The organism is Kitasatospora sp. NPDC094016, from assembly GCF_040304045.1.
Lineage (GTDB): Bacteria > Actinomycetota > Actinomycetes > Streptomycetales > Streptomycetaceae > Kitasatospora.
The window spans coordinates 1-112954 of sequence record NZ_JBEOUK010000008.1 but is presented as its reverse complement, the minus strand read 5'-3'; the positions used below and the strand labels follow the sequence as shown (position 1 = coordinate 112954).

Below are 112954 nucleotides of genomic sequence, written 5' to 3'. Positions count from 1 at the left end.
TCTTCTTCATCGAACAACTCCGCACCGCGCCAAGCCCGGTGACGGTCCATGCGACCCACGCCGACCCCGACTCCCCGGTGCTCGCCGCCGCCGACCACGGCACCCTGGAACCCGCCGACCTGCCCGCCGACGCCTACGTCGGCTACGCGCTCGACTACTGCGCCCGACACTCCATAACCGTCTTCCTCCCGCAGCTGCACCAACTCGCCATCGCCCTCGCCCGGCCGGAGTTCGAGGCGATCGGCACCACCCTGCTCTGCCCGCCGGCCACCGCCGTCGCCACCTACACCAGCAAGGCCGACGGCTACCGGGCGATCGCCGCCGCCGGACTGCCCACCCCGCCCTGGTGGCGGGTGCGCACCGCCGACGAACTGCTCGACGCCGTCGACCGGATCGAGGCCGCCGGGCACACCGCCTGCCTCAAACCCACCACCGGCGCGGGCGGCGCGGGCTTCCGGGTGCTCACCCGGGAGCCGTACGGGCCGCGGCGGCTTCACGGCTGGGACCACCGGGTCCAGGTCGAGCAGGTGGCCGCCGCCCTGTCCGCCCGACCGGACGCGGGGAGCGAGGGGGACGAGCCCGTCGACCTGCTGGTGATGCCCTACCTGGACGGGCCGGAGGTCTCGATGGACTGCCTCGCCGACCGGGACGGCCACCCGCTCACCGTGGTCGGCCGCACCAAGGCGGGCCGCCGGCGCGGCTTCACCACCGATCCGCGGTACCTGGAGCCGGTCCGGCGCCTGGTCGGGGCCGGCCGGATGGCGTACCTGTCCAACATCCAGTTCCGCGAACTGGCCGGGCGACCGGTGGTGATCGACGTCAACACCCGGCCCGCCGCCGGGCTCCACCAGTTGCGGCTGTGCGGCCTCAACCTGCCCTGGGACGCCGTCCGGCTGGCACTCGGCGAACGGCCGGAGCCCACCGGGGTGGATCCGGCCGTGCACGGCGTCGAGTACACGCTGGTCTCCGGCATCCAGCCGGTGCGGCCGCGCCGGGCGCCCGCCCCGGTCTCCCTCGTCCGGCAGCGGTAGCCCGGACGCGACGGCGGGCGGCTCGTGCGGGGAACACGGCTCCGCCGCGTGGTAACCCCGGTGCTACAGCGGGCCGTTCCAGTCGAGCGTCGGCTCCAGCACACCCTCCAGGGTGAGCAGCCAGCGCTTCACGTCGATCCCCACCCGGCCGCCGCCGAAGCCGCCGATCCCGTCCGCCGCCACCACCCGGTGGCAGGGCACCAGCAGGGCGACGGGATTGGCGGCCATCATCTGGCCGACCGTCCGCGCCGCCAGGCCGGGCTCGGCCACGTCCTCGAACACCCCGCTGAGGGCCGCCAGTTCGCCGTAGGTGATGGTCCGGCCGTACGGCACCTCCTGCCAGAGCGTGCGCAGCACGGTGCGGTGCGGGCCGGAGCTCAGGCTCCAGTCGATCGGCAGGCCCAACTCACGGCTGCGGCCCGCCAGATAGGCGCCGATCCGGTCCCGGACGGCGGCGGTCTTCGACGCGTCGGTGCACGGCGGCAGTTCGCCGTCCCGCCCGCCGTACCCGGCCGCCGCCACGCCCAGCGGCGTCACGGCGATGTGCATCGGGCCGCTCGGCAGCGGCGTCTCCACGGTCAGCCAGGACATCGACCAGGACTGCGGCACGCTCGGGCCCCCACCCTCCGCCGGACCGGCCGCCGGCCACTCCGGCGCCCGCGGGGCGCGCGACGTCCGCCCGCCCCGCACGCCATCGTACGGCGGGCGGGGCGGCGCGCCTTCGGCGTCGGCAGGCACCGGGGCCGCCGGTTGCGGCGGGCGCCAGGGCCGTCAGCGCCGCCCCTTCAGCTCGGCCGCGAGCGCCCGGGACCAGTGCGACAGCTCGGCGCGGTCCGGCGCCCGGCCCTCGCACAGCAGGGCGAGCTGCGCGTCGTTGATCCGGTTCGGCCCCGGGATCTCCAGCAGGTACGCCAACTCCGCCAGTACGGTGGCGAGCCGCTCGGCGTCCGTACGGTCCAGGGTGGCCGCGGACTCGTGGTGGCTGATGGTGAGCGAACCGGGCATGGTCAAACCTCCTCCGTCCACCCCCGCTCCCTCCACCGTACGACCGGTCCGGCCGCGGCGCCCGCCGCGGGCGGCGGGGGTGCGGCGGCCGGACCTGGTCGCGCTCCGGAGCCGGCCGGGCGCGGTGCGCGGTGGGCCGCACCGGGGGCCGGGGGTGCGCCCCGGAGCCGTTCGGGGGCGGGTGGGTCGGCGGATCCTGGAAGGTCGGACCAGCGCGGGCCGGACCAGCGCAGGCCGGACCAGCGCGGGTCAGGGCGCTCCCTCCCGGTCGCCGTGCCGCCCGCCCTCGCCGGACCGGCTCCCCTCCCACCGGCGGTTCCGAACCGCCGGCACCGCCAACACCACCGTACCGGCCGCGAGTTGCCAGACCGCACCGAGCAGCAGCACTTTGTCCACGCCGATCCGGTCCGCCACCGGTCCGGCCCCCGCCAGCCCGAGCGGCCCCAGCACGAACGCGCCGAGCGCCCCGAAGGAGTTGACCCGGCCGAGCACCTCCGGCGGCACCCAGCTCTGCATCGTCGTACTGAGCAGCGTCCCGCTGACCGCCGAGCCGACCCCCGCCACCAGCGCGCCGGCCGCCACCCACGGCAGCGGCGCACCGGCCGCGAGCACGGCGGAGGGCAGCGCCCAGGCCAGCGCGGCCACGGTGGCCACCGCGAGCGGCCGTTCGGGCCGGCGCCCGAGCATCACCAGCCCGCCCAGCACCGCGCCGACGCCGTACACCCCCATGACCAGACCCCAGGCCCAGGCACCGCCGAGGTCCCGCTGCGCGGTGAGCGGGCCGAGCACCAGGAACGGCGCCCAGACCAGCAGGTTGAACAGGCCCATCTGGACGGTGGTGATCCAGAACCACGGCCGGGAGGCGAACTCCGACCAGCCGGACCGCAGTTCGGCGAGCATCGACTGCCCACCACCGGCCGCGTTCGCCGCCCGGTCGGGCAGCCGGAGCCTCGCCAGGGCGAACGCGCCGACACCGTACGTCACCGCGTCGACCAGCAGGACCACCGCCGGGCCCTGCGCCGCCGTCACCAGACCGGCCGTCGCGGGCCCGGCCACCGTGGCCACCGAACGGGCCAGCCCCAGCAGGGTGTTCGCGTCGGCCAGGAGCTCCTTCCGGCGCACCAGGCCGGGCACGATCGCCCCGAGGGCCGGCAGGAACAGCCCCTCCCCGATCCCCCACACCGCCACCAGCGCGACCATCACCCAGACCGGCGCCCGCCCGGCCGTCAGCAGCGCGGCGAACACCGCCTGGACGAGCCCGCGCAGGACGTCCGAGCCCAGCATCACCCGGCGGCTGCCGAACCGGTCCGCGATCACCCCGCCGGCCAGCAGCACCAGCACCACCGGCAGGATCCGGGCCGCCATCACCCACCCCAGGTCGGTTCCGCTGCCGCCGCCGTCGAGCACCGCGAAGGCCACCGCCACCGGTGCCATCGAAGAGCCGAGGAGGGAGGTCGAGTAGCCGACGAAGAACCACGCGAAATCGCGCTCGCCCAGCACGGCGAGCCGGTCTCCCAGCCGCCGACGGCGGGCCGGGATCCGCTCCACATCCACTGCCATGGGCGGCAGTCTGCCTCCGGACGGAAACGGCGTTCAAGGGCTTCCAGGAAAAAGTTGAGTCTTTTGGCCTCAATATTTCACGCTCTGTCGACTACCGCAGTAAACGGCCTCAGAAATGGCCGTTCACCTGCGATTTACTGCGCTTGGACGATAGCCTTCAGGAGTCCGGCGCGAGTTGATTTACTGCGGAAGAGGCCCGCCATGGCAGAACTCCCCCCGGTCGAGTACGCCGTCGCCGTCGAGCGCTACCTGGCTGCCTCCGGGCTCGCCGAAGGCTCCCGGCGGATCTACCGGATCGCCCTGAACACCTGGGCCTGGGCCCTCGCCGACCGCCCCGCCCCCACCGGCCCCGAACGGCGGCGCGCCCGGCCGCCCGTCCTCCCGCTCGCCCTGCTCGACCACCCGGACGCCGCCCGCCGCCTGCGCACCGCCGCCGACCGCCGCCGCGCCGACACCGACCCGCGCACGCTCAACCGCGAACTCTCCACCCTGCGCGCCGCCGTGGCCTGGTGGCGGGCCCAGCGCTGGCTCGACGACGACCCCACCACCGACCTGCACCCCGGCCCGCGGCCCGAACCGACCGCCACTGCGCTGACACCCGACGACCTGCGCGCCCTCTTCACCCTCCGCGCGCCCCTGCGCGAACAGTCGCTCTGGCACCTGCTCCACGAATCCGGCGCCACCATCGACACCGTCCTCGCCCTCGACACCGACCACCTCGACCTGCCCCGACACCGCACCCTCCACCGGCCCGGCCGCACCCCCGTCCACTGGCGGAGCGGCACCGCCCGGCTGCTCCCCCTCCTCGTCGCCGGCCGCACCACCGGCCCGCTCTTCCTCACCGCCCGCCGCGCCCCCGCCGGCACCCCCGCCCCCGACCGCTGCCCCCACACCGGCCGCGCCCGCCTCTCCTACCGCCGCGCCGCCGAACTCCTCACCGCCCACACCACCCACCTGACCCCCGGCGCCCACGGTTGGACCCTGCGTCAACTACGACCCGGTGCAACCCCGCCACTGGATTCCGACGGCCGGGCACGACACCCTGGCACCCCCGATCGAAGGGACCCCGAGTGATCCCCGACAACGAGACCCGGCGGCGCCGGGAGGCCGTCAGCCGACTCGCCACGGAACAGGCGGTGCTGATCGAGACCGCGGAGAGCTCCGGCACCGGCTTCCTGGTCGCCCCCGACACCGTGCTGACCTGCGCCCACGTCGTCCGCTCCGACCCGCACCCGGCGGTGACGGTGGACGGGCGCACGCTCCGGGCCGAAGTGATCGCCCGAGAACCGCGGCAGGACCCGGACGGCGGCATCTACGCCTACCCGGACCTCGCGGTGCTCCGCCTCCCCGAACCGCTGGACACCGCCGGCGTCTGGCTCGCCGACCAGGTGCCCCCCGGCGGCTCGGACGTGATCGTCCACGGATTCAGCGACGCGACCCTGGACGCCGGCACCCACCGGGACACCCTGCACCTCTCCGTCGTCGGCCGGTCCGGCGAAGCGGGCCACTTCGTCCGGCTCAAGAGCGACCAGGTCGTCCAGGGGTTCAGCGGCAGCCTCGTGCTCGACCCCGCCACCGGGCGGGTGTGCGGAGTGCTCAAGACCTCCCGCGACGAGACGGCCGTCCTGGGCGGCTGGATGGTCCCCGTCGACGCGGTGCGGACCTGCTTCCCCGAACTGGCCCGGCGCAACGGACTCGGCCACCGGCCCGGCACGGCCTGGTACGACCTGGCGATGGACCGGGCCGGGCGCCAGATCCGGCTCTTCGGGGCGTACGGGCACCACCGCCCCCGCCAGACACCCCGGCCGACCCCCGCCCAGTTGCTGACACAGGGCGCGATGCCCTTCGTCGACCGCCCCGAACTCGCCGAACTGCGGGCCTGGTGCGCCGACGGGACCCCGCTGCTGCTGCGCCTGCTCCACGCGCCGGGCGGCTCCGGCAAGACCCGGATCGCCGCCGAACTGTGCCGGTTGATGGCCGAGGACGGCTGGCTCGCGGGCTTCGTGCAGCGCAGCAGCCTCGCGGGAGCGGGGTGGCTGGACGAGCTGACCACCGCCCTCGACGACGGCCTGGCGGTCCTCGCCGTCTTCGACTACGCCCAGGCCCGGCTGGAGGACATCCGCACCCTGGTGGACCACGTCTCGCGGTTCGGACCCGAGCAGCCCCGACTGCGCCTGCTGCTGCTCGCCCGCACGGCCGAGCCCTTCTGGCGGGCGCTGCAGAGCGGCGTCGACGACTGGGCACTGGCCGACGCCAGCGTCGTGGAACTCCCCAGGACGATCCCCGCCATCCCCTCCGCCGCCTCCATCCCCTCCGCCGCCTCCGCTGCCTCCGCTGCCTCCGCCGGGGACGCCTCGCCCGCCGCGCTGGTCGTCTCGGCCTTCGAGGTCTTCGCCCGACGACTCGGCCACGACCGCCTGCCCGTACCGAGGAGCCTTCCGTCGCGCGCCGGGCGGGAGGACTCGCTGCTCGGCGTGCTGGCACTCGCGCTGGACGCCGTCCTCACCCTCGCCCGGGGAAGCAGCTGGTCCGGGAACGGCGATCCACTGGAACGGCTCTGCGACCACGAGGTCCGGGTCTGGCACGCGCAGCTCACGGCGTGGCTGCCCGCGGAGCCGGCCCTGGCCGGCGAGGCCGGCCGGCTCCTGGCGGAAGGGCTCCTCCTCGTCCCGGTCCTCGCCCCCGGGCGGCGCTCGGACCAGCTGATCGCCCTGCTGGAACGGGTCCGGGCCGAGGCGTTCCCCCACCATCCGCCCCTCAACATGAACGTCGTCAACGCCCTCCTGCGCATGCTCTACCCGGCCGAGGACGGCCTGGTCGCCCCCGTCGGCCCGAGCCGGATCGGCGAGATCCTGGTCCGACGGGTGCTGAGTACGCCGGAGAGCTCGGGACGCTCCGAGGAGTACCTGCTCGCCCTGCTGGACCCGCCGGACCCCGCCTCGCCGCAGCAGCGGATCGCGGCGGCCACCGAGACCGTGGAGATCCTCGCCCGCGCCCGCGGCTGCACCGGGGTGGGGCGGGTCGTGGACCACCCCGCCCACCCGGCCCTGGACGCCGCACTGGCCCGGAGCATCGCCGAGCGGCCCGACGCGCTCCTGCCGGCCCTGGCCGCCAACGGCGCCGTACTGCCGCACGCCGAACCGCTGGCGGCCCTCATGCTGCCCGCCGTACGGGCGTGCGAACCGGACGTCCTCGCCGCCGTCGAGAGCCGGCTGCCCGGCTACCCCTCCAGCATGTCGCCGGTGGCGGCGCTGGTCCTGAAACGCCTGCTGGACCGGCCGGACCCCGAGTTCGGCGAGGAGGACCAGCTGCGCAGGCTGCGCCGCCTCATCAGCTACAGCCTCCGGCTCGACGAGACCGCCCCGGACGGACCGGGCAACGGACTGGGCAACGGACTGGACCCCAGCGGACTCGGCGCGGACGGACTGGCCCCGGGCGGGCCGGCCTCGGACGGCGTCCGCCCCGGCGACGGCGACTCCGCGCTGACCGCCGCCCAGCAGGCCGTCCGCCTCAGCCGGGACCTCGTCCGGCAGACCGGACGCCATCTCCCCGAGTACGCGAGGGCGCTCCACAACGTGAGCCTCCTGCTGCACCGCGCCCACCGGACCGAACCGGCGCTCGAACACGCCAGGTCGTCCGTCGCCCGCTACGAGGAACTCCTCGCCGGGGCGGACGGGGACGACACCCTGCGCCAGACGTACCTCCTGGACACCGCGACGGCGCTGAGCACCCTGGCCCTGGTGCGGATGGAGGACGGCCAGGTGAGCGCGGCCCTCGACGCGGCCGCGCACGGCGTCGAGCTGTGCGAGGAGGCCGAACCGGGAGCCCGGCAGGACGCCACCCTGCTGACCTGCCTCCAACTCCTCGCCCGGTGCGGGCAGCTGGCCGGCCGGCCCGTCGAGGCGGTGACGGCCGGCTACCGGGCGCTCGAACTGCTGCGCGAGCTCGCCGACCAGCAGCCCGGCCGCTACCTGGCCAGGCTCCCGGAGGCGTTGCACCGGCACGCGATCGGCCTCGTCCGGGCCGGCCGGGACGACGATGCGTACCGCGCGCTGCGGGAGGCCGCACAGCTGCGCGCCGCCCTTCCGCCCGGCGACCGGCAACGGCTCGCCGCGCAACGGTCCTCGCTGCAGATGCTGGTCCAACTCTCATCGGAGATAACCGAGTTCACCGACGAGCGCGCACACTGGGTGGAGCAGCTGGCGACCATGGGCAATCATGGCAGGTGAGGCCGCCGCCACCTGCGGCCCTACGACGGCAGGTAGGAGCATGATGCCCACGGACTCTCAGGACCTCGCCGCGCCCGCCCCGATCCGACGCCGCCAGGCCGTCGAGGTCTTCGGGAACCGCTTCGGCCGGCTCTACAACGACGAGGTCGTCGCCCCGGGCGGCACGGCCGGCAACTACCTCCGGTGGCAGTGGTCGCAGACCGGCGTCGTCGTGGTGGCGACCGGCCCCGACGGCATCGCGCTGGTGCCCTCCTACCGCTACCCGGTCGGCGCCGCCTCGCTGGAGTTCCCGCGCGGCGGCTGCGAGCCCGGCGAACCCCCGGAGGTGGCCGCCGCGCGCGAGCTCAGGGAGGAGACCGGCCTCATCGCCTCCACCGTGGAGAGCCTCGGCCTGATCCACGCGGACACCGGCCTGATCGAGAACGGCATCCACGTCTGCCGCGCCACCGTGCTCCCCGGAGGCACCGCCACCGCCCGTCCGGAGGCCATGGAATCGGTGACCGACCCGGTCTGGGTCTCCCCCGACCTGATGGCGCGCTGGCTGCGGCAGGGCCGGATCACCTGCGGCGTCACCCTGGCCGCCTTCGCCCTCCTCCAGGCCCACCCCGACCCGCAGACCGGGGCCGTCAGAGGGTGACCACCCGCTCGAAGGGGTCGAGCTCGCGCAACGGCCGCGGCCGCGCCCGGTGCTGCGGGTCCGGGCCCGCCACGCCCGGGCCGTTCACCACGTGGAGCGACAGGTCGCGAACGCCGTCGCTCGCCGGGGAGACCACCTCCAGGCCGGCCCCCAGCCGACCGGCGACCGGATCCTCGTCCAACCCGAAGCGCATCAGCCGGACCTCACCCCGCAAGTGCTCCCACGCCAGGCCCCCGACGCGGCGGAAGGTGCGCTCGAACGCCTCCAGCGTCCACGCGCTGAACTCGTCGACCGCCGAACGCAACACCGCCGTGTCCGGCTGGATCCCCCGGCGCAGCCGCCCCAACTCCGCGACCAGGGCAACCCGGGAGGGCTGCTCGATCGCCTCGAACACCACCTCCACCGGGAGTTGGGACAGCAACAGGTTGTCGAGCACCACCGCCGAGAACCCCGCGCACTCGACGAGCCGCCGGCTCCGGAAGACCGGGATCGTGCCCTCGCCGTCACGCGGGCCGGCCATACCGACGCCCAGGGCCTGCGGCAGCGCCCGCCGGTAGGACTCGCCGGCCCAGTCGTCCACCGACTGGAGCACGAGGACGAGTTCGGCGCTACCCCCGGGGCGCGCGCTCCGGTAGCCGGCCAGCCAGTCCCGGAGCTGCTTGTAGAGCAGCGGATCCTGCTCGGCGACCCAGGCGCGCGCGGCTTCGAGAGCCTCCCGCGCGCTCCCGGCGAAGTCCCGCTCGGCGGCCTCGATCCGCGTCAGGACACCGGACTTGAACGCGGCGGCGACGGCCGCCCCGTCGTACGGCACCGTGTGCGCGGACGACACCCCGGTCAGCCGCTCCACGTAGGGGACGTCGGGCGCGTTCTCCACGCCCTCGGCCCGGTGACCGTCGCTGATCCCGCGCAGGGTCCCGCCCGCCCGCAGCGCGACCCGCAGCCGGCCGGCCTCCAGGAGAGCGCCGAAGTCCGAGAGCGCCGCCGCCCCCGGGGACCAGCGGACCTTCCGCGCCTCCTCGGCGTCGACGAGCGCCCGGAAGTACCTGTTGTTGAGGCCCTGCGAGTCGCCGATCAGCAGGGTGTCGGCGAAGAGGACGTGCAGCAGGACCCGCGACCGCAGGTCCGAGGCCCGGTCGATCGGCGCCGCCGCGTGCGGCTCCACATCGGAGAGGTAGATGCGTTCGGTGCCCGCCGCCCGCTGTCCCATATCCATGGCCTGCCACCCTTCGGCGCCCGATACAGTTCCCCTCGCGAAGAAGAAGGATAGGCCCACGGCCCGGACCGGTCACCGGTTTTGGCAATTCGACCCCGGCCACGGCACCCCTCGGAGGAGAAATGTCGGAGCTTGTCCAAGTAGTGACGCCCGAGGGGACCTTCTGGGCCCGCATCGAGGAGCAGCGCGGGCCCAGGGACGTCGCCCTGCGCCGCCCCAGCTACCAGCTGGACGACCTCGCGAGCACCCTCCAGACCGTGGTCGGCAACGTGCGATCCGGCCTGCGGGCGGCCGCCCCCGACGAATTCACGCTCGAATTCGGAATCGAGCTCTCCGTCAAGACGGGAGTCCTCGTGAGCGCCGTGACGGGAGTCGACGGAAAGGCCAGCCTGAAGGTGACGGCGACCTGGCGGAAAAGCGGCGAGACCGCCGTTCCCCGCCCCCCGAACGACCCAGCGGAATCGGAAGAATCCGACGACCCGAACGAACCCCCCGAACCCGCACCCGAACCCAGCTGACCAACCACCCCACACCACCCCACGGCCTCCGGCACGCCACCCGCAACGACGAAGGGCCAGCCCCACCGGATCACCCGGGTGGAGCCGGCCCTTCGCCCTACGAGTCCCCCGTCGGGTTCGAACCGACGCCCCCCGCTTTACAAGAGCGGCCGTCCGGCACCCTGCCCGACCTGGGGCTCGGCCACATTGCGGGTTTCCGGATCGCCTCGCTACTGGCGCCCGCGATTCACCGCCACGTACCGCCCGTTCTGGCACGCCTGTGGCACGTACCCTAGATCTATCGCAGCGGCCCCTACCGAACGATCTCGGAATCTGTGCAGGCATACGTCTTGCCCTCAGGCCAAATGATCTCGCAGCCCTGGCTCAACGCCAGGTCTAGCAGGTCGGCCCGCGGCTTGGACGGCAGCAGGATCGCGCGAGTAACCCCCTTCACGAAGCGGCTGTAGTCGGCCAGCTGGCCGATAGCCATGCGAACGTTCTCGCGAGTCACGCTGCCCTTGGCCTCGACTAGCAGGTTCAGCTGCTCGTCATAGAGGTCTGTGTAGAGCGGGCGAGTCTCACCCTTCGGGAAGATCTGCTGTCGCGTGACCTGGTGGCCCTTGCTGCGTAGGTAGTCGCTAAACCCAAGCACCAACTTCGACTCTCGCCGCTCTGCCTCATACGGCTCCCGGTTGGGGTCGACAAAGGTCTTCTCCGTGAGCTGCTGCTCGACCGGGATGTTCTGGATAGGCCTGGGTGCCGTCTCCAGTAGGTGCCCCAACTTGGTCCGCGGCTCGTGGGCCTCCGTTCCGATATCCACCGGTCGCAGCCGAAAGACGATCACCTTACGGAGCGGCCCATCACCCGTCTCAGGGGCGTCTGCCTCGTACCAAGGGCGCTCGTCATCGATGGCGAACTCGCCCAGATACGTGACGAACCCGCGAGCGCCTCGGAACACCCGAAGCGCCCGACCCTCAGCTTTGTGGTTGAGGATGCTGGCATTGCCAGAGAGCATCCGCTGGTCCCCGTACTGGCCTTCACCGCTGTAGTGGAAGGTGCCGTCGGGCATCCAGTCGTCGTAGTAGCCGTGCTTCTCGCCCGCAATGGGGTCGGTGAAGATCATCACGTTGGGGGTCTTGGCTGACGGCCCAATGCCGCCCTGTGTCCGCCCGCCGTACGTCGCGTGCAGTTGCTTGCGCTCGACCTGCTCCCCCGGCTTGAGCTCCCAGACCGTTGGGACCGCCACAGTGCTCGTCATAGACCCCTCCCTCAGGCGCCCGCTAGTTGATGGCTTCCGTTTCGACCAGAGTAGTGTACGCTGCTATGCATGATCCAGATCGGATGCCAGATTCTCGCATCCGATTCGGACACCAGAAGGGGGTGGCTACGCAGAGCAACGAAGTGGACGCTTGAGAGGGGGCGCAATCCAGCACGCGAAGCACATGAATGAATCAATTCGACGCGCGCGATGGCCGCGGCCTGCGTACTGGACGCAGCAAGCTCCTCCAACTCCTCGATCCGAGACTCCAGTTGGTCACAACTGGATGTGCCACATGAAGGTCATGCGGCGCGACATGAGGAGGCGGACATGGCGAGCCGATCGCCCAAGAGGGACTGGAAGCGCTGGCCGGAACCTGACCGTTGGCAGGTGGTGTTGGCGGGGCTCAGCCTCTTGGTGACCATCGCCTCTGCGTTCGCGGAGCGCGTGATCCACTGACGATCACGGCGGTGAGCTCTCGATCCGGTCGGAACGACTGAACTCGTAAGAACGGGTCCGGTCGCCTTGTACTCGACCGGACCCGCTCATCACCTCCGCAACCGCCGGCCGGCTCTGGGCTGCAACCCAGGGCCGGCCACTCTGCGTCACGGATGCTTGCGTGCATTGACCTGTTCCCCAGGTCAAGCACACAACACAAACCTACTGCCCGCTGCGATGGAGTGGCGGCTCAGCCTACGGGCGGGCCGACTGGCACTCTTCACTTCGAAGCAACCTGAGCGCCCTGCTCACCTCGGCGAGCAGCGCTTCTGACTCACCAGGGCGACCCTTGGCTATCCGTGGCCGTCCGTCGATGCCTGCACCGGTTGTAGCTCAGCTAGCCAATCAGGAACCGACCAGCTTCCGTACTATCAGGGCTGTTGACGCGCTCTCTTGATGTCTTGCCACTCGCCAGAGGTCAACATCTCTCCACACTGAACGCAGATCTTATCGCCGGTATCCATGCCCAGGAGAATCTCCCTCTCGACCCGCGGATGCTCGCATCCGGACTGGCCATCAACCTCACTGGCCACATTGAAAGAGTTCATCTAAATCCTCGCTGATTGAGATTCAAAGATATATGGAGCTTTGAAACAGCCCATATCAGGATGAACCGGACGACTGGTGGCACGCAACCACTTTGCCGAATTGCACTGGAAAGTCGCAAATAGGGTGCTCAGCGGGATATACCCCTGGTGCCACCGGCACACCTCGGGCTGAGCAGGTGGTCCCCTCCTCGATCGGGCAGCTTCGCCGCACCCGGGTTCTCCAGGGGCCGCCAAGGCTCACCCTGTGACGCGTGCGCTTGGCCTTGGCGGCCCCTGGAGGTTCCGGGTACGCCCTCGGGTGACCGGTCGAGGTGGGGGCCTCCCGCGACCCGCCCACGATCACCGCGACGAAGCCGCACCCGTGCGCCTACCCCCGGTCCCCTCCGAGAGAGGGCCCGGCGGAGCCTCTTGTCCTGACCCGCACCGCCCCTGCCTGCCCGGCGGGCATTCACACATCGGCATCCCCGGCCGCACGCTCGACGTGCGCGGCCGGCCGCCGCCGAAGCGGGGCGCAAGACAGGAGCGACGGCGAGCGGCAGGGCCGCGCGCTGGCGCGCCGTGCGCGCCCTTGAACCAGTAGCGAAACTCGTAACAGCCGCCTTCCAACCCCGCTCCCTCAACCCCAACTCCCCTGATCCTTATCCCCATCCCGTACACCGCCCGCCTGAGCCTGCGCGCGCTGGCTCCCACGCCCTGGACCCGTAGACACCTCCGCTCGCCCGGACCGCGCTTCCTAGCCGCTGGCTGAACTGCCTCGGTTGGCTGGCTCTCCGCGTTCCTGCTGATCGGTCTCTGGGCATGCTGGCCTTGGTCAGGGAGGCCATGCCAGAGGGGGACGAGTGACGGAGCTGGTGGTCAAGCCTTGGAGGGTGCCGGGGAGGGAACGGCTCTACGTCAACACGGCTGGTGCCCGCGGGGATTCAGTGGCCTGGCTGGACTGCAAGACCGGGGTCGTCACGGTCGACGTCGCGGAGTTCGAGGCTCTCGCACTGGCCAAGATCGAGGAGTGGTGCAAGTCCTTCGGCAGCCATGTGCCACCGCTGACCGTCCGGCGCCAAGGAAAGAAGAATCTTCCGGCAAAGGCAGCTCCCGTGCCTGTGCCGCAGCCTCGGGCAGAAGTTCCGTTCCTTCCTCCAATGCGAGACGAGGACGACCTCGCACGGAACCTGCCCGGCGCGGGGTTGGAGAGCCTGGTGCGCGAGGGCGAGGAGAGGTACGGGCTACTCGTCCGGCTCGCTGCCAAGGTCTCCCGCCAGCGCCTCGGTGATTCGAGCACGCTTCGCGGACTGGAAGGTGAGCAGATCGTCGGGGCCCGGCTGGAGCTGCTGAAGGCCGCTGGCTGGAAGGTCCTGCACGGGGTGCCGCTGCCGTCCGGGGCCGACATCGACCATGTGGTGATCGGCCCTCCGGGCGTCTTCACGGTCAACTCGAAGCACCACCCGGGCGCCACCGTGTGGGTCGGCGACAAGGTCGTAAAGGTCAACCGCAACGGCTTCCCGTACCTGGAGAACTCAGAGTTTGAGGCGATCCGTACCGCCAAGTTGCTCACCGCGTGGTGTGGCTTCGACGTGCCTGTTCACCCCGTCATCGCCGTCGTCGGCGCCCAGAAGATCACGCTCGGTGCAACGCCGGGAGTGACGGTTATCGACGGCGAGCAGATCGCCAATGTCCTGCCCGCCCGTCCTGCGGCGCTGTCCGCGAACAGGGTGGATCGGGTCTTCACCATCGCCCGCCACCAGTACGTCTGGAGTCAGATAGGCAAGCGCGGCGGGAAGGTCCGCTGACTCATCTCGCCCGCGACATGTCGATGAGCGTCGGCCCGTCGTGGGTACGGACGCGCGAGACAGTGTCACTCTGGACGACGTCGAGCGCCGCAAGGCGCTCGGGAGGACGATCCGCCGGACGCTTCTGGCACGCCCGTGGCACAGCCCGAGTAGGACCGCAGCAACGACGAAGGGCCAGCTCCACCGGATCACCCCGGTGAGCTGGCCCTTCTGCCGTGTCCGGCGCTGAGCCCCCTGTCGGGTTCGAACCGACGACCCCCGCTTTACAAGAGCGGTGCTCTGGCCAGCTGAGCTAAGGAGGCACGGTGGCCGTCCGCGAGGGATCACGGCGGCACCGGGGGCAGTCTACCGGGCCCGGCAGGTGGGGTGGGGGGATATCCGGGGGTTGGCGGGTGGGGCGGGCGTGATGGAACCGATGCCGAAATCGGGCGGGCTGGGGGCTGACAAGCGGCGGAGGCGCAGGTAGCGTCGCCCGGAGTCGGTTCGTGAGGTGGTTCAGACCACTGGGCGGGCTGACGGAGACGAACGAACGCCCCTTTACTCGGATCGTCCGGCACGTTCCTGCCGGTGAAGGAGAGAACAACCATGGCTTCTGTCACGTACGAGCAGGCGACCCGCGTCTACCCCGGGGCGGACAAGCCCTCGGTGGACGCGCTGGACCTGGAGATCGCGGACGGCGAGTTCCTCGTGCTGGTCGGCCCCTCGGGCTGCGGCAAGTCGACCAGCCTGCGCATGCTGGCCGGTCTGGAGGACGTCAACAGCGGTTCCATCCGGATCGGTGACCGGGACGTCACGCACCTGCCGCCGAAGGACCGGGACATCGCCATGGTGTTCCAGAACTACGCGCTGTACCCGCACATGACCGTCGCCGAGAACATGGGCTTCGCGCTCAAGATCGCCGGCGTGAACAAGGCGGAGATCCGTACCAAGGTCGAGGAGGCCGCGAAGATCCTCGACCTGACGGAGTACCTGGACCGCAAGCCGAAGGCGCTGTCGGGTGGTCAGCGGCAGCGTGTCGCGATGGGCCGCGCGATCGTGCGCCAGCCGCAGGTCTTCCTGATGGACGAGCCGCTGTCGAACCTGGACGCGAAGCTGCGCGTCTCGACCCGTACCCAGATCGCCGGTCTCCAGCGCCGCCTGGGCATCACGACGGTGTACGTCACCCACGACCAGACCGAGGCGCTCACCATGGGCGACCGGGTCGCGGTGCTCAAGGGCGGCGTGCTCCAGCAGGTCGACACCCCGCGCAACATGTACGACAAGCCCTCCAACCTGTTCGTGGCCGGCTTCATCGGCTCGCCCGCGATGAACCTGGTCGAGGTGCCGCTGGTGGACGGCGGCGTGAAGTTCGGCGGCTCGGTGGTCAACGTCTCGCGCGACGACCTGGCCGGCGCCGGCACCGACAAGTCGGTGACGGTCGGCATCCGCCCGGAGCACTTCGAGATCGTCCCGGCGGGCGGCATCGAGGGTGTCGCGGTGACGGTGAACGTCGTCGAGGAGCTCGGCTCCGACGGCTTCGTGTACGGCACCACCAAGATCGGCGGCGAGGACAAGGAGCTGGTCGTCCGCGTGCACGGCCGGCAGATCCCGGCCCGTGGCGAGACGATCCACGTCGTGCCGATCGCCAACGAGACCCACGTGTTCTCGACCAGCTCGGGCGCCCGTCTGAGCAGCTGAGCACGGCGCGCCCTGCCGGTCGGTCGACCGGCGGGGCAGGCCGGCACGACGGAGCCCGTCGGACCGTTCCTGGTCCGACGGGCTCCGTCCGTACACCCCCACGTCAACACGGTGGGGGACGAACCCGGACACGGTGTCACTCGATGGTGTCACGGAGGGCGATCCGGCCCGCACCCACCGCTACTCTCCTGAGGGTGAAGCAGCTTGTACGCCGTATCGGCCAGACCGTCGCCCTGACCCTGCCGGTCGTCCTGGTGACCACCGGCACCCTCGCCGTGACCCGGGTGCCATGGGCCCCGCCGACCAACCTCGACCAGCAGGTCGTGGCGGCGTCCAGTGGTGACGGCACCGGGATCGGGCGTTCCGCCACCGCCGCCGCGGGCTCGTCCCCGGACGGGCTCGCCCCGCAGGAGTCGCTGCGGGTGGTGCTGCTGGACGAGCTGCGGGCCAAGAACCCGTCCGCCGCGCTGGACCTGCTGGAGCGCTCGATGCGCGAGCAGCCGTCGCTGACGCCGTACTGCACCTCGCTCGCCGGCGAGCTGGGCAGGGCGGCGGTGCGCAAGTACCAGGGCGACGTCCAGCGGGCCCGGTCCTTCGCCCGCCCGGTCTGCGACGGGTCGTTCGCGGCGGGCATCGCCGGCTGACCTGGCAGCTGACCCGGCAGCTGTCCCGGCGAGCCAATCCGTAGGCCGGCCCGACGGCCGCAGGCCGACGAGGCCTGCGGCCGTCGGGCTGCCTGCCCCGTTGGGCGCCCTATTGTTCAGGCATGACCGCTGACTCCGGCCCCACCACCGACCCCGCGTCCCCGCCGACCCACCCGTCCCGGCCGACCACGACGCCCGTCACCCAGGCCGTGATCCTGGCCGGCGGCCAGGGCTCGCGGCTGCGGCCCTACACGGACGACCGCCCGAAGCCGCTGGTCGAGATCCCCGGGACGGGCACGCCGATCCTCGGCCACCAGCTGGCCTGGCTGGCCTCCGAGGGCGTCACCGACGCGGTGGTCTCCTGCGGGCACCTCGCCGCCGTGCTGGAGGAGTGGCTCGACAAGGCGGATCTGCCGCTGCGAGTGCGCACGGTGGTCGAGGAGGAGCCGCTCGGGCGCGGCGGCGGCCTCAAGTACGCGGCCAAGGCGCTGCCCCGCCCGGACGAGCCCTGGTACGCCACCAACGGCGACATCTGGACCCGGTTCAGTCTGCGCGACATGGCCGCCTTCCACCACGAGCGGGACGCTGTCGCGACGCTCGCGCTGGCCCGGCCGCGGATCCCGTGGGGGGCGGTGGAGACCGACCAGTTCGGCAACGTGCTGGACTTCATCGAGGCGCCGCCCTCGCCGTTCCTGATCAACGCCGGGTTGTACGTGTTCAGCCCGGAGTTCGCCGAGCTGCTGCCGGACGTGGGCGACCACGAGCGCACCACGTTCCCGCAGCTGGCGCGCAGCAAGCGGCTGGCGGGCTACCAGCTGCCGCAGGGCGTGTACTGGCGTGCCATCGACACCGCGAAGGACCTCACCGAGGCGGCCAAGGAGCTCGCCTCCGGGGCCGGCCGCACACCGCGGTAGCCGCCGCCCCCCTCCGGCGCCCCAGCACCTCAGCCCCCGGCGCACGACGATCGGCCGGGTGCTCCGCCTCGGAGCACCCGGCCGATCGCGTCCGCGGGCCGTCAGGTGGACGTGGGCGCCCCCGGACGGGAGGAGCGGGCACCACCGGACAGCTCGGCGAGCGGACCGCTGCCCAGCACCCCGCCGAGCAGCCCGGGGCTCGCCCCGGAGCTCGGGCTGGGCTTGGACGCCGCCCCCGAGCCGGCGGGGGGCGGGGTGCTGCGCTGGGCGGGCGAGGAGCCGGCCGACGGCGCGGCGGCGGACGGTGCGGCGGGGGCCGGGGTCGTGCCGGCCCCGGTCTCCGCCTTGGCGGAGTGCCCCTTGCCGCTCGGCGCCGGACTGCCCGGGCGGGTGGCCGGGGCGGAGGAGGGCGCGCTGGTCGGGCCCGGTGCGGGGGTGGCCGGGCGCGGGGCGGGCGAGGGCGAGGTGGACGAGCCCTGGCCGCCCGGGGTACCGGTCGGGGCGCCGCTGGGCCAGACCGGCGTGCCGTAGTCGGTGGCCGGACGGGCCGGCGCCTGGTGCGTCCGGGCCCCGGTGCGCACCGCCGCGCCGAGCATCGAGCCGAGCAGCAGGGTCGCCCCGACCACGACCGTGGTGACCACCGTGCCGCGGCGCAGCACCCGGCGGCGCAGCGCGGCGGGCGCGTCGGCGCCGTAGTGCCGCCAGGCCTCCAGGTTGAGCCGCCCGTCCAGGGAGGCGAACGGCGCTCCGGCGATCAGCAGCGGGCTCCAGGCCGCCAGGAAGATCAGGTCGGGGGTGTCGTAGACCGGTACGGCCCGCCAGCTGACGGTGAACAGCAGCGCGGCGGAGAGGAGCATCGCCGCGCCGGCCGCGAGCCGCTGCCAGAGGCCGAGGACGGTCAGCACGCCGACCACGACCTGGGTGAACGACACCACCAGGCCGGCACCGACCGGGTGCGCCATGGCGAAGGCCAGCAGCGGTTCGGCGACCTTCCAGGGGTGCAGCGAGGCGAGCCAGCGCATCATCGAGCCGCGCTCGCCGCCGTCGAAGTAGACCGGGTCGCAGAGCTTGCTGAACCCGGCGTAGACGGACAGCGAGCCGAGGACGGCGCGCAGCGGCAGCAGGACCAGTCCGAGGTCGACCCGGCGGCCGGGGTACCAGGGCTGCTTGCCCTCGGCGGCCGTCGCGGAGACCTCGGGGAGTTCGCCGCTCGGGGTCCAGCCCTGCGGTGCGCCGACCGGGCCGATGCCCGCGTCGGTGGCGGTGCCGGCGCCCTCCCGGGGCTGGCGCGGGACGGTCCGGGCGCCCGAGTAGGACGGGATCACCCGGGTGTCCGACATGCCCGGGCCGCCGTCGTCGGGTCCGGGGCCGGTGAGCCGGACGGCGTCCAGCAGCTGGGTGGCCGCGAGGTCCCCGGGGGGCGCCTGCCCGGTCCAGGTGACGGCGGTGACCCGGCCCTTGCGGCGCGGAGCGCCGCCCCCGGCGGCCCCCGCGAGCGCCGGGACGGCGGAGGCGGGCACGACGACCTGCGGGGTGACCAGCGGACGGCGGATCAGGCCCTGGTTGGCGTACGGGTCGCCGAACGCGGCGCCGGTGGACAGCAGTCCGGCCGGGGCCTCGATCAGCGGCGCCACCGGGGCGCCGAGCCGGAGCCGGAAGCTCGCCTGGGTGATGCTGAGGCGCGCGGGGTCGGACGGCACCTTGACCGTGTCAAGGCCGGGGCCCGCGTCTATCCCGGTGCTGCCGCCGCCGAACAGGGGGCGCCGAGGTGTTCTGGTGTCCACGCCCGTCTAACCGGGTGACCACCGCTTAGGACACTCTCCCGAGTGGATGTCCGGCGCATACTTGAAATGATCATGAGAAAAGCGATCGGGCCTGGTCGGGCCCGATCGCTTTTCACTCGGATTGCGGAGAATTCAGAAGTTCCCCTGCGCCCCGCACACCGGCTGTGATCAGCGCTTGGCGCGCAGCCGCGCGGCCTCGTAGAGCACGATGCCCGCCGCGACACCGGCGTTCAGCGACTCGGTCAGCCCGGACATCGGGATCCGCACCCGCATGTCGCAGGTCTCCGAGACCAGCCGGGACAGGCCCTTGCCCTCGCTGCCCGCGACGATCACCACCGGGCCGGTCAGCAGCTCCAGGTCGCCCAGCTCGGCCTCGCCGTCGGCGGCCAGACCGACCACCATGAGGCCGGCCTTCTGGTAGGCCTCCAGGGTGCGGGTGAGGTTGGTGGCCCGGGCGACGGGCAGACGGGCAGCGGCGCCGGAGGAGGTCTTCCAGGCACCGGCGGTCATGCCGGCCGCGCGGCGCTCGGGGATGACCACGCCGTGCGCGCCGAAGGCGGCGGCGGAGCGGACCACGGCGCCGAGGTTGCGCGAGTCGGTGACGCCGTCCAGCGCGATGATCAGCGCGTCCTGGCCCGAGTCGGAGGCCTCGACCAGCAGGTCGTCGGGGTGCGCGTACTCGTAGGGCGGCACCTGGAGCACGAGGCCCTGGTGGTTGAGCCCGCCGGTCATCTGGTCCAGCTGCGGGCGCGGGGCCTCCATCAGCGGGATGCCGCGGTCGTTGGCGGCCTGGAAGGCCTCGCGAACGCGGTCGTCGGTGTCGACGAACTGCTGGACGTACAGCGCGGTGGCCGGGACGCCGCCCTGAAGGGCCTCGACGACCGAGTTGCGGCCGAAGACGAGCTCGGCGCTGCCCGCGCCGCCCCGCCCGCCGCGACCGGCGCCGCCGGCGCGGCGCATGCCGGCGCGGGCCTTGGCGTCCCGCTCGCGCTTGACCGCGGCGTTGGCGGCGCGCTGCTTCGGGTGACCCTTGCGCTCCGCTCCGGGCGGGGTCGGGCCCTTGCCCTGGAGCGCCTTCCGGCTGTGGCCGCCGGTACCGACAGACGCGCCCTTCTTCGATCCGGGGTTGCGGCGGTTCCTGCGCTGGCTGTTGCCGGCCATGGCTGTACTTCCTGTCTGTCCGGCATGCCCGGCCGCCCCGTTCTGTCCGGCGGCGGCCGACTGCATGCGCTACGTCATGCGGGAGGGCCGCACCGGTCCGGTACGGCCCACCCTCACCCCGATCGTCAGATGGGGTTACTGGCTGTTGATCGTCCAGCGCGGGCCGGACGGGGTGTCCTCGATCACCAGCCCGGCCAGGCCGAGCTGGTCGCGGATCGCGTCCGCGGTGGCGAAGTCCTTGCGCTGACGCGCCGCCTGCCGCTGGTCCAGGACCAGGCGGACCAGCGAGTCGACCACACCGTGCATGCTCTTCATTGTCCCAGGCTCGCCGCGCTCCGACCCGGCCCACTGCGGGTCGAGCGGGTCGAGACCCAGCACTCCGAGCATCGCACGGACCTCGGCCAGACGCGCCACCGCGTTCTCCTTGTCGTCCGCGTTCAGGGCGCTGTTGCCCTGCCGGACGGCGGTGTGCACGACGGCGAGCGCCTGCGGAACGCCCAGGTCGTCGTCCATCGCCTCGGCGAAGGCCGGCGGCACCTCGGGGGCGGCGTCGACCTCCCCGCAGCGCTCGACGGTGCGCTGGATGAAGCCCTCGATCCGGCCGAACCCGGCCTCGGCCTCGCGCAGGGCGTCCTCGCTGTACTCGATCATCGAGCGGTAGTGCGGGGTGCCCAGGTAGTAGCGGAGCACGATCGGACGCCAGCGCTGGACCATCTCGGAGACCAGCACCGAGTTGCCCAGCGACTTGCTCATCTTCTCGCCGGCCATGGTGACCCAGGCGTTGTGCACCCAGAAGCTGGCGAAGGCGTCGCCGTAGGCCTTGGACTGGGCGATCTCGTTCTCGTGGTGCGGGAAGATCAGGTCCAGCCCGCCGCCGTGGATGTCGAAGGCCGGGCCGAGGTACTTGTGGACCATCGCCGAGCACTCCAGGTGCCAGCCCGGCCGGCCGCGGCCCCACGGGGTCTCCCAGCTCGGCTCGCCCGGCTTGGCGGCCTTCCACATCGCGAAGTCGCGCTGGTCCCGCTTGCCGGTCTCACCCTCGCCCTCGGGCTGGCGCAGGTCGGCCAGCTTCTGGTTGGAGAGCGCGAGGTAGTCCGGGTACGACTTCACGTCGAAGTAGACGTTGCCGTCGGCCGCGTAGGCGTGGCCCTTCTCGATGAGCCCCCGCATCATCTCGACCATCTCGGGAATGTGCCCGGTGGCCCGCGGCTCGACGGTCGGCGGCAGGCAGCCGAGCGCGGTGTAACCGTCGTTGAACGCCCGCTCGTTCTCGTAGGCGATCTGCCACCACGGGATGCCGAACTCGCGCTCCTTGGCGATCACCTTGTCGTCGATGTCGGTGACGTTCCGGGCGAAGGTGACCTGGTAGCCGCGGTAGGCGAACCACCGCTGCATGATGTCGAAGTTGAGACCGGACCGGATGTGCCCGATATGAGGCGCCGACTGGACGGTAGCGCCGCACAGGTAGATCGAGACACAACCCGGTACAAGCGGGACGAAGTCGCGTACCTGGCGGGTGCTGGTGTCGTACAGGCGAATGCTCACAGCGTCAAGCGTAGTGGGCAGGAGGGGGTGCCCCGCGACATTCCCCGGGAATGATATGCAGCACCCCCGGGGAACCACGGGCCGCGCGGGCCGGTCAGATGTTGCCGACCACCTTGCGCGGGCTGAGCCGCACGACCACCCGGACGTCGTCCGGGCCGTCGAACCCGTACTCCTCGCCGCGGTACTTGCGGGACAGTTCGTCGATCAGCTCCCGGCCGCCCTCGGTGGTCATCGTCGCCGAGCCGCGCACCTCGACGTACTCGTACGGGTTCTCCGGCGGGTTGACCACGAGCGAGATGCGCGGGTCCCGCACCAGGTTGAGGTGCTTGCGGCGGCCCTGGACGGTGGAGAACAGGATGTCGTCGCCGTCCCGCGTGACCCAGACGACCGAGGACTGGGGGCTGCCGTCGGGCTGGATCGTGGACACCACGGCGAAACTCTTGCGGTCGAGCAATTCCTTGGCGGGGCCAGAGAGTTCGACGCCCATCGAGAACCTCTTCTCATCGTCGGCGGTACGGCCCGAGGGGAAGCCCCGCCCGGGCCCGAAACCGCACACTACCGACCGATCAACCGCCACGCCGGGTGAACACTCGTCAGGGACCGCCTATTCCGGCCCTGCTGACCGCGCCCGGCTCAACGCCGTTCGTACACCAGGGCCGTGGCGATCGCGGCCAGTCCCTCGGCCCGACCGGTCAGGCCCAGGCCGTCCGTGGTGGTGCCGGACACCGACACCGGCGCACCGGCCGCGGCCGACAGCGCGGCCTGCGCCTCGGCCCGCCGCTTGCCGATCTTCGGCCGGACGCCGACCACCTGGACCGCGATGTTGCCGATCTCGAAGCCCTCCGCGCGCACCAGCCGGGCCGCCTCACCGAGCAGCTTCACCCCGGAGGCGCCGGCCCACTCCGGCCGGTCGGTGCCGAAGTGCGCGCCCAGGTCGCCGATCCCGGCGGCCGAGAACAGCGCGTCGCAGGCCGCGTGCGCGGCCACGTCGGCGTCCGAGTGCCCGGAGAGCCCGACCCCGGCGTCCGGCCACTCCAGTCCGGCCACCCAGAGCGGGCGACCGGCCTCGAAGGCGTGCACGTCGGTGCCGATGCCCACGCGCGGCAGCACGGGGGCCGGCGCCCGGTCGGCGGGCGTCAGCGGGTCAGTAGGCATCGGCGGCCCTCCGGCGGGCGAGTACGGCCTCGGCGAGCACGAGGTCCAGTGGACGGGTGACCTTGAACGCCTCCTCGTGGCCGGGCACCACGACGACCTGGCCGCCGTAGCGCTCCACCAGGCCCGCGTCGTCGGTGACCGGCGGCGCGTCGGCGGCGCCCGCGGCCTCCTCGGCCAGCGCCTTGGCGTGCACCCCGACCAGGGTGGCCCGGTCGAAGCCCTGCGGGGTCTGGACCGCGCGCAGGGTGGCCCGGTCGGGCGTGTCGAGCACCGGCTCGGGGCGGCCCGGGCCCGGCTCGACCCGCTTCACCGTGTCGGCCAGCGGCACCGCGGGCACCACCGCACCGGCCCCGGCCCGGACGGCGGCCGCCACCGCGTCCACCACCTCGACCGGGACGAGCGGGCGGGCCGCGTCGTGCACCAGGACGATCTCCACCTCGGCCGGGATCGCGGCCAGGCCGAGCCGGACCGACTCCTGGCGGGTGGCGCCACCGGCGACCACCCGGATGTCCTTGCCGTCCAGCCCGTGGCTGTCCAGCAGGGCGACCACCTCGGCCACCCCGTCGGCGGGCGCGGCGACCACGACCAGGCCGACCGCCCGGCTGCGGGCCAGCGCCCGCACGGCGTGCACCAGGAGGGGCACGCCGCCCAGTTCCCGCAGGGCCTTCGGGGCCCCGGGCCCCAGCCGCTCACCGCGTCCGGCTGCGGGCACCACTGCTGCTGCGACTGCTGCTGAGGCGTTCAGGTTTCACTCCTTCGGAGAAGTGGGTATGGCCTTGGCGTGCCCGGCGGGCGCTACGGGCCCCTTCCGAAGAATTACGGTCCAACCGTCCGCCGCACAATCCCGCAGAATCGGTCTTGCAGGACGGAAAACGGTCTTGCCGGGCCTGGACCGGCTCAGGGCGGGGGCGTCGTCCGGACACGCCTCAGCGCCCGAAGTGCCACTGCACCACCCCCGGACGCTTCGTCCTGGGAGCGGCGCGCCGACACCGGGCGCTGTGAGCGGTGGGCGGCAGCCCGACTGCGCTACGAGGCCAGCACCTCGTCGAGCAGCGTCTCCGCCTTGTCCTCGTTGGTGTTCTCCGCCAGCGCGAGCTCGCTGACGAGGATCTGGCGCGCCTTCGCGAGCATCCGCTTCTCGCCGGCCGAGAGACCGCGCTCGCGCTCACGGCGCCAGAGGTCGCGCACAACCTCGGCGACCTTGATAACGTCGCCCGAGGCGAGCTTCTCCAGGTTCGCCTTGTAGCGACGGGACCAGTTGGTCGGCTCTTCGGTGTACGGTGCGCGCAGCACCTCGAAGACCCGGTCCAGACCCTCCTGGCCGACTACATCGCGCACGCCGACGAACTCCGCGTTCTCAGCGGGCACGCGGAGCGTCAGGTCTCCCTGCTGCACCTTGAGCACCAGGTAGGTCTTGTCCACACCTTTGATCTGGCGAATTTCGATGGCCTCGATCAGCGCGGCCCCGTGATGGGGGTAGACCACCGTGTCGCCAACCTTGAACGTCATGTGACAGGACCCCTTCCGTGGCTTTCCAGAATAACACGCTTTTCAGCGCACCCGAAGGGCGTTTTCGCAGGTCAGGGCCGGTCTCGGGGCTTGACAAGGACCCCCATGACGTGCTGCGACCGGTGTTCGAGGGAGGCTTCCCGCAGGTCGGAGGCCGTTCCGGCGTTCGGTGAAACCCTGCGCAACACCCTGGAAACCATGATTGGATCTTGGGTTTTCACCGTTTATCCGGCCGTATCCACATCGTTATTCGATCTTGGTCGAAGCTTGTCCCGAGAGTGACCCGGACACGCCACAAGTGCGGCCGGACGGCCGCCCCGCGCACCCCGGGAGTGCGACACGGGGACCACCCCGTGAGGAGCGCATAAGTGAGGTCGATAATCTGAGACCTGACCTATCGACACGTTGACTTAGGAGAAGCCGCCGCCGTGAGCCGGAGCCTTCGACGCGGCAGCATCGCCGCCATCGCCGCCATCGCCATCGCCTCGCTGTCGTCCTGCGCCGCCGGCAACACGCCGGACACGCTGCAGGTCAAGCCCGACAACGCGGCGGCAACCCTCGGAACGAACCTTCGGCTGAACAACATCGTGGTCGTCACCGGGGACGAGTCCTCGGGCGAGCACAACGGTCCCGCCAACGTGACCGTCAACATCGCCAACACGGGCAGCACCCCGGCGGAGCTGCAGTCCATCACCGTCGGCAACGGTGCCACCGCCGCGTTCTCCGACGCCGCGGGCGCCCCGCTGTCCAGCATCGTCGTCCCGGCCGGCGGCGCCGTGGCGATCGGTGGCAACGGCAACCCGTCCGCCAAGGTCGCCTCGGTCGGCGTCCAGGTCGGCGGCTTCACCCCCATCTCGTTCACCTTCAAGGACGGCCAGAAGGTCGACGCCCAGGCCGGCGTGAGCCCGAACACGGGCCTCTACAAGGGCTTCGGCCCGACGTCGTCCCCGGCGGCCGTGCCCACCAAGGGCGCCACCGCCGCGACCACCCCGGCCGCCGGCACCACCCCGGGTGCCCCGGCCACCACCGGTGCGCCCGCGCCGTCCGGTTCCACCACCCCGGGTGCCACCCAGTCCGCCGGCGCCCACTGACGCACCACCCGGCGTCCGGCGGGCCCTCCCGGGCCTGCCGGACACCAACGCGAAGGCCCCCTCCGGCGAATGCCGGCGGGGGCCTTCCGCGTCTGTCCGCGCCCGCGGTTTACGGCTCGAACTTGTAGCCCAGGCCGCGGACCGTGACCAGGTAGCGCGGGGCGCCCGGGTCCGGCTCGATCTTGGCCCGAAGGCGCTTCACGTGGACGTCCAGGGTCTTGGTGTCGCCGACGTAGTCCGCGCCCCAGACCCGGTCGATCAGCTGCATGCGGGTGAGCACCCGGCCCGCGTTGCGCAGCAGCATCTCCAGCAGGTCGAACTCCTTCAGCGGGAGGTCGACCTTGGCGCCGTCCACGGTCACCACGTGCCGGTCGACGTCCATCCGGACCGGGCCCGCCTCCAGGGCACCCGGGCCGCCGCCGTTCTCGCCGGCACCGCCGTCCTCACCGCGACGACGCAGCACCGCCCGGATCCGGGCGACCAGCTCACGGGTGGAGTAGGGCTTGGTGACGTAGTCGTCCGCACCTATTTCCAGACCGACCACCTTGTCGATCTCGCTGTCCTTGGCGGTGACCATGATCACCGGCACGTTGGAGCGCACCCGCAGCTGACGGCAGACCTCGGTGCCCGGCAGGCCCGGCAGCATCAGGTCGAGCAGGACGAGGTCGGCGCCGTTGCGCTCGAACTGCTCCAGGGCGTCGGGGCCGGTGGCGGCGACGGCCACCTCGAAGCCCTCCTTGCGGAGCATGTACGACAGGGCGTCGCTGAACGACTCCTCGTCCTCGACCACCAGTACTCGGGTCACGATCAGGCCTCCGGGGCAAGCTGGGGGGTTGCGTCTGACAGGGGGTGTTCCCGCTCCCCCGTGGGGAGCGGACGGTCCGTGCGGCCTGTGCTGGCCGTCCGGTCCGTGGTGAGGGTTCTGGTGGGCGCTGCGGCGGCGCCACGGCCGCCGGTGGCACCGCGGGCGCCGGTGTCGTCGAGGTCGTCGCCGTCCTCGGCCTCGGGCGCCTGCCCGGCGGGCAGGCGGATGGTGAAGGTCGAACCCTGGCCCTCGACGCTCCACACCGAGACCGTGCCGCCGTGCGAGGCGGCGACGTGCTTGACGATGGACAGGCCGAGGCCGGTCCCGCCGGTCGCCCGGGAGCGGGCCGGATCGACCCGGTAGAAGCGCTCGAAGACGCGCTCGCGGTCCTTCTCCGAGATGCCGATGCCCTGGTCGGTGACCGAGATCTCGATCAGTTCGCCGTCCGCCTCCCCGAGCGCCGCGGCGCTGGAGATCCGGCGGGTGGCGATCGCCACCCGGGTACGAGGAGGACTGTAGTTGACGGCGTTCTCGACCAGGTTGCCGAGCGCCGCGGCGAGCTGGCCGCGGTTGCCGTGCAGGTAGAGCCCGGCGATGCCGCCGGCCGTGATCAGGATCTGCTTGGCGGCGGCCTGCTGGCGGCAGCGGTCGATCGCCTCGGCGATCAGCTCGTCCACCGCGACGGGCTCCGGATCCACCATCAGCCGGTCGTCCTGCACCCGGGAGAGGTCGATGATCTCCTGGACCAGGCTGGCCAGCCTGGTCGCCTCGATCTGCATCCGGCCGGCGAAGCGCTGCACCGCCTCCGGGTCGTCGGACGCGTCGGCGACCGCCTCGGAGAGCAGCGACAGGGCGCCCACCGGGGTCTTCAGCTCGTGGCTGACGTTGGCCACGAAGTCCCGGCGGACCGCCTCCACCCGGCGGCGCTCGGTCTGGTCCTCGACCAGCACCAGCACCAGCCGGGAGCCCAGCGGGGCGACCCGGACGGAGACCGCGAGCGGCTCGCCCGCACGGGCCACGCCGGGGCGGGGCACCTCCAGTTCGACCTGGCGGATCTCGCCGTCCCGGCGGGTGGCGCGCGCCAGCGAGAGCATCTGGTCCACGGCGACCGCGCCGCCGCGCACCAGTCCCATCGCGTACGCCGCGGAGCTGGCCTTGACCACCTCGTCGCCCTCGCCCAGCACGATCGCGCAGGAGCGGAGGACGGAGAGGACGGTGTCCACCCCCGGCGGCAGCGGGGGCTCCGGGGTTCCGGTGCCCAGGCCCTGGTGCCGACCGTGGTGTCTGCTGCTGCTGCCGCCGTACCTGCCCCTGGCCTGCTCGCGCTCGCTCCATCGGAAGGCGATGGAGGCCGTGAGGCCGACGCCGAGCCCGGCTATGGCGCAGGCAGCGGCGGCGGCCACGTTCACGTCCATGTGGCCAGCGTAAGCGCACGGCCAGGCCACTCCCCAAGGGCCCGATCAAGGCATCGGCCACGCGTTGCCGAGAATTCACCTCCACGTGGCCGCTGATTCACCACACCGGCCGTGCATCGTCGCCCGGACGGCCCAGAGTTGGCCATGCAGCCCGTGTGGGAGTGGGCGGCGGGCAGAACCACCGGCCGCCGTCTCAGGTGTGCGCGTACGATTCGCGCCACCAGCAGCGGTCACCCAGACGACAAGACGATCGTCGGACGGGCCGGCCGGTCGGCACCGCCACCGACACAGCTACTGAGGAGAGAGCATGCGCGACGCGTACCACGAGGAACTCGATGCGATCGGCGACAGCCTGGTCGAGATGGCCCGACTGGTCGGCTCGGCCCTGGGCCGGGCCACCACCGCACTCCTGGACGCGGACCTGGCGCTGGCGGAGAGCGTGATCGCCGCCGACGAGAAGATCAACGACCTCCACCACGAGCTGGAGAACCGCGCGATCGACCTGCTCGCCCGCCAGCAGCCGGTCGCCACCGACCTGCGCATCGTCGTCACCTCGCTGCGGATGAGCTCCGACCTGGAGCGCTGCGGCGACCTCGCCCGGCACGTCGCCAAGGTCGCGCGGATGCGCTACCCCGACTCCGCCGTGCCCGGCGACCTGCACTCCACCGTCCTGGAGATGGGCCAGCTCGCCCAGCGCCTGGTGGCCAAGACCGGCCTGGTGATCGCCACCAAGGACGTCGACAAGGCCCTGGAGCTGGAGCAGGACGACGACGCGATCGACTCCCTGCACCGCGAGCTGCTGTCGCACCTGATCGACGACCGCTGGCACCACGGCATCGAGACCGCCGTCGACATCACCCTGGTCGGCCGCTACTACGAGCGCTTCGCGGACCACGCGGTGTCGGTCGCCAAGCGCGTGGTGTACCTGGTGACGGGCGAGCACGTGGCCGAGTTCGTGGCCGCCTCGGAGGCCGCGGCGGCGGAGTGACCTCGGGCGGGTGGGGTGCGGCCGCCTCAGGGTTCGGGGCTCGGGGCTTGGGGCTTGGGGCTCGGGGTTCGGGCTCGGGGCTTCGAGAGGCGGCCGTTCCCCCCGCGTGGTGAGTAAACCTGCGACAGGGGTGGTGGGGGCGCACGACGCCCGTACATCCCACCACTGCACGCCTGTTGACGCTCCCTCCGATCGGCGGCTTCACTCGACGTTGGGGGCACAGGACTGTGCCCGTCACTAGGAGGGAACAGCTCGATGAAGGCCAACCCCACCCGACCGGCACGCGCCCACGAAACCGTCGAGCCGCCCACCCCGAAGCTCCTGCCCGTCCTCGCGGCCGGCTGCGGCTGCGGCCCCGGCTGCGGCTGCGGCTGCCAGTCCGGCGCGCCCTGCCAGTGCGGCGGCGCGGACGGCGGCTGCTGCGGCGGCCACTGAGCGGTCCGCCGCCGAGGAGTTCCCGAGGTGCACGGCCGTCCGTCGGCCGTGCACCTCGTTGCGCGTCCTGGTGCCGCGCGTCCGCGGCCCGGCGTCCGCCGCGCCGCCCCGGGCGTCAGAACTGGACGTCGGTGCAGGAGTAGAAGGCATTCCCGGTGTCGGCGATCGTCCAGACCGAGACCACGACCTGGTGGCCGGTGCGCCCGCTCGGGACGGTCGCGGTGTGGCTGAGCGTGCTGGGCACCTGCTTCCCGCCGTACGGGGCGATCAGGAAGGGCGTCAGGTCCAGACTGTCCCGGGTGACCGGCTGGCTCGCGTCGTAGCCCGGCTTGGTCAGGTAGTACCGGAAGTCGGTGGTCGCGTGCCGGGCGGTGAACGTCCAGGTGAAGGTGAGCTGCTGCCCCGCCGTCACCGCGGTGGTCGGCCAGGCGCCGCCGTGCGGGTCGTCCAGCTCGGCGAAGCGGGAGTTGCCGCCGGCGCAGATGGTGCCGTCGGCGGGCCCGGCGTCCGGGAAGCCCTTGGGGCCCTCGACGCTCTGCGGCTCCCACTGGATGTCGCCGCAGTCCCACGACACCCCGCCCGCTCCGCAGAGCGCGGCCCTGCTGGGCGGCGTCGAGATGTACCCGTGGGACTGCGCCGGGACGGCGAGGCTGAGCGGCACCGCGAGGGCGGCGACCACCGCCCCGACGATGTGACGTGTGCGCATGATGCTCCTCCGTGGGGGTGGATGGAGAGTGCGCCGGGACGCAGACGCGCGCGCGTGGGGGCGCGGCGGCCGGGACGGGGAGATCCTTGGCATGCCTGCGGCAGTCCGGCGCCCTCACCGTAGGAGCGGACTCCGCCACCCGTCAATGGTCTGAACCACTATTGGGACGAGCCCGGATCCCGCCGCCGACACCGACATCAACTCGACCTCCGCACAGGCCGGTTGAACGACGAAGGCCCCGCCCCCGGCGAACCGGGCGGCGGGGCCGTTTCAGCAAGCGGGTTACTTCTTGCCCTGGGTCTGGCCTGTCGATTTTTCGGGGCTGATCAAGGGGCTCCGACCTGGGGCTGAGCTGTCGACGGTTGTCATCGTTGGCCACCCTCGGTCAACGCCGGGCGGCCCACAGACGGCCCAGAAGCTAGCGTCGCCTCGCCCCAGAGGCCCGCTTCCCACCCAAGAGCAGCGCAGTTAGAGCAGCGCTATCAACAAGCACCTGGTGCAGGTACCCGGCCGGCACCGCGAGAACGATGACGACCACGATGACGGTGACGGCCCACGGCAACGCGTCGACAGTTGACAGGGGATACGGGGCAGGGGTCAGACTCATAGGGATGCCTCCACGGCGTCAGCAGCCCGCACGCGCCGCTCTTGGCTTGGACCCCCCGAGCGGCGTGCGCGGGCTTCTTGCTTGAGCCCCCATGATGGCCAGTCACCACCCAGGCGGCGCAACCGCACACACATCAGGAAGGAGATGCGTCCGCCCTGAATCTGAGCGGTAACTCATCATGACTTCGACGGCGCCGAGCCAACACCCACCCTGCCCGCGACCTGGGATTCTTTAGGGCCTATATCACACACCCCCGACAAGCCATGGCAACAGAATGGGTACCATGGAGAGTGCATTGAAGTGTTTCCCCACTGAATGCCCGACTTTGCCAGGAAAAAGTTTCGTGACGCAGATCACATGGAAAATCTCACGGGCCATGGATAGTCGATCCAAAGGAATCTGAGTTCAGGGCACCTGGCAGAAGGCCACGGCAGCATCGTCGCCGGACTTGAAGCGCGGCCAGCGAAGCCCGTCCGGGTCCGTGGCCTCAACCTTCCGAACCTCCGAAATTAGCCCCTCCGCGCCAGCCTCTCGGAGCGTCGCGAATGCGTCTGCCCACGATGCAGCTCGGTACTCGGTGACGAGTCGCGAGGCCCCGTCGGACAGGACGACCGCCGCCCGGACGTCGGCCAGCGGCACCACGCCCGTGATCGCATGGTGTGCGGCTTCGCCGTTGGAGGTGGCCACCCAGTAGCCGTCCACGGTGTTCCGGGTGAGTCGCTGGGCCACGACCATCCTGCGGACGGCCTCCGTGTGCTCGGGCGTCCCGGTGGCGAACCGTTCCGTCTCCGCGCGGAGTTCGGGCACCACGGTGTCCACCCGCAGGTCGGTGACTACCTGGTACCCGTCGGCCCACTCGAAGACGATCGGTGAGTCCGCGAGGACCAGGTAGTCGAAGTGGTCAGCCCCGGCCCGCAGGATCGAGACCGTGGCCGATGGCGTCCCGGGGTTGCCGAGGTCGCATCCGGGGTGGAGCGCGGCGACCTGATCGAGGGCCTGCGCCAGGCCGTCAGCCAGCGGCCGGCCGGGCTCCGCCAGCACGGCCACCAGGTGGCCGCCCAGCTGGGCGACGTACCACGGGACACCGTGTCGACAGCCGGTGTCGAGCCCGGCCGTGCTCAGGCCGTCCAGGACGACGGCGAGCGTGGGCGTGGCTGCCACCCAGTCTTCGTTGGGGTTCGCGCCGCCCGGAGCGGTGGCGATGGAGACGCGCATCTGTCAGCCCTCGTGTCGGTAGATCGGGGTCACCCTGCTGCTTTCCAGAACTTCCAGGGTCTGCGGGTCGTAACGGCAGGAGATGAGCGTGGAGAACCGCTTCGTTCGCGCCGATCGCGTGGATACCCGCGACGTAGAGGAAGGTCCCCTTGCCGTCGAGGCGAGGGAGCCGAGCAAGGTAGCCGACATCCCCGGCCAGCATCAAGGCCGTCAGTGAGTACCTGGGCCACGCCGATCCGGGGCTGACGCTGCGGGTGTACGCCCACCTGATGCCGGACAGCCGGCACCGGGCCCGGAAGGCCATGGAAGGTGTCTTCGGAGTCCAAGATCACGAGGGCTGACGGCCCACAGGCGGCCCGGGAACGCCGATGGCCCCTCACCAGTGCCAAAAGCGCAGGTGAGGGGCCATATGGCTGTTGGGGCTACTTCTTGCCCTGGTTCTTGACCGCCTCGATGGCCGCGGCGGCGGCGTCGGCGTCGAGGTAGCGGCCGCCCTTGGTGACGGGCTTGAAGTCGGCGTCGAGCTCGTACACGAGCGGGATGCCGGTCGGGATGTTCAGGCCCGCGATGTCCTCGTCGGAGATGCCGTCGAGGTGCTTGACCAGCGCGCGCAGGCTGTTGCCGTGGGCGGTGACCAGGACGGTCTTGCCGGCGGCGAGGTCCGGGACGATGGCGTCGTACCAGTACGGGAGCATCCGGTCGACGACGTCCTTCAGGCACTCGGTGCGCGGACGCAGCTCGCTCGGGATGTCCGCGTAGCGGGCGTCACCGGCCTGCGAGTACTCGGCGTCATCGGCCAGCACCGGCGGCGGGGTGTCGTACGAGCGGCGCCACAGCTGGAACTGCTCCTCGCCGAACTCGGCCAGGGTCTGGGCCTTGTCCTTGCCCTGCAGCGCACCGTAGTGTCGCTCGTTCAGGCGCCAGCTGCGGCTGACCGGGATCCAGTGGCGGTCGGCCTTGTCCAGGGCGATCTGCGAGGTGCGGATCGCGCGGCGGAGCAGCGAGGTGTGCAGCACGTCCGGGAACAGGCCCTCGGCGGCCAGGAGCTCGCCACCGCGCGCGGCCTCCTTCTCGCCCTTCTCGTTGAGGTCGACGTCGACCCAACCGGTGAACAGGTTCTTCTGGTTCCACTGGCTCTCGCCGTGGCGGAGCAGGATGAGTCGGTACGTCGTGTCAGCCATGGCCCCCAGCTTAGTGGAGGCAGGGAAAGCGCTGGTCCGGACCTACGGCAGATGTGTAATGTGTGCACCGCCTATCTGACACTTACATACGTCGGCTGACCGGACCTGCCCGTGCCGCTCGGCGGACGCCTGCCCCGGGAGCCCCCCACATGCCCGTCGCCCTGATCACCAACCCCCGGATACGAAGGCTGATACAGGAGACGGTGGGCGGGCTACCACGGCAGTTCTGGTGGCTCTGGGTGAGCACGCTGGTGAACAAGCTGGGCGCTTTCGTGCTCACCTTCCTCGCGCTCTACCTGACCACCAACCGGGGCTACTCGGCCTCCTACGCGGGCCTGGTGGCCTCCCTCTACGGCCTCGGTTCGGCGGTCGCCGCGATCGGCGCCGGCGTGCTGACCGACCGGATCGGCCGGCGCCCGACCCTGGTCGCCGCGCAGCTCGGCACCGCACTGTTCACCGCCGTGCTCGGCTTCACGGACGGCCAGGTGGCGATCGCCACGGTGGCCTTCCTGGTCGGCCTCTGCAACAACGCCACCCGGCCCGCGACCTCGGCGATCATCGCCGACATCGTCCCGGCCGAGGACCGGGTCCGCGCGTACTCGCTCAACTACTGGGCGATCAACATCGGCTTCGGCCTCTCCGCCGCCGTGGCCGGCCTGATCGCCACCCACGGCTACCTCACGCTCTTCCTGCTCGACGCGCTCTCCACCCTGGTGTGCGCGGTGGTGATCTTCATCCGGATCCCCGAGACCAAGCCGCAGGACTCGCCCCGGCACGGGAAGGGGACGGACGAGCCGGCGGTCGGCCTCGGCGCGGTGTTCCGGGACGGGCGGTTCATGGCCGTCGTCGGGCTCAACCTGCTGCTCGCCCTGATCCTCCAGCAGGGCAGCACCACCCTGGCCGTCGACATGGGCGCCGCGGGCATCAGCTCCACCGAGTACGGGCTGGTCATCGGCCTGAACGGGCTGCTGATCGTGGTGCTCCAGATCCCGCTCACCCGGTGGATGGAGGCCCGCTCCCGGACCGCCATGCTGATAGCCAGCTGCCTGATCACGGGCTGGGGCTTCGGGCTGGCGGCGCTGGCCGGGTCGTCCGCGTGGCTGTTCGCCCTCTCGGTGGCGGTCTGGACGGTCGGCGAGGTCCTGAACGCGCCGACCATCATGGGCCTGGTCGCCGAACTGGCGCCGACCCACGCACGCGGCCGCTACCAGGGCGTCTACTCGCTCTCCTGGTCGCTCGCCTCGTTCCTCGGCCCGGCGATCGGCGGTCTGCTGCTGCAGCACGCCGGCTCCGCGGTGCTCTGGATCGTGTGCGGGGTCTGCGGCACGGTCGCGGCAGCCGGGCACGTGGTGCTCGGACGGCGCACGGACGCGACGGCGGGCCTCGCCGGGGCGGTGCCGGAGGCCGCGGTGACGGAGGTGCCGGTGGTGCCGGTGGCCGAGGAGCCGGTAGCGGAGGTGACGGCGACCGAGGTGCCGGAGCCCGCCGCGGAGAAGAAGGCTCCGGCGGGCATCTGAGCGCGCCGCCCCGCGGCCGGGTCAGTCGGCCGCCGGGGCGGCCAGGTGGGCGAAGGCGGCCAGGTTGCGGGTGGACTCCCCGCGCTTGGTCCGCCACTCCCACTCGCGCCGGATCGCCGAGGCGAAGCCCAGCTCCAGCAGGGTGTTGAACGGCTCGTCGGCGTTCTCCAGCACCGTCCCGAGCAGCCGGTCCACCGCGTCCGGGGTGAGCGCCTCCAGGGGCTGGCGGCCGGCCAGGTAGACGTCGCCGAGCGGGTCGATCGCGTACGCGACGCCGTACAGCCGGGTGTTGCGCTCCAGCAGCCAGCGGTAGACGGCCTCGTGGTTCTCGTCCGGTCGGCGGATCACGAAGGCGTTCACCGACAGGGTGTGGTCGCCGACCCGCAGCGCGCAGGCGGTGCTCAGCTTGCGGGTGCCCGGGAGCGTCACCACCAGCGTGTACGGGTCGGTGGCGGCGGGCTCCCAGGCCGCTCCGGCGTCGTCCAGGGCGGTGCGCAGGAGGGTCAGGGCCTCGTCCTTGGTGCGGATTGCCATGGGGGTGACGTTACTCGGCGGTACCGGGGGCGCGCACCAGCGGTGCGTGCCCCCGGCCGCCGTAGTCGGACCGCAGTCGGACGGCGGCCGACTCGTGGTCAGGTCGTAGTCCGGCCGTGGTCAGGCCAGCCGCCGCCGGGCGGCGGCCAGGCGACCGGCCGGGCGGGCCAGGCTGCCTGCGTACACCTCGGCGGTGCCGGCCGCGGCGGTGTCCCAGCCGAAGCCGGCCGCGTGCCGGGCCGCCGCCGCGCCGCGCCGGGCGACCAGGCCCCGGTCGGTGACGTACGGCTCCAGCGCGTGCGCCCAGGCCGCCGGGTCGTGGCCGTGCACCAGCGTGCCCGTCTCGCCGTCCCGCACCGCGACCGGCAGGCCGCCGACCGAGGCCGCCACGACCGGGGTGCCGCAGGCCTGCGCCTCCAGCGCGACCAGCCCGAAGGACTCGCTGTACGAGGGCATCACCAGCGCCGTCGCCGCGTGGTACCACTGCGCGAGCTCGGCCTGGCCGACCGGCGGGTGGAACCGCACGACATCGCTGATACCCAGCTGGGCGGCGAGCTTGTGCAGGCTCTCCGGCCGGGCCAGTCCGGTGCCGGACGGACCGCCGACCACCGGCACCAGCAGGTGCTCGCGCAGCCCCGGGCGGCGCGCCAGCAGCTCGGCGACCGCCCGCAGCAGCACGTCCGGGGCCTTCAGCGGCTGGATCCGGCCCGCGAAGAGCAGCACCGCGGCGTCCTGCGGCAGGCCCAGCCGGGCCCGGGCGGCGGCCCGCTCCGACGCCCCGCCGGGGCGGAAGACGTCCAGGTTGACGCCGGGGTGGACGACGGCCAGCTGGTCCGGCCGGGCGGCGTAGTGCAGCGCCAGCTCGGCGGCCTCCTCGGTGGTGTTGGCGATCAGCCGGTCGGCCGCCTCGACCACCTGGGTCTCGCCGATCACCCGGGCCGCGGGCTCGGGCGTGTCGCCCTCGGCCAGCGCGGCGTTCTTGACCTTCGCCATGGTGTGCATGGTGTGCACCAGCGGCACCCCCCAGCGCTGCGCGGCCAGCCAGCCGACCTGCCCGGAGAGCCAGTAGTGCGAGTGCACCAGGTCGTAGTGGCCGGGGCGGTGGCCGGCCTCCGTCCGCAGCACCCCGTGGGTGAAGGCGCACAGCTGGGCGGGCAGGTCCTCCTTCAGCAGGCCCTCGTACGGGCCGGCGGTGACGTGCCGGACCAGCACGCCGGGGGCCAGCTCGACCGTGGGGGCGTCGTCCGAGCAGATCGCCCGGGTGAACACCTCGACCTCGATGTTGAGCGCGGCCAGGCGCTTGGCCAGCTCGACGATGTAGACGTTCATCCCGCCGGCGTCCCCCGTGCCGGGCTGGTGCAGCGGCGAGGTGTGGACGCTCAGCATCGCTATCCGGCGCGGGCGGCGGCGGCCCGGGACGAGCGACTGGAGCCGGCCCCGCGCGGGCGCGGCGGGCTGGGCACGGCGTACCGAACGGACGGGGTGCTGGATCACCTGGCTGAAGCCTCCTCTGTGCGGCCCGTCTCGGCGGCCCGCGCACGGGCCGCCCGCTGTCCGGTGTGCGCTGCCCCGTCCCGGGCACACATCACCACCAGACAGCCAACCACCCGGCCCGCGTCCGGCATTCCCGGTCCGGCGGACGAGATGCCGGACGGGGTGACGTCCCAGGTCACAGCGGTGCCGACGCGGACCCGACTACCCTTCCAGGCATGGCTGCCTCCTTCGACTCCGCGACCGCACCCGCCCGTGGGCGGACCGGACGGCCGGTGGGGACGGTCACCCGGGGCACCACCAACACCAATCGGCTGCGGCGGATGGACCGCTGGATCGCCCACACCCTCGGCCGCACGCTGCGCGCCGGTGGACGCCCGCCGGTGGCGGTCGACCTCGGCTACGGCGCCGCGCCGTGGACGGCCGTCGAACTGGCCGGGCGGCTGCGCACGGTGCGCCCGGACGTCCGGGTGGTCGGGATCGAGATCGAGCCGGAGCGGGTCGCGGCCGCGCTGCCGTACGCCGAACCGCCGCTGCTCACCTTCCGGCGCGGCGGCTTCGAGGTCCCGCTGGACGGCGGCGCGCCGGCCCAGCTGATCCGGGCCGCCAACGTGCTGCGGCAGTACGACGAGTCGGCGGTGGCCGGGGTCTGGGAGCGGCTCTGCGCCCGGCTGGCCCCGGACGGGCTGCTGGTGGAGGGCACCTGCGACGAGATCGGGCGGCGGCACGTCTGGGTCACGCTCGGCCCGGAGGGGCCCCGGACGGTGACCTTCGCGGCCCGGCTGGGCGGCCTCGGCCAGCCCTCCGACCTGGCGGAACGGCTGCCGAAGGCGCTGATTCACCACAACGTGCCGGGTCGGCCGGTGCACGGCTTCCTGGCCGACTTCGACCGGGCCTGGGCGGCAGCCGCGCCCTACGGGGCGTTCGGGGCGCGGCAGCGCTGGGTGGCGGCCTGCACGGCGCTGGCGGGCGACTGGCCGCTGATGGACGCGCGCGGGCGGTGGCGGCAGGGCGAGGTCACGGTGCCCTGGAGCGCGCTCGCGCCGTAGCGGGTCGCGCGGCCGGGGCCGCCGGCCCGGAACGGACCCGGGGCCCGGTGCGGGTGAGCGACTCACCGCATTCACTCGAACGAGTTATCGAATACCACTGGCGTGTTGACGCCCCATCACGTCACCATGGACGCCGCCGGACGACCCGCCCGTGCGCCGTCGCCGCCCGGCGCCACGGCGTCCACCTGCGGCCCCCGACGTCACCCTCGACCAGGGTGATCCGCGTCACCCTCGCCCGTCCCCTTTCCTTCCCCGCCAACGCGGGGATCCCAGCCGTCGTCCGAGTCAGATCACCGCACCGCCACCGGCGTGGCAAAAACCACAACAGCGCCGGTCGGCCAGAGAAATCCCCGGAGATCACGTTATGGTCGCGAGAAGTTCCCCGGCGCACGGTGCCAGGCGGGCACTGCGGACGGGCGCTGACCGTTACGCACTCGGGGAAAGGGAGGAACCACCGATGCCCGCAACGGGAGACGGGCGGGCACCTGGTGCCACGAGCCTGTCGGGCGCCCAGGCCGGCGCCCCCGTTGACCATGCCCGCAACCGCCCGTCCCCGACCGGCCCGACGCCGGCCGGCCCGGTGACGGCCGCTCCCCCGATACCGCACCCCCGACCCCAGAGCGGACACGCCCCGGCCCCCGCCACGACCCCCGCCGCCGGCAGCACCGCGCCGCTCAAACTGCTGGTGATCGAGGACGACGCCTCCGACGCCCAGCTGATCAAGGCGGCGGTCGCCGACAGCGGCACCTCGATCGAGATCCACTGGGCCCGCGGGCTGGAACAGGCCACCGAACTGCTCGCCGTGTCCCCGTCCGGCACCCGGCGCGGGCGCTCCCGCGGCAGCGATTTCAGCTGCGTGCTGCTCGACCTCGCCGCCCCCGCCGACCTGCCGCACCCGTCCGACGACTCCGACGGCCTCGAGGGCCTGCACGAACTGCTCCGCCGTGCCCCGCACACCGCGGTCGTGGTGCTCACCGACGCGGCCGGCGCCGAACTGGGCGCGGCCGCCGTCGCCGCGGGCGCCCAGGACTTCCTGATCAAGCACGCGACGGACGGCCCGCTGCTGGGCCGCGCCCTGCGCTACGCCGTCGAGCGCAAGCGCGCCGACGAGTCGCAGCGCCGCCTCGTCGAGGCCGAACTGCGCGGCCAGGAGAACGCCCGCCTCCAACGCCACCTGCTGCCCACCCCGCTGCTCGACGGCGCGGGCCTCTCCTTCACCCGGCGCTACCGCCCGGGCCGCCGCCGCGCCCTGCTCGGCGGCGACTTCTACGACGCCGTCCGCACCGACGACGGCACCGTCCACGTCGTGATCGGCGACGTCTGCGGCCACGGCCCGGACGAGGCCGCGCTCGGCGTCGCCCTCCGGATAGCGTGGCGCACCCTCGTCTTCGCGGGCCTCACCGGCGAGGCCCTGCTGACCACCCTCCAGCACGTGCTGGAACACGAGCGGCGCAGCGACGAGATCTTCGCGACGCTCTGCATGCTCGTCATCGAGCCGGACGGCGCCAGCGGCGGCCTCGACTCGCTCGGCGCCGGCGAGCCCGCCCGGCTGTACCTCGCCGGGCACCCGGCGCCGCTGCTGCTCGGCCGCGACCACCAGCCGGTCACCCTGCCCGCCGACCTCGCCGGTCCGGCGCTCGGCCTGCTGCCGTGCCACGACGGGCAGGCCGCGTGGCCCGCCCACCAGCTCGAACTCCAGCCCGGCTGGCGGTTGTTGCTCTACACCGACGGGCTGATCGAGGGCCGGGTCGGGGCCGGCTCCCGCCGCCTCGGCCAGGACGGGCTGGCCGACCTCATCGGCGACCACCAGTCCGCCGGGCTCACCCGGGGCCGGCTCGTCGACAGCGCCATCGCCGAGGTCGAGGAGCTGAACGGCGGCGCGCTGACGGACGACGTCGCGGTGCTGCTGCTGGAACGCAACCCGGTGCAGCTGATCCTCGGCTGAGCCTGCCGGGGCAGGCAACGACGAGGCCCGGGCGGGGAGTTCACCCGCCCGGGCCTCGTCGTTGCCTGATCGTCGCCCGATCGCTCGGCCTACCAGGGGCCGTACGGACCGGTGTTGCTGCGGCCGCCACGGCCGCCACCACCGGTCAGCTCCCGGATCGCCGGGCGCACGTCCACCATGTAGACGATCGACGCGACCAGCCCGGCGAGCGTCCCGATGCCGGTGAAGAAGTTCACCCCGAACAGCAGGTCCCAGCCGAAGGCGATCGCCAGGATCGCCAGCCAGAACGGCTTGGTCTTCTTGTCCGCCGCCCGGTAGGCGTCCTCACGGCGGGTGATCGCGTCGCCCAGGGCGAACAGCTTGAAGCCCAGGATGGCGACGGACAGCCACCAGATCGGGTTCAGGTAGGCCAAGTCCAGAATCTGGGCCACTCCGCCCATCACGCTCTCCTCTGTCTCTCGCCTCCGGCGCTCCGGCCACCGCCCATCCTGGCACGGTCGACCGTCCGCTCTCCTGTCAACGTCCTGCGGTCACCGGATGTGCCCCGTCCGGCGGCCCTTCCCTCACTCCGTGCGGTCGGCGGCCTTCCGGGTGCGGGCGGCCTTCTTCGGAGCGGGCCGGGTGTCGGCGGCCGGGGTACCGGTGGCCGGGGTGTCGGCGGCCGGGGTACCGGTGGCCGGGGTGTCGGTGTCGTCCTCGACCAGCTCGGCCTCGACCGGTTCGGACGCCCAGGCGGGCTCCGATTCCCCGGCCGGCCGCCCCGGCTCGGCGGGCGCGCCCGGGCGGGCCCGGTCCACCACGACCTTGCCGCGCTCGGCCAGCTCGTCGTACGTCTCCTTGGCCTTCACCGCCAGCTCGACCGCGCGGCCGACCTGCTGGAGGGCGAAGCCCTGCGCCCGCTCCTGCAAGGTCCGCAGGTCGACGGGGAGCGTCGTGACGGTCTCGGTGACCTTGGCCTGCGCCTCGGCCAGCTTCGTCTGCGCCTCCTGGAACCGGGCGGTGGCCTTCTCCTGCGCGCCCTTGCGGTCCGCGGTGAGCGCCTCCACCCGGCCCGGCACCTCGCGCAGCTTCTCGTACGCGAGATCCCCGGCGCCGGCGATGGCGTACAGCGGGGTCGGGTCGCTGAGGGTCTTCTTGATCTCGTCGGTGATCGGCATGCTTACCGGTCCTCCCGGTGGGTGTTCTGGGTGGCTGAGCCGTCGGTCGTCGGGCCGGAGGCTGGTGGAACGCCGGTGCCAGCCGCGGGCGACCGCTCGGCCACCGCGCCCCGCTGGACGGCGTTCTCCTTCAGGAAGGCGTCGTAGACCGCGAGCAACGCCTGCTTCTGCTGCTCGTTGATCAGCGGATCGGCCAGGATCGAGGCCCGCAGCTCCAGGCCCTCACCTCGCCGCTCCTCCAGGATCCCGGCCTGGACGTACAGCGTCTCCGCCGAGATCCGCAGCGCCTTCGCGATCTGCTGCAGGATCTCCGCGCTCGGCTTGCGCAACCCGCGCTCGATCTGGCTGAGGTACGGGTTCGACACGCCTGCGGCCTCCGCCAGCTGGCGCAGTGAGTACTGCGCGTTCCGGCGCTGCTCGCGGATGTACTCGCCCAGCGAGCCGACGTTCAGTGAGGCCATACCAGCAGACTGCAACATCCTGCTTGCAGATGCAAGCAGGATGCTAACAACAGCAAACGGCGGGCGGGCTCAGCCGAGGTCGGGGACGCGGACCGGCATCAGGAGCGAGAAAGTGCCCTCCCGGCCCGGCGTGCGGATCGCCAAGGGGGCGATCGGGCCGCCGAGTTCGAGCACCAGCTGCTCGGGGCGGCCGGCCCGCAGGGCGTCCAGCAGGAAGTCGCGGTTGACCGCCACCCTCAGGTCTCCGGACGCGGATTCGGGGCCGGGCTCGGCACCGGCCACCGCCAGGCGGCCGTCCGCCGTGAGGGTGAGGACGGTGACCGCGCAGTCCGCGCCGTTCGGGCCGGAGGGCAGGGTGCGGGTGGCGCCGGTCTCGACGGCGCCGCGCAGTTCGGCGGCGGACAGGTCGATCCGGTGCTCCGGTTCGAGCCGGGTCAGCACGCGGTGGTCGGGGTAGTCGAAGTCCAGGGCCGCGCCCTCGATCCGGTGGCCGCCGGTCTCGGCCCGGACCAGGCCGCCGCCGAGGGTCACCGCGACCTCGGCCGCGCCCGCGACCGCGCCGAGCAGCGCGCGCAGGGCGTCGACCAGGGCGGTGGGGACGATCGTGCCGCCGTCCGACCGGTCGGGTGCCGTGGTGGCGGGCACCTCGGCGAGCGCCATCCGGTAGCGGTCGGTGGCGACCAGGCGCAGCACCGGGCCGTCCGGTTCGAACAGCACTCCGGCGAGCGCCGGCGTTTCGGGGTCGCCGCCGACGGCGAAGCGGACCGCGTCCAGTGCGGCGGCCAGCTCCCCGGCGGGGACGGTGAAGCGGACTTCGGCGGGGGTGGTGGTCATCGGTTGCTCCCTCTGGTCGATCGTCACGCGGATCAGGGAGAGCTCGCGGCGGGCGTCGGCGAGGCCGTCCTCCAGCCGGCGCAGGTGCGCGTCGAGCACCCGCGCGGCCGCGCCGGAGCCGGGCGCCGCGCCGAGCACGGCGCGGATGCCGGCCAGCGGCAGACCGACCCGGCGCAGCCGGGCCAGCAGGCGGGCGTCGGTGAGTTGCCCGGGCCGGTACCAGCGGTAGCCCGTCTGCGGGTCGACCCACGCGGGGGTGAGCACCTCGGCGCCGTCGTAGTAGCGCAGGGTGCCGACGCCCAGGCCGCTGGCGCGGGCCAGCTCGCCGATGCTGTGCAGCTCGCTCTCCATGCCGGTGACTCTGCGGGCTCGACCAGGTCGAGGGTCAAGCCCGGCCGGCGAGGTGAGCGAGCTTCGACGGGTTGCGGACGATGCGCAGCTCGGCGATCCGGGGCCGGCCGTCGGCCCCCTCGACGAAGTCGAACACCGAGACGGCGTCGATCGCGCCGTCCTGGGTGACCAGCAGCCCCGGCTGGCCGTTGACCAGGACCGGCCGGAGCTCGGCGCCCTCGCCCAACTGGCCGAGCACCCCGAGCAGGAAGCGGGCGACGTTGTCGGCGCCGGTGACCGGGCGCAGCGCGGCGCGGACCACGCCGCCGCCGTCGGTCCAGGAGGTGACGTCGGGGGCGAGCAGGTCCAGCATCCGGTTGAGGTCGCCGCCGACGCAGGCCGCGAGGAACTCGTCGGTGGCGCGGCGGCGCAGCTCCGGCGGGGCGTCGTAGCGCGGCCGGCGGGCCCGGACGTGCGCCTTGGCCCGGCTGCCGACCTGTCGGCAGGCGGCCTCGGTGCGCTCCAGCGCCTCGGCGATCTCCCGGTAGGAGAAGCCGAAGGCCTCGTTGAGGACGAAGACGGCCCGCTCCAGCGGGGACAGGCTCTCCAGCACCACCAGCAGGGCGAACGAGACCGTCTCGGCGCGCTCGACGTCGGCGGTCGCGTCCGGCTCGGCGACCAGCGGCTCGGGCAGCCAGGGGCCGACGTAGGCCTCGCGGCGGACGGCGGCCGAGTCGAGCCGGTTGAGCGCGAGGTTGGTGACCGTCCGGGCCAGGTAGCCGCCCGGGTTGGCGACCGGGCCGGTGACCCCGCTCCAGCGCAGCCAGGTGTCCTGGACGAGGTCCTCGGCGTCGGCGACGCTGCCGAGCATCCGGTAGGCGATACCGAAGATCATCCGGCGGTGCCGCTCGAAGTCGTCGAGGGCGGGGTCGGTGAGGGTGTCGGTCACCGCTCCGACGCTACCGCACGGGCGGCGGCGGGCCGAGGCCTCGTCAGCCGCGGAACGCCTCGTACGCGGGGGCGAGCAGGGTGGCGAGGTCGCGGCCGCGCACGGTGACGCCGGAGCGGCCGAGACGGCGCAGCGAGGGCTCGTCGGGCTCCTCCTCGGGCCCGGGCAGGGCCGGGCGCAGGGTGAAGCCGCCGCCCCAGTAGGCGGCGACGTTCACGGCGCGGGCGTTCCCGGCGCGGGTGTTCCCGGCAGGGGTGTTCCCGGCAGGGGTGTTCCCGGGTTCGGCGTCCACGGCGGGGGCGTTCCCGGGTGGGACGGGGACGGAGTGGTCGGGTGTCATGCGTCCTCCTCGGCGACGGCGTCCTCACGGGTGAGCGCGACCAGTTCACGCAGCGCCTCGACCGGCAGATCGGTGAGCCAGCGCTCCCCCTCCCCCACCACCGCCGCGGCCAACGAGCGCTTGGCGGCGAGGAGTTCGTCGATCCGCTCCTCGACGGTGCCGACGCAGACCAGCCGGCGGACCTGGACGTCCCGGCGCTGGCCGATCCGGAACGCGCGGTCCGTGGCCTGCTCCTCGACCGCCGGGTTCCACCAGCGGTCCAGGTGGATCACCTGATTGGCGGCGGTCAGGTTGAGACCGGTGCCGCCGGCCCGCAGCGAGAGCAGGAACACCCGCGGCCCGTCCGGGGACTGGAAGCGCTCGACCATCTCCTCGCGGCGGGCCCGGGGGACGCCGCCGTGCAGGTAGAGCACCTCCTCGCCGAGCCGGCGGGCCAGGTACGGGCGCAGCATCGTGCCGAACTCGGCGTACTGGGTGAAGACCAGCGTCCGGTCGCCCTCGGCCAGTGCCTCCTCCAGCAGCTCCGCCAGCCGGGCCACCTTGCCCGATCGCTCACCCAACGCCGAGCCGTCGTGCAGGAGTTGGGCCGGGTGGTTGCACACCTGCTTGAGCTTGCCGATCGCGGCCAGCACGGTACCGCGCCGCTCCACGCCCCGGATCCCCTCGACCCGCTGCAGCAGGTCGGCCACCACGGCCTGGTAGAGGCCCGCCTGCTCGGCGGTGAGGCTGCACCAGACGGTCATCTCCTGCTTGGCCGGCAGCTCGGCGGCAACCGCCGGGTCGGACTTGAGCCGGCGCAGCACGAACGGGGCGGTACGGCGCTGGAGTTCGGCGGTGCGCTCGGGGCTGCGGTGCAGTTCGACCGGGATCGCGTAGCGCTCCTTGAAGCGCTCGGCCGGGCCGAGCAGCCCGGGGTTGGCGAAGTCCAGGACGGCGTGCAGTTCGGCGAGCCGGTTCTCCACCGGGGTGCCGGTCAGGGCGATCCGGTGGCGGGTGACGGGCAGCGCGCGGACGGCCCGGGACTGGGCGGTGCCGGCGTTCTTGACGTACTGCGCCTCGTCGGCGACCACCCGGCGCCAGCGGATCGCCCGCAGCGCGGCGAGGTCGCGCTGGACCAGCCCGTAGGTGGTGATGACGAGGTCCACACCCTTGACGGCCTCGGCGAGTCGGTCGGCGCCGAGGCGGCCGGAGCCGTGGTGGACGTGGCGCCGCAGCGCGGGGGCGAAGCGCTCGGCTTCGCGCTGCCAGTTGCCGACCAGGGACATCGGGCAGACCAGCAGAGTGGGGCCGGCCGCCCCCTCGGCCTGCTCGGCGGCCAGCAGGGCGAGCGTCTGGACGGTCTTGCCGAGGCCCATGTCGTCGGCCAGCACGGCCCCGAGGCCGAGCCCGGCCATCGCCCGCAGCCAGGCCAGGCCGCGCTCCTGGTAGGGGCGCAGGGTGGCCCGGAAGTCGGGCGGCAGCGCGGGGGCGGGGGCCGGGGCGGCGCGCCCGGCGAGCAGGTCGCCGAGCGGGCCGTCCGCGCGGACGGCGGTGACGGGCAGCCCGGCGACGGTCGCCTCCGGGTCGAGGGCCAGCCGCAGCAGGTCGGCGGTGGCCAGTACGCCGTCGCGCCGGTCGGCGAGGAAGGCGAGCGCGGCGGCGATCTGCTCCGGGTCGGCCTCCAGCCAGGTGCCGCGGACCCGGACCAACCCCTGTTTGGCGGCGGCGAGTTCGGCCAGTTCCTGCTCGGTGAGCGGCGCCCCCTCCGGGCCGAGCGCGGCCTGCCAGCGGAAGGCGACCACGGCGTCCCGGTCCACCTGGGAGGCGACGGCGAGCGAACCCGGCGCGGGCGGGGTGGTGGCCCGCAGGGCGAGCCCGAGCCGGGGCCGGCGGCGCCACCAGGCGGGCAGCAGCACACCGAAGCCGCCCTCGGCGAGGGCGGGCGCGGCGGTACGCAGGAAGTCCAGCGCGCCGGCCCGGTCGAGCGGCAGGGCGGCCGGGCGGGAGCGGTGCCGCAGACCGTCCAGGGCCGGCCAGCGGTGGGCGGCGCGGGCGAGCTCGGTAACCAGGACGTCGGCCGGGTCCGGCGCCTTGCGGGCCAGCGCGGCGTGGGCGGCGCCGCCTTCGTACAGGTCGGCGGCGCGGACCAGCAGGGAGGGCTCGTCGACGGCCTGGAGCAGGAACTCCAGCTGCCAGGCGTCGTCGGAGGGGCGGCCCTCGGGATCGTCCGGGTCGGGCCCGAGCGGCTCCAGCAGGCGGAAGCAGAGCCGGAGCGCGGGCGCGGTGGGCTCGGCGGCGGCGTACCAGGCGGCGAGTCGGCGGCGCAGTTCGGCGAAGCCCTCGGACCGGACGTCCGTGAGGCCGCCGTCCGGGGTGGTCAGGGCGTGCAGCCAGCGTTCGGCGGCGGCCCCCACCGCGGCGGCCGTCGTGGTGGGGGCCGGCGCGGTGTCGGCCGGCGTGGTGTCGGCCGGCGCGCCACCGGTTCGGGCGTCGCCGGTTCGGGCGCCGCCCGGGCCCAACGGGGGCGTGCCGGCCAGGGCGGCCCGGGCCTCGGCGTCCACCAGCGCGCCCAGCGCGGCGTCCAGCAGGGCCTCGCCGGTGTCGGCGCCGCCGCCCGGCCACTCCCCCAGCAGGACGGGCGGGCAGCCGTCCGCCAGTGCGGCGGCCTCCCGGCGGCCCGCCGGGGTGGGGTCGGGCCGCCAGCGGGCCTGCGGGCGGGCGTCCGCCAGGACGGGCAGCGGCAGCACCCGGCCCCGGCCGACCGTTCGCCAGGCGAGGTCGTGCACGCCGGTCAGCCAGCGCAGCGAGGGGCCCTGGACGACCTCGACGCGCCCGGTGCCGGGCAGATCGGTGCTGGTGACGGCCCAGTGCGGGTCGAAGACCTCGCCGAGCAGTTGGGCGGCCGCCCCGGTGTCGAAGAGCAGCGCGGGGACGCGCCAGGGCGCCAGGACCGCCGCGCCCCGGACCGGGGTGACCGGCAGGTCGGGCGAGGGCGCGGGCAGGGCGCCGGTGGTGGGCAGCAGCAGGGTGGCCCAGCGCTCGGGGGCCTGGCCGGCGAGCCAGCCGAGGCCGGGCCCGATGCCGCCGAGGACGGCGGCGAGTTCGCCGGCCGGGCAGGCGTAGGGGTGGGCGCGCGGGGCCGCCCGGCCGGGGCGGGGCGCGGCGGTGCCCGGATGGGCGCGGGCGTCCTCGGCCCACAGGGCCAGCCGTCCGCCCGCCCGCCAGAGCGCGTGCAGGACGAACATGCGGGAGGCCTTCCGGTCGGCGGAACCGTCCTTCGCAGCCTAACCGGGCGGTCCGACAGTGCCGCTCCGCCAAGTCTTTCGCGAAACGCCGAGGGCTGTGGTTGAAATTTGAACGAAAGCGGCCTACGCTGAAGCCAACAAGTTGAAGCCTAAACAAATGGCTTCGGACCCGAGGAGGAGCCATGGGCCTGTTCAACCGCACCAAGACCGCCACCCCCACCGCCGTCGCCGAGACCCCGACCGGCCCGGACCTCGCCCACCTGACCGGCGACTGGACCATCGACACCACGCACAGCGAGGTCGCCTTCTCGGTACGCCACGCCATGGTGACGAACGTCAAGGGCCGCTTCACCGAGTACGACGGCAAGCTGCACCTGGACGGCAACGCCCCGGGCAACTCCTCCGCCGACCTGGTGATCAAGGTCGCCAGCATCGACACCAACCAGGCCCAGCGCGACGAGCACCTGCGCACCGGCGACTTCTTCGCCGCCGACACCTACCCGGAGATCCGCTTCCGCAGCACCTCGGCCGAGCGGCTGCGCGGCGACACGTACCGGATGAGCGGCGAGCTGACCATCAAGGACACCACCCGCCCGGTGGTCCTGGACCTGGAGTACACCGGCAGCGCCACCGACGCCTACGGCGCCGAGCGGGTCGGCTTCGAGGGCAGCGCCGTCCTCGACCGCACCGAGTTCGGCCTGACCTACAACGCGGCCCTGGAGACCGGCGGCGTGCTGATCAGCGAGAAGGTCAAGCTGAGCTTCGACATCTCCGCCGTCAAGGCGGCCTGACCCGGCCGTCCACGACTGCCACCCGGGCCACCGGACCCGCCACGCGGCCCGGTCCGCCCACCCACCGCCCCTGCCGGCCCCCCGACGGCAGGGGCGGTGTCGCGTCCCCACGGTTTCCGGCGGCCCCACGGTTTCCGGCGGCCCCACGGTTTCCGGCGGCCCCGGCACCCGGCCCTCGCCCGGCCCCGGCACCTGGCCCGGTCACCCGAGCAGCGCCGCGTCCGCCGCCGGAAGCCAGCTGCCCGCCGGCCGCCGCAGCCAGCCCTCGGCCGCACCGAGCCCGGCGGCCGCGGCGCCCAGGGCGGCCAGCCCCGGATGGCGCTCGCCGGGCCGGTGCACCAGGCTGACCAGGCTCAGCGGCACCGGCTCCACCAGCGGCACGTTCACCGCCCCCGGAATCCTCGGCCCGCCGACGGTGGTCAGCATCGGATCGCCGTGCCGGGCCAGGTAGCGGGCCGTCTCGTCCACGCCCACCGGCGGCACGTACGGCGCGGCCGGCGTCAGGCCGTGCTCGCGCAGCAGGCGGACGCCGAGATCGGCCCACTCGGTGGTGGCCGGGTTCCCGGCGCAGACGTCGACGGGGTGCCCGGTCAGCTCGGCGACCCGCAGCACCGGACGGCCGGCCAGCGGGTGGGTGTCCGCCATCATCACCGAGATCCGCTCCAACCGGACCGGCCGCTGGGCGAGTTGGTCGCGCAGCGGGGCGGGCAGTCCGGCGAACCGGCCGAAGGACACGTCCAGCCGGTGGGCCAGCAGTTCGGCGGCGGCCGCGGCGAGGCCGCCGTGGAAGCGGGCCAGCAGTTCGCCCTCCGGCCAGGCGGCGCGGGCGCGTTCGAGCACCCGGTCGGCGGTGAGGTCCGGGCCGGTGACGTCACTGTTGAGGTCCAGCAGCAGCGGCCGGGCCGCGGCGCCCGTCAGGATCTCGTCGTGCAGGGCGAGGAGCCGGCGCGCCCGGGGCAGCAACCGCTGCCCGGCCGGGGTGAGTTCGACGCTGCGGGTGGTACGGGTGAACAGCGCGTCGCCGAGCAGTCCCTCCAGAGTCCGGATGTCCCGGCTGAGCGCCTGCTGGGCGATGTGCAGCCGCCCGGCGGCCCGGCCGAAGTGCAGGCTCTCGGCGGTCGCGACGAAGCCGCGGAGCAGACGGGGGTGCAGGTCGCGGGGCATGGGCGGCAGATTAACAACAGCCTGCTGTGAATGCGACGGAACAGGTGTTGGACCGCCACCGGGCACCGACGGGAGGCTGCTGGGCGTCCCCCTCACTCTCCTCTGGAGCCCGATGCCCTCGCGCGCCCTCCTCACCTCCTACCGGCGGCTGTTCGCGGCCCCCGGCACCGCCGCCTTCACCCTCGCCGGGCTGCTCGGCCGGCTCGCGCTGTCGATGAACGGCGTCTCGCTGGTCGTGCTGCTCGCCGAACGGCGCGGCTCCTACGCGCTGGCCGGCACCGTCTCGGCGGCCGGGCTGGTCACCGGCGCGATCGGGATGCCGCTGCTCGGGCGGCTGGTGGACCGGTACGGGCAGGCGCGGGTGACCGTACCGGCCGCGCTCTACAACGCCGCCCCGCTCGTCGCCCTGCTGCTCTGCCTCCGGCTCGGCGCACCCGACTGGACGCTCTACGCCTGCTGGGCGGCCGGCGCCGCCGCGCCCAACCTCGGCGGCATGGCCCGGGCCCGCTGGGCACACCTGTACCGGGCCGACCCGGCCGCCCGGCACCTGGCCAACTCCCTCGAACAGTCCCTGGACGAACTCTGCTTCATGGCAGGGCCCGTCCTCGCCATGACGCTCTGCACGGCGGTCGCCCCGGAGGCCGGGCTGCTCGCCGCCGGGGCGCTCGGCACCACCGGCGCCCTGCTGTTCGCGGCTCAGCGGCGCACCGAACCGCCGTTGCCCGCCCGCTCGGAGGGCGACCGCCACGGCTCGCCACTGCGGGTGCCCGGGCTGCGGGTGCTGCTGCTCGCCTTCCTCGCCACCGGCGTCGTCTTCGGCTCGACCGAGATCACCACCGTGGCGTACGCCGACGCGCTCGGGCACAAGGCGGCGGCGGGCGCGCTGCTGGCCCTGGTCGCGGGCGGATCCTGCCTGGCCGGGCTGCTGTTCGGGCTGCTGACGCCACGTCGGTCGACCGGGGTGCGCTTCCTGTCCGGGGCCGCGGCGATGGCCGGGGTACTACTGCTGCCGCTCGCCGCCGGACTGGGCGGGGCCGAGCTCGGCCTGCTCGGGGTCGCGCTGTTCGCGGCCGGCACGGCCACCGCGCCGACCATGGTGACCGGGATGACGCTGGTCCAGGAACTGCTGCCGGGGCGGCAGTTCAACGAGGGGATGGCAGTCGCGGTGTCCGGCATCGTGGTCGGCATCTCGGGCGGCGCGGCGCTCGCCGGCGCGGTCGCCGAGCACGCCGCCCCCGGCACCGGCTACGCGCTGCCGGCCTGCGCCGCCGCGCTCGCCCTGCTGATCGCCCTGGCCGGGCGGCGGCACCTGCGCGCCGACGGGGTCGGGACGGCACCCTCCGCCGGGGCCCCCGCGGATAACGCCGAGCGAACTGTCAGTACCTCGGTCTAGCGTTCGGGGCATGGCGGAAATCACCTATGTCCGAGGCGATGCCACCGCGCCGCAGGGCAAGGGCGTGAAGGTGATCGCGCACGTCTGCAACGACCTCGGCGGCTGGGGCAAGGGCTTCGTGCTCGCGCTGTCCAGACGCTGGCCCGAGCCCGAGGCCGCGTTCCGGCGCTGGCACCGGGAGCGGGCGGGGAACGACTTCGGGCTCGGCGCCGTACAGCTGGTGCAGGTCGAGCCGTACGTCTGGGTGGCCAACCTGGTCGGCCAGCGCGGCATCCGGACGGGGCGCTCCACCGGGGTACCGGTCCGGTACGAGGCGATCGACACCGCGCTGGCCGCGCTGGGCGACCACGCGCGGGAGCTCGGCGCCTCCGCCCACATGCCGCGGATCGGCTGCGGGCTGGCCGGCGGGCGCTGGGAGCGGGTCGAACCCCTGGTGTCCGCGCGGCTGGTGGAGCGGGGGGTGCCGGTGACGGTCTACGACGTCGGCTGAGCCGGCACCGCCCGCGCCGCGAGGCTCTGGGCGGGCCAGCTGTACACGCACTCGGGCAGCACGTACCCGCCCGGGAACACGCCCTCCTGCACCCGCGTCCGCACGCCGCCCTCGCGCTCGTAGAAGGCGATCGCGCGGAGGTTGTCGCGCAGCACCTCCAGGTACAGCTCGGCCCCGGGGTGCCGTTCGGCGACGTGGGCGCGGGCTGCGGCGAACAGCGCGCGGCCGATGCCGCCACCGGTCCGCCCGGGGCGGACGTGCAGGTTGTCGACCAGTACCCGGCCGTCCGGCTGCGGGACGAGGTAGATGAACCCGACCGTCTCCCCGACCTGTTCGGCGATCAGCAGTTCGGGCTCGGCGGCCGGATCGCCGTAGTCGACGGTCAGCCGCAGCTCCCACAGCTCGCGCCGCTGGACGGGCAGCCCGTCGCCGAGTGCGTCCGCGGGGACGATCCCGCGGTAGGCGGTGCTCCAGCTGTGGGCGTGCAGGTCGGCGACGGCCGCGGCGTCCTGCGCTGCGCCGCGCCGGATGGTGGTCTGCACGGGACTGATCATGTGACGAGCCTCCCACAGATTGGAGTTGAACATGTTCAAGCGAAGCCTCTACAGTGCTCACATCATTTTGAACGCGTTCGAAATGGTGGGGGTGGTGGATGTGGCACCGAGCGCGGAGGGGATGCCCGGTGCCGCGTCCACCGACACGGGTCGGAGCTTCGTCTCCGGTTAGGCTCGTGCTCGTGGACGACCTGGCAGCGACGAACCGAACGGACGGCACGAGCGGTGCGGCCGCGACCCCGGCCGACGCCCCGACCGAACCTGCGGCCGACCCCGCGACCGCACCCGGCACCGACAGCGGGCCCGGAACCGACAGCGGGCCCATGCCCGGCGGCCGGGCGCAGCCGAAGACCGACAAGAGCGAGCAGACCCGGGCACTGATCCTGGAGACCGCGATGCGGCTCTTCCAGGAGCGCGGCTACGAGAAGACCACCATGCGCGCGATCGCCACCGAGGCGGGCGTCTCGGTCGGCAATGCTTACTACTACTTTTCGGCGAAGGAATTCCTGATTCAGGGGTTCTACGACCGGATGACGTACGACCATGCGGCGGATGCCAGGAATCGCATGGCCAATACGCGCAATTTCGCCGAGCGCCTGGAAATCGCGCTGACCTCCTGGCTCGACACGGCCGCGCCGTACCACGAGTTCGCCGCGCAGTTCTTCCGCACGGCCGCCGACCCCACCAGCTCGTTGAGCCCGTTCTCCAACGAGTCCCACCCGGCGCGAGCGACCGCCGTGGAACTGTTCCGCGACGTGTTGCAGGGCTCGGAGCTGGCACCCAAGCTGGACGCCGAGCTGGGCGAGCTGCTGCCCGACGTGCTCTGGCTGCACCTGATGGTCGTGGTGCTCTACTGGGTCTTCGACCGGACCGAGGACACCGAACGGACGCGGGAATTCGTCCGCCGGTCCACCCCCATGGCGGCCCGGGTGATCAACCTCTCGCGTTATCGGGTATTCCGACCGATCGTCCGCGATGCCAAGGGCCTCATTCAGGACTTCATCCTGCCCACCATCGGGAAGACCGCCGTCAAGTAGCCCGAGTAGCTCTCCCGAGGAAAGCTCGGACGCGCCGGGGGCCGGACCGCAGTGGTGCGGTCCGGCCCCCGGCGTGACGGCCGCTCAGAAGCCGTCCGGGTTCCAGGGCTGCAGCGGCGTGCGCAGCAGCAGGTCGGCGGCGGCCGCCGCGCCGGGGCGCAGTTCGGTGAGCAGGCCGGCCGCGAGCAGCCGGGGCGCTGTCTCGCCGCCCAGGTAGAGCGATGCCAGCTCGGAGGCGTCCAGGGCGAGGTCGGCGTCGTCCGTGGTCCGGGTGCAGCGGCCGGTGCCGTCCGCGGCGACCTCGATCGCCCAGCGACCGGAGGCGTAGCCGAGCCGGTCCTCGACCTCCAGGACGACCCGGCCGGGCGCGCCGTACGTCCGGGCGTCGAACGCGGCCGCCACGTCCAGCACGCGTAGCCAGGTGAAGTCGGCGTTGTCCACGTACGGGGTGGCGGCGCGCGGGTCCTGGAGCAGCAGCGGCAGCGGGTCGTCCGGGCCGATGTTCTCCGCGACGACCTTGCGCACCCAGTCGACGGAGAGGACGAAGCGCCACAGCTCGGCGGCGGTCGCCCGGTCGAGGGCGAGGAAGTCGGCCACGGTCAGGGTGCAGTTCGGGTAGCTGCCGTCCCAGGTGTCGTCGACCCGGTAGGCCACCAGGCCGGTGACCGTACCGTCGGCGTCCCGGTGGACGGCCGCGAACGGCTCCTTGAACTCCTTCCCCGGCACCTTGAGTTCGCCGGTGTTCCGCTTCCACCACAGCTCGTCGCGGGCGATCGCGCCCGGCTGGGTGCGCCGCCAGCGCTCGTGCAGGTCGGGGCCCAGCTCGCGGGCCTGCGCCATGGTCACGAAGTCGATCCGCCCGCCGGGCACGGTGGGCAGGCCGTCGCGCAGGCCGCGGGTGCGGTGCAGGTCGATGTTCCAGCCGTGGCCGCGGGTGGCCGGGCCGAAGCCGTAGCGGCCGTAGATGTTGTACTCGGCGGCGATCAGGATGGCGACCGCCGAACCCCGCTCGGCGGCGGCCGCGAGGTCGCGGCGCATCAACGTGCCGAGCAGGCCGCGGCGGCGGTGGGTGGCGCTGACCGTCACGCCGGTGACGGCGTCGGCCCGGACGGTGGCCCCGCCCGGGACGGTCAGCTCGACGTCGAAGCTGCGGAAGGTGGCGATGCAGCGGTCGCCGTCGAAGCCGGCCAGCATCCGGCCCGGCTCCCACAGCAGGCGGCAGAAGTCGGCCGTGCTCTCCGCGTGCGAGCGCAGGAAGCCCAGAGCGAGCGCCCGGTCCCACGCGGCCACCTCGCTCTCGGCGATCGCGCGGATCTGGAGGCCGTTCACGATGTCGACGGCCCCGTCATCGGTTGTGTTGCCCATCGGGCCACCGTACGGGCGTCGCTCTCGGGCGGCATCCCATTTATTTCGTGCCCGATGCGAGGTGCTCCCCGGGCACCACCACCCAGTGGTTGCAGTGCAGGACGCGGTCGGCGAAGTCGACGTCCAGCTCGCCGAGCAGCCGGAAGCCGAGCGCCCGGCAGATCCCGTTGGACGGGCCGTTGGCCGTCGCCGGGAAGGCGTGCACCGGGCCCCACCGGCCGTCCCGGGCGGCCGCGTCCAGCAGCTCCCGGACGGCCGCCTTGGCGAGGCCGCGCCCCTGGAACTCGGGCAGCACCATCCAGCCGATCTCGGCCACGGCGGCGCCGTCCTCCTCGTGCGACCAGAGCGTGACGGAGCCGGCCGCCACCTCCGGCCCGGCGCCGTCCGGGACGATCACCTTGATCCACGAACGGTCCTCGGCGACCTCCACGACGTCCTTGCGCAGCCGCTCCCGCACCCGCTCCTCCGGCAGCGGCCCGCCCAGCTCGGCCATCATCACCGCGTCGCACCGCATCCGGACGTACGCCCCGACGTCCCCCGCCTCGACGTCCCGCAGCCTCATCGCGTCTCCTCCCGAGTGATCGACGCGGCCACGCTAGCGGCCGCCGCCGACAACCCGGCGCGAGCGGGCGCGCGCACAGGGCCGGGCCCTAGGGGCGGGCGTAGAAGTCGGGGGTGCCCATGATCCAGAGGCTGGCCTGTTTGACCGGCCTGCCGACGCGGGGGGCCTCGATCATCTGGTCGTCGCCGATGTAGAGGCCGACGTGGTGGATGTCGACGGCGCGGCCGGTGTCCGTCCAGAACACGAGGTCGCCGGGGCGCAGCTGGCGGTAGCTGATCGGAGTGCTCTCGGCGTACTGGTCGGCGGCGAAGTGGTTGAGCTGTTTGCCGCCCTCACGCCAGGCCATCATGGTGAGCCCGGAGCAGTCGTAGCCGGCCGGGCCTTCGCCGCCCCAGATGTAGGGCAGGCCGATCTTGGAGCGGGCGAAGGCGATGGCGGCGGCGGCGCCCTCGGCGGACCACGGGCGGCCGGCGGCGGGGGGTGCGGCCGGGGTGGCCTCGGCGGCGGCCTCGGCCGCGGCGGCCGCTTCGGCGGCGGCCTTCTCGGCGGCGGCGCGGGCGGCGGCCTCAGCCTCGCGGACGGCGATCGCCTCCAGTGCCTCGCTGCGCCGGCGTTCCAGGTCGACGGTGGTGTGCCGGGCGGCGGCCAGGTCGGTGAGCAGTTGTTCGCGGCGGCGGTCGGCGGCGGTGACCGCCTCCTGCTGGGCCGCGAGCCGGGCCTCGGCCCTGGCCCTGGCGGCACCGACCTCGGCGGCGGCCTTCTCGGCGGTCTCGGTGGCGGCGCGGGCGGCGGCGGAGGCGCGGGTCGCGGCGGCGGCGGTGGAGGTGGCGGCGTCGAGGATCTGCCGGGTGCGCTCGCTGGCGACGCCGATCACGGCGGCGCGGTCGCCGGCTTCGCGCGGGCCGTGGGCGCCGAGCAGGGCGTTGAGGGCGGAGAGTGCGGCGCCCGCGCCCTGGCGGTACGTTTCGGCGGCGAGCTGGGCGGCGTCCTCGGCGGCCGCGGTGCGGTCGGCCTCGGCGGCGGTGGCGCTCCGGGCGGCGGCGGTCTCGTCGGCTCGGGCCCGGACGAGGGCGAGCTGGGCGCCGTTGTAGGCCTCGACGGCCTGTTCGGCGCTGCGGCCGGCCCGGTCGAGTTCGGTCCGGGCGGCGGCGAGGCCGGCTTCGATGGCGGTGACGGAGGCGGCGGTGCGGTCGGCCTCGGCGCGGGCCCGGTCGATCTCCCCGGTGGTGGGGTACGGGTCCTCCGTCCGGGCGGGGCCGGCGGCCGGTTCGGGGTCCGCCGGGGCGGCCTGGGCTGCGGGGAGCAGCCCGAGCAGGGCGGTGAGGGACAACAGGAGGGTCGGCAGGAGCCTGCGCGCCACGAGACATCCCCTTCTCACGGGTCCGGAGGGGACGGCGGCGGACTGTCCGCGGCGCTCGGGCGGGGCGGCCGGGCGGAGCAGGTCCGACGAATCATCCCATCACATGACAGAACGGTCACTCGGCGATCATGTTCTCAACTCCGGCGCTTTTCACACCTCGAACGCACTCCGCCGGGCGGGTGACCATCAGATGATCTGACCGCCAGTCACCTTCAGCCAGGTGCACAGGGTATGCGAACTACCGGTGGATCCGGCGGGTGTGCGGCCGCAGGTGGGGGTGTCGCCCGGAACGGTGCTCCACCCCGGTCGGACGAACCGCGTACGTCCGATTGCGCCCCGCCCGGATCGCGCGACGGCGCTGCTGCGCCCCGAGGGACGGGCCCGCGACGCTGCCGCCCGCGCCGTACGCCCCGCCCACTGCCACCGGGGCGGCCCCGGCGGCGGCCGCCGAGCGGCGGTCCGCCAGCCGCGCCTGACGCCGGGCCAGCGCCCGGGCCGCGTGCGCGTCGAGGTGGGCGGTGGCCCGGGCCGACATCCGCTCGGCCACCCGGTGGGCGGCGGGGTGGTTCGCCGGCACCTTGTCGGGGGCACCGGCGATCAGGTCGAAAAGCCAGGTGCGGGCCCGGTCCGCACGCCGGTGCAGCAGGCGCTCACGCCGGAGCGCACGCGCCCGGCGACGCGGGCGCGTGGCGTACCGCCAGCGGGCCCACGGGCTGCTCGGGCGGGCCAGCCGGATCGCCCCGATCCAGGACAGGCCGGGGACCATGATGCCGAGCAGGCCGGTCCACATCTTGCCCTTGATCAGGGTGATCACCGAGGCCAGGGCGTTCACCGAGATCACCGTGATCAGGCCCCACCTGGTCTCCTGGCTGGGCACCACGCCGAGCGGCACGTACCCGACCAGCAGCAGGGCGGTGAACAGGATCCCGAAGATCACCGCGTCCACCGACTTGCGGCCCTGCTCGCTCCAGTACACGTCGTCCAGGTGCAGGATCAGCGCGAACTCGTCCAGCACCAGGCCGCAGCCGATGCCGAAGACCAGCCCGAACCAGTCGATCCACGGGTGCCCGCCGTACGTGGCGAACACCCCGACGCCGCCGACCAGCAGGAAGCCCAGGCCGAACACCATGTGATGGATGTGCAGGCCGCCCGGGGTGACGTTGCCGAACCACCACCGCACCTCGGCGCGGATCATCCGGACGCTGAACCGGATGCACACGAAGGAGGTGATGAAGCCGACCAGCAGCAGGAACAACGGCTGTTTGTGCGCGGCGACGATGTGCTCGCGGTAGCCGTCCAGCAGTGTGGTCATGCGTCTTACCTTCGTTCCTGGTCCTGCGTGCGGCCTGCCGTGACATGGCCCGGAGCCCAACACCGGTCCAACGCGCGGTCAGAACCCGCGGGTGCGTTTGGCCGCCCGGCGCGGCACGACCGGGTACAGCGACGGGCGCTCGCCGCCGACCGGCAGCTTCATGAACATCCGGGCGATCTCACCACCGAGGTTCACCCCGATCGCCAGCGCCATCGCGATCGCCGCCGCCCGGGAGACGGACACCAGGCCCGCACTGGCGTGGCCCTGGGCGAAGGACAGCATCCCCAGGTAGAGCGCCGAACCGGGCATCAGCGGACCGATCGCGGCGGTCACGTACGGCAGCGCGGAGCCGTTGCGGTAGCGCGCCATCAGCTGGCCGAACAGGCCGACCAGGCCGGCCGCCACCCCCGTCGCCACGATCGGGGAGATGCCCGCGTTGTACGCCAGCACGCCGTAGCTGGCCCAGCCGATGCCGCTGTTCAGGGTGACCAGCGCGAGCGAGCGGCGGTCGGTCTGCAGCAGCGTGGCGAAGGCCAGGGTCAGCAGCATCGCGGCGATCATCTGGACCGGCGGGTAGGTGACGCCCGCCAGGCTCTCGTCCGGCCGCAGCTTCGCCTCGAAGCCGACCCCCAGGTAGAGGATCAGCATCACGCCGATCACGATGCCCGCGACCAGGTAGATCACCTCCAGCAGGCGGGCCGCGGCGGTGATGTAGAAGCCGGTCAGGCCGTCCTGGACGGCGGCGACCAGCGCCCGGCCGGGCAGCAGCGCGAACAGGCCACCGGTGATCACCACCGAGCCGCGCAGGCCCCAGTCGTTGAAGGACAGGATGATCCCGGAGGCGGCGGCCGGCATCGCGGCCGCCACGAACTGGTAGAACTCCGGCAGCCGGCGCCGGGCCAGCGTGGAGGCCAGCCGGTCGCCGAGGACGGCCGCGACGAAGGCGCTGGCGAACACCAGCCAGGCCTTGTCGTCGATCCGCCCGCCGACCAGGAAGGTGGCCGCGCCGGCCAGCAGACCGGTGGTCAGCGCGAGCATCCAGCCCGGGTACGGGTGCCGGTTGCGGCGGATCAGGGCGAGCCGGCGGTAGGCGTCGTTGACCGTGACCTTCTCCGCGGTGATGTCCGCGACCAGCTCGTAGACCGCGTTCAGCCGGGTGTAGTCGGAGGTGCGGCGGCGCACCACCCGGTCGGCGGTGATCGGCGGCTCGACCAGCGAGGGCTGGTGCGAGATGCCGATCAGGGTGAAGGTCACCTGCGGCTCGCAGCGGTCCAGCCGGTAGGCGTGCGCGATGCCGAGCATCGCCGCCTCGACGTCCTCGGCGGCCTCGCCGCTGGCGAGCAGCAGCTCGCCGATGCGCAGCGTCAGGTCGAGGATGCGGGGGACGTTGCGGGTCGCGCCCGCGGAGGGGTGCAGCTCGCGGGCGGTCCGCTCGAAGGCGGGGCGCTCGGACATCGGCATGCGCAGCAGGGTGCGCATCCGGTCCGGCCAGGGCGCCTCGCCAGGGGCGCCGGCGGTCAGCTCCGGGACGACCGGGATGCCCATCGGCGGGGTGTAGCCGGCGGCCCGCCACTCCTCGGGGGTGAGGGTGTCCTCGGCGACCGATCGGCGGCGGGTGGGGCGCGCGTCCTCCGGGCCGGGTGCCTGCCCGGGCGCGGGGTGCGGCCCGAGCGCGGGGTGCGGCCCGGACCCGGCGGGCGCCCCGGGCTCGGGGGACGGCGCCCTTTCCGGCTCCGGCTCCGGGGACAGCAGGCCCCTGGTCTCCGTGATCGGCGGGACGAAGGGGACGACGGTGGCGGGCTCGACGGTCGGGGCCGGATGGCCCAGCAGGCCCTCGGTGGGCGGCGCCTCGGCGGGGTCCACCGGCCGCACCGGCGGCGTCCGCCGGGTCTGACGGACCGCCCGGCCTCCCCTCGCCCGCTTGCCTGCGCCCGGTCGGCCCCGCTTAGGCACTTCCGCTCCTTGCCGCCCCTGGTGGCCGTCGGCCACCGTTCGATCTCGGGTTACACCTTGCCTGATCGAACTGCCGGACGCACATGTACGCGGCGTACCCCGGAGGGGGCCGCGGACGCCTACCCGGCGCGGTGGCGGTCGGCGGACGCCGCGCCGGAACGGCGGGCCCGCAGCAGTTCGACCGCCACCGGGACCACCGAGACCAGCACGATGCCGACCAGGATCGCCTCGATGTTCTCCCGGACGAACGGGATCTGGCCCAGGAAGTAGCCGAGCACGGTGACGCCGGCGCCCCACAGCACGCCGCCGACGAGGTTGAAGACCACGAAGGTGCGGTAGTTCATCCTGCTCACCCCGGCGACGATCGGGGTGAAGGTGCGCACGATCGGCACGAAGCGGGCCAGCACGATCGCCTTGGGACCGTGCCGGTCGAAGAAGGCGGCGGCCTTCTCCACGTTCTCCTGCTTGAAGAGCCGGGAGTCGGCGCGGCGGAACAGGCTCGGCCCGACCTTGCGGCCGAACAGGTAGCCGACCTGGTCCCCCGCCACCGCGGCGGCCACGATCAGCGCGCAGACCAGCCAGAGCGGCTGGTGCAGGTAGGTGCCGCCGGCCACCAGCAGGCCGGTGGTGAACAGCAGCGAGTCCCCCGGCAGGAAGAAACCGATCAGCAGGCCGGACTCGGCGAAGACGATGGCCAGGATGCCGATCAGGCCGAAGGCGGAGATCAGGTTGGTCGGATCGAGCCAGGACGGGCCGAGGGCGAGGCTGGTCACGGGCGGACACTCCTGGGGGTCGAGTCTTGGCAATGGAATGGTAAAGCATTTACCAAGACTCGACAGATCCCAGGATGGTTCCCGCCCCGCCCCGGGCCGGAGCCGGAGCGGGGCGGGAGCGGCTCAGAGGCCGTAGCGCTCGATGATCTCCTCGTGCCGGGCGGCGTCCGCGCCCGCCGCCTTGGCCAGGTCGAGCCAGGCGAGCGGGTGCGGCCAGTCGCCGGTGAGCCGGTGCAGCAGCGCGTCGGCCTCGGCGGCGGAGGCCGTGGGCGGCACCCCGAAGGCGGCGTAGACGCCGGGCAGCGTGCCGTCCTCGTCGGCCGGGTCGGTGATGCGGTACTGCTCCCCGCTGTACGCCCAGACCGCGTAGCCGGCCTGCTGGAGGCTCTCGCGCAGCGCCGCCCACGGCTCGTCGCCGGGCCAGCCGCCGTCGATCCAGTACGTGGTGTAGCCCGCCGGGTCGAGCAGGGTGAGCAGCTCGAACACCGGGCGCCAGCCGTGCCGCTCCTCCTCGGGGGCGTCCTCGGCCGGCGGCGGCTCCAGCAGCGCCGGGGCGAAGACCACCACGTCGCCGTGGTTGAGCGTCAGGTCCTCGCCGAGCACCGGCAGGATCCGGGCGGTGGCCGGACCGGTGCGGACGGCGGGCAGGTCGGCGGTGGCGCCGTTGGTGCGGGTGGCCCGGACGGTGACCAGCTGCCACTCCTCGTCCACCGGCCCCTCGGGCTCGTCGAACTCGATGCCGAGGAGCGCGCCCGTGGAACGGACCGCGGCCCAGTCCCGGTTGGCGGTGGCCGCCGTGATCAGGTGCCAGAGGTCGGACTCCTGGACGGTGCGGTGGCGCTCCTCCTCCGGGGCGGCCTCGGCGGGCAGCGCGTGCTCCAGGAGCTCCTGGTACAGCCGCTGCGCGGTGGCGTGGTCGCCCAGCTCGGTGGCGGCGCCGGCGGCCAGCCGGCGGGTGTTGATCCGGCCGGCGTCCAGGGACAGGATCGCCTCGCACTGCTCCAGCACCTCGGCCCAGCGGCCCTCGGCGGCGGCCCAGCGGGCGCGTATCCAGTGCCCGTCCTCCGGGCTGTCGTCGGCCAGCCGGTCGGCGAGGCGGCGGATGCCCTCGCCGTCCCCCGCGTCGATCAGGGCGGAGCCGAGCATGCCGATCAGCACCTCGTCGGCCGGGGCGGTGTCGAGCCGGTGCCAGAGCAGGTCGGCGGCGGCCCGGGCGTGGCCGAGGCCGCCGAGCACCGCGGCCAGGTTGACGGCCAGTTCGGTGGCGCCGGCCTGCTCACCCCGGTACCGGCCCAGGGCGACGGAGAGCAGGTCGGCGCCGGTCTCGTAGGGCACTCCGACCTCGGCCAGGTGCGCCGTCAGCTCGCCGGGCGGGACGGGCAGCTCGGGCTCCGGAAGCGCCTCGGCGGCCGCCCGCAGCGCGGCGACCTCCGCGGCCACGCCGTCGGTGCGGCGCAGCTGGGCGAGCTTGCGCTCCCCCGTCGAGGCGAGGGTCAGCGCCACCGTCCGGGCGCCGCGGGCGAGGGCGAGCCGACCCGCCGCCAGCAGCAGGTCCACGCACGGGCGGTGCGAGCCGGTGCCGTCCAGGTAGCCGACCCAGCCGGCCACGGCGGCGCCCAGCTCGGCGTCGTTCTCCCAGGCGCCGGCCGCGACCAGCAGCTCGACCGTGTGCGTCCAGCCGTCCCGCAGGTCGGCGTGGCGCTCGGCGGCCTCCCGGTCGGGCAGCAGCGCCAGCGCCTCCTCCGTCCGGCCGAGCGAGGCCAGGGCGCGGGCCCGCAGCAGGCCGCCCCAGAGCCGGTCGCTCTCGTCGATCTCGTGGCCGCGGGAGCGCTCGGCCTGCTCGGCGGTGTCGAGCAGCGCGAGCACCTCCTGGTGCCGGCCGAGCCGGTGCAGGGTGCCGGCCCGGGCGTGGTGGAAGTGCAGCGAGAGCCGCTCGCCGGCCGCCTGGATCCGGGTGGCGGCGGTGTCCAGGTGGGAGAGCGCCTCGGTGTGGCGGCCGTCGTCCTCCAGCGCGTCGGAGTACTCGCGGGAGAGGCAGTCGAAGCAGGCGCGGCCGGGCTCGATCCGCTCCAGCGTCTCGCCGAGCACCGCCAGCCGCTCCGGCACGTAGCCGGGGCCGTCGACCCGGGCGTGGCAGATCGCGAAGTCCTGCACCACGCAGACGGACTGCGGGCAGCCCGCCGTCTCCTCGCGGTGCGCGAACTCCAGCAGGTCGACCGCCTCGGGCAGGGCCTGCTCGCCCTGGTGGCGCTTGTTCAGGAGGTTCTGCATCCGCCAGTGCCGCAGGTAGACCTCGACCCAGGGCAGGCCGAGCGCCCGGGAGGCGGCCAGCGCCTCCGGGTAGACGGCGTCCACCTGGTCGTTGCGGCCCTCGTTGGCGTGGCCGGGCAGCTCGTAGATGGCGTCGGCCAGCCGCCGGTGGCCGGCCTCGGCCAGCTGGCGGTGGGCGTCGTGGACCCAGGCCCAGATGTCGGTACTCATGTGGTGTCCCCCTGCGTCGTGCTGATGTGATGTCTACCGCGGACCACTGACAATCCGTCCGTCACGCCTCGTCCGGGAGGGCACCGAGGGTGTCCGGGACGCCCGGCAGGCCGGCCGGGACGGCGGCGGTCAGCGCCGAGACCGCGGTGCCGACGCCGGACAGCGCTGCGGTCAGGTCGCCGCCGGACGAGCCGGCCGGGCCCGCCGAGGCGGCGGCCATGATCACCTTGAGCGAGCGGAGCAGCCCCGCCGCCGTGGCACTGCCGGTGTGCCCGGCGCGGTAGGCGGCGAGCAGGTCCAGCACGGCCGGGCAGGACAGGTTGAGGTAGAGGCGGGCCCGGACCTCGCCGTCGGTGCGGGCGGTGAACGCCCGGGCCAGCCGCAGCGCCGCGGACGGGATCCGGGCGTCGGCCTGGTCGTCCTCGATCCGGGCCTTCAGCTCGGCCTCGCGGTCCGGCACCAGGACCAGCGGCAGGCCGGGCGGGTCGAACCGGGCCGGGACGAGCTGCTCGCCCTCGTCGGCGAGGGCGCCGGCCAGCCAGGCCGCCTCGCCGGCCGGCAGCGGACGCTCCGGGTCGCGGAACAGCTCGCGGTCGCCGTGCTCGCTGCCCAGCTCGACCAGGCGGCAGCCGCGCAGCTGGGCGTAGCGGCGCAGGAAGGGCAGGACGGCGTAGCGGTCGCCGCGGGCGATCGGCACCCGCATCGCCCGGTACAGCATCTCCTCGAAGCCGCCGCCGCTGCCGAGCGCGACGTGCACCGCGCCCCCGCCCGCGGCCCGCAGCGCGCCGGCGGTGAGGTCGCCCTGGGAGGTGGGGACGGGGACGTCGTCGGCGAGCAGGGTGAACAGCCGCTCGTCGCAGAGCGCGGCGCCGAGCAGGTCCTGGCCGTGCCGGGTGAGGATGCGGCGCCAGGCGGCGGGCCGCAGCCGGGCGGTCTCGTACAGGCCGTCGACGATGGCGTCGGTGAGGGCGCGCTGGAGTGCGCGGTAGTGGTCGTCGCGCTGGAGGTCCTCGCGGCTGGCGGTGGGGGTGAGCCGGCTGGACTCGACCACGCCGCCGATGAACCCGGCCCAGCTGGGCAGCAGGTCGCGGGCGTCCTCGGCGAGCAGCATGCCGCGCAGGTAGACGGCGAGGTCGCGGTTGTCGCTGCTGCCGTAGGTGCCGCCGTCCTGGACCCAGAGCAGGCCGATCGCGTCGGTGCCGCCCCCGGCCGCTTCCCCGGTGCCGCCCTCGGTGCCGCCCTCGGCCGGGTGGACGGGGAAGGCGGTGAGCGGCTCGAAGCGGCGGCCGAAGGCGGTGGCGAAGCGCATCCGGGCGGCGTGCTGGTCGCCCGGCACGCTGTGGCGCCAGGGCACCTCGACGTTGTTGACGGGCTGCTCGTCGTCGCCGACGTAGACCGGGATCGGCAGCAGCACGCAGTACCGGCCGAGCACGTCGCGCAGCGCGTCCTCGTCGGCGAGGTGGGCGTGTTCGGCCTTGAGGGTCAGCTCGACGACCGTGCCGGGGCGGGGCCGGGCGGGCACCGGGTCGACCTGGTACTGCTCGCCGCCCCGGCTGCGGTAGCGGTGGCCGAGGTGCGGTTCGCGGTGCGAGGTGGTGGTGACGGCGACCTCGTCGGCCACCGAGAAGGCGGAGAGGAAGCCGAGGCCGAAGGCGCCGATCAACTCCTGGTTGCCGGTGAGGTCGCGCAGCATCCGGGTGTAGCCGGTGCCGACGGTGGCGAGGTAGGCGTGGATCTCCGGCTCGGTGAGGCCGGCGCCGGTGTCCTCGATGGAGACGGTCCGCCGGGCGGCGTCGCCGCGCACCCGGATCAACGGGCGGTGGTCGCCCTCCGGGTCCTCCAGGAGTCGGCGGGTGTGCGAGTCGTGGGCGTTCTGGACAAGTTCGCGCAGCGCGACCAGCGGGGTGGAGTAGAGGTGGGTGGCGAGGACGTTCACCAGTCCGCCGAGATCGACCTCGGTCGTACGCAGATCCTCGGCGGGGGCGGGCTCGGGCGGGGCACCTTCAGACATGGGTCCCCAGTGTGCCAGTGCGACTATCCGGCCACCATTTCTTTCTTCCTGAGAAAACTCGGTCAACTTTGTGTTGACATCCCGAGGTTGTCCGATCTTGCCGTCTTGCGCGTCAACTTGTCACTCCATCAGGGGTTTTGAGGGACGGAGATGCCTTCGCCGCGACCATCGGGCAATCTCCGGATACGGCGTCACCATGACACCATCGGGGGAATTGCCACCTGTTTGGTGGAGTTCGTCCACGCTGTTGGTGAATGCTGAACGTGCGACGTCAGGCAACGGCGCCACGGAGCGGCCACTCCGGAGCGCGCCACATTTCGCACCCCCAGCTCAGGGAGACCACCGTGTCCCGTATCCGCGCAGCCGCCGCCGTCACCGCCCTCGGGGCGTTCCTCCTCGTCGGCTTCGGCGCCGCCAGCGCCCACGCCGACAACGGCGCCGGTGCCATCGACCACTCCAACAGCAGCGTCGTGAGCAACACCGGCTCCGCCAACGTCATCGGCAACGTCCACGGCAACGTGGTCGTCACCCAGCAGACGGCCACCGGCTCGGGCGCGAGCAACCAGAACAACGGCCTCGCCGCGGCCGGCAACGGCGGCAACATCGGCGCTCTGCAGGGCAACGGCAACCTCGACGCCCGGGCCTTCTTCCCGGGCGCCGTCGGCTAGGGCGCTTCTGGCCCACGGGCCGGGTGCCCGCTCCGTCAACGCGGGGCGGGCACCCGGCCGCCGTCCGTTCCGGGCAGTCCGAGGACGGCCCGGCCGAGGTGCAGCAGGCAGTCCCCGAGGTCCGGGCGGGCGCTGTGCGGGCGGTTCCGCACCCCGTCGTTGACCAGCGCGAACAGGGCGTGGACCCGGATCCGGGCCTCGACCGCGTCGTACTCGGGCCGGACCCGCCGCAGCAGGCCGACCCAGATGCGCAGGAAGTCGCGCCGGAAGTCCACCGCGACCCGGCGGTCCGGCGGGGCCAGCCGCTCCGTCTCGCTGAGCATCGCGCCCAGGTAGTCGCCGTTGCGCAGCGCGAAGCCGACGTACGCGCCCAGGCCGGCCACCAGTGCCGCCTCCGGCCCGGCGGCGGCCGCGAACGCGCCGTCCACCTCCTGCCAGAGCCGTTCGCGGCTGCGCACCAGCGAGGCGGCGAGCAACTGGGCCTTGCTGTCGAAGTGCCGGTAGACGCTGGGGCCGGAGATGCCGACGGCGGCGCCGAGTTGGTCGGTGCTGACGTTGTCGAAGCCGCGCTGGTGGAAGAGCCGGACGGCCGCCGCGAGCAGTTCCTCCCGGCGCGCCTGCGGCCTGGGCTCCGGCGTGCCGTGGGCGACAGGATCGGGGACGGGGGCACGGACGGTGGCGAGGGCGGCGTCGCCCGGGCAGGCCGCGAGGACGGCGGCGACGAGATCACGCAGCACCGCCTCGGCGCGGCGCGGCTGCGGCGCGGCCGACTGGTAGGAGAGCCCGGTGCAGGCCGAGAGCGCCGACCAGCAGAGCAACTCGGCGTCCGGCCCCGGGAGTTCCGGCCGCCCTGCGCGCAGCACGGCGGTCATCAGCGCGACGTCGGCGCGCAGTTCGCGGCGCAGCGCCGCCCGCCGGGCCGGCGGCAGCAGCCTGGCGTCGCGCTGCACCAGGGTGCCGAGCGGGCGGTGTCCGACCGCGACGGCGGCCAGCGCGGCGCCGAGGTCACGGGTGGTGCGGGCCCCGCGCAGCCCGCAGGCCAGCGCGTCCAGCCCCAGCCGGACGGCGCGGTCGAGCAGTTCGGGCTTGCCGCGGAAGTGCCGGTAGAGGGCGGGCGCGGTGATGCCGGCCCCGGCGGCGACCTCGGCCATGGAGACCTGGTGGTAGCCGCTGCGGTGGAACCGGTCGGCCGCCACGGCGAGGATCTGGGCGCGCCGCCCGGGCGGTCGTCGGACCACCATGGTGAGCCCCCCTCCCGCACTCCGGACTGCCGACCGAAGGCTAGCAAGGATTCACTTGAGGGCGCCGACCGCCGGTGACCAGCGGCCATTTCCGGAGCCGTCGACCCTGGACAGCCGAAGCTACCCGGGATTAACTTGTGAGGCCATCACCTGGCACGTTCAGCCCCCGCCGGCACCCGCAGCCGGTCACCACCGAAGGGAGCGCCGCCGTGCGCCGCACCGTGTTCGACGAGGACCACGAGGCCTTCCGGGAGACCATCCGGGACTTCATCGCCAACGAGGTCGTCCCGGTCTACGAGAGCTGGGAGGCCGACGGCCACCCGCCGCGCGACTTCTACCGGCAGCTCGGCGCGCTCGGCGTCTTCGGCATCGAGGTGCCGGAGGAGTACGGCGGCGCGGGCGAGAGCGGCTTCAAGTACCAGACGGTGATCACCGAGGAGACCGCCCGGGCGGGCGTGAGCTTCGGCTCCTCGGGCGTGCACACCGCGCTGGTCCTGCCCTACCTGCTGGAGTACGCCACCGAGGAGCAGAAGCGGCGCTGGCTGCCCGGCTTCGTCTCCGGCGACATCATGACCGCCATCGCGATGACCGAGCCGGGCGCCGGCTCCGACCTCGCGGGCATCGCCACCACCGCGAAGCTCTCCGAGGACGGCACCCACTACGTCCTGAACGGCGCCAAGACCTTCATCACCGGCGGCGTGCTGGCCGACCTCGTCCTGGTGGTCTGCCGCACCGCCCCGTACGACCCGGACAACCGCCGGGCCGGCCTGTCCATCCTCTGCGTGGACACCGCGTCCCCCGGCTACACGGTCGGCCGCAAGCTGCAGAAGATCGGCCTGCGCACCTCGGACACCGCCGAACTGGCGTTCAGCGACGTCAAGGTGCCGGTGGAGAACCTGCTCGGCGAGGAGGGCCGGGCCTTCTCCTACCTGACCCACAACCTGGTGCAGGAGCGGCTGGCGATCGCCGTCAGCGCGTACGCGTCGGCGGCCGCGGCGGTGCGGTTCGCGCTCCAGTACGTCAAGGACCGCAAGGTGTTCGGCAAGGCGGTGGCCGAGTTCCAGAACACCAAGTTCACCCTGGCCGACTGCGAGGCCCAGGTGGTGGCGCAGCAGTCGATGGTGGACCGCGCGCTGGAGCTGTACCAGCAGGGGGAGCTGACCGTCGCCGACGCGGCCGCCACGAAGCTGTTCTGCACCGAGTCGGCCTCCACCGTCATCGACAAGTGCCTTCAGCTGCACGGCGGTTACGGCTACATCCTGGAGTACCCGATCGCCCGGCTCTACACCGACAACCGGGTGTTCCGGATCTACGGCGGCACCAGCGAGGTCATGCGCAGCATCATCGCCAAGTCGCTCGGCCTGTAGGCGGGGCAGGCGGGCCCACAGCCGCGGCGGGCCGCACCCCCATGGCGGCCCGCCGCACCCGGACGGGCGCACTCGGGCGGGCGCGCGAGTGCGGCTCAGGTGGACGGGTGCGCTCAGTTGGGCGAACCGTGCTCCGCGCGCCAGGCCTCCCAGCCCGCGCTGGACGCCACCTTCGCCTCGCGCAGCGCCCGCTGGGCGAACGCGGCCGGCGCGGTCTCCAGGCTGCGCACCCAGCTGCGGCCGGCCGTGGCCAGCGCCGCGCACACCATCGCCGCCCCGGCCACGCCGAGCACGGCGCCGATACCGGTGAGCAGCGCGCCGCCGGCCAGCAGCGATCGGTTGACCTGGAACCCGCCGGAGACTGTCTCGTTCATCGCCATGCCTCCACGATGCGGGCACTCGCCGGGGGCTGCACGTCGAACGGCTCCGGGTGCGCGAGCCGGGCGCGTCCGCGAACCTGGGCACACGGCGCCGGTCCGGGCGCCCGCGGTCGGCCCGGCACGCCGGGTTCAGGAGGACGCGCGATGCCCGATCTCGAACAGCTCGCCGTGGAGCACGTCGCCCGGGCGGCCGAGAGCCCGCACGGGCGCAGCGCCCACCTGGTGCTCCACGACGGCGTCCTGCGGCAGACCGTGATCGCGCTGACCGCGGGCACCTCGCTGGACGAGCACACCCCGCCGACCGCCGGCAGCATCCAGGTGCTGCGCGGCCGGGTCTCGCTGACCATCGCCGGCCGGCGCCAGGAGCTGCCGGTCGGACGGCTGGAGCCGGTGCCCCAGGAGCGGCACGGGCTGCTGGCCCACGTCGACTCGGTGGTGCTGCTGACGGTGGTCACCGCCTAGCGCGGCAGCCGTCGCGAGCGGTCGACGGCCGGCCGTTGTCAGCGGGCGGTGGCGGGCGGTGACGGCACCGCGGGGCCGAACACGCTCGCGCCGACCAGCCGCAGCCCGCGCAGGAAGTCCCGCCCGTTCGGCGCCAGTTCGGGGGCGGCCAGCCACTGGGCGGCGTACCCGGCCAGCAGGGTCTGGTAGAAGGAGCCGCGGACGACCTCCTCCTCGGTGTCCGGCACTTCGGGCAGCCCCTGGAACAGCGCGGCGAGACCGAGCCGGCCCTCCTTCTGCGCCTCCGCGAACGCGTGCGCCAGCTCGGGCGCGTGCGCGGCCTGGGCGAGCGCCTCGAACTGGGCCGCCCAGAGCCCGCGGTGCTCGGTGAAGACGCTCCTGAGGCCGTCCCAGACCGCGACAAAGCGCTCCTCCGGGTCGTCGGACACCTGGTTGGCGGCGTACACCACCGCTCCCAGGGCCGTCCCCATCTCCCCGATCGCCTCGATCATCGCCGCGTTGAGCAGCGCGTCCTTCGAACCGAAGTGGTAGCCGATCGCGGCCAGGCTGACGCCCGAGGCGGTCGCGACGTCACGGGCGGTGGTGCGCCCGTACCCCTTCTCGTACAGGCAGCGCTTGGCGCCGGCCATCAGGTCTTCGCGGTTTCCCATGACCCGATCCTACGGAAGGACTGCACAGATGTCTTGCACGAATGTCTTGCACGAGCGATTTACACATACGTACTAGACAGATGTCTGACACGCCCGTACCGTCTTCCCCATGACCGCAACCACCGGCCGCGCAGGCCGTCGCGAATGGACCGGCCTGGCCGTCCTCCTGCTCCCGACCCTCGTCCTCGCCATGGACATGGGCGTGCTCTTCTTCGCCGTCCCCTTCATCTCCACCACGCTGGCGCCCAGCGGCACCCAGCAGCTGTGGATCATGGACGTGTACTCGTTCCTGCTCGCCGGGCTGCTCATCACCATGGGCTCGCTGGGGGACCGGATCGGCCGCCGCCGGCTGCTGATGATCGGCGCCGCCGGCTTCATCGGCGCCTCGCTGCTGGCCGCCCGGGCCGACACCGCCGGCCAGCTGATCGCCGCCCGCGCCCTGCTCGGCGTCGCCGGGGCCACCGTGATGCCCTCGACGCTCGCGCTGATCCGCAACATGTTCCACGACCCCAAGCAGCGGCAGATCGCCCTCGGCGCCTGGGGCGGCGTCCTCACCGCCGGCGCCACCCTCGGCCCGGTCGCCGGCGGCCTGCTGCTCGACCACTTCTGGTGGGGCTCCGCGTTCCTGATCGCCGTCCCGGTGATGGCCCTGGTGCTGCTCACCGCGCCCGTCCTGCTCCCCGAGTACCGCTCCACCGCCCGCACCGGCCGCTTCGACCTGCCCGGCGCCGCGCTCTCGATGGCCGCGATCCTGCCGCTGGTCTACGGCGTCAAGACCCTCGCCGTGGACGGCTGGAGCCCGCTGCCCGCCCTCGCCGTCCCGGCCGGCCTGCTGCTGGCCGCCGCGTTCGTCCGGCGCCAGCGCACCGCCGCCGACCCGCTGATCGACCTCGGCCTGTTCCGGATCCGCACCTTCAGCGGCGCGATCAGCGTCAACACCATCGCGATGTTCGCGATGATGGGCTTCTCCCTCTTCACCTCGCAGTACCTGCAGCTGGTCAAGGGCATGAGCCCGCTCACCGCCTCGCTCTGGTCGCTGGTGCCCAGCGTCGGCGTCGGCGCGGCCGTCGGCACCAGCTCGGCGCTGGCCGGCAAGGTCCGTCCGGCGGCCCTGATGGGCGGCGGGTTCCTGGTCGGAGCGGCGGGCTTCGCGATGATGACGCAGGTCGGCGCGCACTCCCCGCTGGCGCTCATCCTCGTCGCGGCGGGCGTCCTCGCCGCCGGCACCGTCGGCACCATGACCATGACCGCCGAAATGGTCGTCTCCGCCGCCCCCGCCGAGCAGGCCGGCGCCGCCTCCGCCACCTCCGAGACCGCCGTCGAACTCGGCAGCTCGCTCGGCATCGCCCTGCTCGGCGCGGCCGGCGCCGCCGTCTACCGCCACCAGCTGGACGGCGCCCTCCCGGCAGGCGTCGACGGCGAGGCCGCCCGGGCCGCCCAGGACACCCTCGGCGGCGCGGTCACCGTCGCCGGCCACCTGCCCGGCCGGATCGGCACGGACCTGCTGGAGACCGCCCGGGCCGCCTTCACCGACGGCCTGCACGTCGCCGCGGTGGTCGGCCTGGTCTTCGCCCTCGGCGCCGCCCTGCTGGCCTACCGCCTGATGCGCCACCTCCCCGCCGCCGCCCCGGCCCCCGAGGCCGCAGCCGAGGCCGTCACCGTCTGACCCACCCGGCCCGGTCCACGCGAGTCATCGAGAGCCCCCGCCCCCTCGGGCGGGGGCTCTGCGCCGTTCCCGCCGGCCCTACCGGTGCCGGTAGACCTCACGACGGTTGCCGACCGCCATGACCCAGACGATCAGCACCCCGTCCTCGACGGTGTACAGCACCCGGTAGTCCCCCACCCTCAGCCGCCACCGGGCTTGGTGCCCCTGGAGCGACTTGATGTCGAAGCCCGAGGTGTCGCCGACGTCCAGCGCCTTCTGCAACTCTGCGAGGCGGTGCAGGATGCGGACAGCGTCCGGCCTGGGCACCTTGAGAAGATCCCGTTGCGCGCCAGGACTGAACCGCGTGACATACCCCATCGCGCTCAGCCGTGGTGTTCGCGGAGCATGGCGGCCATTTCCTCCAGCGACACGGAGCCTTCGAGGCCCTCTGCCTCCGCCTCGTCCGCAAGGCGGTTCAGCCACTCGTCCTCGGCCTGCTCGGCGACTTCCCGCAGACGCTGGTACTCAGCGATGTCGATCACCACCGCCTCCTGCCGACCGCGCCTCGTGATGATCGTCGGAGTCTCGTCACGTCGGGCCCGGTCGATCACATCCGCGAGATGGCTCCGGACCTCGGCCATCGACTCGATCACTGGCTCGCTCATGACGTCAATGTAGCAGTTGTACATCTGTTACTTATCGAGTCCGGCGGGCGGGAGGGTCCACCTGGGGGTGGAGGGCGGGGCATCCACCCCCGGGGGCGTGCACCGGCGGCCCCCGGGGAGGACCGTGAAGGGGTACCTGGCCCGTCCCTCCTCTTCGCCGGGAGCCGCCGTATGCCCCTGACCACCCTGCTCTCCCTCCTCGGCATGCTCTGCTGGGTCGGCTACGAGCTGATGCTGCGCCGCCGCGAGGACTCCGCCGCCGGCACCTGGCGCGCGGACGACCGCGACCGCGGCTCGACCCGGCTGCTGCTCGCCTGCTACGCCGCCGCGGTGCTGGTCGTGGTGCTGTTCGGCCGCGCCGGGATCGGCGAACTGCCGCCCTGGGCCCGCTGGTCCGGGATCGCGCTGATCGCCGCCGGGCTGGCCCTGCGGGCCTGGGGCATGCGCACCCTGGGCCGCTACTACACCCGCACCCTGCGCACCGTGGACACCCAGCGCGTCGTCCGCAGCGGCCCGTACCGGCAGATCCGCCACCCCGGCTACGCCGGCAGTCTGCTGGTCTGGACGGGCTACGCGCTCGGCCTGGGCAGCTGGCCGGCGGCCCTGCTGGTGCCGGCGCTGCTGCTCGGCGCGTACGGCTGGCGGATCACCGCCGAGGAGCGGCTGCTGCTGGCCGCTTTCGGGCCGGAATACGCGGAATACCGGCGGACGTCGAAACGACTCGTGCCCTTCGTGTACTGAGCCGCCGCCGATCGGGCGGTGGCCGGCTGCGGCCCCGGCGACGGAACGGAAGGGGCCGGAGGGACGGGTGCTGCGCGGCGCGGTGCCGTCCGGGCCGGTCACGGGTGCGCGAGCCGGACCGGGTCGGCTGCGGCCCCCGCCGCGGGCGCTCGCGTTCCGCTCGAACGGCACCTGCTTTTTGGCCAGCGTTTCCCGGCCGGTGTATCCGTTCGCCGTCGTCGCCAGGCATACTGGCCAGCACGGGCGCTCGCCCACCCTTGACTCTAGACAAGAAGGGACCGGTGGCCAGGGATGCTGCGGAACGGTCTTGAGCCCTGGCACCTCCTGGTGGTGCTGGCGATCGTCATCCTGCTGTTCGGGTCGAAGAAGCTGCCGGAGATGGCCCGCGGCCTCGGCAAGTCGATGCGCATCCTGAAGGCGGAGACGAAGGCGCTGCGCGAGGACGAGGCCCCGGCGGCGGACGCCGCGCAGAGCGCCGGCACCGCGCAGAGCACCGCCGCCCCGCAGCCGGCCGCCACGACCCCGCCGGCCGTCACGCCGACCAACGTGACCAAGGCCACCGAGACGAAGCGGCCCGAGACGGCCGTCTGAGTCCCGCTCTCCTCCGGAAGCCCCCGGTACCGTCCGATGACGGTGCCGGGGGCTTCTGCTGCATCCGGGCTGCTCACGGCCCTCCCGACTGGCCGTCCGATCTGATCCGTTATCTCCTGGTATGCACCCACCGGAGGAACGGAGTCGCGGCATGCCCACCGACGAACCGGGCGACGAGCCGCCCACCAGACCACCCGCCGGACCACCCGCCGGACCGCCGGGCGAGCCCCCCGGCGAACCGCCTGCCGGATCGCCCGACGAGCTGGCCGACCTGCGGGCCCGGCTCAGCGCCGCCGAGGCCCACCAGGCGCAGCTCACCCGGCAGTTGGCGACCCGTCCGGACCGCCACCGGGTGCGCTCCCTCTTCGCCGTCCTGCTGATCCTGCTGGCCTGCGTGCTGACCCCGCTGAGCGCCGTCGCGGTGTGGGCGAGGTCGGAGATCGGCGACACCGACCGGTACGTCGCGACCATGGCCCCGCTGGCCAGGGACCCTGCGGTCAGGGCGGCCGTCACCAACCGGGTCACCGACGAGGTCGTGGCGCGGATCCCGGTCGACTCGCTGCTCGACACCATCGCCCCCGACGACCGGCCCAAGCTCGGCGCGCTGCTGAACGGCATCGGCCAGGCCCTCACCGACGGGCTCACCGGCTTCGTCCGCAACCAGGTCCAGCGGGTGGTGGACAGCGACGCCTTCGCCACCCTCTGGACGGACGTCAACCGGCAGGCGCACACCGCGATCGACCGGATGCTGACCGGGCAGGGCGGCGGCGCCGTCGAGGTCAGGAACGACACCGTGGTGCTCGACCTCGCCCCGGTGATCGCCCGGGTGAAGACCGCGCTGGTCGACAACGGGCTCGCGCCGGCCGCGAGGATCCCGGAGATCCACACCTCGTTCACGCTGGTGCAGTCCGACGCCATCCCCAAGGTCCGCACCGGCCTGCGGCTGCTGGACCTGGCCGGCTTCTGGATGCCGGTGCTCACGCTGGTCTGCGCGGTCGGCGGGGTGCTGCTCGCGGTCCGGCGGCGCCGGGCGGTGGTCACGGCGGCGCTGGGGATGGCCGCCGGGGCGCTGCTGCTGGGCATCGGGCTGAGCGTGTTCCGGGCCGTCTACCTGGACGGGCTCCCCGCCGGGGTGGACCAGGCGGCCGCCCAGGCGGTGTACGACGCGCTGGTGCGCTACCTGCGCTCCGCCGTCCGGGTGGTGATCGCGCTCGGCCTGGTCGTCGCGCTCGGCGCCTGGATCAGCGGCGGCGGCCGCTGGGCCCGCACCGCGCGCGGCGGCTGGCACGCGGGGCTCGGCGCGGCCCGGAGCACCGCCGAACGGGCCGGGCTGCGGCTCGGGCCGGTCGGGCGGTTCGTCCACCGCTGGAAGGCCTGGCTGGGCTGGACGGCGGTCGCGGTCGCGGCACTGGTGTTCGTGCTGTGGAGCTATCCGACGGTGCTGGTGACGCTCTGCCTGGCGCTCGCGCTGGTCGCCGTCCTGGCCCTGCTGGAACTGCTGGACGAACCCGGCCGACCGGACGGAGGAGCCCCGGCCTCCGCCTGAGGGGCGGTCGGCGGCGGCCAGTGCCGCGGCCGCCGACACGCCCCCGGACGGCGCAGCCCGGGACGCGGCCGGCCCGGCGCGGCCGCAGGCTGGACGCGATGTCCGGAAGCCAGCCACCACCACCGCAAGGCCGGGTCGACCCGCGGTCCGCGCTCTGGCTGCTGGGCGCCTGCACCGCGCTGATCCTCGCGTACTGGGCCCTCCCCCTGCGCCTGCTCGGCTACCGCCACCCCGTCCTCAGCTGGTTCGTGTTCGTCGCCGCGCTGGTCGGCCTGACCGGCCTGCTGCTGGCGAAGACCACCGCCGTGCTGCGGGGCGACGCGAAGCGCCCGGTGGTCTGGCTGACCTTCCTGATCTTCCTCGCGATGACCATCTTCGCCGCGACCTACTACGTCATGGCCGCCCGCCCGGGTGAGTTCGAGGGGCTGGTCACCCGGCTCGACGCCCTGTACTTCACCGTCGTCACCCTGGCCACCGTCGGCTACGGCGACATCACCCCGGCCGGGCAGGCGCCCCGCCTCGTGGTGATCCTCCAGCTCGGGTACACCTTCGTCTTCCTCGCCACGGCGGCGGGGACGCTGTCGCGGGCGATCCGGGCGAACGTCGAGACCCGGAGCCACCGCAAGCCGTGACGTCGTCCACAGGCTGTGGACGACGCGCCCGATCGGTCAGGATTCGAGAAGCACGCCCGCGCGGCCACACCTAGCATCGGCGCCATGGACATCACCATTCACACCAGCGTCCTCCCGCACGACGACCCGGACGCGTCCCTGGTCTTCTACCGCGACGTCCTCGGCTTCGAGGTCCGCGGCGACGTCGGGCAGGGCAGGATGCGCTGGATCACCGTCGGCCCCGCCGACCGGCCCGACACCTCCATCCTCCTGGCGCCGCCGGCCGTCGACCCCGGGGTCACCGAGGACGAGCGCCGCACCATCGCCGAGATGATGGCCAAGGGCACCTACGGCTGGATCCTGCTGGCCACCCGGGACCTCGACGACACCTTCCGGACGGTGCGGGCCGGCGGCGCCGAGGTCGTCCAGGAGCCGACCGAGCAGCCGTACGGCATGCGCGACTGCGCCTTCCGCGACCCCGCCGGCAACCTGATCCGCATCCAGGAGCTGCGCTGAGCCGTCCGGCCGCGCGCCGAACCGCCGCGCCGGCGTCGGACGGGGCCTGAGGCCCGGCGTCACCAGTCCTGGTTGTCGGCGGCCGTGGCGTGCAGGGTGATCAGCAGGGCGCCGAGGCGGGCGTTCCAGTTGGCGTAGGTGGGGCCGTCGATGGCGTGCTTCTTGGCCAGGTCGCGGATCACCTTCTGGGCGTCCTTGAGCTCCTGGGCCGCGTCGTCCGGATTGCCCTCGTTGAGGCGGGCGGAGGCGTCGTCGAGGATGCGCAGCAGCTGCGCCTGGCGGTCGTGCTCCTTGCCCCCGACCGGGGCCTGGACGACGGCCTGGCGGAAGGCGTTGAGCTGGAGGGCCGCCCCCTGGTTGCCGGGGGCGCCGGGGTTGGGGGCCGTGGGGAGGCCGGCCGGGGTGGTGGGGGCCGCGGTGGTGGGTGTCGGGGTCGCCGCGGGGGTGGACGGGCGGGCCGGGGTGCTGGGCGCGGCGGCCGGGGTGCTGGGGGCCGTGGCCGGGGTACTGGGGGCCGTGGCCGCCGGCGGCTTGGTGGTAGCGGGGGCGGCGGCGTTGCCGGCGGGCTCGTCCAGGGCGGCGACGACCAGGGCGGTGACACCGGCGAGTCCGGCCACGCCCAGTGCGCCGAGGACGAGGGGCCTGCTGCGGCGGCGGTTGCGGCCGGCGGGCGCGGGCGGGCCCTGCCGGACGGGCGCCATCAGCGAAGTGGCCGGCGGGGCCGGCGGGACGGGTGCCATCAGCGAGGTGACGGCCGGGGCCTGCGGCGGCAGCAGGGTGGTGTGCTGCTGGTTGGGGTTCACCGGCCTGACGGGCGGCAGCAGTTGGGTGGCGGCGGCGGTGGCGAGGAGTTCCGCCGTCGGGTCGCCGACCGCCAACCCGGGGATGGTGGAGAGGAGTTCCGCACGCGCCGCGACGGCGTCGGCCGGTCGGTCGCCGGGGTTCTTGGCGAGCAGGCGCAGCACGGCCGCGTCCAGCGCGGGCGGCAGGCCGGGGCGGCGGTAGGACGGCGGCAGGGGCTGCTCGCTGACGTGCTTGAAGGCGATCGCCACCGGGGTCTCGGCGGTGAACGGGGTCTCGCCGGTGAGCATTTCGGTGAGCACGCAGCCGACCGCGTAGAGATCGGTGCGGCCGTCCAGGGCCGAGGCGGTGGCCTGCTCGGGCGACAGGTAGGCGGCCGTACCGAGCACGCTCGCCGTCTGGGTCAGGTTGCTGGACGAACCGGCCCGGGCGATGCCGAAGTCGACGACCTTCACCCCGCCGTCGTCGGTGATCATGATGTTGCCGGGTTTGATGTCCCGGTGGACCAGCCCGGCCGCGTGCGCGACCGCCAGCGCCTCGCAGACCGCCGCCGCGATGCCGACGGCGCGTTCCACCGGCAGGCCCGGCTGCTGCACCAGCACGGCGGCGAGCGAACGGCCGTGGACGAGCTCCATGACGATGAACGGCGTGCCCTGGTCGACGCCCGAGTCGAAGACCATGACGATCCTCGGGTGCACCAGCATCGCCGCGTGCTGCGCCTCGCGGCTGAACCGCTCGGCGAAGCGGGGGTCGTCGGCGAGTCCCCCGTTGAGGACCTTGACGGCCACCTGGCGGCCCAGCACGTGGTCCAGCCCGCGCCAGACGGTGGCCATGCCGCCGACGCCGAGTATCTCGACGAGTTCGTAACGCCCGTTCAGCGCCCGTCCGATCACCTGGAACTCCCCTCACGTGCCGTGCCCGGTGTTCCGGACCGCCTCGTGCACCTGTGCACGATAGCCGCACCGCCGGACCGCACCGCCGGGGGCGGGGAGGCGGTCGGGGGACCGGGCAGCGGTCCCCCGGCCGCCGGCGCGGGGGTGCGACCCGCCCTGACTGCGGGAGGGCGGGCCGCACGTTCCAGGCCGACCGGGCCGGCGGCGCGTCCGGGGTGAGCGCCTGCCGGGCCGGCCGGGGCCGACCGGGCGGCCGGGCGGCACGGGGAGCCGACCGGCCACCCGGGGTCTTCGGGTGGTACTGACGAGCGGTACTGCGGGTACTGCCGGTGGTGCGGTCCGGGTGGGCGGCGAGCCCGGGGGGAGTCGCTCGCCGCCCACCCGGAGTTCCTGGGTTACCTCCGGCCCGACTGGCTGTCGTCGGAACGGTCGGTCCTGCTCGGGCGGACGTCGGGCAGGGGTGGCGCGGACGGCGGCGCCGGGACGGTCACGCCGGACCGGCCGGGCCTGGTCCCGTTGCCGCCGTCGCCCTTGTCCTGGCCGTTGCCGTTGCCGTTGTCCTTGCCCTTGTCCTTGTTCTTGCTCTTGTCCTGACCGTTGCCCCGGCCGTCCTCGGCGTTCCCGTTCCCCCTGCCCGCGCCCGCTCCGGGGCCGGGGGTGGTGCGGCCGGGGTCGTGGGGCTGCGCGGCGGCACCCGGGTGGTCGTCGCCCTCGTCGCCGAGCACCTCCGCGCAGTAGTCCGCCACCTTCTCCGCCCCGCCGGCCGCCGCGATCAGCGGGCCGAACCGCGGCTCGGTGGCCGGTGAGCGTTCGCCCCGGCCCGGCCAGTCGGCGAAGCCGTGGCAGAGGGCGACCAGTCCGGGCGCGAGCGGCCGGGCGCCGTGCCCCTCCGCGTCGCCGTCGCCGTCGGTATCGGCGGAGGGGGTGCCGGGCTTCGGGGCGGTGGACGGCCCGACCAACTGCGGGCCGCCCGAGGCGGAGCCGCCGCCGGAGGGGCGGACGGGCGGGGTGCCGGGCGCGGCACTGTCGGGCGAGGTGTCGGACGAACCGGCGGACGCATCGGCGGACGCATCGGCGGACGCGGTGCCGGGCGCACTGCCGGAGGGCCCGCCCGCGGCGGCGAGCGCGTGCTCGGGTGCGCCGGACCCTCCGCCCAGCGGGGACGGCAGGTTGCCGGTGCCGGCGGCGACCGCGACCCCGCACAGCGCGGTGGCGCCGAGCACGGCGGCAGTGGCCTTCGTGCTGAAGGCCCTAGCCAGCGCGGCGGTTGCCATCGATCGTCTCCGGACGGGTGTGGTCACTACGGGGTCGGGCGTGAGACGCGCCTCCCGGAACGCGGTCAGGGCGGCCTGCTCCCCGGCCAGTTCGTCGGCCGTCGCCGGGGCGGCGGCCGCGGCGAGGATCCGGGCGAGCGGCCCGGGACCGCCGTCCGGTCCGGTGAGCGAGGCGTCCTGCCCGGCCGGCGGGCCGCCCACGGCACCGCCGAGCAGATGCTCGGCAGCGTCACGGTCGATCCGACGGGATCGGTTGGTGCTCATCTCATGTCCTTCAGCGTCGCGGCCCGGCGGTCTGTCACACCTTGCGGAGAACTTTTTCCCGCAGGCTTTCCCGCGGGTTTCCCCGTGGGCTTCCCGGCGACCTTGCCCGCGGTTTCCTCGACGGGTTCCTCGACGGGTTCCTCGGTACGACGCCGACCGGGCCGGCCGGGCCGCCGCACGGCCGGTTCGGCCTCGCGCGCGGCGGGGATCCCCACCCCGGCCGCGAAGGACTGCTCCAGCAGCGTGGCCAGTTTCCGCAGCCCCCGGTGGGCGGCCATCCGGACGCTGCCGGCCCGCTTGCCGAGCACCCGGGCGGCGCTCTCGGCGTCCAGTTCCATGACCACCCGCAGCAGGACGGCCTCGGCCTGGTCGCGCGGCAGCCGGGAGATCAGCGCCAACGCGTCGGCGGTGCCGACGGTGGCCAGCGCGGCGCCCGCGGTGTCGTCCCCGGCGGCCAGCCCGGCCAGGTACTCGAAGGGCAGGTCGGCGACCGGGCGGCGGCGCCGGGCGCGCAGGTGGTCGAGCGCGCGGTGGCGCGCGACGGTGGCGGCCCAGCCGCGGAAGCCGTCCCCGTCACCGGAGAAGCCGCCCAGGTCGCGGGCGATCTGCAGCCAGGTCTCGGAGGCGATGTCCTCGGCGTCCTGGGCGTCCTCGGGACGGCCGCCGACCAGGACCCGCAGGTAGCGCAGCAGGCCGGGCTGGACGGTCCGGAACAGCAGCCGGAACGCCTCGTCGTCCCCGGCCTGGGCGGCCCGGACGGCCTCGGTCAGATCGGCGGGAGCGGGGGCCCGGCCCGCTGGCGGGCCGACGGAAGGGACTGGTCCGGACCGGCCGACGGGGCTGCCGGTGCCCGCTCCGGGGCGCTCTGCACTCTGCACCCGCCACATCATGGGCCATCCGGGCGAACGCGGCCCCGCGAGCCGGGAGAAGTCGCAGGTCGGAGCGATTGTCACGGCCCGCCCCATGACAGCTGTCACGCGGATCCCGCAACGGACGACACTGCTCTGACGGAGGGTCGGACGGAAACACTGGAGGCACGACGCGGGCAGCGGCCCGCGGCCACCAGCAGGGAAGGAACCCGCCGTGAACCGGACCGTCACCATCACCGCCGCGACCACCGCCGAGGCCGGCGCCACCCCGAACCCGTCGGCCTCGGGGCTCCGCCCGCTCGCCATCGACGTGGTCGCCCCGCTGGCCGGCTACTACCTGCTGCACTCGGTCTGCGACCTGAGCGTGTTCGCCGCCCTGGCGTGGAGCAGCGCCATCCCGGCCGCCCGGACCGTGCTCGGCCTGCTGCGCGAGCGCAGGCTCAACCTGTGGGCCGCGCTGATGCTGGTCGTGAACCTGGCGGGTCTGGCGCTCACCTTCGTCACCGGCGACGCCCGGCTGATGATCGCCAAGGACGGCGGGCTGAGCGGCACCGTGGCGCTGGCCATCCTGTTCTCGGCGCTGGTCGGCCGGTCGGTGATGACCCCGGTGCTGATGCCCTTCCTCACCAAGGGCAAGCACGACCGGGCCGCCGCCTGGCAGCGGCTGGTCGAGGGCCGGGCGGCCAGCTCCCGGGCCTTCCAGCGCCACGAGCGGGTGTTCGCGGGCGTCTGGGGCACCGCGCTGCTGGCCGACTGCGTCGCCCGGGTGGTCGGCGCCTTCACCCTGCCGGTGGCGACCATGGCCTGGCTGTCCACCGCGTTCGCGATCGCCGCGATCGCGGCCGGCGCGGTGCTCGGTCGGATCGCGGCCGAGCCGATGGAGAAGCTGGTCGCGGCCGAGACCGAAGCCCCGACCGCCGCCTGACCTCGCCTGCCGCCCACCTGCCGCCCGGGGGAGCACCACCGCCCCCGGACGGCGCCCGTACCGGCCGCAACGCCGGGTGTCGGCGATCCGAACGGCACGGAACCATCCGGATCTCCCGCGAGTCCTTCATAACGAGGGGGTAACGGGACCCCCGGTCGAGGAAACGGGGCCCCCATGAACCGGACGCACGCGCTGACCACCACCGAGGACCGCACCCTCGTGTGGGACGGCTGCCTGAACGTCCGCGACCTGGGCGGACTGCCCACCGCCTCCGGCCGGCCCACCGCCCGCGGGGCGATAGTCCGGGCGGACAACCTGGACCGCCTCACCGCCGAGGGCCGGGACGCCCTCCTCGACCACGGTGTCCGCACCGTGGTCGACCTGCGCAACGCCGAGGAGTACAAGCCGCTCCTCCCGCTCCCCGAGGGCGTCGAGCTGATCCGCGTCCCGCTGGACGAACTCGCCGGCCCCGCCTGGTGGGAGGCCTACGGCCGGCTGGACGGCACCCCGCTCGTGCTCCGCCCCTACCTGGACCACTGCCCGCACGCCGCCGCCGCGCTGATCGCCGCCATCGCCGGGGCCCGACCCGGCGGCCTGGTCGTGCACTGCGGCGCCGGCCGCGACCGCACCGGCCTGGCGGCCCTGCTGCTGCTCGCCCTGGCCGGCGTCGAACGGGCCGCGATCGTCGAGGACTACCAGCTCAGCGGCCCCAACGTCCGCCCGCTGTACGGGATGCTGGGCCTGCCGGACCAGTACCACCGGATCGACGCGGTGCTCGCCGAGGCCGGCACCACCGCCGAAGCCGCCCTGGCGGACGCACTGGAGGGCCTCGACCCGGCGGGCTACCTGCTCGCCGCCGGGGCCACCCCCGCCGAGGTCGCCGCCGTCCGGGCCCGGCTGCTGCCCGCCGCGTAGCGGCCACCGGCCGGGCCGGCACCCGCAACTCGACCACCCGGGGCTCGATTTCGCGAGACAGCCCGGCCCCGGGCAGGGCCAGGGCCCGCGGCCCGCCCGTCGGAGGCCTCCGTTCCGCAGGGTCACCGAGGACTGCTCGCACATATCGTCAACCGACGGTTGACGACCCAGGATCGACAACCTACGGTTGACGCATGGAGAATCCCGTCGTTCCCAACACCACTCCGCTGCGCCTCGACGACCTGATCGCCGCGATCAAGAAGGTCCACCCCGACGCGCTCGACCAGTTGTCCGACGCGGTCATCGCCGCCGACCACCTCGGCGACCTCGCCGACCACCTGATCGGCCACTTCGTCGACCAGGCCCGGCGCTCCGGCGCCTCCTGGACCGACATCGGCCGCAGCATGGGCGTCAGCAAGCAGGCCGCCCAGAAGCGGTTCGTCCCCAAGGACCCGGGCACCCCCGCCGACCTCGACCCCAGCCAGGGCTTCGCCCGGTTCACCGACCGGGCCCGGAACGTCGTGATGGCCTCGCAGGAGGAGGCCAGGGCGGCCGGCAACGCCGAGATCACCGCCGAACACCTCCTGCTCGGCCTGCTCGCCGAACCGGAGGGCATCGGGCTCAAGGCGCTCGCCGCCCAGGGCGTCACCCCGGAGGCCGTCCGGGAGGCGACCGCCGCCGTCCTGCCGGCCGCCGCCGAGCAGGTGCCCGCGCTGATCCCGTACGACGCGCAGGGCAAGAAGGCGCTGGAACTGACCTTCCGTGAGGCGCTGAAGCTCGGGCACAACTTCGTCGGTACCGAGCACATCCTGCTCGCCCTGCTGGAGCTGGAGAACGGCTCGGGCGTGCTCGCCGGACTCGGCGTCGAGAAGTCCGAGGCGGAGACCTTCGCCTCCGAGGCCGTCAAGGCCGTCATCGCCGCCCGGAACGCCGAGCAGGCGTGAGACGGGGCCCGGCCCCGGGCGGAACTCCCGTCCGGGGCCGGCCGGTTGGACCGGGGCTGGATTCAGAAGCCGGAGACGGGCGTGGTGACGATCCGCACCCGGCCGTCGACGGCCGCCTCCAGAGCCGCCCGCAGCCGGAGCGAGCGGGCCGGGCCCAGGAGTTCCAGCGCCTCCTCGACGGTGGCCCACTGGTGCCGGTCCAGTTCACCGGCCGGGACGGTCACGGGGGTGCCGTCCGGGACGGTGCCGAAGTCGAACATCAAGTGCTGCGCCGGGTGGTCGAGTTCGGCCGAGGGGTGGGTCCAGGAGACGGCCAGCAGCTCCCCGGTCGCCCGGACGATGCCGGTCTCCTCCAGCAGCTCCCGCGAGGCGCACTCCACCGGGCCCTCACCGAGGTCGATCGTGCCGCCCGGGAACTGCCAGTACTCGCGGTACCCGGCCTTCACGATCAGGATCCGACCGGACTCGTCCCGCAGCAGGCAGCCCGCCGCCGCGTAGATCCTGGGCAGGGACGCCAACCATTCCTCGCGGGACTTCAAGGGCTCAGCCGTCACTGCGATCCTCCTGGGGCACGGTGGTTCTGCACCGCCCACTCTGCCACCGACCCGCCCCGGGCCGTCAGTTCAGCGCCGGGCGGCGAGGTGCTCGACCAGGCGGTCGAAGCTGGAGTCGAGACCGGCCCGGGCCTCCGGACCGCAGTACATCGCCGGCACCTCGGTCTGGTGCAGGACCACCTCGGTGCGGCCGTCGCCGAGGTCCTTGAAGGTCATCGTGGAGCGCAGGCCCACGCTCTCCTCGACCAGGGCGATCAGCTCGCCCGGGTGGATCCCGGTGATCTCGGCGCGCATCGGGTACTCGTCGCCGGTCGCGTCGATGATCATGGTGCTGTCGTAGCGCCCGCCCACCCGAGGCTCGATGGTGACGGTGTCCAGCTCGACGTGGGTGCCGACCGGGCCCCAGAAGCGGACGAACTGCTCGGGCTCGACGTAGGCGCGGAACACGGCGTCCGGGGCGGCCGGCAGCTCGCGGGTGATGGTCAGCTCGCCCAGGTTCTCGGTCATGGTGTCGTCCTTCGTGATCGCGGCGCCACGGTGGCGCTTTCACAGGAGTAGACCGAGGGCGCGACCGAAACTCATCGCTCCACGCGGAAGTTCTTCCGAGAGGTTCCGCCGGAGCCGATGAGCCCGAGCCGCCGGGCCGGTCCAAGCAGCATGGACACCACGCCGAAGCCCCCGACCGCCCCCGCCCTGACCTGTGACCTGGGCGCGCTGACCGCGCCCGACCTGGCCGTCGTCGACGCCCTCGCCCGGCTGCGGCTCGCCGCCGCGCGGCACGGGGTGGACGTGGTGCTGCTGAACACGAGCGGCCCGCTGCGGGAACTGCTCGCGTTCAGCGGGCTCGCGGCCCAGCTGCCGGGGGGCGTGGACCCCCTCGGCCTCCGGCGGCCCGGACAGGACCTACTCGGCGGCCAGCCGGGGCGGGAGGCCGAACAGCGGGAAGAGCACGTCGGTGTCCAGGAAGCTGGTGAACCCGGTGATCCGGCCCGCTGACACCTCCAGCACGATCAGCGCCCACGGCTCGTACCCGCCCGCCGGGCTCGGCCGGTACTGGGCGAAGGCCGGAGCGCCGTTGGCCGTCACCGGGACCAGCCGGGAGCCGCGGCAGCCGTGGCCCGGGCCGAGCATCCAGGCCCGGATCTCGCCCCGCCCCCGCAGCCACATCGCGTACGGCGGCATGTTGAGCGTGACGTCCTCGTGCAGCAGCGCGGCGAGGCCGTCCATGTCGTACGCCTCGAAGGCGCGGACGTAGCGGTCCAGCAGCGCGCGGTGGTCGGCGTCCAGCGCGGGGGCCGGGCGGGCGGCCGCGCCGTCCCCGGCGAGCACCGCGCGCGCCCGCTGCAGCGCGCTGTTCACCGAGGCCACCGTCACGCCGAGCAGTTCGGCCACCTCGGCGGCCTTCCAGCCGAGCACCTCGCGCAGGATCAGCACGGCCCGCTGCCGGGGCGCGAGGCGCTGCAGCACGGCGACGAAGGCCAGCTTCACCGACTCGCGCCGGGCCGCCACCTCGGCCGGGTCACCCGTCTCGGGCAGCACCCGGCCGTCCGGCGCGGGGCCGATCCACGTCACCTCGGGCAGTCGGGTGCCGCTCGCGGTGGCCACCGTCACCGGGCCGGCCAGGTCCATCGGGCGGGCCCGGCTGTTGCGGCCGTTCAGCGCGTCCAGGCACACGTTGGTGGCGATCCGGTACAGCCAGGAGCGCAGCGCGGCGCGGCCCTCGAAGCCGCGGTGGCCGCGCCAGGCGCGGACCATCGTCTCCTGCACCGCGTCCTCGGCCTCGAAGACCGAGCCGAGCATCCGGTAGCAGTAGCCCGTCAGCTCCGTCCGGTACCGCTCCAACTGGAGCTCGACCGGCTCCTCCGTGATCAGGTCGGCCATGGTGCGCCCCCGTCGTCCCGCCCCGTGCTGGTGAACGGCACGAAGGTACTCCAGCCCACCGACAACGCCCCGGCGCGGCCCCGCACCGACCGCGAACCACTCCGGACCTCGCCCCCGAGCACGCGGCGGGGGCGGGCGCCGGAACGCGGCGCCCGCCCCCGGACCCGGGGCCGCTCAGTGGGCGGAGTGCTTCTCCGCGCCGCGGTGCCGGTGGCCCTTGAGCTCGGCGTGCATCGACGGGGCGGCGTGCCCCGCCGAGGCCGCCTGGTCGCGGCCGCCGTGCCGGAAGGCGTCGGGCGCGGCGTACCCGGCGGTGGCGGAGGACATGGCGTCGGCGCTCAGCACCGGCACCAGCCGGGTGGGCGCGGTCGCCATGCCGCGGCGCTCCAGCAGTTCCTGGGTGCCACGGCGGAGCTGGGCAGTGCTGCCCGGTGTTCGCCTGGTCATCGTCGGCCTCCCTTCGGCGGTCACCGGCGGGACGGATGTCGACCGGAGGGGCCGGGGCCGCGCGGGCGTCATGTCCGGATTTTATCCGGGTTTCACCCGGATGCCACCGGAAACGGGCCACGCCCGGACCGGCCCGATCCGCGGGACGCGCCCCGCGCCGGGCCTCAGCCCATGACCTCGTGGACGAAGCACCAGCGCCAGTCCTCGCCCCGCTCGTACGAGCGGATCACCGGATGCGAGGTGTCGTGGAAGTGCGCGGTGGCGTGCCGCTGCGGCGAGAAGTCGCAGCAGCCGATGTGGCCGCAGTCCAGGCAGATCCGCAGGTGCACCCAGTCCCGGCGCCCCTGGGCCAGGCAGTCGGCGCAGCCGTCGGCCGGTGGGAGGGGCGCGATGTCCTGGGGGGCCGCGGCGAGGTCTTCGCAGGCACTCATGCCCGCAGGGTAGTGACGGCCCGGCCGGCCCCGGCCTCAAGACACGCCGCGCGCCCGGTCGGCCTTCCCGGCGCCAGGGTGGTCCTGCCGCACCCGGGAACGCGGGTCCCGGGAGGGCCGCACCGGGGACGCGCACGGCCCTGGGCGAACCCCCGCCCGCCCGCACACAGTTGTCGTCGTCAGCCCCACCACCCTCCCAGGCCCAGGAGCCACCGATGCGCTACCCCGCCCTCGCCGCCCGCACCGCCGTCGTCACCGGAGCCGCCAGCGGCATGGGCGCGGCCACCGCCCGCCTGCTCGCCGCCCACGGCGCCCGGGTCGCCCTGCTCGCCCGCCGCACCGACCGGCTCGACACCCTCGCGGCCGAGCTCACCGCCGCCGGCGGCCAGGCCCTCGCCGTCACCGCCGACATCACCGACCAGGCCTCCGTCGGCGCCGCCGCCGAGGCCGTCCACGACGCCTACGGCCGGGTCGACCTGGTGGTCAACAGCGCCGGCGTGATGCTGCCCAACCCCCTCACCGACGGCCGGACCGACGAGTGGACCCGCATGGTCGACACCAACCTCACCGGCGCCCTGCGGATCATCCACGCCTTCGCCGACGACCTCACCGCGGCCGCCGCCGACGGCCGGGCCGCCGACCTGGTCAACGTCTCCTCCATCGCCTCGCGCGTCGTCTTCCCCAACTACGCCGTGTACAGCGCCACCAAGGCCGCGCTCACCCAGCTGTCCGCCGCCCTGCGCTCCGAACTCAGCCCCCGCGACGTCCGGGTCAGCTCCATCGAGCCCGGCCTGACCGACACCGAACTCGGCGGCCACATCGACAACCCCGCCCTGCGCGAACAGCTCGGCGGCATGTTCGCGGCCATCCCCGCACTCACCGCGGACGACCTCGCCGACCTGATCGCCTACACCGTCAGCCGCCCCCGGCACGTCAACCTGAGCCACACGGTCGTCGTGCCGACCCGGCAGGCGTAGGGCCGCAGGGCCGGTCCCCGGACTCCCCCGATCCGGGCCGGCTTCCGGGCTCCGGCTCCACCATCAGGGGAGGCATGGGAGCATGCCACCCGTGGCGATCGTGACGGGGAGAACGAACGGCGACACCGGCGGTGGCGACACCGCCGGCACGCCCGCACCGGCGGACACCGGCATACCGGCGAGCGCCGGAGCCGGCCGGGGCCCGGCCCGGGCGGTGTCCGAACCCGGCCGGATCCGGCAGCCCGTCGCCCTGATCCGGCTGCTCACCGGGCTCATCGCCATCGCCCTCACCCTGCTGCTCGCCGACTACGCCCGGGCCACCACCGGGGGCATCGCCGCCGACGTCGCCGAGGCCGCCGAACTGGTGCCCCGGCCGCTCGCCGGCCTCGCCGGCGGCCTCACCACCGCCGCCGTGCTGCTGGTGCCCGTCGTCCTCGCCGCCCGCCGCCTCCTCGGCCCCGACCGGCGACGCGCCCTCCAACAGGTCTCCGACGGTCTGCTCGCCGCCGTCCTCGCCTACGGCGCCACCCTGCTCCTCGACCTGTGGGCCGACGGCGTCGCCCCCGTCTCCCTGCTCGCCGCCCTCACCCAGGCCCTGCCGGGCGGCGTCCTCGGCCACACCGAACCCGTCTACGGCTACCTCGCGCCCGTCCTCGCCTTCATGACCGCCTCCGGCAACCGCGAACACCGGGCCCCCTGGGCCGTCCTCGCCCTCTCCGGCCTCGCCGGACTCGCCGGCGGGTACGCCACCCCCACCGCCCTGCTGCTCGGCCTGCTCATCGGCTGGACCGGCGCCCACGGCACCCTCTACGCCGTCGGCACCCCCGACCCGCTGCCCAGGCCCGGCGAGATCCTCCGGGCCCTGCGCGAGAGCGGCCTGCGCCCCGCCGAGGCCCACCCCGCCGGTCCCGACCGCTACCTGGTCCGGCAAGCCGACGACCGGCCCGACCTCGACGTCCAGCTCCTCGACCGGCAGGCCGTCACCGCCGCCGCCGTCCAGCGCGCCTGGCGCCGTCTGCGGCTGCGCACCGCCCCCCACCCCCGGGCCCTGCGCTCCCCCCGCGCAGGCCTCGAACACGAGGCGCTCGTCACCTACGCCGCCCTCGCCGCCGGCGTCCGCACCCGCCGCATCGCCGCCACCGCCGGCCTCGGCCAGGACACCGCCCTCATCGCCTACGAACACCTCCCCGGCCGCACCCTCGACCGGCTCCCCGACGACGAGATCACCGACGACCTGCTGGCCGACGCCTGGCGCCAGCTCGCCCGCCTCCAGCGCCGGGAGATCGCCCACCGGGCGCTCGTCCCGTCCTCCCTGCTGGTGGACGCGACCGGCGCGGTGCACCTGGTCGACTTCGCCGACGGCGACATCGCGGCCAGCGAACTCGTGCTGCGCTGCGACATCGCCCAGTTGCTCACCACCCTCGCCCTGCGGGCTGGCGCCGCCCGCTCCGTCCGCACCGCCGTCACCGTCCTCGGCGCCGACACCGTCGAGGCCGCCCTCCCCCTCCTCCAGCCGATCGCCCTCGCCCGCACCACCCGCCACGCCCTCAAGCGGACCGCCCGACCGACCTCCCCCGCCCGCACGGACGGCCCGGCAGGCCCCGGGCCCGACGAGGCCGCCGCCGGCGGGGGCGGGCTGCTGGAGGAGATCCGGGCGGAGGTGCTGCGGACCAGGCCGCAGGCGGAGGTGCGGCCGGTGCGGTTGGAGCGGCTGCGGCCGCGGACCCTGCTCGCGGTGGTGGGCGGGGTGGTGGCCGGGTGGCTGCTGATCCCCCAGCTGTTCGCGGCCGAGGACAACCCGATCTCGGCGGTGGCCGACGCCGATCCCGCGTGGCTGGCGCTGGCGCTGCTGGCGGCGGCGCTGAGCCACGTGACGGCGGCGATGGGGTTCGTCGGGTTCGTGCCGGAGCGGCTGGACTTCCGCAACGCGGTGCTGGCGCAGCTGGCCGGGGCGTTCGTGAAACTGGTGTCGCCCGGGGGTGTCGGCGGGATCGCGCTGAACACCCGGCTGTTGCAGCGGGCCGGGATCCCGACCGCGCAGGCGCTGTCCAGCGTCGGGGTGGGGCAGTTGATCGGCCTGGTGCTGCACCTGCTCCAGCTGGGCGCCTTCGTCTACCTGCTGGACCTGCAACCGGGCGGTTCGGAGCTGGACGCGCTGCCCGCCGTGGTGGGCGGGCTGGCGGGGGCGGCGGCGCTGCTGGCGGTGGTGTCGGCGGTGCCGCCGGCCCGGCGCTGGCTGGCCGCGCGGCTGCGGCCGCTGACCACCGAGGTGCTGCCGCGGCTGCTGGACCTGCTGCGCAGCCCGGCCCGGCTGGCGGTGGGCCTGACCGGGCAGCTGCTGGTGTCGATCTGCCTGATCGGCTGCCTGTACTGCTGCACCCGGGCGATCGGCCGGGAGCCGTCCTTCGCCTCGGTGGCGGTGGTGTTCCTGGTGGGCAACGCGGCGGGCAACGTGGCACCCACCCCGGGCGGGGCCGGCGCGGTGGACGGGGCGCTGATCGCGCTGCTGCAGCAGACCGCGTCGATGGAGAAGGGCGGCGCGCTGGCGGCGGTGGCGATGTACCGCCTGCTGACGCTGATCCTGCCGGTGCTGCCGGGCTGGGCGGCGATGACCTGGCTGCAGCGCCGCCGGGCGCTGTAGGGCCCCGCACGGCGCACGCACACCGGACGGCGCCCCGGACCGGGCCCGGCCGCGGTTACTCGCGGTACTCGTCCTCGTCGAGCTGGACGACGCGGCTCTGCTCGGCGGCGTCGGCGACATCGGTGGCCGGGTCGGCTCCGACGGCCCGGCGTTCGGCCACCTCGTCGTACTCGTCGCCCTCGGGGGCCTCGTCGTCGGATTCGACGGTCTCGACGGCCTCGTCGATCAGGTAGTCCTCGTGATTCTGCGGCATGGCGTCCGTCCTCACTGTTCGGAGGCGCTGTCCGGAGGCTCCCACGGGCGCGGGGGCGGTACTGGCAGTATCCGTCGCCGGACGGCCGGGCGCGATCGCGCCGCGGCGGCCCCGCGGCGCCCGGGCCGCCGGCCGGCACGGAACGCGCCGCAGGCCACCGGGGGTACGATCGGTGCCGTACCAAGGGCTTACCCACACCCACCCGGTGGCCCCGAGGCCCTTACGAACGACGGGGAAATCATGTCCGGCTCGCACTACTTCACCGGTGCACCCGAGGTCGCCAGCGAGCGCCGGCCGATCACGGTCTCCCTGCCGGACCTCACCCTCGAACTGACCACCGACACCGGAGTGTTCTCGCGCGGCCGGCTCGACCCGGGCACCCGGATCCTGCTGGAGCACGCCCCGCAGCCGCGGGTGCGCGGCCCGATCCTGGACGTCGGCTGCGGCTACGGCCCGATCGCGCTCACCTGGGCGAGCCGGCGCAGGCGGCTGCCGGTCTGGGCGGTGGACGTGAACGAGCGCGCGCTGGAACTGGTGCGGCTGAACGCCGAGGCACTGCGGCTGGGCAACGTCCAGGCCGCGCTGCCCGAGGACGTCCCGCAGGACGTGCGGTTCGCCACCATCTACTCCAACCCGCCGATCCGGATCGGCAAGGCCGCGCTGCGCCGGCTGCTCACGCACTGGCTCGGCCGGCTGACCCCGGACGGCTCGGCGTTCCTGGTGGTGCAGAAGCACCTGGGCTCGGACTCGCTGCAGAAGTGGCTGAACGAGCAGGGCTACCCGACCACCCGGGTCGCGTCGGTCAACGGGTTCCGGATTCTGGAAGCACGACCCCGCCCGGAGCCGGGCGAGGGCACGGAGAGTGGACGGGGAACGTCGTCGTGAAGCAGTTGCGCGGGACCGAACTGAAGCGACTGCACCGCTCGTGGCGGCGCAGCAACGAGTTCCGGCTCGCGATGATCCTGGAGAACCTGCAGTCGCCGTTCAACGTCGGCTCGGTGGTCCGGACCGGGGCCGCGATGGGCGCCGAGAAGCTGTACCTGGCCGGGGAGACCCCGTCGGTGCGCTCCTCGGGCGCGCAGAAGGCCGCGATGGGCACCGACAAGTACCTGAAGGTGGAGCACTTCCCGACGATCGCGGAGGCGGTCGCGGCGGCGAAGGCGGACGGCTTCAAGGTGGTCGGCCTGGAGCTGGCGGACGAGGCGGTGCCGATGTTCGCCGCCGAATTGACCCCGGCGGTGGCCTTCGTGCTGGGGCACGAGGACCGCGGGATCACCCCCGACGCGCTGGCGCTCTGCGACCAGGTGGTGTTCGTGCCGCAGCTGGGCCGGGTCGGCTCGCTGAACGTGTCGGCGGCCGCGACGGTGGCCTGCTACGAGGCACGCCGCCAGGGGTACGCGATCAGCGGCACCCCGGACGGCACCGACCTCGGCGACCTCGGCGGGGCCGACGACGAGTAGGACCTGATCCGATCCGGAGGGGTGTGCCGAAAGGCCCGCCCCTCCGGTCGTTTCCGCCCGGCGGCACGGGACCGTCGACCACGCCTGTGGGCCGGACTTCCCCGGCGTCCGCGGGGAGCGCGCCCCGGCCCCGCCGGCGGTGGTCAGCGCAGCGTCAGCTAAGCGTCAGCGCTCCAGGCGACTGTAGTTGGCATGACGTCGATCACGGCAGTCTCCAGCTGTCTTCCCGACACCATCCCGATCGCGCGTTTCCAACAGGAACTCCAGCTGACGGATGTGCAGCTCCGGCGCTACCAGCGCTTCTACGGGCTCTCCGAGGTGTGCCGCGACCCCGCGGCCACCGAGACCGAGCTGCTGCTGCGCGCCGCGACCAAGCTGGTGGAGCTGCGCGGGCAGGAACAGCGCGTCAAGTACGTCCTCCAGGCCCGCACGATGCCGTCGCCGCTGCCGTACCCGATGACCTCGCTCCGACCGGTCCAGGTCGAGCTCGGCCTGGAGCACGCCGCCGGCTTCGTCGTCTCGCACCACGCCTGCGCCTCCGGGCTGCTCGCGCTGGACCTGGCGGGCACCCTGCTGGCCGCCGACCCGGATCCGCACGCGCTCGCCCTGGTCCTGGCCGGGGAGAAGGCGTGCACCACCCGGACGCAGTCCATCCCGGACGTCACCGTCATGGGCGAGGGCACCGTGGCCTTCCTGGTGAGCGCGGACCGTACCGGCTCCGACCGGATGCTCGGCTACGCGACGCGCACCCACACCCAGTTCGGCGACGAGTTCATCATGGGCGACGCCGCCGCCAAGGAGTTCCAGGACCTGTACGGGCCCGGCCTGTGCGAGGTGATCGGCGCCGCCCTGGAGGAGGCCGGCTGCGGCCTCGACGAGCTGGCGCTCGTGCTGCCGCACAACGTCAACCGGCTGTCGTGGATCGGCGTCTGCAAGACGCTCGGGCTGCCGCTCGACAGGGTCTTCCTCGACCTGGTCGGCGAGACCGGGCACTGCTTCTGCGCCGACCCCTTCATCAACCTGCAGAAGGCCACCGAGCTGGGGCGGCTGCGCCCCGGCGACCGCTACCTGATGACCAGCGTGGGGCTCGGGGCGACCTTCGCCGCGATGGTCCTGGAGCACTGACGGCCGCCCACCGGATCGGCCACCACCGCAGCACCCGCGCACCCGCCGCACCGCGCCCGAGCGCACACGAGAAATGACGAGGTCGACATGCATCTACCGTCCTCCGGCTTCAGCGCGCGCCTCAAGCGCGCCGTGACCGGGTCCGCGGACACCCCGCTGGTGTTCCTGGGCAACTTCGAGGTGGAGAACCACTGGGCGCTCGGCGAGCCCGCGCTGCCCCGGGTCGCCTCGCACGCGGGCAGTGCGGTGGTGAACCGCATGGACGAGTTCGCGCTGCTGCTCGGCGGCAAGGACGACCACGTCGTGCTGAAGACCGCCCTGGACGAGGGCTACCGCGGCTACCTGGAGGGCCTCGGCCTGGAGCTGCCCACCGTGCACGTGGTGGCCGGCCAGGACCCGCAGCGCACCGTCAGCGAGGACGCCCTCGCCGACCCGGAGCTGCTGCGCGCGCTGTCCGCCGTCGCCGCCGAGGGCGCCCGGCTGACCGCGCACGGCATCTCCACCGTCGAGGAGGAGCTGGCCGAGCGCACCGGGCTTCAACTGGGCGCGCCGACCGCCGCGGTCTGCAAGCGGGTCAACAGCAAGGTGTACAGCCGCCGGCTCTCCGACGAGCTGGGCATCCGCCAGGCCCGCGGCTGGGCCTGCGAGACGCTGGAGGAGCTGGCCGAGGCGGTGGCCGCGGCCGGTGAACTGCTGGCGGCGGGCCGCAAGGTGGTGCTGAAGGACGCGTTCGGCGTGTCCGGCAAGGGCATCGTCGTGCTGGACTCCGAGGCCCGGCTGGGCCGGCTGCACCGGATGGCGGTCCAGCAGGCCGAGCGCGCCGCCAAGGCCGCGGGCGGCGCCCCGCGCACCGCGCTGGTGATCGAGGAGTGGGTCGCCAAGCGCTGCGACCTCAACTACCAGTTCACGGTGGGCCGGGACGGCTCCACGCACTTCGACTTCGTCAAGGAGCTGCTGACCGAGGGCGGCGTCCACAAGGGCCACCGGATCCCGGCCCGGCTGACCGACGGGCAGGTCGCCGAGATCGAGGCGACGGCGCTGCGGCTCGGCGAGCGGCTGGCCGCCGACGGCTACCACGGCGTGGTCGGCGTCGACGCGATGGTCGACCCGGACGAGGGCCTGTACCCGGTCATCGAGATCAACGCCCGCAACAACATGTCCACGTACCAGAACGTGGTGCACGAGGGCGGCCTGGCCGGGGCCGACGACGTCGCCGTCGCCCGGCACTTCCCGCTGCGGCTGACCCGCCCGCTGCCCTTCGCCGAACTGGCCGAGGTGCTGGACGGGCTGCTGCTGACCGAGCGGGGACCGCGCCCGCGCGGCCTGTTCGTGAACAACTACGCCACGGTGAACGCCGCCGCGGGCACCGCCGCCGACACCGAAGCGGACGGCTTCGAGGGCCGGCTGTACGGCGTGCTCGTCGGTGCCTCCGACGAGGAGATCGAGGCGCTCGACACCGCCATCACCCGCCGCCTCGCGGCCTACCCGGAACGGAGCTGACCGTGAGCGTCGCATTCGAGGTGCAGGGCCTCGGGATCACCGAGCTCGCCGAGGAGTTCGGCACCCCGCTCTACCTGTACGACGGCGAGGAGATCACCACCCGCTTCCAGGGGCTGCGCGAGGCGCTGCACCCGGCGATGGAGGTTTTCTACTCGCTCAAGGCGAACCCCAACATCTCCGTCTGCGCGCTGCTGCACAGCCTGGGCTCGCGCGCCGAGGTGTCCTCGCTGACGGAGCTGGTCACCGCCCGCCGGGCCGGGGTCGAGCCGCGCGACATCATCTTCCTCGGCCCGGGCAAGAGCCGCGGCGAGGTGGCGGCCTGCCTGGACGAGGACATCCACGCGATCGTCTGCGAGTCGATCGGCGAGCTGGACCTGATCGACGAGGTGGCCCGCGGGCGCGGGATCACCGCCCGGGTCGCGCTGCGGGTCAACCCGAGCTTCTCGGTGAAGGGTTCGGGCCTGACCATGGGCGGCAAGCCGCGCCAGTTCGGCACCGACGAGGAGCTGCTGCTGGCCGAGGGCAGGGACCTCGCCGGCCGCTACCCCAACATCCGGCTGATGGGCGTCCAGGTGTACCTGGGCACCCGCATCCTGATCGAGGAGTCCGTCGTCGAGAACACCCGGCGGATCCTGGAGCTGGCCGAGCGCCTCTCCACCGAACTGGGCTTCCCGCTGGAGACGGTCGACGTCGGCGGCGGCCTCGGCATCGCCTACTTCGACAACGAGAAGGACCTCGACGTCGCCGAGCTGACCGCCGGGCTCAACCCGCTGATCGCGGACTTCCGGGCCCGGCACCCGGAGACCCGCATGATCATGGAGCTGGGCCGCTTCCTGGTCGCCGCGTCCGGCACCTACGTGACCCGGGTGCGCTACACCAAGACCTCGATGGGCGAGAACTTCGCGGTCACCGACGGCGGCACCAACCACCACATGGCGGCCGTCGGCATCGGCTCGTACGTGAAGCGCAACTTCCCGATGGCCGCGCTGGAGCGGCTGGACGAGCCGGCCACCGAGCCCTGGCACATCACCGGCCCGCTCTGCACGCCCAACGACGTCATCGGCAAGAAGGTGCCGATGCCGGCGCTGCGGGCCGGCGAGCTGATCGGGGTGCAGCGCTCCGGCGCGTACGGGCCGACGGCCTCGCCGGTGCACTTCCTCAGCCACGGCTACCCGGCGGAGGTGCTCGTCCTGGAGGGGCGGGCGCACCTGGTCCGGGAGCGCGACGACGTCGAGGCCATGCTCGGCGGCCAGCGGCTGTACACGGCCCCCGGCGACGACCAGAACTGACCACCGACCGGCCGACCCCCGGCCGGGACCAGCCCGAGGAGAACACCATGAGCGACACCGCCAACACCGTGGCCGACGTGAAGTACGTCGACGCCGTCCGCAAGGGCCTGTCGGAGGTCCTCAACAAGGACGTCTCCGGCGCCGACCCGGGCGTCCGCCTCTTCGACGAGCTGGGCCTGGACTCCAGCAGCGCGCTCGAACTGCTCATCACCATCGAGGAGATCCTCGACGTGCAGTTCGACGCCGACGAGCTGGACATGACCCACTTCGAGACCGTGGGCTCGCTGGCCGGCTTCGTCGCCGCGGAAGCGAGCGCCTAAGCATGTTCCGCGCGACTGCGCCCGTGCGGCGTCCGGCCCCGGCCGGCGCGGACGGCACGCCCGGCCCGGCCCCGGCGGCGGTCCTGCCGCGGCTGGTCCGGGCCGGCGCCCACACCCCGCCGGGGCCGGGCGCGCCGTACCGGCCGGAGGCCGCGCGGGAGGACTTCTACCGCGAGCTCGGGGCGCTCTACGGCGCGGACTTCGACCGCGAGCAGTTCGCCGCCTCGGGGCGGCGCACCTCGGTGGAGCTGGCCCACGGCGCGCTCGACGCGCTGGGGCCGCTGACCGCCGAGGAGTGCCCCGAGGTGGTGGTGGTCGCCTACTCCGCACCGGACTTCGACCACGCCGAGCTGGTCGCCTCCTGCGTGAAGGGGCGGCTGCCGGGCGAGCCGCTCTCCTTCGCACTGTCCGACCAGGGCGTCCTGGCGCCGTTCAGCGCGCTGCGGGTCGCCGTGGAGTACGCCCGGCGGTGCGGCTGGTCGCGGCTGCTGCTGCTGGTCGTGGACCAGGGCACCCAGCCGTTCCCGCTGCCCGCGACGGGGCAGAGCGCCGTCCACGCGGACGCCGCGGTCGCGCTGCTGATCCACTGGGACGGCGGCGACGCGCCGCTGGGCGGCGCGGCCCAGGGCCTCCCGGAGCCGGGGCTGTTCGCCGGCTGGGACACCTCGGCCGCGCTGGTCACCGGCTCCGGCCTGTCCGACGGCTGTGCTGAACTTCCGGCACACGGCGGTCCGTGGACCAGGGTGGCGGCCGGACAGCCCGCCACCGGCGGCTGGGCCGCCCTGCTCGCCGCCGCCGACCGGGACCGCCCGGTGGTGGTGGCCGACTACGACCGGGAACGCGGATTCCTGGCCTACTGCACACTCGACACGGGGGAGTTGGGGGTCCGATGACGGTTCCGGCCGAGGTGCGCGAGCACTGGCAGGAGGCCCGGACGAGCGCGCGCAACGACGGCCTCGTCCCCGCACTGACCCTGCTCTCCCGCGCGCTGTCCCCCGGGGTGGCACCGCGCGGCCCGCGCGGGCACGCCGTGGTCCCGCGCGAACTCCTCGGCGAGTACGCCGAGTTCGGCGACGACGAGGACGGGGACGGGAGCCGCGATCCGGTGCCCGGCCTGGCCGTCCTGGGCCCCGCCGGCGGCGATCGGGCCCCCGCCGGCCCCGACGCCCACGACTGGGGCACCGGCCTCGCCTGGCTGCGGCTCGGCGCGTCCGAGCGGCTACGGGAGGCCTGCCTGGCCTACCTCGCGGGCCGCCAGGTCGAGGGTTCCTCGCTGCTGCTGCAGCAGCTGGTCAAGGGCGCGCTCGCCGACGTGCTGATCGACCACCTGGAGATCGAGGGCGTCCTCGACGACCTCGCCGAGGGGCCGGACGACTCCCCGCCGGCCCCCGGCCACCCCCTGGACGGCCCGGCCCTCGCCCGCCTCCAGGCCCAGATCACCCAGGCCGACCGCGCGCTGCTGCGGCTGCTCGGGGCGTACGGTTTCACCGCCGAGGGACCGGGCCGGGCGGCGTACGCCTCCGAGCTCCTCGCCGACGTGTACTGCGGCTGGCCTGGACCGGCCGGGGACACGGCACAGAACGTCGACTCCCGGAAGGGGAACGTGTGATCAGCCTGCCCGGCCCGCTGGAAACCACGCACCGGTACGTGCGGCGGTGGGCCGAAGACCTGCGGGCGGGCGCGCTCGACCTCGACCGGGACCCGGACGCCGTCCACCGCTTCCTGGACCTGCCCGCCGTGCGCTTCCTGGCCGGCCACCAGGTGCCGCCGGAGTGGGACCGGGCGTCCGCCGAGGCCGGTGCCGGCCCCGCGCACGGCCTGGCCACCCTGGAGCGGGTCCTGGTGAGCGAGGAACTGGCGCGCGGCGACGCCGGGATGATGCTGGGCGCGCCCGGCGCCTCGATGTGCGGGGTGCTGCTGAGCGTGCTCGGCAGCCAGGCGCAGAAGGACTGGGTGTACGGCCGGCTCGCCGAACGCCCCCGCTGGACCTGCTTCGGCCTCACCGAGCCCGACCGCGGCTCGGCCATCGGCGAGATGACCACCACGCTGACCCCGGTGGGCGACGGCTCGTACGTCCTGGACGGCGAGAAGCGCTACGTCGGCAACGCCGCCCGGGCCGACCTGGGCGCCGTGTTCGCGCGGGTCGCGGGCACGGAGCGGCTCGGCGTGCTGGCCGTCCTGGTGGACACCGCCGACCCCGGCTTCCGGGCGGAGCCGCTGCCCACCCTCGGCCTGCGCGGCGTCCAGCTGACCCGGATCACCCTCGACGGGGTGCACGTGCCCGCCGAACGGGTGCTCGGTGCCCACCTGCCACCGACCCGGCGGGGGATGTGGAGCATCGTCTCGGTCTTCAACCAGCTCCGCCCGAGCGTGGCCGCGATCGCCCTCGGCATCGCCCGGGCCGCCCACGACTACGTCGCCGAGAACCGCCGGGAACTGCGCGGCGCGGAGCGCGAGCTGTTCGAGTCGCTCGGCCAGCGGATCGACGCGGCCCGCCGGTTGACCTACCGGGCGGCCCTCGCGGTGGACCGCAGGCCGGCCGCCGGGCACCTCTCCTCGGCGGCGAAGGCCCGCGCCTGCGAACTCGCCGAGGACGTCACGATGCGCGCGCCGGGTTTCTTCGGGCCCGGCGCCCGGCTGGACCACCCGCTCCTCGACAAACTCGCCCGGGACGCACGGGGCGTGGAGTTCATGGAGGGGACACGGAACATCCAGAAGCTGAATCTGTTCCAGGGGCTGCACACCGGAAAGGTGGGCCGGTTCTGAACGGGACAGAACAACCGGTCGGTCGGGACGCGGTCGAGATCTGGCAGATTCCGCTGACCGGTGGCGAGCACCCGGACCACCCGGGCGGCGAAGCCGCCCAGGGCGCCCCGGACGGGTACCCGCCGCACCTGGAGGAACTGCTCGACGAGCAGGAGCGGGCCCGCGCCCGGAGCGGACAGCTGCCCGGGCTGCGGCGCCGCTTCGTGCTCGCGCACGCCGCCACCCGGATCGTCCTCGGCGAGCGCCTCGGCCGCGACCCGGCCGGGCTGCGCTTCAGCCGCGGCCCGTGGGGGAAGCCGGCCGTCGAGGACGCGCCGGGCCTGCACTTCAACCTGTCCCACTCGGGCGAGATCGCCCTGCTCGCCCTGGCATCCCGGCCGGTCGGCGTGGATGTCGAGCTGGCCCGCGCCGAGCTGGACACCGCCCGGCTGGCCGGTCGCTTCTTCCCTCCGGACGAACGGGAGCTGGTCGCCCGGGAGGGGCCGGACGCCTTCACCCGGCTGTGGACCAGGAAGGAGGCGTGCGTGAAGGCCTCGGGCGCCAGACTCACCCAGGGCATGGGGATCCCGGTCGCCCACGACGGACCGGAAGCCACCGTGTACGCACGCTCCGGGCCGTTGCCCGGGCCGTGGAGAGTCAACGACCTGCCGCTGCCCGAGGAATACGCGGGGTCCGTCGCACTGATCGGCGACGGGCCCTTTAACGTGTCCCGGCGGATGTGGTATCAAATTCCGCCCGGGGAATCCGGCGGCAGCCCTCTCGGGCCGGCTGTCAAGTAGAAGAAACTCCCCCTCCAATCGTCGAAGTTGTACCCGTGATCATGCGTCGAAGCGTCACTAGATTCGGTGATGCAGGCGAACGCCGCACCGCACCGGCCGGACTCATAAGTCAGGCCCGTGTCTTGATCCGGGCATTTCTTTTGAGGAGGGGAACGTGATCGTGGAAGGCAGGAACGTGATCACCAGGGCCGCTCGGTGGAGCGCCGTCCACCCCTGGTGGGCGATCGCGCTCTGGGTGGCGTTCGTCGTGGCGGCCCTCGTGGTCGGCGGCGTCACGGGCACCCGGCAGGCCACCACCTCCGACCTCGCCATCGGCGAGTCCGGCCGGGCGGCCGCGATCGCCCGCAGCGGCGGCCTCCAGGAGCGCGCGGTGGAGAACGTCCTCATCACCCCGTGGGGCGGCGGCCGGCTCGACCCCGTCCAGGCTCAGTCCGCGGCCTCGGACGCCACCCGCGACCTGAAGGCCCTCCCCGGCATCAGCTCGATCGACGCTCCGGTGCCCGCGCCGGACGGCTCGGCCCTGCTCGTCCCGGTGACCCTCGACGGCGATCCGGAGACCTCCGCCGACCGGGTGCAGCCGCTCATCGACACCGTGGCGAGGACCCACGCGTCGCACACCGAGCTGCGGATGGAGCTCGTCGGCGCCGGCTCGATCAAGGCCGGGCTCAACGAGATGCTGAGCAAGGACCTCGGCAAGGCGACCGTGCTGAGCCTGCCGGTGACGCTGCTCGTGATGGTCTTCGTCTTCGGCGCGATCGTCGCCGCGAGCGTCCCGGTCGTCCTCGGCCTGTCCTCGGTGCTCGCCGGGCTGGGCCTGTGGGGAGTGGCCTCCCAACTGGTGCCCGACCCGGGGCCGGTGACGCACGTCATCGTGCTGATGGGCATGGCGATCGGGGTCGACTACTCGCTGTTCTACCTCAAACGCCAGCGCGAGGAGCGGGCGTTGGGCGCCAACAACATCGACGCCATCGAGATCGCGGCCGCCACCTCCGGGCACTCGGTGCTGGTGTCCGGCGTGGTCGTCATGATCTCGATGGGAGCGCTCTACCTCGCCGGGCACATCGCCTTCGAGTCGATGGCCACCGGCGCGGTGCTGGTGGTCGCCATCGCGATCACCTCCTCGCTGACCGTGCTGCCGGCCATGCTGTCCCGGTTCGGCCGCTACCTGGACGCGCCGCGGGTCCCGCTGGTGTGGCGGCTCACCCAGAAGGGCGGGGTCAAGCCGCGGCTGTGGTCGACCATGCTCAAGCCCGCGCTGCGCCACCCGGTGATCGCGCTGGTGCTCTCGGTCGGCGCGCTGCTCGTCCTCGCGCTGCCCGCCCTCGGCCTGAAGCTCAAGGCCACCGGGATCGACGACCTGCCCCGGTCGATCCCGGCGATGCAGGCCAACGAGCGGCTGACCGACTCCTTCCCGAGTCAGGCCGACACCCACACCGTCGCGGTGAAGGTCCCGGCCGACCGGACGGCGGAGCTGGGCGGCGCGGTGGAGGCGCTGGTCGAACGCGCCTCGCAGGACGCCCTCTTCGTGCACAACCCGGCGCCGACCGTCCGCACCTCCCCCGACGGCACGGTCGCCACCATCGCGATCGGCACCCACTTCGACAGCGGCTCCCCGCAGGCCCGCGCCTCGCTGGCCCGGCTGCGCCAGGACCTCGCCCCGCAGACCCTCGGCACGGTCGCGGGCGCCGAGTTCGCGGTCGGCGGCAGCGACGTCGCGTTCGACGTCGACTACCGGGCGAACGTCATGCGCAAGATGCCCTGGGTGCTCGGGGTGGCCCTGGTGCTGACCTTCCTGGTGATGACCGTCGCGTTCCGCTCGGTGATGCTCGCGCTGATCACCGTGGTGCTCAACCTGCTGTCCGCGGCGGCCTCCTTCGGCCTGCTCGCGCTGATCTTCCAGCACACCTGGGCGGAGGACCTGCTGCACTTCGAGTCCACCGGCCGGGTGGTGGCCTGGCTGCCGCTGATGCTCTTCGTGATCCTGCTCGGCCTGTCGATGGACTACCACGTCTTCGTGGTCAGCCGGATCCGGGAGGCGGCCCGCGGCGGACTGTCCGTCAGGGAGGCGGTCGAGCAGGGCATCACCCGCACGGCGGGCGTGGTGACCAGCGCCGCGGTGGTGATGGTCTGCGTGTTCGCCCTGCTGGCCTCGCTGAACTTCATCGAGATGAAGCAGATGGGGGTGGGCATGGCCTGCGCGGTGCTGCTCGACGCGACGGTGATCCGGATCGTCGTCCTGCCGGCCGTGGTCACCCTGCTCGGCTGGAAGACCTTCTGGCCCTCGCGGCTCGCGCGCCAGACCACGACCCGGGCCCCGCGGATGCCGGCCATCGTGGCCGCGGCGGCGGCGGCCTCGGCGGCCCGCACGACCCTCCCCTAACACGGGACCCGTCCAACTCGACGGCCGGGGAAGGGCTTAGCCCCTTCCCCGGCCCTTTCGTGTGCGTTTCGTGCAGGCACCGGCCACAACCAGTTGTGACAAGGGGTTTGACGCCGACTGTCCCGTGGTGGTTTGTTACGGGAGTTGTAGAATCGCATGCACGTTCGTCGGCACGTGAACGACCTTCCCGGTGACGGGGGGGCGCAACTGCCGCTGGACGCACCACGGGGAAGCAGGGGGCGGTCAGGGGGGTGGCCATGCACAGTGACGGCAGCCTCGCCTCGGCGCGCTGGCGCAACGAGCTCACCCGGGTCGGGACGCTGTCCGGACGGGAACGGCAGGTCTTCGACCTGATCGGTGCCGGACACTCCAACCGCGGCATCGCCGCCCGACTGCACGTCACGGAGCGCACGGTGAAGGCGCACGTCGCCAACATCCTCGCGAAACTGGGAGTGGAGTCGCGGCTTCAGGTGGGGTTGGTGGCGCAGGTTCATCAACTCATGTACGAAGGTACATGGCCGGACGACCCAGGCGTGTCCGATACTTGACCAGCGCGAATGATACCCAGGCTTTTCCCCTTTGTCAGGCCACCCCAAACACGTCGACCACTGTTGACGGTGGCCGGGCCGAGGTCACAGGAGAAAAGCTTGTGGCTGGAGTTCACCGCTAGGGACGGGGAATTTGGTGTACATCTCCATATTAGGCCCACTATTGATCGGCGACGGTCAGCGCACCGTAGGTCTACGGGCGAAGAAGAACCGCGTGATGCTCACCATGCTGGCGCTCAACGCCGGCCAGGTGGTCGCGTTCGACGAACTGATCGACGAACTGTGGGGGGAAGCGCCGCTCAAGAACGCGCGCAACGCCTTGCAGGCCAATGTCAAACGCATGCGCAAATCGTTGGCGGAAATCGGTCTGGAGGGGCCGGACCAGGAACTCATCCGCACGGTTGACAACGGTTACATGCTCAACGTCTCGGAGGACGCGGTCGACGCGTACCGATTCCTGCGGACGGCGGAGAAGGGCGCGGGGCTGGTCAGCGACCGGCCGTACGAAGCGATGGACACGCTCCGCAAGTCGCTCGCGATGTGGCGCGGCCCGGCCCTGCTCGACACGAGCGACGGGCCCTGGTGCCGGGCCGTCGCGCTGCGTCTGGACGAGCAGCGCAAGACCGCGCGGGAGGACCTCATCTCGGCGCAGTTGCAGGCGGGCGAGGCGGGGGCGGTGGTGGCCGAGCTGAAGCAGTTGCTCGCCCAGTACCCGGAACGCGAGCGGTTCAGCGAGCAGTTGATGATCGCCCTCTACCGGTGCGGCCGGCAGTCGGAGGCCGTCGACATCTTCCACCGCACCCGGAAGTGGCTCGACGACGAGTTGGGGCTCAAACCGAGTCGTCGTCTCCACCACCTCTACCAGGCGATCCTGATGCAGGACCCCTCACTGTAAGTCCCGTCGGGGCGAGGGCAGTTCGCCCCGGCACGCCGGCGGCTCCCCTCCTGGGGCGCCGCCGGCGGCCCCGTGACGGCCGGGCCCGGATTCCGGGCCCGGCCGTCCGGTCGTTCAGGACCGGCGCAGCGCGGCGTCGGCCACCGCGCCGATCCGGCCGGCCGCCTCCCGGCCGAGCATCTCCTCGTGGCCGCAGGCGACGTCGTGCACCGTCAGCGCGCCGGTCAGGTGCGCGCGCCAGCGGTCGGCGAGCTCGGCGGCGGGGGCGCCCTGCACCTCGTCGGCGGCGGTGAACAGCAGCAGCGAGCCGTCGAACCGGCCGGGGGTGAACTCCCGGGCGATGTCGGTGTGGTGGCGCATCACCGCCATCAGCCGGCGCAGCTCCCCGTCGTCGATGCCCGCCCCGGTGGCGTGGTGGGCGAGGAAGGCCCCGCGGATCTCCTCGTCGGTCGGATCGTGGTCGCCCGGCAGCACCGGGAAGACGTCCAGCGCCGCCAGGAAGGCCACCCGCTCGCCCGCCGCCTGGAGCTGCACCGCCATCTCGTGCGCGACCAGCCCGCCGAAGGACCAGCCCAGCAGGTGGTACGGGCCGTGCGGCTGCACCCCGCGGATCCTCGCCAGGTACGTGGCCGCCAGCTCCCGTACGCCCTGCGGCCGTTCCCACTCCCCCTCGGGCGCGGCGACGCCGTCGGACTGCAGCGCGTACACCGGCCGGGCCTGGTCGAGGTGCGGGGCCAGCTCCGCGTACGGCAGGCCGAAGCCGACCCCGCCGTGCACGCAGAACAGCGGCTCGGCGGTGCCGCCGGGCCGGATCGGCAGCACCGGCTCCAGCACCGTCGCGGGGAGCCGCCGCGAGGCGGCGGGCCGGGCGGCGGCGGCGAGGGCCGCCACCGTCTTGTGGGTGAAGACGTCGGCCAGCGAGAGCGTGAGCCCGGCCTTCGCGGCCCGGCTGACGATCTGCACCGAGCGCAGGCTGTCGCCGCCGAGGTCGAAGAAGTCCCCGTCGGCGCCGACCTGGTCGAGGCCGAGGATCTCGCCGAAGACCCCGGCGATGACCTCCTCGGCCGGCGTGCCCGGGCGCCGCGCCGGGGCCTGCGCGGCGGCGGGCGCGGCACCGGGCGCCGGCAGGGCGCGGGTGTCGAGCTTGCCGTTCGCGGTCAGCGGCAGCGCGGGCAGCGTCACCAGCGTCGCGGGCACCATGTGCGCGGGCAGCGACTCGGCGACGAACGCGCGCAGCACCGGCACGTCGACGGCGGCGACGCCGGGCAGCGGCACCACGTACCCGGTCAGCTGGGGCACGCCGGTGGGCGAGGGCGCGACCCGCACCGCGGCCTGCACGACCACCGGGTGGCGCACCAGCGCGGCCTCGATCTCGCCGAGCTCGATCCGGAAGCCGCGCAGCTTCACCTGGTGGTCGACCCGGCCGACGTAGTCGAGCGTGCCGTCGGCCCGCCAGCGGGCCAGGTCGCCGGTGCGGTACATCCGGGTGCCGGCCGGGCCGTACGGGTCGGCGACGAAGCGCTCGGCGGTGGTGACCGGGCGGCGCAGGTAGCCGTGCGCCAGGCCGGTGCCGGCGACGTACAGCTCGCCGGTGACACCGACCGGGGCCGGGGCGAGGGCGTCGTCCAGGACGTACACCCGGTGGTTGTCCAGCGGGCGGCCGATCGGCGGGCGGCCGCTGCCCGGACGCAGCGGCTCGCTCCAGGTGGCGCAGACCGAGGTCTCGGTCGGGCCGTAGGCGTTGCGGAACTCGACCTGCGGGGCGAAGCGGTCGACCAGAGCCGGCGGGCAGGCCTCGCCGGCGACCAGCAGGTGCAGGTCCGCGGGCAGCGCCACGTCCTCGGGCAGGCCCGCGACCACGGTGGGCGGCAGCACAGTGTGGTTGACCCGGTGCTCGGCGAGCAGCGCGGCCAGCACCTCGCCGGAGACCCGGCTCTCGTCGGTGGCGACCACCAGGGTGCCGCCCGAGTACAGCGAGACGCCGAGCTCCCAGACGGTGGCGTCGAAGCTGAACGAGGCGAACTGCAGCACCCGGGTGTCCGGCCCCGCGCCCATCCGCGCCTGGTGGTTGGCGGCCAGGTTGGCCGCCCCTAGGTGCGGCACCGCGACGCCCTTGGGGCGGCCGGTGGAGCCCGAGGTGTAGATCACGTAGGCGACGTCCTGCGGGAGGAGCGGCCGGGTGCGGTCGGCGTCGACGGGGTTGCGGTCGGGCCGGCCGGCCAGGTCGGACCGGGTGCGCAGGGAGTCCAGGACCAGCGGGACGACGCCCTCGGCCAGCCCCGGGATCCGGTCGGCGACCGCCTCGACGGTCAGCACCTGGGCGGGCGCCGCGTCGTCGAGCATGTAGGCGATCCGCTCGGCCGGGTACTGCGGGTCGACCGGCAGGTAGGCGGCGCCGGTCTTGAGCACCGCCAGCAGCGCGATCACCAGCGGCGCGGAGCGCGGCATCGCCAGCGCGACCACGTCGCCCGGGCCGACCCCGCGCTCCAGCAGCAGGTGGGCGAGCCGGTTGGCCCGCTCGTTGAGCGCCGCGTAGGACAGCCGCGTCGTCGCCGGACCGGCCGGCACGCCGTCCGGGCCGATCAGCGCGGGGTGGTCCGGGTCGGCGGCCGCCAGGCCCTCGAACACGGCGGTCAGGGTGACCGGGGTGAACGGGGCGGTCGGGCCGGCCCACTCCTCCAGCAGGACGCGGCGCTCCTCGGCGGTGAGCAGGTCGAGGGCGCTGAGCGGCGCGTCGGGGGTGCGGGCGGCGGAGTCGAGCAGGGTGGCCAGGGCCCGGGCGAGGCGGGCCGCCGTCGCCCCGGTGAACAGGTCCTCGCGGTACTCCAGGCGGATGTCCAGACCGGCCGGGGCGCCGTCCGGACCGGTCCGCTCCAGCACCTGGAAGGACAGGTCGAACTTGGCCGTCGTGCTGCCGATCGGCAGCACCTCGGCGCTCAGGCCGGGCATCGCGGGCAGCGGGTCGGCACTGTTCTCGAAGGCCAGGATCACCTGGAAGAGCGGCTGCCGGCCCATCGAGCGGACCGGGTTGAGCTCCTCCACCAGGTGCTCGAAGGGCAGTTCGGCGTGCCCGTAGGCGGTCAGGTCGGTCTCCCGGACCCGCCCGAGCAGGGCGGTGAACGCCGGGTCGCCCGAGGTGTCGGTGCGCAGCACCACGGTGTTGACGAAGAAGCCGACCAGGTCGCGGACGGCGTCGTCGGTGCGCCCGGCCACCGGGCTGCCGAGCGGGATGTCGGTGCCCGCGCCCAGCCGGGTGAGCAGTGCGGCCAGGCCCGCCTGGACGGCCATGAACAGGCTGGCGCCGCCGCGCCGGGCCAGTTCGGCGAGCCGGGCGTGGGTCCCGGCGGGCACCGTGCACTCGACCTCGGCGCCGCGGTGCCCGGCCCGGGCCGGGCGGGGGAAGTCGGTGGGCAGGTCCAGTTCCTCCGGGATGCCCGCCAGCGCCTCGCGCCAGTGCGCGAGTTCGGCGCTGGCCAGGCTGTCCGGGTCGTCCTTGGAGCCGAGCAGTTCGCGCTGCCAGAGCGCGTGGTCGGCGTACTGCACCGGCAGCGGCTCCCAGCGCGGCCCGGCGCCCTCCAGCCGGGCCCGGTAGGCGTCGGAGAGGTCGCGGGCGAGCGGGCCGAGCGACCAGCCGTCGGCGGCGATGTGGTGCACCGTCAGGGCCAGCGCGTGGCTGTCCCGGCCGAGGGTGAACAGCCGGGCCCGCAGCGGTACCTGGGCGGACAGCTCGAAGGGGTGGACGGCCTCGGCGGCCAGCGCCGCCTCCAGCGCGCCCGGTGCCGCCCCGGAGAGGTCCACCACGACCAGCGGGGCGCCGGCCTGCTCGGCCTCCTCGGCGGAGAGCACCAGCTGCGAGGGCAGCCCGTCGGCCTCGGCGAAGACGGTGCGCAGGCTCTCGTGCCGGGCCACCACGTCCCGGACGGCGGCGGCCAGCGCGGCGGCGTCCAGCGGGCCGGTGAGGCGGACCGCCAGCGGGATGTTGTAGTTGCCGGTGGGCCCGTCCATCTTGTCCAGGAACCAGAGCCGCTCCTGGGCGTGCGAGAGCGGCACCGAGGACGGCCGGTTCGGGACGGCGCGCAGCGCGGGGCGCCGGGGGGCCGGCTCCGCCGCGACCGCCGCCGCGTCCGGGGCGAGGGCGCGGGCCAGCGCCTCGGCCGTCCGGGCGTCGAACAGGGTCCGCACCGGGACGTCCACGCCGAGCGCGGCACGCAGCCGGTTGGCGACCCTGGTCGCGGACAGCGAGTGGCCGCCGAGTTCGAAGAAGTCGTCGTCGGCGCCGACCCGGTCGAGCCCGAGGGCCTCCGCGAAGACCGCGCAGAGCAGTTCCTCGCGCTCCCCCGCGGGCTCGCGTCCGGTGCCCGCCCGCTCGTCCGGCGGGGCGGGCAGGGCCTTGCGGTCGACCTTGCCGTTGGGGGTCAGCGGCAGGTCGTCCAAGGGAACGTACACGGCAGGGATCATGTGCGTGGGCAGCACCGATGACGCCCGCTCCCGCAAGCGGTCGCGGTCGATCCCTGCCGGTACGACATAGGCGACCAGGCGGGCGTCCCCCGCCCGGTCGGTGCGGGCCGTGACGACGGCCCGCGTCACTCCGGGCTGCGCCGCGAGCACGGACTCGATCTCGCCGAGCTCGATGCGGTAGCCACGGATCTTCACCTGGTGGTCGCTGCGCCCCGCGTACTCCAGCGCGGTGCCGGCGGCGTCCCAGCGGACGATGTCGCCGGTGCGGTACATCCGCTCGCCGCTCGGGCCGTACGGGTCGGCGACGAAGCGCTCGGCACTCAGGCCGGGGCGGCCCAGGTAGCCGCGGGCCAGGCCGGTGCCGGCGAGGTAGAGGTCGCCGAAGGTGCCGTCGGGGACGGGGCGCAGCGCGCCGTCCAGGACGTACACCCGGGTGTTGGCGATCGGGCCGCCGATCGGCGGCGGCCCGGCCTCGGCGGCGGTCAGCGGCGCGGCGGTGGACCAGATGGTGGTCTCGGTCGGGCCGTACACGTTGGTCACGGACGCGCAGTGCGCGGTGAGGGTGCGGGCCAGCGGCTCGGGCAGTGCCTCGCCGCCGACCAGGGCGCGCAGGCCGGCCAGCCGGGGGGCGTGGTCGGCGGCGAGCGACTGCCAGAGGCTGGGGGTGGCCTGCAGCAGGGTGGCGTCCAGGCCGGTGACGGCGTCCGCCAGGGCGGCCGGATCGCGGACCGTCTCGCGGTCGGCGACCAGCAGTTCGGCGCCGGCGGCGAGCGGGACGAACAGCTCCAGGTTGGCGATGTCGAAGCCGAAGGTGGTGACGGCGAGGAAGCGGTCCTCGGTGGTCACCTCGAAGCGGGCGACCATGTCCTCGACCAGGTTGACCAGCGCCCGGTGCGGCACCACGACGCCCTTGGGGCGGCCGGTGGAGCCCGAGGTGTAGATCACGTACGCGGGGTGGTCGGCGTGCGGGGCCGTGCCCGGTACGCGCTGCCCGGGCGCACCGGTCGCGGCGTCCGGGCCGTCCAGCACCCACAGCTCGCCGGTGCTCATCTCGCCTTCGGCGGATTCGGCGGCTTCGGCGGCGAGGAGTTCGCGCACCCGGCGGTGGGTGAGGGTCACCACCGGGGCGGCGTCGGCGAGCATGTAGCGCAGCCGGTCGGCCGGGTAGTCCGGGTCCAGCGGCAGGTAGGCCGCGCCGGACTTGAGGACGGCCAGGGCGGCCACCACCAGGTCGCAGGAGCGGTCCAGGGCGATCGCCACCACCTGCTCCGGGCCGGCCCCGGCGGCGTGCAGGGCGTGCGCCAGCGCGTCGGCGCGGTCGTGCAGTTCGCGGTAGGTCAGGCGCTCCTCGCCGCAGCGCACGGCGGGCGCGTCCGGGGTGCGGGCGGCCCGGGCGGCCAGCAGCGGGGCCAGCCAGTCGCCGGGCAGCGGCACCCCGGTGGCGTTGCGGGCCCCGGTGATCCCGGCGCGCTCGGCCTCGTCCAGGACGTCCAGCCGGCCGCACGGCTCGTCGGGCCGGGCGACGGCGGCGGCCAGCAGCCGGGCGAAGCGCCGCCCGACCAGTTCGGCCTCGGCCCGGGTGACCAGCGCGGGCACGTGGTTGACGGCCAGGCCGAACGGGGTGCCGGGGAAGACCGTGAGGGTGACCGGGAAGTGGGTGGCGGAGCGGACGTCGGCGCCGGTCACCCGGGGGCCGGTGCCGGTGGCCAGCGGCAGGCCGCCCATCGGGTAGTTCTGGAACATCAGGGCGGTGTCGAAGAGTTCGCCGCGCACGGCGGTGAGCTGCTGGACCTCCGCCAGGGTCAGGTGCTCGTACGCCAGCAGCGCGGTCTGCGACCGCTGCACGTCGGCGAAGAGCTCGGCCGGGGTGCGGGCCGGGTCGACGTCCACCCGGACCGGGAGCGTGTTGGCGAACAGGCCCACCATCCGCTCGACGTCCGGGACCTCGGCCGGCCGGCCGGAGGTGACCGCGCCGAACAGCACGGTGTCCTGGCCGGTCAGCCGGGACAGCAGCAGCGCCCAGCAGCCCTGCACCACCGCGTTGACGGTCAGGCCGCGCGAGCGGGCGAAGCCGGTCAGCGCGGCGGAGACCTCGGGGGTCAGCTCCAGCGGGACGGCCTGCGGCAGCGCGGCGGCGCCGGCGGCCCGGTCGCGGCCGGCCGGCACCAGCCGGGTCGGGTCGACGACCCCGGCCAGGGCCGTGCTCCAGGCCTGCCGGGCGGCCTCCTTGTCCTGCGCGCCGAGCCAGGCCAGGTGCGCCTGGTAGCGGGCCGCGCCCGCCTGCGGCTGCTTGGCGGGGGCGCCGCCGGCCTTCAGCTCCTCGGCGAGCGCGGCGAGTTCGCCGATCAGCGAGACCATCGACCAGCCGTCCACCAGGATGTGGTGGACGGTCCAGACCAGCCGGCAGCGCCCGCCCTCGGCGCGGGCCAGGGTGAGCCGCTGGAGCGGCGGGCGGGCGAGGTCGAAGCGGCGCAGCCGGTCCTCCTCGGCGAGCCGGTCGAACTCCGCCTCCGGCCCCTCGGCGCCGGCCGCCACCGCGACCTCGCGCCACGGCAGTTCGACCGACGTGGGGATCACCTGGATCGCCTCGCCGTTCCTGCGGTGCCGGAAGCAGGCCTTCAGGTTGGGGTGCCGCTCCAGGAGCAGGCCCGCCGCGGTGCGCAGCGCGGCGGCATCGGCGTCGGTCAGCTCGTCCAGGTCGAGGACCAGCTGAATGGTGTAGACGTCCGTCCCCTCACGGTCGTACTCCGAGAGAAAGAGCAGTCCCTGTTGCAGCGGCGAGAGCGGAAGGACTTCACTGATGGCGGACGGCCGATTCAAACCGGGCTCCTCGTGGAAGGCCTGCAAGTGCGGAATAACAAACGCTTTCCGATGGCGCTGACGAGCAACTGACCGGCAACTGACGGACGGCTGACGCGCGCCTGCGGGCGGGTCCGAAACCCTGGTCGCGGACCCCGTCAGCAGTCCGTCAGCCCCTCGTCAGCGCCCGGCGGGAGGCTTGCCGCCGAGGCTAATTCGTTACCGAAGGCCAGGAGTCTCCAGTGCCGGTCATTTCCGCGTCGCACGAATTCGAGGTCAGCGACCTCTTCGTGAATCTGCAGCCGTTCTTCGGGCACCGTCTCTTCCTGAAAGTCGAAGGGTTCAACTTCGCCGGGTCCATCAAGCTGAAAGCGGCCCGGGAAATGGTCGCGCAGGCCGAGGCGGCGGGCGTCCTCGGCCCCGGCTCGACCCTGGTGGAATCCTCGTCCGGGAACATGGGCGTCGCCCTGAGCGTGCTCGCCGCCAGCCGCGGCTACAAGTTCATCTGCGTCACCGACTCTCGCTGCAACGAGGTCACCCGCCGCACCATGGAGTCGTACGGCGCCGAGGTGCACCTGATCACCGAGCCGCACGAGACCGAGGGCTTCCTCGGTGCGCGGATCCGCCACGTCAAGGCGCTGCTCGCCGCCGACGAGAAGCGGGTCTGGCTCAACCAGTACCTGAGCCCGGGCAACTGGATGGCGCACTACCGGACCACCGCGCCGGCCATCGCCCGCCAGTTCCCGGACCTGAACGTGCTGTTCATCGGCGCGGGCACGACCGGGACGCTGATGGGCTGCGCCCGGTACTTCCGCGAGCGGCGCCCCTCGGTGCGGGTCGTCCCGGTCGACAGCGTCGGCTCGGTCACCTTCGGCGCCCCGCCGGCCACCCGGCACATCCCGGGCCTGGGCACCAGCGTGCGCCCCGCGCTGCTGGACGAGTCGCTGGTGGAGCGGGCGGTCCACGTCGAGGAGACCGACACCGTCCGGACCTGCCGCGAACTGATGCGCGGCGGCTTCCTGTTCGGCGGCTCCACCGGGACGGCCGTCAGCGGCGCGCTGCGCTGGCTGAACGAGCACTACGGCGACGGCGCGGGCGGCGTGCGCGAGCGGGTGACCGCTGTGACCATCTCGCCGGACCTGGGCGAGCGCTACATGGACACCGTCTACCACGACGAGTGGGTGCGCGGTTCGGTCGGCCCGGAGGGCCTGCTGCCCGGGATCGAGCACCGGGGCCTCGGGGCGGGCGTCGCCACCGGGCTCCACGCCGGGCTCCAGACCGTGTCCGGCTGACCGGACCGGCGGGGTCGGGGCCGCCGCGAGCGGGGCCGGCGGGGTCAGAGGGTCGAGAGTTTTCAAGGCGGGGCTGAGGCTGAGAATGACGGAGAGCAAAGCAGTGACGACAAACCGGAACGCTGTCCTTCCGCTCACCGCGGCACAGGCCGAGATCTGGTTCGACGAGCAGTTCGCCGCCGGGCCGCTGGCCTACAACATGGCGGACTACATCGATCTGCGCGGACCGCTCGACGCCGAGCTGCTCGGACGGGCGCTGCAACGCCTCGGCCACGAGGCCGAGGGGCTGCGGGTGCAGTTCGTCGAGGAGGACGGCGCCCCCGGCCAGATCATCCGCCCGCTCGCCCAGCTCCCGCTCAGGACGCTGGACTTCAGCGGCGAGGCGGAGCCGTCGGCGGCCGCCGAGCGGTGGATGCGGGCCGACCACGCCGACCCGATGGAGGTCACCGACTTCCCGCTGTTCCGCGGCGCGCTGATCAGGCTCGCCCCGGAGCACCACCTGCTCTACCTGTGCATGCACCACATCCTCGCCGACGGCTTCAGCCGCTCGCTGCTCTACCCCAAGCTGTCCAGGGCCTACACCCGGCTGGCCGCCGGCGAGGGCCCGGCCGAGCTGGACGCCGACGCCATGCCGGCCTTCCACCGGCTGCTGGACGCCGAGCGCAAGTACCTCGACTCGTCGATGGTCGAGAAGGACCGCGCCTACTGGACGGACCGCCTCACCTCCGACCGGCACGGCCCGGCGCCCGAGCTGGTCTCGCTCTCCGAGCAGGAGCCGGCCCCCGGCCGGGTCGCGCTGCGCGAGACCGCCCGGCTCTCCCCCGCGACCACGGCCGCGCTGCACGCCCTCGCCCAGGACGGCAAGGTCACCATGCCGGTCCTGATGGTCGCCGCGATGGCCGCCTACACCCAGCGCGTCACCGGGGTCCCGGCGCCGCTGCTCACCCTGCCGGTCACCGGCCGGGTCGGCGCGGTCAGCCGCGAGATCCCCGGCATGCTCGCCAACTACCTGCCGCTGGCCGTGCGGGTGCGCCCGGAGATGACCCGCACCGAACTGCTGCGCGCGGCCTGGGTCGAGGTCGCCGGCACGCTGAAGCACCAGCGCTACCGCGGGGACAGGGTCCGCCGCGACATCGGCCTGCGGATCGACGACCAGCGCGCCTTCGGCCCGTTCATCAACGTGCTCAACCAGGACCCGGAGCTGGCCTTCGGCGACTGCCGCGGGGTCGTGGTCAACCTGTCCACCGGCATCGTCAAGGACCTCATCATGACGGTCCTGAACGCGGACGACGGCACCGTCGAGATCCACCTCGACGGCAACCCCGAGCTGTACGAGCCGGCCGAACTCGCCACCCACCTCGCCCGGTTCGGGACCTTCCTCGGCGCCCTCGCCACCATGCCCGCGGACCGCCCGCTCGGCCAGGTGGGCCTGGGCGCGACCGGCGAACCGCTCGGGCTGCTCGGCGCCTGGGATCCGGCCACCGCCGCCGACCAGGGTCTGGTCGAGCGGGTCCGCGCCGTCGCGGCCGGTACGCCGGACGCGGTGGCCGTGGCGGACGGCGCCGAGCGGATCGACTACCGCGAACTGGTCGCCCGCGCGGCGGGCCTGGCCGCCCGGCTGACCGCCGCCGGGGTCACCACCGGTTCGGTGGTCGCGATGTTCGCCGAGCCCGGCGTCCCCTTCGTCACCGGCGTGCTGGCCGTCCAGGCCGCCGGCGGTGCCTACCTGCCGCTCGACCCGGCCGCCCCCGCCGCCCGCAACACCGGGCTGCTGGAGGACGGCGGCGCCCGCCACCTGCTGGTCGGCGCCGGGTACGAGGCACAGGCCGCCGAGCTCACCGCCGGGGCGACCACCGCCCTGCCGCTGACGGACCCCTCCGACTCCGGCAGTGGCGCCGAACTCACCTCTGTCGGAGGTGAGTTGGATCTGGCGTACGTGATGTTCACCTCGGGCTCCACCGGCAAGCCCAAGGGCGCCATGGTCCAGCGCTCCGGCATGATGAACCACCTCTGGGCCAAGGT

General features: G+C 73.8%; 101 protein-coding genes, 2 tRNA genes and 1 pseudogene (1 of these 104 cut by a window edge). 51 read left to right on the top strand and 53 right to left on the bottom strand.

The genetic code is table 11. The features are described 5' to 3' along the window. Positions 1-1031, top strand: partial view of an ATP-grasp domain-containing protein gene (locus ABT015_RS10820; protein ID WP_350878387.1) — the 3' portion only. It extends 49 nt beyond the left edge of the window; the window shows 1031 of its 1080 coding nt (coding positions 50-1080); its start codon lies off the left edge, out of view; its stop codon occupies positions 1029-1031. Between the two features lie 63 nt (positions 1032-1094). Here the strand turns inward: ABT015_RS10820 and ABT015_RS10815 are convergent, their stop codons facing one another. The 3 genes from ABT015_RS10815 to ABT015_RS10805 form a co-directional block, all read right to left on the bottom strand. Further along, a complete protein-coding gene (locus ABT015_RS10815) occupies positions 1095-1640 on the bottom strand; it encodes a methylated-DNA--[protein]-cysteine S-methyltransferase (RefSeq protein WP_350878386.1) in 546 nt (181 codons plus the stop codon). A gap of 162 nt (positions 1641-1802) precedes the next feature. Beyond that, on the bottom strand, positions 1803-2036 hold the full coding sequence (locus ABT015_RS10810; protein WP_350878384.1) for a hypothetical protein: 234 nt from the start codon (positions 2034-2036) through the stop codon (positions 1803-1805). 249 nt (positions 2037-2285) lie between these two features. Next, the gene (locus ABT015_RS10805) at positions 2286-3596 is read right to left on the bottom strand and encodes an MFS transporter (RefSeq protein ID WP_350878383.1); all 1311 of its coding nucleotides are present in this window, start codon (positions 3594-3596) and stop codon (positions 2286-2288) included. Positions 3597-3797: 201 nt separating this feature from the next. Between ABT015_RS10805 and ABT015_RS10800 the strand changes: the two genes are divergently transcribed. Genes ABT015_RS10800 through ABT015_RS10790 form a run of 3 tightly spaced genes read left to right on the top strand, consistent with a single transcriptional unit; the run spans position 3798 to position 8462 of the window. Then, positions 3798-4670 carry a site-specific integrase gene (locus ABT015_RS10800; protein ID WP_350878382.1) on the top strand — a complete coding sequence of 291 codons (873 nt, stop codon included), beginning with the start codon at positions 3798-3800 and terminating at the stop codon, positions 4668-4670. Continuing rightward, entirely contained in the window at positions 4667-7825 is a 3159-nt protein-coding gene (locus ABT015_RS10795) for a trypsin-like peptidase domain-containing protein (RefSeq protein WP_350878381.1), read from the top strand. The genes ABT015_RS10800 and ABT015_RS10795 overlap by 4 nt, the downstream gene beginning before the upstream one ends. 43 nt (positions 7826-7868) lie before the next feature. Continuing rightward, complete coding sequence (locus ABT015_RS10790; protein ID WP_350878380.1) at positions 7869-8462, top strand: NUDIX hydrolase; 594 nt, start codon at positions 7869-7871, stop codon at positions 8460-8462. Here the strand turns inward: ABT015_RS10790 and ABT015_RS10785 are convergent. Next, positions 8452-9675: a hypothetical protein gene (locus ABT015_RS10785; protein WP_350878379.1), complete on the bottom strand. Its 1224-nt coding sequence runs from the start codon at positions 9673-9675 to the stop codon at positions 8452-8454. The genes ABT015_RS10790 and ABT015_RS10785 overlap by 11 nt on opposite strands. A 122-nt stretch (positions 9676-9797) precedes the next feature. Here ABT015_RS10785 and ABT015_RS10780 point away from each other — a divergent pair, with 122 nt between their 5' ends. Beyond that, positions 9798-10193: a CU044_2847 family protein gene (locus ABT015_RS10780; protein ID WP_350878378.1), complete on the top strand. Its 396-nt coding sequence runs from the start codon at positions 9798-9800 to the stop codon at positions 10191-10193. A gap of 104 nt (positions 10194-10297) precedes the next feature. Here the strand turns inward: ABT015_RS10780 and ABT015_RS10775 are convergent. Together ABT015_RS10775 and ABT015_RS10770 are read right to left on the bottom strand one after the other, a co-directional pair. Further along, positions 10298-10369 (bottom strand) — tRNA-Thr (locus ABT015_RS10775). A 116-nt stretch (positions 10370-10485) separates the two neighbouring features. Beyond that, entirely contained in the window at positions 10486-11430 is a 945-nt protein-coding gene (locus ABT015_RS10770) for an SRA domain-containing endonuclease (protein WP_350878377.1), read from the bottom strand. 1885 nt (positions 11431-13315) lie between these two features. On the opposite strand from ABT015_RS10770, the gene ABT015_RS10765 reads away from it, so the two are divergent. Beyond that, positions 13316-14260, top strand: a complete 945-nt coding sequence (locus ABT015_RS10765; RefSeq protein ID WP_350878376.1) for a nuclease-related domain-containing protein — start codon at positions 13316-13318, stop codon at positions 14258-14260. Positions 14261-14488: 228 nt separating this feature from the next. Here ABT015_RS10765 and ABT015_RS10760 read toward each other — a convergent pair. Then, a tRNA-Thr gene (locus tag ABT015_RS10760) sits at positions 14489-14562 on the bottom strand. A gap of 283 nt (positions 14563-14845) precedes the next feature. On the opposite strand from ABT015_RS10760, the gene ABT015_RS10755 reads away from it, so the two are divergent. The 3 genes from ABT015_RS10755 to ABT015_RS10745 all read left to right on the top strand — a co-directional run bounded on the left by ABT015_RS10755 (position 14846) and on the right by ABT015_RS10745 (position 17495). Further along, positions 14846-15937 (top strand): ABC transporter ATP-binding protein, encoded by a 1092-nt coding sequence (locus ABT015_RS10755; RefSeq protein WP_350878374.1) that lies wholly within the window; start codon positions 14846-14848, stop codon positions 15935-15937. A gap of 194 nt (positions 15938-16131) precedes the next feature. Continuing rightward, positions 16132-16581 carry a hypothetical protein gene (locus ABT015_RS10750; RefSeq protein WP_350878373.1) on the top strand — a complete coding sequence of 150 codons (450 nt, stop codon included), beginning with the start codon at positions 16132-16134 and terminating at the stop codon, positions 16579-16581. A gap of 122 nt (positions 16582-16703) precedes the next feature. Next, positions 16704-17495 carry a nucleotidyltransferase family protein gene (locus ABT015_RS10745; RefSeq protein ID WP_350878372.1) on the top strand — a complete coding sequence of 264 codons (792 nt, stop codon included), beginning with the start codon at positions 16704-16706 and terminating at the stop codon, positions 17493-17495. Positions 17496-17596: 101 nt separating this feature from the next. Here ABT015_RS10745 and ABT015_RS10740 read toward each other — a convergent pair whose 3' ends face one another. From ABT015_RS10740 to ABT015_RS10710, 7 genes are all read right to left on the bottom strand, one after another. Continuing rightward, a complete protein-coding gene (locus tag ABT015_RS10740) occupies positions 17597-19195 on the bottom strand; it encodes a DoxX family membrane protein (protein ID WP_350878371.1) in 1599 nt (532 codons plus the stop codon). A 252-nt stretch (positions 19196-19447) separates the two neighbouring features. Next, positions 19448-20440, bottom strand: a complete 993-nt coding sequence (gene rlmB, locus ABT015_RS10735) for a 23S rRNA (guanosine(2251)-2'-O)-methyltransferase RlmB (protein WP_350878370.1) — start codon at positions 20438-20440, stop codon at positions 19448-19450. 135 nt (positions 20441-20575) lie between these two features. Further along, on the bottom strand, positions 20576-21985 hold the full coding sequence (gene cysS, locus ABT015_RS10730) for a cysteine--tRNA ligase (protein WP_350878369.1): 1410 nt from the start codon (positions 21983-21985) through the stop codon (positions 20576-20578). Positions 21986-22079: 94 nt separating this feature from the next. After that, entirely contained in the window at positions 22080-22472 is a 393-nt protein-coding gene (locus ABT015_RS10725) for a PPOX class F420-dependent oxidoreductase (protein ID WP_350878368.1), read from the bottom strand. A 146-nt stretch (positions 22473-22618) separates the two neighbouring features. Next, the gene (ispF, locus tag ABT015_RS10720) at positions 22619-23140 is read right to left on the bottom strand and encodes a 2-C-methyl-D-erythritol 2,4-cyclodiphosphate synthase (RefSeq protein WP_350878367.1); all 522 of its coding nucleotides are present in this window, start codon (positions 23138-23140) and stop codon (positions 22619-22621) included. Then, positions 23130-23855, bottom strand: coding sequence for a 2-C-methyl-D-erythritol 4-phosphate cytidylyltransferase (ispD, locus tag ABT015_RS10715; RefSeq protein ID WP_502897285.1), 726 nt, complete (start codon positions 23853-23855; stop codon positions 23130-23132). The genes ispF and ispD overlap by 11 nt, the downstream gene beginning before the upstream one ends. A 311-nt stretch (positions 23856-24166) precedes the next feature. Beyond that, positions 24167-24649: a CarD family transcriptional regulator gene (locus ABT015_RS10710; protein ID WP_030244332.1), complete on the bottom strand. Its 483-nt coding sequence runs from the start codon at positions 24647-24649 to the stop codon at positions 24167-24169. Between the two features lie 428 nt (positions 24650-25077). Between ABT015_RS10710 and ABT015_RS10705 the strand changes: the two genes are divergently transcribed. Next, positions 25078-25740, top strand: a complete 663-nt coding sequence (locus ABT015_RS10705) for a DUF461 domain-containing protein (RefSeq protein ID WP_350878364.1) — start codon at positions 25078-25080, stop codon at positions 25738-25740. Between the two features lie 109 nt (positions 25741-25849). Here ABT015_RS10705 and phoP read toward each other — a convergent pair whose 3' ends face one another. Then, positions 25850-26545 carry a two-component system response regulator PhoP gene (gene phoP, locus ABT015_RS10700; protein ID WP_030061050.1) on the bottom strand — a complete coding sequence of 232 codons (696 nt, stop codon included), beginning with the start codon at positions 26543-26545 and terminating at the stop codon, positions 25850-25852. Positions 26546-26547: 2 nt separating this feature from the next. After that, positions 26548-27960 (bottom strand): sensor histidine kinase, encoded by a 1413-nt coding sequence (locus ABT015_RS10695; protein WP_350878363.1) that lies wholly within the window; start codon positions 27958-27960, stop codon positions 26548-26550. A 307-nt stretch (positions 27961-28267) separates the two neighbouring features. Here ABT015_RS10695 and phoU point away from each other — a divergent pair, with 307 nt between their 5' ends. Together phoU and ABT015_RS10685 are read left to right on the top strand one after the other, a co-directional pair. Next, a complete protein-coding gene (gene phoU, locus ABT015_RS10690; RefSeq protein WP_350878362.1) occupies positions 28268-28948 on the top strand; it encodes a phosphate signaling complex protein PhoU in 681 nt (226 codons plus the stop codon). A 255-nt stretch (positions 28949-29203) separates the two neighbouring features. Continuing rightward, positions 29204-29383, top strand: a complete 180-nt coding sequence (locus ABT015_RS10685; protein ID WP_063348791.1) for a hypothetical protein — start codon at positions 29204-29206, stop codon at positions 29381-29383. A 115-nt stretch (positions 29384-29498) separates the two neighbouring features. Here the strand turns inward: ABT015_RS10685 and ABT015_RS10680 are convergent, their stop codons facing one another. Both ABT015_RS10680 and ABT015_RS10675 read right to left on the bottom strand, forming a co-directional pair. Beyond that, positions 29499-30089, bottom strand: a complete 591-nt coding sequence (locus ABT015_RS10680) for a lytic polysaccharide monooxygenase (RefSeq protein WP_350878361.1) — start codon at positions 30087-30089, stop codon at positions 29499-29501. Positions 30090-31101: 1012 nt separating this feature from the next. Beyond that, positions 31102-31911, bottom strand: coding sequence for a hypothetical protein (locus tag ABT015_RS10675; protein WP_350878360.1), 810 nt, complete (start codon positions 31909-31911; stop codon positions 31102-31104). An 88-nt stretch (positions 31912-31999) separates the two neighbouring features. Here ABT015_RS10675 and ABT015_RS10670 point away from each other — a divergent pair, with 88 nt between their 5' ends. Beyond that, on the top strand, positions 32000-32128 hold the full coding sequence (locus tag ABT015_RS10670) for a hypothetical protein (RefSeq protein WP_350878359.1): 129 nt from the start codon (positions 32000-32002) through the stop codon (positions 32126-32128). Then, positions 32109-32252, top strand: a pseudogene (locus ABT015_RS10665) (site-specific integrase); the annotation flags it as partial. The gene ABT015_RS10670 and the pseudogene ABT015_RS10665, both read left to right, overlap by 20 nt. Before the next feature lie 81 nt (positions 32253-32333). Here the strand turns inward: ABT015_RS10665 and ABT015_RS10660 are convergent. After that, positions 32334-33092 (bottom strand): phosphoglyceromutase, encoded by a 759-nt coding sequence (locus ABT015_RS10660; RefSeq protein ID WP_350878358.1) that lies wholly within the window; start codon positions 33090-33092, stop codon positions 32334-32336. A 149-nt stretch (positions 33093-33241) separates the two neighbouring features. On the opposite strand from ABT015_RS10660, the gene ABT015_RS10655 reads away from it, so the two are divergent. Further along, positions 33242-34609: an MDR family MFS transporter gene (locus ABT015_RS10655; protein ID WP_350878357.1), complete on the top strand. Its 1368-nt coding sequence runs from the start codon at positions 33242-33244 to the stop codon at positions 34607-34609. A 21-nt stretch (positions 34610-34630) separates the two neighbouring features. Here the strand turns inward: ABT015_RS10655 and ABT015_RS10650 are convergent, their stop codons facing one another. Together ABT015_RS10650 and mshA are read right to left on the bottom strand one after the other, a co-directional pair. Next, on the bottom strand, positions 34631-35143 hold the full coding sequence (locus ABT015_RS10650; RefSeq protein WP_350878356.1) for a type III secretion system chaperone family protein: 513 nt from the start codon (positions 35141-35143) through the stop codon (positions 34631-34633). Positions 35144-35263: 120 nt separating this feature from the next. Then, the gene (mshA, locus tag ABT015_RS10645; protein WP_402448756.1) at positions 35264-36634 is read right to left on the bottom strand and encodes a D-inositol-3-phosphate glycosyltransferase; all 1371 of its coding nucleotides are present in this window, start codon (positions 36632-36634) and stop codon (positions 35264-35266) included. Positions 36635-36852: 218 nt separating this feature from the next. Between mshA and ABT015_RS10640 the strand changes: the two genes are divergently transcribed. Both ABT015_RS10640 and ABT015_RS10635 read left to right on the top strand, forming a co-directional pair. Beyond that, entirely contained in the window at positions 36853-37683 is an 831-nt protein-coding gene (locus tag ABT015_RS10640) for a class I SAM-dependent methyltransferase (RefSeq protein WP_350878353.1), read from the top strand. 457 nt (positions 37684-38140) lie between these two features. Next, the gene (locus ABT015_RS10635; protein WP_350878352.1) at positions 38141-39628 is read left to right on the top strand and encodes a PP2C family protein-serine/threonine phosphatase; all 1488 of its coding nucleotides are present in this window, start codon (positions 38141-38143) and stop codon (positions 39626-39628) included. 89 nt (positions 39629-39717) lie between these two features. On the opposite strand, the gene ABT015_RS10630 is transcribed toward ABT015_RS10635, so the two are convergent. From ABT015_RS10630 to ABT015_RS10600, 7 genes are all read right to left on the bottom strand, one after another. After that, the gene (locus ABT015_RS10630) at positions 39718-40068 is read right to left on the bottom strand and encodes a DUF2516 family protein (RefSeq protein ID WP_350878351.1); all 351 of its coding nucleotides are present in this window, start codon (positions 40066-40068) and stop codon (positions 39718-39720) included. 123 nt (positions 40069-40191) lie between these two features. Next, complete coding sequence (locus ABT015_RS10625; RefSeq protein WP_350878350.1) at positions 40192-40785, bottom strand: hypothetical protein; 594 nt, start codon at positions 40783-40785, stop codon at positions 40192-40194. Between the two features lie 2 nt (positions 40786-40787). Continuing rightward, entirely contained in the window at positions 40788-41246 is a 459-nt protein-coding gene (locus ABT015_RS10620) for a helix-turn-helix domain-containing protein (RefSeq protein ID WP_350878349.1), read from the bottom strand. A 69-nt stretch (positions 41247-41315) separates the two neighbouring features. Then, the gene (locus ABT015_RS10615; RefSeq protein ID WP_350878348.1) at positions 41316-42431 is read right to left on the bottom strand and encodes a DNA polymerase III subunit beta family protein; all 1116 of its coding nucleotides are present in this window, start codon (positions 42429-42431) and stop codon (positions 41316-41318) included. 34 nt (positions 42432-42465) lie between these two features. After that, positions 42466-43305, bottom strand: coding sequence for an RNA polymerase sigma-70 factor (locus ABT015_RS10610; protein WP_402448758.1), 840 nt, complete (start codon positions 43303-43305; stop codon positions 42466-42468). A 97-nt stretch (positions 43306-43402) separates the two neighbouring features. Beyond that, on the bottom strand, positions 43403-43699 hold the full coding sequence (locus tag ABT015_RS10605; protein ID WP_350878346.1) for a hypothetical protein: 297 nt from the start codon (positions 43697-43699) through the stop codon (positions 43403-43405). Continuing rightward, on the bottom strand, positions 43696-46923 hold the full coding sequence (locus tag ABT015_RS10600) for an SNF2-related protein (protein WP_350878345.1): 3228 nt from the start codon (positions 46921-46923) through the stop codon (positions 43696-43698). The genes ABT015_RS10605 and ABT015_RS10600 overlap by 4 nt, the downstream gene beginning before the upstream one ends. Positions 46924-47105: 182 nt before the next feature. Between ABT015_RS10600 and ABT015_RS10595 the strand changes: the two genes are divergently transcribed. Next, positions 47106-47714 (top strand): YceI family protein, encoded by a 609-nt coding sequence (locus ABT015_RS10595; protein WP_350878344.1) that lies wholly within the window; start codon positions 47106-47108, stop codon positions 47712-47714. A 201-nt stretch (positions 47715-47915) separates the two neighbouring features. On the opposite strand, the gene ABT015_RS10590 is transcribed toward ABT015_RS10595, so the two are convergent. Continuing rightward, positions 47916-48878 carry a LysR family transcriptional regulator gene (locus ABT015_RS10590; RefSeq protein ID WP_350878343.1) on the bottom strand — a complete coding sequence of 321 codons (963 nt, stop codon included), beginning with the start codon at positions 48876-48878 and terminating at the stop codon, positions 47916-47918. A 112-nt stretch (positions 48879-48990) separates the two neighbouring features. Here ABT015_RS10590 and ABT015_RS10585 point away from each other — a divergent pair, with 112 nt between their 5' ends. Further along, positions 48991-50271 carry an MFS transporter gene (locus tag ABT015_RS10585; RefSeq protein ID WP_350878342.1) on the top strand — a complete coding sequence of 427 codons (1281 nt, stop codon included), beginning with the start codon at positions 48991-48993 and terminating at the stop codon, positions 50269-50271. A gap of 10 nt (positions 50272-50281) precedes the next feature. Further along, a complete protein-coding gene (locus ABT015_RS10580; protein ID WP_350878340.1) occupies positions 50282-50761 on the top strand; it encodes a macro domain-containing protein in 480 nt (159 codons plus the stop codon). Here ABT015_RS10580 and ABT015_RS10575 read toward each other — a convergent pair. Beyond that, complete coding sequence (locus ABT015_RS10575) at positions 50746-51303, bottom strand: GNAT family N-acetyltransferase (protein WP_350878339.1); 558 nt, start codon at positions 51301-51303, stop codon at positions 50746-50748. The two genes, ABT015_RS10580 and ABT015_RS10575, sit on opposite strands and share 16 nt — an antisense overlap. Before the next feature lie 194 nt (positions 51304-51497). Between ABT015_RS10575 and ABT015_RS10570 the strand changes: the two genes are divergently transcribed. Next, positions 51498-52352, top strand: a complete 855-nt coding sequence (locus ABT015_RS10570) for a TetR/AcrR family transcriptional regulator (protein ID WP_350878338.1) — start codon at positions 51498-51500, stop codon at positions 52350-52352. 84 nt (positions 52353-52436) lie between these two features. Here the strand turns inward: ABT015_RS10570 and ABT015_RS10565 are convergent, their stop codons facing one another. The 8 genes from ABT015_RS10565 to ABT015_RS10530 form a co-directional block, all read right to left on the bottom strand. Further along, a complete protein-coding gene (locus tag ABT015_RS10565; RefSeq protein WP_350878337.1) occupies positions 52437-53717 on the bottom strand; it encodes a GNAT family N-acetyltransferase in 1281 nt (426 codons plus the stop codon). 40 nt (positions 53718-53757) lie between these two features. Then, on the bottom strand, positions 53758-54279 hold the full coding sequence (locus tag ABT015_RS10560; RefSeq protein ID WP_350878336.1) for a GNAT family N-acetyltransferase: 522 nt from the start codon (positions 54277-54279) through the stop codon (positions 53758-53760). An 88-nt stretch (positions 54280-54367) separates the two neighbouring features. Then, positions 54368-55639 (bottom strand): C40 family peptidase, encoded by a 1272-nt coding sequence (locus tag ABT015_RS10555; RefSeq protein ID WP_350878335.1) that lies wholly within the window; start codon positions 55637-55639, stop codon positions 54368-54370. Positions 55640-55877: 238 nt separating this feature from the next. Further along, positions 55878-56951: a hypothetical protein gene (locus tag ABT015_RS10550; RefSeq protein ID WP_350878334.1), complete on the bottom strand. Its 1074-nt coding sequence runs from the start codon at positions 56949-56951 to the stop codon at positions 55878-55880. A gap of 78 nt (positions 56952-57029) precedes the next feature. Beyond that, on the bottom strand, positions 57030-58814 hold the full coding sequence (locus ABT015_RS10545; RefSeq protein ID WP_350878333.1) for a threonine/serine exporter family protein: 1785 nt from the start codon (positions 58812-58814) through the stop codon (positions 57030-57032). Between the two features lie 209 nt (positions 58815-59023). Then, positions 59024-59677, bottom strand: coding sequence for a DedA family protein (locus ABT015_RS10540; protein ID WP_350878332.1), 654 nt, complete (start codon positions 59675-59677; stop codon positions 59024-59026). Between the two features lie 123 nt (positions 59678-59800). Then, the gene (locus tag ABT015_RS10535) at positions 59801-62158 is read right to left on the bottom strand and encodes a hypothetical protein (protein ID WP_350878331.1); all 2358 of its coding nucleotides are present in this window, start codon (positions 62156-62158) and stop codon (positions 59801-59803) included. Positions 62159-62219: 61 nt separating this feature from the next. Next, entirely contained in the window at positions 62220-64169 is a 1950-nt protein-coding gene (locus ABT015_RS10530; protein ID WP_350878329.1) for an ATP-binding protein, read from the bottom strand. A 344-nt stretch (positions 64170-64513) separates the two neighbouring features. Here ABT015_RS10530 and ABT015_RS10525 point away from each other — a divergent pair, with 344 nt between their 5' ends. Continuing rightward, complete coding sequence (locus ABT015_RS10525) at positions 64514-64837, top strand: hypothetical protein (RefSeq protein ID WP_350878328.1); 324 nt, start codon at positions 64514-64516, stop codon at positions 64835-64837. 35 nt (positions 64838-64872) lie between these two features. On the opposite strand, the gene ABT015_RS10520 is transcribed toward ABT015_RS10525, so the two are convergent. Further along, the gene (locus tag ABT015_RS10520; RefSeq protein WP_350878327.1) at positions 64873-66078 is read right to left on the bottom strand and encodes a TetR/AcrR family transcriptional regulator; all 1206 of its coding nucleotides are present in this window, start codon (positions 66076-66078) and stop codon (positions 64873-64875) included. A gap of 209 nt (positions 66079-66287) precedes the next feature. On the opposite strand from ABT015_RS10520, the gene ABT015_RS10515 reads away from it, so the two are divergent. Further along, positions 66288-67445, top strand: coding sequence for an acyl-CoA dehydrogenase family protein (locus ABT015_RS10515; RefSeq protein WP_350878325.1), 1158 nt, complete (start codon positions 66288-66290; stop codon positions 67443-67445). 113 nt (positions 67446-67558) lie between these two features. Here the strand turns inward: ABT015_RS10515 and ABT015_RS10510 are convergent, their stop codons facing one another. Next, on the bottom strand, positions 67559-67819 hold the full coding sequence (locus tag ABT015_RS10510; RefSeq protein WP_350878324.1) for a hypothetical protein: 261 nt from the start codon (positions 67817-67819) through the stop codon (positions 67559-67561). A gap of 150 nt (positions 67820-67969) precedes the next feature. On the opposite strand from ABT015_RS10510, the gene ABT015_RS10505 reads away from it, so the two are divergent. Next, entirely contained in the window at positions 67970-68287 is a 318-nt protein-coding gene (locus ABT015_RS10505) for a cupin domain-containing protein (RefSeq protein ID WP_350878323.1), read from the top strand. A 38-nt stretch (positions 68288-68325) separates the two neighbouring features. Here the strand turns inward: ABT015_RS10505 and ABT015_RS10500 are convergent, their stop codons facing one another. Beyond that, a complete protein-coding gene (locus ABT015_RS10500; RefSeq protein WP_350878322.1) occupies positions 68326-68937 on the bottom strand; it encodes a TetR/AcrR family transcriptional regulator in 612 nt (203 codons plus the stop codon). Between the two features lie 109 nt (positions 68938-69046). Between ABT015_RS10500 and ABT015_RS10495 the strand changes: the two genes are divergently transcribed. Then, positions 69047-70603: an MFS transporter gene (locus ABT015_RS10495; protein ID WP_350878321.1), complete on the top strand. Its 1557-nt coding sequence runs from the start codon at positions 69047-69049 to the stop codon at positions 70601-70603. 78 nt (positions 70604-70681) lie between these two features. On the opposite strand, the gene ABT015_RS10490 is transcribed toward ABT015_RS10495, so the two are convergent. Both ABT015_RS10490 and ABT015_RS10485 read right to left on the bottom strand, forming a co-directional pair. Continuing rightward, positions 70682-70960: a type II toxin-antitoxin system RelE family toxin gene (locus ABT015_RS10490; RefSeq protein ID WP_063348757.1), complete on the bottom strand. Its 279-nt coding sequence runs from the start codon at positions 70958-70960 to the stop codon at positions 70682-70684. A 5-nt stretch (positions 70961-70965) separates the two neighbouring features. Continuing rightward, positions 70966-71247 carry a type II toxin-antitoxin system Phd/YefM family antitoxin gene (locus tag ABT015_RS10485; RefSeq protein WP_244293429.1) on the bottom strand — a complete coding sequence of 94 codons (282 nt, stop codon included), beginning with the start codon at positions 71245-71247 and terminating at the stop codon, positions 70966-70968. Positions 71248-71418: 171 nt separating this feature from the next. Between ABT015_RS10485 and ABT015_RS10480 the strand changes: the two genes are divergently transcribed. The 5 genes from ABT015_RS10480 to ABT015_RS10460 all read left to right on the top strand — a co-directional run bounded on the left by ABT015_RS10480 (position 71419) and on the right by ABT015_RS10460 (position 75252). Continuing rightward, positions 71419-71988 (top strand): methyltransferase family protein, encoded by a 570-nt coding sequence (locus tag ABT015_RS10480; protein ID WP_350878320.1) that lies wholly within the window; start codon positions 71419-71421, stop codon positions 71986-71988. A 291-nt stretch (positions 71989-72279) separates the two neighbouring features. Beyond that, entirely contained in the window at positions 72280-72579 is a 300-nt protein-coding gene (tatA, locus tag ABT015_RS10475; protein WP_350878319.1) for a Sec-independent protein translocase subunit TatA, read from the top strand. 151 nt (positions 72580-72730) lie between these two features. After that, on the top strand, positions 72731-74125 hold the full coding sequence (locus tag ABT015_RS10470; protein ID WP_350878317.1) for a hypothetical protein: 1395 nt from the start codon (positions 72731-72733) through the stop codon (positions 74123-74125). 98 nt (positions 74126-74223) lie between these two features. Then, positions 74224-74757 (top strand): potassium channel family protein, encoded by a 534-nt coding sequence (locus ABT015_RS10465; RefSeq protein WP_350878316.1) that lies wholly within the window; start codon positions 74224-74226, stop codon positions 74755-74757. Between the two features lie 84 nt (positions 74758-74841). Then, positions 74842-75252 (top strand): VOC family protein, encoded by a 411-nt coding sequence (locus tag ABT015_RS10460; protein ID WP_350878315.1) that lies wholly within the window; start codon positions 74842-74844, stop codon positions 75250-75252. A 59-nt stretch (positions 75253-75311) separates the two neighbouring features. Here the strand turns inward: ABT015_RS10460 and ABT015_RS10455 are convergent, their stop codons facing one another. The 3 genes from ABT015_RS10455 to ABT015_RS10445 all read right to left on the bottom strand — a co-directional run bounded on the left by ABT015_RS10455 (position 75312) and on the right by ABT015_RS10445 (position 79362). Continuing rightward, on the bottom strand, positions 75312-76946 hold the full coding sequence (locus ABT015_RS10455; protein ID WP_350878314.1) for a protein kinase domain-containing protein: 1635 nt from the start codon (positions 76944-76946) through the stop codon (positions 75312-75314). Between the two features lie 395 nt (positions 76947-77341). After that, the gene (locus ABT015_RS10450; protein WP_350878313.1) at positions 77342-78484 is read right to left on the bottom strand and encodes a hypothetical protein; all 1143 of its coding nucleotides are present in this window, start codon (positions 78482-78484) and stop codon (positions 77342-77344) included. Beyond that, positions 78481-79362 carry an RNA polymerase sigma factor gene (locus ABT015_RS10445; RefSeq protein ID WP_502897284.1) on the bottom strand — a complete coding sequence of 294 codons (882 nt, stop codon included), beginning with the start codon at positions 79360-79362 and terminating at the stop codon, positions 78481-78483. Before ABT015_RS10445 ends, ABT015_RS10450 begins: the two co-directional genes overlap by 4 nt. 205 nt (positions 79363-79567) lie before the next feature. Here ABT015_RS10445 and ABT015_RS10440 point away from each other — a divergent pair, with 205 nt between their 5' ends. The 3 genes from ABT015_RS10440 to ABT015_RS10430 all read left to right on the top strand — a co-directional run bounded on the left by ABT015_RS10440 (position 79568) and on the right by ABT015_RS10430 (position 82137). Further along, complete coding sequence (locus ABT015_RS10440) at positions 79568-80278, top strand: VC0807 family protein (protein ID WP_350878312.1); 711 nt, start codon at positions 79568-79570, stop codon at positions 80276-80278. Between the two features lie 174 nt (positions 80279-80452). Further along, positions 80453-81193, top strand: coding sequence for a tyrosine-protein phosphatase (locus ABT015_RS10435; protein ID WP_350878311.1), 741 nt, complete (start codon positions 80453-80455; stop codon positions 81191-81193). 194 nt (positions 81194-81387) lie between these two features. Further along, a complete protein-coding gene (locus ABT015_RS10430) occupies positions 81388-82137 on the top strand; it encodes a Clp protease N-terminal domain-containing protein (RefSeq protein WP_350878310.1) in 750 nt (249 codons plus the stop codon). Positions 82138-82199: 62 nt separating this feature from the next. Here ABT015_RS10430 and ABT015_RS10425 read toward each other — a convergent pair whose 3' ends face one another. After that, positions 82200-82691: an NUDIX domain-containing protein gene (locus ABT015_RS10425; RefSeq protein ID WP_350878309.1), complete on the bottom strand. Its 492-nt coding sequence runs from the start codon at positions 82689-82691 to the stop codon at positions 82200-82202. Between the two features lie 69 nt (positions 82692-82760). Next, positions 82761-83198, bottom strand: coding sequence for an SRPBCC family protein (locus ABT015_RS10420; RefSeq protein WP_350878308.1), 438 nt, complete (start codon positions 83196-83198; stop codon positions 82761-82763). Positions 83199-83348: 150 nt separating this feature from the next. Here ABT015_RS10420 and ABT015_RS10415 point away from each other — a divergent pair, with 150 nt between their 5' ends. Then, positions 83349-83687, top strand: a complete 339-nt coding sequence (locus ABT015_RS10415; RefSeq protein ID WP_350878306.1) for an STAS domain-containing protein — start codon at positions 83349-83351, stop codon at positions 83685-83687. On the opposite strand, the gene ABT015_RS10410 is transcribed toward ABT015_RS10415, so the two are convergent. From ABT015_RS10410 to ABT015_RS10400, 3 genes are all read right to left on the bottom strand, one after another. Next, a complete protein-coding gene (locus tag ABT015_RS10410; protein ID WP_350878304.1) occupies positions 83595-84572 on the bottom strand; it encodes a sigma-70 family RNA polymerase sigma factor in 978 nt (325 codons plus the stop codon). The two genes, ABT015_RS10415 and ABT015_RS10410, sit on opposite strands and share 93 nt — an antisense overlap. A gap of 174 nt (positions 84573-84746) precedes the next feature. Continuing rightward, positions 84747-85019 carry a hypothetical protein gene (locus ABT015_RS10405; protein ID WP_350878303.1) on the bottom strand — a complete coding sequence of 91 codons (273 nt, stop codon included), beginning with the start codon at positions 85017-85019 and terminating at the stop codon, positions 84747-84749. A gap of 164 nt (positions 85020-85183) precedes the next feature. Beyond that, on the bottom strand, positions 85184-85450 hold the full coding sequence (locus ABT015_RS10400) for a UBP-type zinc finger domain-containing protein (protein WP_350878302.1): 267 nt from the start codon (positions 85448-85450) through the stop codon (positions 85184-85186). Positions 85451-85665: 215 nt separating this feature from the next. Between ABT015_RS10400 and ABT015_RS10395 the strand changes: the two genes are divergently transcribed. Then, a complete protein-coding gene (locus ABT015_RS10395; RefSeq protein WP_350878301.1) occupies positions 85666-86427 on the top strand; it encodes an SDR family oxidoreductase in 762 nt (253 codons plus the stop codon). A gap of 91 nt (positions 86428-86518) precedes the next feature. Next, positions 86519-89068: a lysylphosphatidylglycerol synthase domain-containing protein gene (locus tag ABT015_RS10390; RefSeq protein WP_350878300.1), complete on the top strand. Its 2550-nt coding sequence runs from the start codon at positions 86519-86521 to the stop codon at positions 89066-89068. A gap of 55 nt (positions 89069-89123) precedes the next feature. On the opposite strand, the gene ABT015_RS10385 is transcribed toward ABT015_RS10390, so the two are convergent. Beyond that, positions 89124-89321 (bottom strand): hypothetical protein, encoded by a 198-nt coding sequence (locus ABT015_RS10385; protein ID WP_063348742.1) that lies wholly within the window; start codon positions 89319-89321, stop codon positions 89124-89126. A gap of 240 nt (positions 89322-89561) precedes the next feature. Between ABT015_RS10385 and ABT015_RS10380 the strand changes: the two genes are divergently transcribed. From ABT015_RS10380 to ABT015_RS10320, 13 genes are all read left to right on the top strand, one after another. Next, on the top strand, positions 89562-90206 hold the full coding sequence (locus ABT015_RS10380; protein WP_063348741.1) for a class I SAM-dependent methyltransferase: 645 nt from the start codon (positions 89562-89564) through the stop codon (positions 90204-90206). Further along, complete coding sequence (locus ABT015_RS10375) at positions 90203-90781, top strand: TrmH family RNA methyltransferase (RefSeq protein ID WP_350878299.1); 579 nt, start codon at positions 90203-90205, stop codon at positions 90779-90781. Before ABT015_RS10380 ends, ABT015_RS10375 begins: the two co-directional genes overlap by 4 nt. Positions 90782-90973: 192 nt before the next feature. Then, positions 90974-91906, top strand: coding sequence for a 3-oxoacyl-[acyl-carrier-protein] synthase III C-terminal domain-containing protein (locus ABT015_RS10370; protein ID WP_350878298.1), 933 nt, complete (start codon positions 90974-90976; stop codon positions 91904-91906). A gap of 87 nt (positions 91907-91993) precedes the next feature. Beyond that, positions 91994-93406 (top strand): preATP grasp domain-containing protein, encoded by a 1413-nt coding sequence (locus tag ABT015_RS10365; protein WP_350878297.1) that lies wholly within the window; start codon positions 91994-91996, stop codon positions 93404-93406. Positions 93407-93408: 2 nt separating this feature from the next. Next, complete coding sequence (locus ABT015_RS10360; protein WP_350878296.1) at positions 93409-94695, top strand: type III PLP-dependent enzyme; 1287 nt, start codon at positions 93409-93411, stop codon at positions 94693-94695. Between the two features lie 47 nt (positions 94696-94742). Beyond that, the gene (locus ABT015_RS10355) at positions 94743-95015 is read left to right on the top strand and encodes an acyl carrier protein (RefSeq protein WP_063348736.1); all 273 of its coding nucleotides are present in this window, start codon (positions 94743-94745) and stop codon (positions 95013-95015) included. Positions 95016-95017: 2 nt separating this feature from the next. Then, positions 95018-95908 (top strand): hypothetical protein, encoded by an 891-nt coding sequence (locus ABT015_RS10350; protein WP_350878295.1) that lies wholly within the window; start codon positions 95018-95020, stop codon positions 95906-95908. Continuing rightward, positions 95905-96624, top strand: a complete 720-nt coding sequence (locus tag ABT015_RS10345; protein ID WP_350878294.1) for an acyl-CoA dehydrogenase family protein — start codon at positions 95905-95907, stop codon at positions 96622-96624. Before ABT015_RS10350 ends, ABT015_RS10345 begins: the two co-directional genes overlap by 4 nt. Further along, entirely contained in the window at positions 96621-97781 is a 1161-nt protein-coding gene (locus ABT015_RS10340; protein ID WP_350878293.1) for an acyl-CoA dehydrogenase family protein, read from the top strand. Before ABT015_RS10345 ends, ABT015_RS10340 begins: the two co-directional genes overlap by 4 nt. A 203-nt stretch (positions 97782-97984) precedes the next feature. Next, the gene (locus tag ABT015_RS10335; RefSeq protein ID WP_350878292.1) at positions 97985-98560 is read left to right on the top strand and encodes a 4'-phosphopantetheinyl transferase family protein; all 576 of its coding nucleotides are present in this window, start codon (positions 97985-97987) and stop codon (positions 98558-98560) included. Positions 98561-98714: 154 nt separating this feature from the next. Beyond that, positions 98715-100940: an MMPL family transporter gene (locus ABT015_RS10330; protein WP_350878291.1), complete on the top strand. Its 2226-nt coding sequence runs from the start codon at positions 98715-98717 to the stop codon at positions 100938-100940. A 257-nt stretch (positions 100941-101197) separates the two neighbouring features. After that, entirely contained in the window at positions 101198-101488 is a 291-nt protein-coding gene (locus ABT015_RS10325; protein WP_107453059.1) for a helix-turn-helix domain-containing protein, read from the top strand. A 136-nt stretch (positions 101489-101624) separates the two neighbouring features. Beyond that, complete coding sequence (locus ABT015_RS10320; RefSeq protein WP_350878290.1) at positions 101625-102383, top strand: AfsR/SARP family transcriptional regulator; 759 nt, start codon at positions 101625-101627, stop codon at positions 102381-102383. Between the two features lie 114 nt (positions 102384-102497). On the opposite strand, the gene ABT015_RS10315 is transcribed toward ABT015_RS10320, so the two are convergent. Further along, positions 102498-109661, bottom strand: coding sequence for a non-ribosomal peptide synthetase (locus ABT015_RS10315; RefSeq protein ID WP_350878289.1), 7164 nt, complete (start codon positions 109659-109661; stop codon positions 102498-102500). 221 nt (positions 109662-109882) lie between these two features. Here ABT015_RS10315 and sbnA point away from each other — a divergent pair, with 221 nt between their 5' ends. Together sbnA and ABT015_RS10305 are read left to right on the top strand one after the other, a co-directional pair. Further along, the gene (gene sbnA / locus ABT015_RS10310) at positions 109883-110932 is read left to right on the top strand and encodes a 2,3-diaminopropionate biosynthesis protein SbnA (protein WP_350878288.1); all 1050 of its coding nucleotides are present in this window, start codon (positions 109883-109885) and stop codon (positions 110930-110932) included. 103 nt (positions 110933-111035) lie between these two features. Then, a partial coding sequence (locus ABT015_RS10305) for a condensation domain-containing protein (protein ID WP_350878287.1) occupies positions 111036-112954 on the top strand: 1919 nt, incomplete at its 3' end.

What these genes read in the sequence shown, in the direction of transcription:
- ABT015_RS10725 (WP_350878368.1), bottom strand. Translation starts at nt 22,472, where the DNA reads ATGGGCGTCGAACTCTCTGGCCCCGCCAAGGAATTGCTCGACCGCAAG.
- ABT015_RS10615 (WP_350878348.1), bottom strand. Translation starts at nt 42,431, where the DNA reads ATGGAGAGCGAGCTGCACAGCATCGGCGAGCTGGCCCGCGCCAGCGGC.
- ABT015_RS10565 (WP_350878337.1), bottom strand. Translation starts at nt 53,717, where the DNA reads ATGGGCAACACAACCGATGACGGGGCCGTCGACATCGTGAACGGCCTC.
- ABT015_RS10410 (WP_350878304.1), bottom strand. Translation starts at nt 84,572, where the DNA reads ATGGCCGACCTGATCACGGAGGAGCCGGTCGAGCTCCAGTTGGAGCGG.
- ABT015_RS10790 (WP_350878380.1), top strand. Translation starts at nt 7,869, where the DNA reads ATGCCCACGGACTCTCAGGACCTCGCCGCGCCCGCCCCGATCCGACGC.
- ABT015_RS10695 (WP_350878363.1), bottom strand. Translation starts at nt 27,960, where the DNA reads ATGGACGTGAACGTGGCCGCCGCCGCTGCCTGCGCCATAGCCGGGCTC.
- ABT015_RS10675 (WP_350878360.1), bottom strand. Translation starts at nt 31,911, where the DNA reads ATGCGCGTCTCCATCGCCACCGCTCCGGGCGGCGCGAACCCCAACGAA.
- ABT015_RS10520 (WP_350878327.1), bottom strand. Translation starts at nt 66,078, where the DNA reads ATGGTGGTCCGACGACCGCCCGGGCGGCGCGCCCAGATCCTCGCCGTG.
- ABT015_RS10590 (WP_350878343.1), bottom strand. Translation starts at nt 48,878, where the DNA reads ATGCCCCGCGACCTGCACCCCCGTCTGCTCCGCGGCTTCGTCGCGACC.
- ABT015_RS10505 (WP_350878323.1), top strand. Translation starts at nt 67,970, where the DNA reads ATGCCCGATCTCGAACAGCTCGCCGTGGAGCACGTCGCCCGGGCGGCC.
- ABT015_RS10785 (WP_350878379.1), bottom strand. Translation starts at nt 9,675, where the DNA reads ATGGATATGGGACAGCGGGCGGCGGGCACCGAACGCATCTACCTCTCC.
- ABT015_RS10745 (WP_350878372.1), top strand. Translation starts at nt 16,704, where the DNA reads ATGACCGCTGACTCCGGCCCCACCACCGACCCCGCGTCCCCGCCGACC.
- ABT015_RS10685 (WP_063348791.1), top strand. Translation starts at nt 29,204, where the DNA reads ATGAAGGCCAACCCCACCCGACCGGCACGCGCCCACGAAACCGTCGAG.
- phoU (WP_350878362.1), top strand. Translation starts at nt 28,268, where the DNA reads ATGCGCGACGCGTACCACGAGGAACTCGATGCGATCGGCGACAGCCTG.
- ABT015_RS10620 (WP_350878349.1), bottom strand. Translation starts at nt 41,246, where the DNA reads ATGGCCTCACTGAACGTCGGCTCGCTGGGCGAGTACATCCGCGAGCAG.
- ABT015_RS10405 (WP_350878303.1), bottom strand. Translation starts at nt 85,019, where the DNA reads ATGACCAGGCGAACACCGGGCAGCACTGCCCAGCTCCGCCGTGGCACC.
- ABT015_RS10430 (WP_350878310.1), top strand. Translation starts at nt 81,388, where the DNA reads ATGGAGAATCCCGTCGTTCCCAACACCACTCCGCTGCGCCTCGACGAC.
- rlmB (WP_350878370.1), bottom strand. Translation starts at nt 20,440, where the DNA reads ATGGCCGGCAACAGCCAGCGCAGGAACCGCCGCAACCCCGGATCGAAG.
- ABT015_RS10490 (WP_063348757.1), bottom strand. Translation starts at nt 70,960, where the DNA reads ATGGGGTATGTCACGCGGTTCAGTCCTGGCGCGCAACGGGATCTTCTC.
- ABT015_RS10605 (WP_350878346.1), bottom strand. Translation starts at nt 43,699, where the DNA reads ATGACACCCGACCACTCCGTCCCCGTCCCACCCGGGAACGCCCCCGCC.
- ABT015_RS10530 (WP_350878329.1), bottom strand. Translation starts at nt 64,169, where the DNA reads ATGTCTGAAGGTGCCCCGCCCGAGCCCGCCCCCGCCGAGGATCTGCGT.
- ABT015_RS10595 (WP_350878344.1), top strand. Translation starts at nt 47,106, where the DNA reads ATGGGCCTGTTCAACCGCACCAAGACCGCCACCCCCACCGCCGTCGCC.
- ABT015_RS10400 (WP_350878302.1), bottom strand. Translation starts at nt 85,450, where the DNA reads ATGAGTGCCTGCGAAGACCTCGCCGCGGCCCCCCAGGACATCGCGCCC.
- ABT015_RS10470 (WP_350878317.1), top strand. Translation starts at nt 72,731, where the DNA reads ATGCCCACCGACGAACCGGGCGACGAGCCGCCCACCAGACCACCCGCC.
- ABT015_RS10810 (WP_350878384.1), bottom strand. Translation starts at nt 2,036, where the DNA reads ATGCCCGGTTCGCTCACCATCAGCCACCACGAGTCCGCGGCCACCCTG.
- ABT015_RS10780 (WP_350878378.1), top strand. Translation starts at nt 9,798, where the DNA reads ATGTCGGAGCTTGTCCAAGTAGTGACGCCCGAGGGGACCTTCTGGGCC.
- ABT015_RS10380 (WP_063348741.1), top strand. Translation starts at nt 89,562, where the DNA reads ATGTCCGGCTCGCACTACTTCACCGGTGCACCCGAGGTCGCCAGCGAG.
- ABT015_RS10635 (WP_350878352.1), top strand. Translation starts at nt 38,141, where the DNA reads ATGCCCGCAACGGGAGACGGGCGGGCACCTGGTGCCACGAGCCTGTCG.
- ABT015_RS10600 (WP_350878345.1), bottom strand. Translation starts at nt 46,923, where the DNA reads ATGTTCGTCCTGCACGCGCTCTGGCGGGCGGGCGGACGGCTGGCCCTG.
- ABT015_RS10395 (WP_350878301.1), top strand. Translation starts at nt 85,666, where the DNA reads ATGCGCTACCCCGCCCTCGCCGCCCGCACCGCCGTCGTCACCGGAGCC.
- ABT015_RS10350 (WP_350878295.1), top strand. Translation starts at nt 95,018, where the DNA reads ATGTTCCGCGCGACTGCGCCCGTGCGGCGTCCGGCCCCGGCCGGCGCG.
- ABT015_RS10660 (WP_350878358.1), bottom strand. Translation starts at nt 33,092, where the DNA reads ATGGCTGACACGACGTACCGACTCATCCTGCTCCGCCACGGCGAGAGC.
- ABT015_RS10640 (WP_350878353.1), top strand. Translation starts at nt 36,853, where the DNA reads ATGGCTGCCTCCTTCGACTCCGCGACCGCACCCGCCCGTGGGCGGACC.
- ABT015_RS10610 (WP_402448758.1), bottom strand. Translation starts at nt 43,305, where the DNA reads ATGATCTTCGGTATCGCCTACCGGATGCTCGGCAGCGTCGCCGACGCC.
- ABT015_RS10625 (WP_350878350.1), bottom strand. Translation starts at nt 40,785, where the DNA reads ATGCCGATCACCGACGAGATCAAGAAGACCCTCAGCGACCCGACCCCG.
- ispF (WP_350878367.1), bottom strand. Translation starts at nt 23,140, where the DNA reads ATGCCTACTGACCCGCTGACGCCCGCCGACCGGGCGCCGGCCCCCGTG.
- ABT015_RS10495 (WP_350878321.1), top strand. Translation starts at nt 69,047, where the DNA reads ATGACCGCAACCACCGGCCGCGCAGGCCGTCGCGAATGGACCGGCCTG.
- ABT015_RS10355 (WP_063348736.1), top strand. Translation starts at nt 94,743, where the DNA reads ATGAGCGACACCGCCAACACCGTGGCCGACGTGAAGTACGTCGACGCC.
- ABT015_RS10345 (WP_350878294.1), top strand. Translation starts at nt 95,905, where the DNA reads ATGACGGTTCCGGCCGAGGTGCGCGAGCACTGGCAGGAGGCCCGGACG.
- ABT015_RS10510 (WP_350878324.1), bottom strand. Translation starts at nt 67,819, where the DNA reads ATGAACGAGACAGTCTCCGGCGGGTTCCAGGTCAACCGATCGCTGCTG.
- ABT015_RS10415 (WP_350878306.1), top strand. Translation starts at nt 83,349, where the DNA reads ATGGACACCACGCCGAAGCCCCCGACCGCCCCCGCCCTGACCTGTGAC.
- ABT015_RS10420 (WP_350878308.1), bottom strand. Translation starts at nt 83,198, where the DNA reads ATGACCGAGAACCTGGGCGAGCTGACCATCACCCGCGAGCTGCCGGCC.
- ABT015_RS10500 (WP_350878322.1), bottom strand. Translation starts at nt 68,937, where the DNA reads ATGGGAAACCGCGAAGACCTGATGGCCGGCGCCAAGCGCTGCCTGTAC.
- ABT015_RS10385 (WP_063348742.1), bottom strand. Translation starts at nt 89,321, where the DNA reads ATGCCGCAGAATCACGAGGACTACCTGATCGACGAGGCCGTCGAGACC.
- ABT015_RS10755 (WP_350878374.1), top strand. Translation starts at nt 14,846, where the DNA reads ATGGCTTCTGTCACGTACGAGCAGGCGACCCGCGTCTACCCCGGGGCG.
- ABT015_RS10585 (WP_350878342.1), top strand. Translation starts at nt 48,991, where the DNA reads ATGCCCTCGCGCGCCCTCCTCACCTCCTACCGGCGGCTGTTCGCGGCC.
- ABT015_RS10805 (WP_350878383.1), bottom strand. Translation starts at nt 3,596, where the DNA reads ATGGCAGTGGATGTGGAGCGGATCCCGGCCCGCCGTCGGCGGCTGGGA.
- ABT015_RS10535 (WP_350878331.1), bottom strand. Translation starts at nt 62,158, where the DNA reads ATGAGTACCGACATCTGGGCCTGGGTCCACGACGCCCACCGCCAGCTG.
- ABT015_RS10800 (WP_350878382.1), top strand. Translation starts at nt 3,798, where the DNA reads ATGGCAGAACTCCCCCCGGTCGAGTACGCCGTCGCCGTCGAGCGCTAC.
- ABT015_RS10365 (WP_350878297.1), top strand. Translation starts at nt 91,994, where the DNA reads ATGCATCTACCGTCCTCCGGCTTCAGCGCGCGCCTCAAGCGCGCCGTG.
- ABT015_RS10460 (WP_350878315.1), top strand. Translation starts at nt 74,842, where the DNA reads ATGGACATCACCATTCACACCAGCGTCCTCCCGCACGACGACCCGGAC.
- tatA (WP_350878319.1), top strand. Translation starts at nt 72,280, where the DNA reads ATGCTGCGGAACGGTCTTGAGCCCTGGCACCTCCTGGTGGTGCTGGCG.
- ABT015_RS10710 (WP_030244332.1), bottom strand. Translation starts at nt 24,649, where the DNA reads ATGACGTTCAAGGTTGGCGACACGGTGGTCTACCCCCATCACGGGGCC.
- ABT015_RS10550 (WP_350878334.1), bottom strand. Translation starts at nt 56,951, where the DNA reads ATGACCACACTGCTGGACGGCTACCGCGAGCACATCGTCGCCGCGCAC.
- ABT015_RS10450 (WP_350878313.1), bottom strand. Translation starts at nt 78,484, where the DNA reads ATGAGCACCAACCGATCCCGTCGGATCGACCGTGACGCTGCCGAGCAT.
- ABT015_RS10435 (WP_350878311.1), top strand. Translation starts at nt 80,453, where the DNA reads ATGAACCGGACGCACGCGCTGACCACCACCGAGGACCGCACCCTCGTG.
- ABT015_RS10680 (WP_350878361.1), bottom strand. Translation starts at nt 30,089, where the DNA reads ATGCGCACACGTCACATCGTCGGGGCGGTGGTCGCCGCCCTCGCGGTG.
- ABT015_RS10485 (WP_244293429.1), bottom strand. Translation starts at nt 71,247, where the DNA reads ATGAGCGAGCCAGTGATCGAGTCGATGGCCGAGGTCCGGAGCCATCTC.
- ABT015_RS10770 (WP_350878377.1), bottom strand. Translation starts at nt 11,430, where the DNA reads ATGACGAGCACTGTGGCGGTCCCAACGGTCTGGGAGCTCAAGCCGGGG.
- ABT015_RS10325 (WP_107453059.1), top strand. Translation starts at nt 101,198, where the DNA reads ATGCACAGTGACGGCAGCCTCGCCTCGGCGCGCTGGCGCAACGAGCTC.
- ABT015_RS10480 (WP_350878320.1), top strand. Translation starts at nt 71,419, where the DNA reads ATGCCCCTGACCACCCTGCTCTCCCTCCTCGGCATGCTCTGCTGGGTC.
- ABT015_RS10560 (WP_350878336.1), bottom strand. Translation starts at nt 54,279, where the DNA reads ATGAGGCTGCGGGACGTCGAGGCGGGGGACGTCGGGGCGTACGTCCGG.
- ABT015_RS10465 (WP_350878316.1), top strand. Translation starts at nt 74,224, where the DNA reads ATGTCCGGAAGCCAGCCACCACCACCGCAAGGCCGGGTCGACCCGCGG.
- ABT015_RS10580 (WP_350878340.1), top strand. Translation starts at nt 50,282, where the DNA reads ATGGCGGAAATCACCTATGTCCGAGGCGATGCCACCGCGCCGCAGGGC.
- ABT015_RS10630 (WP_350878351.1), bottom strand. Translation starts at nt 40,068, where the DNA reads ATGGGCGGAGTGGCCCAGATTCTGGACTTGGCCTACCTGAACCCGATC.
- ABT015_RS10650 (WP_350878356.1), bottom strand. Translation starts at nt 35,143, where the DNA reads ATGGCAATCCGCACCAAGGACGAGGCCCTGACCCTCCTGCGCACCGCC.
- ABT015_RS10370 (WP_350878298.1), top strand. Translation starts at nt 90,974, where the DNA reads ATGACGTCGATCACGGCAGTCTCCAGCTGTCTTCCCGACACCATCCCG.
- ABT015_RS10655 (WP_350878357.1), top strand. Translation starts at nt 33,242, where the DNA reads ATGCCCGTCGCCCTGATCACCAACCCCCGGATACGAAGGCTGATACAG.